General features: G+C 37.3%; 109 protein-coding genes and 3 pseudogenes (2 of these 112 running past the window's edge). 38 read left to right on the top strand and 74 right to left on the bottom strand.

Features of this window, described 5'->3' with window-relative positions:
- Together KIP84_RS07120 and KIP84_RS07115 are read left to right on the top strand one after the other, a co-directional pair.
- A protein-coding gene (locus KIP84_RS07120) for an iron-containing alcohol dehydrogenase (RefSeq protein WP_161282331.1) crosses the window boundary here: on the top strand, positions 1–171 show its 3' portion. 987 nt of this gene lie to the left of the window's left edge; the window shows 171 of its 1,158 coding nt (coding positions 988–1,158); its start codon lies beyond the left edge, outside the window; it ends in the stop codon at positions 169–171.
- Positions 171–605: a thioesterase family protein gene (locus KIP84_RS07115; protein ID WP_017387342.1), complete on the top strand. Its 435-nt coding sequence runs from the start codon at positions 171–173 to the stop codon at positions 603–605. The genes KIP84_RS07120 and KIP84_RS07115 overlap by 1 nt, the downstream gene beginning before the upstream one ends.
- A 48-nt stretch (positions 606–653) precedes the next feature.
- Here the strand turns inward: KIP84_RS07115 and KIP84_RS07110 are convergent, their stop codons facing one another.
- From KIP84_RS07110 to amvA, 5 genes are all read right to left on the bottom strand, one after another.
- A complete protein-coding gene (locus KIP84_RS07110) occupies positions 654–2,882 on the bottom strand; it encodes a phospholipase C, phosphocholine-specific (RefSeq protein WP_213689600.1) in 2,229 nt (742 codons plus the stop codon).
- 323 nt (positions 2,883–3,205) lie between these two features.
- Positions 3,206–5,293, bottom strand: a complete 2,088-nt coding sequence (locus tag KIP84_RS07105; RefSeq protein WP_213689599.1) for a DNA polymerase III subunit gamma/tau — start codon at positions 5,291–5,293, stop codon at positions 3,206–3,208.
- A 123-nt stretch (positions 5,294–5,416) separates the two neighbouring features.
- Positions 5,417–6,049: a metalloprotease secretion chaperone CpaB gene (gene cpaB, locus KIP84_RS07100; protein ID WP_213689598.1), complete on the bottom strand. Its 633-nt coding sequence runs from the start codon at positions 6,047–6,049 to the stop codon at positions 5,417–5,419.
- 22 nt (positions 6,050–6,071) lie between these two features.
- A complete protein-coding gene (cpaA, locus tag KIP84_RS07095; protein WP_213689597.1) occupies positions 6,072–7,853 on the bottom strand; it encodes a metalloendopeptidase CpaA in 1,782 nt (593 codons plus the stop codon).
- 258 nt (positions 7,854–8,111) lie between these two features.
- Positions 8,112–9,590 (bottom strand): multidrug efflux MFS transporter AmvA, encoded by a 1,479-nt coding sequence (gene amvA / locus KIP84_RS07090; RefSeq protein WP_213689596.1) that lies wholly within the window; start codon positions 9,588–9,590, stop codon positions 8,112–8,114.
- A gap of 124 nt (positions 9,591–9,714) precedes the next feature.
- On the opposite strand from amvA, the gene KIP84_RS07085 reads away from it, so the two are divergent.
- Positions 9,715–10,293 (top strand): TetR family transcriptional regulator, encoded by a 579-nt coding sequence (locus KIP84_RS07085; RefSeq protein WP_068528313.1) that lies wholly within the window; start codon positions 9,715–9,717, stop codon positions 10,291–10,293.
- 47 nt (positions 10,294–10,340) lie between these two features.
- On the opposite strand, the gene KIP84_RS07080 is transcribed toward KIP84_RS07085, so the two are convergent.
- From KIP84_RS07080 to KIP84_RS07070, 3 genes are all read right to left on the bottom strand, one after another.
- Positions 10,341–11,600, bottom strand: a complete 1,260-nt coding sequence (locus KIP84_RS07080) for a serine hydrolase domain-containing protein (protein ID WP_199985258.1) — start codon at positions 11,598–11,600, stop codon at positions 10,341–10,343.
- A gap of 71 nt (positions 11,601–11,671) precedes the next feature.
- Positions 11,672–12,526, bottom strand: coding sequence for a MaoC/PaaZ C-terminal domain-containing protein (locus tag KIP84_RS07075; RefSeq protein ID WP_213689595.1), 855 nt, complete (start codon positions 12,524–12,526; stop codon positions 11,672–11,674).
- A gap of 74 nt (positions 12,527–12,600) precedes the next feature.
- Positions 12,601–13,992 carry a 3-oxoacyl-ACP reductase gene (locus KIP84_RS07070; RefSeq protein WP_126645918.1) on the bottom strand — a complete coding sequence of 464 codons (1,392 nt, stop codon included), beginning with the start codon at positions 13,990–13,992 and terminating at the stop codon, positions 12,601–12,603.
- 235 nt (positions 13,993–14,227) lie between these two features.
- Here KIP84_RS07070 and KIP84_RS07065 point away from each other — a divergent pair, with 235 nt between their 5' ends.
- On the top strand, positions 14,228–15,796 hold the full coding sequence (locus KIP84_RS07065) for an acetyl-CoA C-acetyltransferase (RefSeq protein WP_075384138.1): 1,569 nt from the start codon (positions 14,228–14,230) through the stop codon (positions 15,794–15,796).
- 64 nt (positions 15,797–15,860) lie between these two features.
- On the opposite strand, the gene aceI is transcribed toward KIP84_RS07065, so the two are convergent.
- Entirely contained in the window at positions 15,861–16,295 is a 435-nt protein-coding gene (gene aceI / locus KIP84_RS07060; RefSeq protein WP_130625944.1) for a chlorhexidine efflux PACE transporter AceI, read from the bottom strand.
- A gap of 90 nt (positions 16,296–16,385) precedes the next feature.
- Between aceI and KIP84_RS07055 the strand changes: the two genes are divergently transcribed.
- The 3 genes from KIP84_RS07055 (at position 16,386) to leuE (ending at position 19,123) form a co-directional block, all read left to right on the top strand.
- Positions 16,386–17,279: a LysR family transcriptional regulator gene (locus KIP84_RS07055; protein WP_213689594.1), complete on the top strand. Its 894-nt coding sequence runs from the start codon at positions 16,386–16,388 to the stop codon at positions 17,277–17,279.
- A 130-nt stretch (positions 17,280–17,409) separates the two neighbouring features.
- On the top strand, positions 17,410–18,399 hold the full coding sequence (gene tal / locus KIP84_RS07050) for a transaldolase (protein WP_213689593.1): 990 nt from the start codon (positions 17,410–17,412) through the stop codon (positions 18,397–18,399).
- A gap of 73 nt (positions 18,400–18,472) precedes the next feature.
- Positions 18,473–19,123, top strand: a complete 651-nt coding sequence (gene leuE / locus KIP84_RS07045; RefSeq protein ID WP_016803130.1) for a leucine efflux protein LeuE — start codon at positions 18,473–18,475, stop codon at positions 19,121–19,123.
- 51 nt (positions 19,124–19,174) lie between these two features.
- On the opposite strand, the gene KIP84_RS07040 is transcribed toward leuE, so the two are convergent.
- Complete coding sequence (locus KIP84_RS07040) at positions 19,175–19,648, bottom strand: Lrp/AsnC family transcriptional regulator (protein ID WP_002115169.1); 474 nt, start codon at positions 19,646–19,648, stop codon at positions 19,175–19,177.
- 186 nt (positions 19,649–19,834) lie between these two features.
- Between KIP84_RS07040 and KIP84_RS07035 the strand changes: the two genes are divergently transcribed.
- Positions 19,835–21,010, top strand: coding sequence for a benzoate/H(+) symporter BenE family transporter (locus tag KIP84_RS07035; protein WP_213689592.1), 1,176 nt, complete (start codon positions 19,835–19,837; stop codon positions 21,008–21,010).
- Between the two features lie 60 nt (positions 21,011–21,070).
- Here the strand turns inward: KIP84_RS07035 and KIP84_RS07030 are convergent, their stop codons facing one another.
- The 3 genes from KIP84_RS07030 to KIP84_RS07020 form a co-directional block, all read right to left on the bottom strand.
- Positions 21,071–21,514 carry an RDD family protein gene (locus KIP84_RS07030; RefSeq protein ID WP_005073782.1) on the bottom strand — a complete coding sequence of 148 codons (444 nt, stop codon included), beginning with the start codon at positions 21,512–21,514 and terminating at the stop codon, positions 21,071–21,073.
- Positions 21,515–21,781: 267 nt separating this feature from the next.
- Entirely contained in the window at positions 21,782–21,955 is a 174-nt protein-coding gene (locus KIP84_RS07025) for a hypothetical protein (RefSeq protein WP_005068723.1), read from the bottom strand.
- 175 nt (positions 21,956–22,130) lie between these two features.
- A complete protein-coding gene (locus KIP84_RS07020; RefSeq protein WP_002115208.1) occupies positions 22,131–22,358 on the bottom strand; it encodes a hypothetical protein in 228 nt (75 codons plus the stop codon).
- Positions 22,359–22,649: 291 nt separating this feature from the next.
- On the opposite strand from KIP84_RS07020, the gene KIP84_RS07015 reads away from it, so the two are divergent.
- Both KIP84_RS07015 and KIP84_RS07010 read left to right on the top strand, forming a co-directional pair.
- Positions 22,650–23,093 carry a universal stress protein gene (locus KIP84_RS07015; protein WP_002115225.1) on the top strand — a complete coding sequence of 148 codons (444 nt, stop codon included), beginning with the start codon at positions 22,650–22,652 and terminating at the stop codon, positions 23,091–23,093.
- 260 nt (positions 23,094–23,353) lie between these two features.
- On the top strand, positions 23,354–24,940 hold the full coding sequence (locus KIP84_RS07010; RefSeq protein WP_213689591.1) for an ATP-binding cassette domain-containing protein: 1,587 nt from the start codon (positions 23,354–23,356) through the stop codon (positions 24,938–24,940).
- Between the two features lie 59 nt (positions 24,941–24,999).
- Here the strand turns inward: KIP84_RS07010 and KIP84_RS07005 are convergent, their stop codons facing one another.
- Both KIP84_RS07005 and KIP84_RS07000 read right to left on the bottom strand, forming a co-directional pair.
- Positions 25,000–25,434 carry a DNA breaking-rejoining protein gene (locus KIP84_RS07005; RefSeq protein WP_213689590.1) on the bottom strand — a complete coding sequence of 145 codons (435 nt, stop codon included), beginning with the start codon at positions 25,432–25,434 and terminating at the stop codon, positions 25,000–25,002.
- Positions 25,435–25,471: 37 nt separating this feature from the next.
- Positions 25,472–25,588, bottom strand: a pseudogene (locus tag KIP84_RS07000) (hypothetical protein).
- A 54-nt stretch (positions 25,589–25,642) separates the two neighbouring features.
- On the opposite strand from KIP84_RS07000, the gene KIP84_RS06995 reads away from it, so the two are divergent.
- Positions 25,643–26,149, top strand: coding sequence for an N-acetyltransferase (locus KIP84_RS06995; RefSeq protein ID WP_213689589.1), 507 nt, complete (start codon positions 25,643–25,645; stop codon positions 26,147–26,149).
- A 91-nt stretch (positions 26,150–26,240) separates the two neighbouring features.
- Here the strand turns inward: KIP84_RS06995 and KIP84_RS06990 are convergent, their stop codons facing one another.
- The 4 genes from KIP84_RS06990 to KIP84_RS06975 all read right to left on the bottom strand — a co-directional run bounded on the left by KIP84_RS06990 (position 26,241) and on the right by KIP84_RS06975 (position 28,601).
- Positions 26,241–26,603 carry a NirD/YgiW/YdeI family stress tolerance protein gene (locus KIP84_RS06990; RefSeq protein WP_213689588.1) on the bottom strand — a complete coding sequence of 121 codons (363 nt, stop codon included), beginning with the start codon at positions 26,601–26,603 and terminating at the stop codon, positions 26,241–26,243.
- A gap of 247 nt (positions 26,604–26,850) precedes the next feature.
- Complete coding sequence (locus KIP84_RS06985; RefSeq protein WP_206222557.1) at positions 26,851–27,138, bottom strand: hypothetical protein; 288 nt, start codon at positions 27,136–27,138, stop codon at positions 26,851–26,853.
- 273 nt (positions 27,139–27,411) lie between these two features.
- Positions 27,412–27,543: a hypothetical protein gene (locus tag KIP84_RS06980; protein WP_002114618.1), complete on the bottom strand. Its 132-nt coding sequence runs from the start codon at positions 27,541–27,543 to the stop codon at positions 27,412–27,414.
- Positions 27,544–27,743: 200 nt separating this feature from the next.
- On the bottom strand, positions 27,744–28,601 hold the full coding sequence (locus tag KIP84_RS06975) for a LysR family transcriptional regulator (protein WP_213689587.1): 858 nt from the start codon (positions 28,599–28,601) through the stop codon (positions 27,744–27,746).
- A 223-nt stretch (positions 28,602–28,824) separates the two neighbouring features.
- On the opposite strand from KIP84_RS06975, the gene KIP84_RS06970 reads away from it, so the two are divergent.
- A complete protein-coding gene (locus KIP84_RS06970; protein ID WP_033847399.1) occupies positions 28,825–29,679 on the top strand; it encodes a DMT family transporter in 855 nt (284 codons plus the stop codon).
- A 55-nt stretch (positions 29,680–29,734) separates the two neighbouring features.
- Here KIP84_RS06970 and KIP84_RS06965 read toward each other — a convergent pair whose 3' ends face one another.
- The 4 genes and pseudogenes from KIP84_RS06965 to KIP84_RS06955 form a co-directional block, all read right to left on the bottom strand.
- Positions 29,735–29,998 carry a hypothetical protein gene (locus tag KIP84_RS06965; protein WP_017386735.1) on the bottom strand — a complete coding sequence of 88 codons (264 nt, stop codon included), beginning with the start codon at positions 29,996–29,998 and terminating at the stop codon, positions 29,735–29,737.
- Between the two features lie 144 nt (positions 29,999–30,142).
- Positions 30,143–31,249 carry a minor capsid protein gene (locus tag KIP84_RS06960; RefSeq protein WP_068611968.1) on the bottom strand — a complete coding sequence of 369 codons (1,107 nt, stop codon included), beginning with the start codon at positions 31,247–31,249 and terminating at the stop codon, positions 30,143–30,145.
- Between the two features lie 183 nt (positions 31,250–31,432).
- Positions 31,433–31,675 (bottom strand): annotated as a pseudogene (locus KIP84_RS18780) (hypothetical protein).
- A 577-nt stretch (positions 31,676–32,252) separates the two neighbouring features.
- The gene (locus KIP84_RS06955) at positions 32,253–32,567 is read right to left on the bottom strand and encodes a helix-turn-helix domain-containing protein (protein WP_206222562.1); all 315 of its coding nucleotides are present in this window, start codon (positions 32,565–32,567) and stop codon (positions 32,253–32,255) included.
- A 110-nt stretch (positions 32,568–32,677) separates the two neighbouring features.
- On the opposite strand from KIP84_RS06955, the gene KIP84_RS06950 reads away from it, so the two are divergent.
- Positions 32,678–33,094: a carboxymuconolactone decarboxylase family protein gene (locus tag KIP84_RS06950; protein WP_002114624.1), complete on the top strand. Its 417-nt coding sequence runs from the start codon at positions 32,678–32,680 to the stop codon at positions 33,092–33,094.
- 85 nt (positions 33,095–33,179) lie between these two features.
- Here KIP84_RS06950 and KIP84_RS06945 read toward each other — a convergent pair whose 3' ends face one another.
- The 7 genes from KIP84_RS06945 to KIP84_RS06915 all read right to left on the bottom strand — a co-directional run bounded on the left by KIP84_RS06945 (position 33,180) and on the right by KIP84_RS06915 (position 36,910).
- Positions 33,180–33,752, bottom strand: coding sequence for a lysozyme (locus KIP84_RS06945; protein WP_213689586.1), 573 nt, complete (start codon positions 33,750–33,752; stop codon positions 33,180–33,182).
- Positions 33,753–33,768: 16 nt separating this feature from the next.
- Positions 33,769–34,278 (bottom strand): hotdog fold domain-containing protein, encoded by a 510-nt coding sequence (locus KIP84_RS06940; RefSeq protein ID WP_213689585.1) that lies wholly within the window; start codon positions 34,276–34,278, stop codon positions 33,769–33,771.
- A 183-nt stretch (positions 34,279–34,461) separates the two neighbouring features.
- Complete coding sequence (locus KIP84_RS06935) at positions 34,462–34,662, bottom strand: hypothetical protein (RefSeq protein ID WP_004791647.1); 201 nt, start codon at positions 34,660–34,662, stop codon at positions 34,462–34,464.
- 186 nt (positions 34,663–34,848) lie between these two features.
- Positions 34,849–35,307, bottom strand: coding sequence for a hypothetical protein (locus KIP84_RS06930; RefSeq protein WP_005803530.1), 459 nt, complete (start codon positions 35,305–35,307; stop codon positions 34,849–34,851).
- A 307-nt stretch (positions 35,308–35,614) separates the two neighbouring features.
- Positions 35,615–35,884 carry a hypothetical protein gene (locus KIP84_RS06925; protein WP_005803531.1) on the bottom strand — a complete coding sequence of 90 codons (270 nt, stop codon included), beginning with the start codon at positions 35,882–35,884 and terminating at the stop codon, positions 35,615–35,617.
- A gap of 269 nt (positions 35,885–36,153) precedes the next feature.
- Positions 36,154–36,528 carry a TonB C-terminal domain-containing protein gene (locus tag KIP84_RS06920; protein WP_213689584.1) on the bottom strand — a complete coding sequence of 125 codons (375 nt, stop codon included), beginning with the start codon at positions 36,526–36,528 and terminating at the stop codon, positions 36,154–36,156.
- Positions 36,529–36,679: 151 nt separating this feature from the next.
- Complete coding sequence (locus KIP84_RS06915) at positions 36,680–36,910, bottom strand: hypothetical protein (RefSeq protein WP_005068685.1); 231 nt, start codon at positions 36,908–36,910, stop codon at positions 36,680–36,682.
- 266 nt (positions 36,911–37,176) lie between these two features.
- Between KIP84_RS06915 and KIP84_RS06910 the strand changes: the two genes are divergently transcribed.
- Together KIP84_RS06910 and KIP84_RS06905 are read left to right on the top strand one after the other, a co-directional pair.
- The gene (locus KIP84_RS06910) at positions 37,177–37,899 is read left to right on the top strand and encodes a type 1 glutamine amidotransferase (protein WP_213689583.1); all 723 of its coding nucleotides are present in this window, start codon (positions 37,177–37,179) and stop codon (positions 37,897–37,899) included.
- Positions 37,900–38,012: 113 nt separating this feature from the next.
- Positions 38,013–38,528: a hypothetical protein gene (locus KIP84_RS06905; RefSeq protein ID WP_060466596.1), complete on the top strand. Its 516-nt coding sequence runs from the start codon at positions 38,013–38,015 to the stop codon at positions 38,526–38,528.
- 60 nt (positions 38,529–38,588) lie between these two features.
- On the opposite strand, the pseudogene KIP84_RS18775 reads toward KIP84_RS06905, so the two are convergent.
- The 10 genes and pseudogenes from KIP84_RS18775 to pepN form a co-directional block, all read right to left on the bottom strand.
- Positions 38,589–38,738, bottom strand: a pseudogene (locus KIP84_RS18775) (TetR family transcriptional regulator); the annotation flags it as partial.
- Positions 38,739–38,743: 5 nt separating this feature from the next.
- Positions 38,744–39,301: a chorismate mutase gene (locus KIP84_RS06900; protein ID WP_069124240.1), complete on the bottom strand. Its 558-nt coding sequence runs from the start codon at positions 39,299–39,301 to the stop codon at positions 38,744–38,746.
- A 77-nt stretch (positions 39,302–39,378) separates the two neighbouring features.
- Positions 39,379–40,062 carry an SDR family NAD(P)-dependent oxidoreductase gene (locus tag KIP84_RS06895; protein ID WP_213689582.1) on the bottom strand — a complete coding sequence of 228 codons (684 nt, stop codon included), beginning with the start codon at positions 40,060–40,062 and terminating at the stop codon, positions 39,379–39,381.
- A gap of 9 nt (positions 40,063–40,071) precedes the next feature.
- Entirely contained in the window at positions 40,072–40,833 is a 762-nt protein-coding gene (locus KIP84_RS06890; RefSeq protein WP_017398416.1) for an SDR family NAD(P)-dependent oxidoreductase, read from the bottom strand.
- 7 nt (positions 40,834–40,840) lie between these two features.
- Positions 40,841–41,527 (bottom strand): glutathione S-transferase family protein, encoded by a 687-nt coding sequence (locus KIP84_RS06885; protein ID WP_213689581.1) that lies wholly within the window; start codon positions 41,525–41,527, stop codon positions 40,841–40,843.
- A gap of 228 nt (positions 41,528–41,755) precedes the next feature.
- Positions 41,756–42,775, bottom strand: coding sequence for a spore coat U domain-containing protein (locus KIP84_RS06880; protein WP_213689580.1), 1,020 nt, complete (start codon positions 42,773–42,775; stop codon positions 41,756–41,758).
- Complete coding sequence (locus KIP84_RS06875) at positions 42,766–45,225, bottom strand: fimbria/pilus outer membrane usher protein (RefSeq protein WP_213689579.1); 2,460 nt, start codon at positions 45,223–45,225, stop codon at positions 42,766–42,768. Before KIP84_RS06875 ends, KIP84_RS06880 begins: the two co-directional genes overlap by 10 nt.
- Before the next feature lie 9 nt (positions 45,226–45,234).
- The gene (locus KIP84_RS06870; RefSeq protein WP_032035442.1) at positions 45,235–45,939 is read right to left on the bottom strand and encodes a fimbria/pilus periplasmic chaperone; all 705 of its coding nucleotides are present in this window, start codon (positions 45,937–45,939) and stop codon (positions 45,235–45,237) included.
- Between the two features lie 73 nt (positions 45,940–46,012).
- Complete coding sequence (locus KIP84_RS06865) at positions 46,013–46,549, bottom strand: spore coat U domain-containing protein (RefSeq protein ID WP_199977870.1); 537 nt, start codon at positions 46,547–46,549, stop codon at positions 46,013–46,015.
- A gap of 577 nt (positions 46,550–47,126) precedes the next feature.
- Complete coding sequence (gene pepN, locus KIP84_RS06860) at positions 47,127–49,733, bottom strand: aminopeptidase N (protein ID WP_213689578.1); 2,607 nt, start codon at positions 49,731–49,733, stop codon at positions 47,127–47,129.
- A gap of 318 nt (positions 49,734–50,051) precedes the next feature.
- On the opposite strand from pepN, the gene KIP84_RS06855 reads away from it, so the two are divergent.
- The 3 genes from KIP84_RS06855 to thiM all read left to right on the top strand — a co-directional run bounded on the left by KIP84_RS06855 (position 50,052) and on the right by thiM (position 52,481).
- Positions 50,052–50,309, top strand: coding sequence for a hypothetical protein (locus KIP84_RS06855; RefSeq protein ID WP_213689577.1), 258 nt, complete (start codon positions 50,052–50,054; stop codon positions 50,307–50,309).
- 151 nt (positions 50,310–50,460) lie between these two features.
- Positions 50,461–51,618 (top strand): hypothetical protein, encoded by a 1,158-nt coding sequence (locus tag KIP84_RS06850; RefSeq protein ID WP_213689576.1) that lies wholly within the window; start codon positions 50,461–50,463, stop codon positions 51,616–51,618.
- Positions 51,619–51,653: 35 nt separating this feature from the next.
- The gene (gene thiM, locus KIP84_RS06845; RefSeq protein ID WP_213689575.1) at positions 51,654–52,481 is read left to right on the top strand and encodes a hydroxyethylthiazole kinase; all 828 of its coding nucleotides are present in this window, start codon (positions 51,654–51,656) and stop codon (positions 52,479–52,481) included.
- A gap of 120 nt (positions 52,482–52,601) precedes the next feature.
- On the opposite strand, the gene KIP84_RS06840 is transcribed toward thiM, so the two are convergent.
- Both KIP84_RS06840 and KIP84_RS06835 read right to left on the bottom strand, forming a co-directional pair.
- A complete protein-coding gene (locus KIP84_RS06840; protein WP_202732251.1) occupies positions 52,602–52,961 on the bottom strand; it encodes a 5-carboxymethyl-2-hydroxymuconate Delta-isomerase in 360 nt (119 codons plus the stop codon).
- 43 nt (positions 52,962–53,004) lie between these two features.
- Positions 53,005–54,717, bottom strand: coding sequence for an AAA family ATPase (locus KIP84_RS06835; RefSeq protein ID WP_213689574.1), 1,713 nt, complete (start codon positions 54,715–54,717; stop codon positions 53,005–53,007).
- Between the two features lie 230 nt (positions 54,718–54,947).
- On the opposite strand from KIP84_RS06835, the gene KIP84_RS06830 reads away from it, so the two are divergent.
- Both KIP84_RS06830 and KIP84_RS06825 read left to right on the top strand, forming a co-directional pair.
- Positions 54,948–56,120, top strand: a complete 1,173-nt coding sequence (locus tag KIP84_RS06830) for an iron-containing alcohol dehydrogenase (protein WP_069037203.1) — start codon at positions 54,948–54,950, stop codon at positions 56,118–56,120.
- Positions 56,121–56,315: 195 nt separating this feature from the next.
- Entirely contained in the window at positions 56,316–57,287 is a 972-nt protein-coding gene (locus KIP84_RS06825) for an alpha/beta hydrolase (RefSeq protein WP_069037204.1), read from the top strand.
- On the opposite strand, the gene KIP84_RS06820 is transcribed toward KIP84_RS06825, so the two are convergent.
- Positions 57,280–58,470 (bottom strand): helix-turn-helix domain-containing protein, encoded by a 1,191-nt coding sequence (locus tag KIP84_RS06820; RefSeq protein WP_075384017.1) that lies wholly within the window; start codon positions 58,468–58,470, stop codon positions 57,280–57,282. The two genes, KIP84_RS06825 and KIP84_RS06820, sit on opposite strands and share 8 nt — an antisense overlap.
- A gap of 142 nt (positions 58,471–58,612) precedes the next feature.
- Between KIP84_RS06820 and KIP84_RS06815 the strand changes: the two genes are divergently transcribed.
- The 6 genes from KIP84_RS06815 to KIP84_RS18770 all read left to right on the top strand — a co-directional run bounded on the left by KIP84_RS06815 (position 58,613) and on the right by KIP84_RS18770 (position 65,181).
- A complete protein-coding gene (locus tag KIP84_RS06815) occupies positions 58,613–60,124 on the top strand; it encodes an aldehyde dehydrogenase family protein (protein WP_002119354.1) in 1,512 nt (503 codons plus the stop codon).
- Between the two features lie 220 nt (positions 60,125–60,344).
- Positions 60,345–61,781 carry an ethanolamine permease gene (gene eat / locus KIP84_RS06810; protein ID WP_213689573.1) on the top strand — a complete coding sequence of 479 codons (1,437 nt, stop codon included), beginning with the start codon at positions 60,345–60,347 and terminating at the stop codon, positions 61,779–61,781.
- Positions 61,782–61,795: 14 nt separating this feature from the next.
- Complete coding sequence (locus KIP84_RS06805) at positions 61,796–63,181, top strand: ethanolamine ammonia-lyase subunit EutB (protein WP_005046422.1); 1,386 nt, start codon at positions 61,796–61,798, stop codon at positions 63,179–63,181.
- 10 nt (positions 63,182–63,191) lie between these two features.
- Positions 63,192–64,007 (top strand): ethanolamine ammonia-lyase subunit EutC, encoded by an 816-nt coding sequence (gene eutC / locus KIP84_RS06800; protein ID WP_213689572.1) that lies wholly within the window; start codon positions 63,192–63,194, stop codon positions 64,005–64,007.
- A 166-nt stretch (positions 64,008–64,173) separates the two neighbouring features.
- Complete coding sequence (locus KIP84_RS06795) at positions 64,174–64,896, top strand: glutamine amidotransferase (protein ID WP_213689571.1); 723 nt, start codon at positions 64,174–64,176, stop codon at positions 64,894–64,896.
- Between the two features lie 171 nt (positions 64,897–65,067).
- On the top strand, positions 65,068–65,181 hold the full coding sequence (locus tag KIP84_RS18770; RefSeq protein WP_081325758.1) for a hypothetical protein: 114 nt from the start codon (positions 65,068–65,070) through the stop codon (positions 65,179–65,181).
- Positions 65,182–65,295: 114 nt separating this feature from the next.
- On the opposite strand, the gene KIP84_RS06790 is transcribed toward KIP84_RS18770, so the two are convergent.
- Complete coding sequence (locus tag KIP84_RS06790) at positions 65,296–67,023, bottom strand: glutamine--tRNA ligase/YqeY domain fusion protein (protein WP_213689570.1); 1,728 nt, start codon at positions 67,021–67,023, stop codon at positions 65,296–65,298.
- 167 nt (positions 67,024–67,190) lie between these two features.
- Here KIP84_RS06790 and KIP84_RS06785 point away from each other — a divergent pair, with 167 nt between their 5' ends.
- Complete coding sequence (locus tag KIP84_RS06785) at positions 67,191–67,700, top strand: peptidylprolyl isomerase (RefSeq protein WP_213689569.1); 510 nt, start codon at positions 67,191–67,193, stop codon at positions 67,698–67,700.
- A 15-nt stretch (positions 67,701–67,715) separates the two neighbouring features.
- Positions 67,716–68,435: a UDP-2,3-diacylglucosamine diphosphatase gene (locus KIP84_RS06780; protein WP_213689568.1), complete on the top strand. Its 720-nt coding sequence runs from the start codon at positions 67,716–67,718 to the stop codon at positions 68,433–68,435.
- Between the two features lie 7 nt (positions 68,436–68,442).
- Here the strand turns inward: KIP84_RS06780 and KIP84_RS18765 are convergent, their stop codons facing one another.
- Complete coding sequence (locus KIP84_RS18765; RefSeq protein ID WP_060464640.1) at positions 68,443–68,673, bottom strand: hypothetical protein; 231 nt, start codon at positions 68,671–68,673, stop codon at positions 68,443–68,445.
- Between the two features lie 139 nt (positions 68,674–68,812).
- On the opposite strand from KIP84_RS18765, the gene nfsB reads away from it, so the two are divergent.
- Positions 68,813–69,466: an oxygen-insensitive NAD(P)H nitroreductase gene (gene nfsB, locus KIP84_RS06775; RefSeq protein ID WP_213689567.1), complete on the top strand. Its 654-nt coding sequence runs from the start codon at positions 68,813–68,815 to the stop codon at positions 69,464–69,466.
- A 39-nt stretch (positions 69,467–69,505) separates the two neighbouring features.
- Here nfsB and KIP84_RS06770 read toward each other — a convergent pair whose 3' ends face one another.
- The 5 genes from KIP84_RS06770 to tsaE all read right to left on the bottom strand — a co-directional run bounded on the left by KIP84_RS06770 (position 69,506) and on the right by tsaE (position 74,476).
- The gene (locus tag KIP84_RS06770) at positions 69,506–70,363 is read right to left on the bottom strand and encodes a DMT family transporter (protein WP_032004751.1); all 858 of its coding nucleotides are present in this window, start codon (positions 70,361–70,363) and stop codon (positions 69,506–69,508) included.
- Between the two features lie 140 nt (positions 70,364–70,503).
- Positions 70,504–71,016 carry an RNA chaperone Hfq gene (gene hfq / locus KIP84_RS06765; protein WP_002122267.1) on the bottom strand — a complete coding sequence of 171 codons (513 nt, stop codon included), beginning with the start codon at positions 71,014–71,016 and terminating at the stop codon, positions 70,504–70,506.
- Positions 71,017–71,109: 93 nt separating this feature from the next.
- Positions 71,110–72,054, bottom strand: coding sequence for a tRNA (adenosine(37)-N6)-dimethylallyltransferase MiaA (gene miaA, locus KIP84_RS06760; protein ID WP_213689566.1), 945 nt, complete (start codon positions 72,052–72,054; stop codon positions 71,110–71,112).
- A gap of 6 nt (positions 72,055–72,060) precedes the next feature.
- Positions 72,061–74,010: a DNA mismatch repair endonuclease MutL gene (mutL, locus tag KIP84_RS06755; RefSeq protein WP_213689565.1), complete on the bottom strand. Its 1,950-nt coding sequence runs from the start codon at positions 74,008–74,010 to the stop codon at positions 72,061–72,063.
- Positions 74,003–74,476: a tRNA (adenosine(37)-N6)-threonylcarbamoyltransferase complex ATPase subunit type 1 TsaE gene (gene tsaE, locus KIP84_RS06750; protein WP_005068599.1), complete on the bottom strand. Its 474-nt coding sequence runs from the start codon at positions 74,474–74,476 to the stop codon at positions 74,003–74,005. Before tsaE ends, mutL begins: the two co-directional genes overlap by 8 nt.
- A 120-nt stretch (positions 74,477–74,596) precedes the next feature.
- Between tsaE and KIP84_RS06745 the strand changes: the two genes are divergently transcribed.
- The 3 genes from KIP84_RS06745 (at position 74,597) to KIP84_RS06735 (ending at position 76,466) form a co-directional block, all read left to right on the top strand.
- Positions 74,597–75,505, top strand: coding sequence for a pseudouridine synthase (locus tag KIP84_RS06745; protein ID WP_213689564.1), 909 nt, complete (start codon positions 74,597–74,599; stop codon positions 75,503–75,505).
- 110 nt (positions 75,506–75,615) lie between these two features.
- The gene (locus KIP84_RS06740) at positions 75,616–75,924 is read left to right on the top strand and encodes a type II toxin-antitoxin system RelB/DinJ family antitoxin (protein ID WP_005068595.1); all 309 of its coding nucleotides are present in this window, start codon (positions 75,616–75,618) and stop codon (positions 75,922–75,924) included.
- A 98-nt stretch (positions 75,925–76,022) separates the two neighbouring features.
- Positions 76,023–76,466, top strand: coding sequence for a GNAT family N-acetyltransferase (locus tag KIP84_RS06735; protein ID WP_213689563.1), 444 nt, complete (start codon positions 76,023–76,025; stop codon positions 76,464–76,466).
- On the opposite strand, the gene KIP84_RS06730 is transcribed toward KIP84_RS06735, so the two are convergent.
- Together KIP84_RS06730 and KIP84_RS06725 are read right to left on the bottom strand one after the other, a co-directional pair.
- Positions 76,459–77,163, bottom strand: coding sequence for a 16S rRNA pseudouridine(516) synthase (locus KIP84_RS06730; protein ID WP_032035478.1), 705 nt, complete (start codon positions 77,161–77,163; stop codon positions 76,459–76,461). The two genes, KIP84_RS06735 and KIP84_RS06730, sit on opposite strands and share 8 nt — an antisense overlap.
- Positions 77,164–77,265: 102 nt before the next feature.
- The gene (locus KIP84_RS06725; RefSeq protein WP_213689562.1) at positions 77,266–77,484 is read right to left on the bottom strand and encodes a hypothetical protein; all 219 of its coding nucleotides are present in this window, start codon (positions 77,482–77,484) and stop codon (positions 77,266–77,268) included.
- Positions 77,485–77,734: 250 nt separating this feature from the next.
- Here KIP84_RS06725 and KIP84_RS06720 point away from each other — a divergent pair, with 250 nt between their 5' ends.
- Positions 77,735–78,187 carry a DUF441 domain-containing protein gene (locus KIP84_RS06720; RefSeq protein ID WP_002122149.1) on the top strand — a complete coding sequence of 151 codons (453 nt, stop codon included), beginning with the start codon at positions 77,735–77,737 and terminating at the stop codon, positions 78,185–78,187.
- Between the two features lie 59 nt (positions 78,188–78,246).
- Here KIP84_RS06720 and KIP84_RS06715 read toward each other — a convergent pair whose 3' ends face one another.
- The 3 genes from KIP84_RS06715 to KIP84_RS06705 all read right to left on the bottom strand — a co-directional run bounded on the left by KIP84_RS06715 (position 78,247) and on the right by KIP84_RS06705 (position 80,834).
- Positions 78,247–79,167, bottom strand: a complete 921-nt coding sequence (locus tag KIP84_RS06715; RefSeq protein WP_002122195.1) for a LysR family transcriptional regulator — start codon at positions 79,165–79,167, stop codon at positions 78,247–78,249.
- 287 nt (positions 79,168–79,454) lie between these two features.
- Positions 79,455–80,252, bottom strand: coding sequence for a DUF4198 domain-containing protein (locus KIP84_RS06710; RefSeq protein WP_213689561.1), 798 nt, complete (start codon positions 80,250–80,252; stop codon positions 79,455–79,457).
- A 153-nt stretch (positions 80,253–80,405) separates the two neighbouring features.
- Complete coding sequence (locus KIP84_RS06705) at positions 80,406–80,834, bottom strand: hypothetical protein (RefSeq protein ID WP_017398490.1); 429 nt, start codon at positions 80,832–80,834, stop codon at positions 80,406–80,408.
- Positions 80,835–81,058: 224 nt separating this feature from the next.
- Here KIP84_RS06705 and KIP84_RS06700 point away from each other — a divergent pair, with 224 nt between their 5' ends.
- Complete coding sequence (locus KIP84_RS06700) at positions 81,059–82,258, top strand: MFS transporter (protein WP_213689560.1); 1,200 nt, start codon at positions 81,059–81,061, stop codon at positions 82,256–82,258.
- A gap of 26 nt (positions 82,259–82,284) precedes the next feature.
- Here the strand turns inward: KIP84_RS06700 and KIP84_RS06695 are convergent, their stop codons facing one another.
- Positions 82,285–83,268, bottom strand: a complete 984-nt coding sequence (locus tag KIP84_RS06695) for an ion transporter (RefSeq protein ID WP_068562727.1) — start codon at positions 83,266–83,268, stop codon at positions 82,285–82,287.
- A 119-nt stretch (positions 83,269–83,387) separates the two neighbouring features.
- Entirely contained in the window at positions 83,388–83,822 is a 435-nt protein-coding gene (locus KIP84_RS06690) for a hypothetical protein (RefSeq protein WP_068562726.1), read from the bottom strand.
- Positions 83,823–84,483: 661 nt separating this feature from the next.
- Here KIP84_RS06690 and KIP84_RS06685 point away from each other — a divergent pair.
- Positions 84,484–85,941, top strand: a complete 1,458-nt coding sequence (locus KIP84_RS06685) for a DASS family sodium-coupled anion symporter (protein ID WP_174725819.1) — start codon at positions 84,484–84,486, stop codon at positions 85,939–85,941.
- An 83-nt stretch (positions 85,942–86,024) separates the two neighbouring features.
- Here KIP84_RS06685 and KIP84_RS06680 read toward each other — a convergent pair whose 3' ends face one another.
- From KIP84_RS06680 to KIP84_RS06650, 7 genes are all read right to left on the bottom strand, one after another.
- Complete coding sequence (locus KIP84_RS06680; RefSeq protein WP_151282965.1) at positions 86,025–86,246, bottom strand: hypothetical protein; 222 nt, start codon at positions 86,244–86,246, stop codon at positions 86,025–86,027.
- A gap of 36 nt (positions 86,247–86,282) precedes the next feature.
- Positions 86,283–87,689, bottom strand: a complete 1,407-nt coding sequence (locus KIP84_RS06675; RefSeq protein WP_213689559.1) for a hypothetical protein — start codon at positions 87,687–87,689, stop codon at positions 86,283–86,285.
- Between the two features lie 122 nt (positions 87,690–87,811).
- Positions 87,812–90,451, bottom strand: coding sequence for a bifunctional aconitate hydratase 2/2-methylisocitrate dehydratase (locus KIP84_RS06670; protein ID WP_005068571.1), 2,640 nt, complete (start codon positions 90,449–90,451; stop codon positions 87,812–87,814).
- Between the two features lie 253 nt (positions 90,452–90,704).
- Positions 90,705–91,067 carry a hypothetical protein gene (locus KIP84_RS06665; RefSeq protein WP_081410476.1) on the bottom strand — a complete coding sequence of 121 codons (363 nt, stop codon included), beginning with the start codon at positions 91,065–91,067 and terminating at the stop codon, positions 90,705–90,707.
- Positions 91,068–91,202: 135 nt separating this feature from the next.
- Positions 91,203–92,438 carry a lactonase family protein gene (locus KIP84_RS06660; RefSeq protein ID WP_213689558.1) on the bottom strand — a complete coding sequence of 412 codons (1,236 nt, stop codon included), beginning with the start codon at positions 92,436–92,438 and terminating at the stop codon, positions 91,203–91,205.
- Between the two features lie 271 nt (positions 92,439–92,709).
- Positions 92,710–97,218 (bottom strand): translocation/assembly module TamB domain-containing protein, encoded by a 4,509-nt coding sequence (locus tag KIP84_RS06655; RefSeq protein WP_213689557.1) that lies wholly within the window; start codon positions 97,216–97,218, stop codon positions 92,710–92,712.
- Positions 97,219–97,244: 26 nt separating this feature from the next.
- On the bottom strand, positions 97,245–99,980 hold the full coding sequence (locus tag KIP84_RS06650; RefSeq protein WP_213689556.1) for an autotransporter assembly complex family protein: 2,736 nt from the start codon (positions 99,978–99,980) through the stop codon (positions 97,245–97,247).
- Positions 99,981–100,146: 166 nt separating this feature from the next.
- Here KIP84_RS06650 and KIP84_RS06645 point away from each other — a divergent pair, with 166 nt between their 5' ends.
- Both KIP84_RS06645 and coq7 read left to right on the top strand, forming a co-directional pair.
- The gene (locus tag KIP84_RS06645; protein ID WP_014207111.1) at positions 100,147–101,469 is read left to right on the top strand and encodes an MFS transporter; all 1,323 of its coding nucleotides are present in this window, start codon (positions 100,147–100,149) and stop codon (positions 101,467–101,469) included.
- A gap of 3 nt (positions 101,470–101,472) precedes the next feature.
- Positions 101,473–102,108: a 2-polyprenyl-3-methyl-6-methoxy-1,4-benzoquinone monooxygenase gene (gene coq7, locus KIP84_RS06640; protein ID WP_002119684.1), complete on the top strand. Its 636-nt coding sequence runs from the start codon at positions 101,473–101,475 to the stop codon at positions 102,106–102,108.
- A 47-nt stretch (positions 102,109–102,155) separates the two neighbouring features.
- Here coq7 and KIP84_RS06635 read toward each other — a convergent pair whose 3' ends face one another.
- Entirely contained in the window at positions 102,156–102,704 is a 549-nt protein-coding gene (locus tag KIP84_RS06635; RefSeq protein ID WP_017398502.1) for a DUF2799 domain-containing protein, read from the bottom strand.
- Between the two features lie 405 nt (positions 102,705–103,109).
- Here KIP84_RS06635 and KIP84_RS06630 point away from each other — a divergent pair, with 405 nt between their 5' ends.
- Positions 103,110–104,534 (top strand): glutamine synthetase family protein, encoded by a 1,425-nt coding sequence (locus tag KIP84_RS06630; protein ID WP_213689555.1) that lies wholly within the window; start codon positions 103,110–103,112, stop codon positions 104,532–104,534.
- A gap of 77 nt (positions 104,535–104,611) precedes the next feature.
- On the opposite strand, the gene KIP84_RS06625 is transcribed toward KIP84_RS06630, so the two are convergent.
- The 9 genes from KIP84_RS06625 to KIP84_RS06585 all read right to left on the bottom strand — a co-directional run.
- On the bottom strand, positions 104,612–105,328 hold the full coding sequence (locus KIP84_RS06625; protein ID WP_000625746.1) for a response regulator transcription factor: 717 nt from the start codon (positions 105,326–105,328) through the stop codon (positions 104,612–104,614).
- A gap of 11 nt (positions 105,329–105,339) precedes the next feature.
- Positions 105,340–107,994 (bottom strand): sensor histidine kinase KdpD, encoded by a 2,655-nt coding sequence (locus tag KIP84_RS06620; RefSeq protein ID WP_213689554.1) that lies wholly within the window; start codon positions 107,992–107,994, stop codon positions 105,340–105,342.
- Between the two features lie 39 nt (positions 107,995–108,033).
- On the bottom strand, positions 108,034–108,639 hold the full coding sequence (kdpC, locus tag KIP84_RS06615; protein ID WP_151282955.1) for a potassium-transporting ATPase subunit KdpC: 606 nt from the start codon (positions 108,637–108,639) through the stop codon (positions 108,034–108,036).
- 13 nt (positions 108,640–108,652) lie between these two features.
- Positions 108,653–110,692, bottom strand: coding sequence for a potassium-transporting ATPase subunit KdpB (kdpB, locus tag KIP84_RS06610; protein WP_213689553.1), 2,040 nt, complete (start codon positions 110,690–110,692; stop codon positions 108,653–108,655).
- An 8-nt stretch (positions 110,693–110,700) separates the two neighbouring features.
- Entirely contained in the window at positions 110,701–112,410 is a 1,710-nt protein-coding gene (kdpA, locus tag KIP84_RS06605; protein WP_213689552.1) for a potassium-transporting ATPase subunit KdpA, read from the bottom strand.
- Positions 112,411–112,668: 258 nt separating this feature from the next.
- A complete protein-coding gene (locus KIP84_RS06600) occupies positions 112,669–113,106 on the bottom strand; it encodes a 2-amino-4-hydroxy-6-hydroxymethyldihydropteridine diphosphokinase (protein ID WP_151282953.1) in 438 nt (145 codons plus the stop codon).
- Complete coding sequence (gene folB / locus KIP84_RS06595; protein ID WP_000338783.1) at positions 113,063–113,443, bottom strand: dihydroneopterin aldolase; 381 nt, start codon at positions 113,441–113,443, stop codon at positions 113,063–113,065. The genes KIP84_RS06600 and folB overlap by 44 nt, the downstream gene beginning before the upstream one ends.
- Before the next feature lie 15 nt (positions 113,444–113,458).
- On the bottom strand, positions 113,459–114,757 hold the full coding sequence (locus KIP84_RS06590; protein ID WP_002119658.1) for an AarF/UbiB family protein: 1,299 nt from the start codon (positions 114,755–114,757) through the stop codon (positions 113,459–113,461).
- Positions 114,758–114,815: 58 nt separating this feature from the next.
- A protein-coding gene (locus KIP84_RS06585) for a HesA/MoeB/ThiF family protein (protein ID WP_213689551.1) crosses the window boundary here: on the bottom strand, positions 114,816–115,343 show its 3' portion. 249 nt of this gene lie beyond the right edge of the window; only the last 528 of its 777 coding nucleotides appear in the window; its start codon lies beyond the right edge, outside the window; the stop codon is at positions 114,816–114,818.

The raw sequence follows: 115,343 nt of genomic DNA, 5'->3' as shown, positions 1-115,343 counted from the left end.
AACCACTTAGACCGTAGTGGCTTGACTTTAAGACTTAGTGATTTGGGTATTGACGAGTCCAGCTTACCTCGACTTGCTCAAGATGCCATGTTGCAAACCCGTTTACTACAAAATAACCCACGTGACATGACAGAAGCCGCTGCTTTGGCAATTTATCAGGCGATTCATTAATGACTAAACCAGTTTTAAAAACCCGTGATCAATTTAAATTCTTTTTAGACATTCAAACGCGTTGGGCAGATAACGATATTTATGGTCATGTGAATAATGTGACTTACTATAGCTACTTTGATACAGCGGCCAATGCTTTGCTCATCCAAAAAACAGGGTTTGATATTCATGAAGCAAAAGCAATTGGGTTAGTGGTCGATTCAGCTTGTAGTTTTCTTCAGGAATTGTCATTTCCAGAAATTATTCAAGTAGGTGTTGCGATTGGTAAAATCGGTACGACTTCATTGCGTTATGAATTAGCAATCTTTAAACAAGGTCAGAACCAAGCCTCAGCTCAAGGACATTTTGTGCATGTGTTTGTTGATCGCGAAACGCGTAAGACTGTGCCAATTTCCGAGACAGTTCGTGAGGTTTTAGAGAATTTCTTATTATAAAAAATGAGGCAAAAAGAAAATACGTAGCTCTTTTTGCCTCGTCTTGACTTACATCATTGCAGGATCACTAAAGGAATCTTCACCCGTTTCGACTCGACCAGCAAAACGTCGGTAATAATATGGATCACTCTGACTGGTGATTTCAAAATCATACCAATGCCCTACATCGGCCAAAGCCCAATGCTGCTTAACAACCTGTCCCGCTTTTACGGTAAGTTGTAACAGCGCATCTTGTCGATATGCACACGGTTTTACCGTCAATATCGCATCCTTAGTACCATCGTTCATAAGTTCGACATAAACATCACCATTGGCAATGTCATAGCACACTCGAATTTCAGATTTAACGCCACTATCAACAATACGTTGAGTATCCCCTTTGAAATGACGATGGTAGCCATTTGGGCCAAGTACCCATAGGTCATAACGGCCCAAGTTATCTTTTAAAGCGTCCCATTCATCATCTAAAGTTTTATTCGGCTCGACAATATAACGCTTAGGAATTCGGTCTAAGTTGAGCTTGTCATATACATGGAAAACCGCTGCTTGCGTACCCGTATTAGAGAAAATCAATTGCACTTTGCCATCAGTATTACAGCGTGCACTGGTATGTAGCTCGTAAGGTAACGCACGCGACAGACGTATGCCACTTTGCTGAATCGGTAACTTAGTATCCGTGGGTACAGGTACAGCTGGCAAAGCTTCTTGATTTTCTCTTAACTCATCTGCTTGCACACGTGTTTGTTTACCATTCAGCTGCGGTAAAACATCTGCATTTGGTGTTTTAAAGTTAAATGCACTAGTTAAATCACCACACACTGCACGGCGATATGGACTGATATTCGGCTCTTTAACCCCAAAACGTTTTTCTAAAAACATGAGCACAGAAGTATGATCAAACACTTGTGAGTTCACCCAACCACCACGGCTCCATGGGGAAATCACATATAACGGAACACGAGGACCCGGACCATAAACGCGTCCATCAGGTGTAGGCTGTGAATGACTTCCCTCAGGTGCAGCATGATCGAAATATTCGTCCTGCATATCGGCACTGCTTAATGTCGATTTGCCAGCATACTGACCATTTTTAAGTCGAGATGGCGCTGATGGCGATGGCATATGGTCAAAGTAACCATCATTTTCATCGAAATTGATAATAAGTGCTGTTTTACTCCAAACCTCTGGCACGGCAGTTAAAGCATCAATAATTTCTTGAATAAACCATGCCCCTTGAACGGGGCTTGAAGGGTCTGGATGTTCGCAATAAATCGATGGAGCGTTAATCCAAGAGACTTGAGGTAACTTCCCTTCACGAATGTCGCGTTTAAAAGCGTCAAGATACTCTTCTGGTTTATTGCCCGGCAGCGTATTTGCAATGCCCTTATATAATGGATTTTTGGCATTATCCATTTCAGCATCATAGGCTTTATACGGTAGTTTTTGACCCGTATCCGCATACGGTTTATTCGGTTCGCCGCCACTTGCAACCGGATAACCAGATGCAATGTTGGCCTTTCTAAATGAACGAAATGCCCCAAGCATGTTATCGCCCCATTCATCTGGCATATTTTGATAACAAATCCAGTTTACACCTGCTTCTTCTAAACGCTCCGCATAAGTCTTCCATGTATAACCGCGATCTGCTGTCGCTGGGTTACCATCAATCCAGTCCCACTCATTGTTTACAAATGAACGCTTGGTCGGTGTTGCACCATTGGTACCCGTTAAATGATAGGACCGGTTTGCATCTGTTCCAGTGTGCATAGAGCAATGGTAGGCATCACAAATCGTAAAAGCATTCGCAAGTGCAAACTGATATGGAATTTCTTTTTCTTTAAAATAACCCATAGATATATCAGTTTTGTGGGTTGGCCAGTTCGCCATACGCCCATTGTCCCAAGCCAGCTGACTGTCATCCCATGTGTGAGGCGTACCATCTGCACGCTGTGCATTATTGGCTGTACCATCTAAGTGAAAAGGCGTTAAGACTTGCCCATTACTTCTAAGCTGCTCCCAAACACGGCGGCCACTTGGCAAAGGAATCGTAAAACGATCAGCAAACCCTCGAACACCTTTTAATGTTCCGAAGTAATGGTCAAAAGATCGGTTTTCCTGCATTAAAATAATAACGTGTTCAACATCCTGAATGGTCCCAGTTTTATTATTTGCAGGAATTGCTAAAGCTTTTTGAATACTAGATGGGAACGCTGCCAATGCCGCAGCACCAAAACCCATATTTAAAGAGTAATTTAAAAATTTACGACGTGTAATCATGATTAGGTTCTTTTTATTATTTAAGTTTATGGAGCACAGCGCATTACAGGTTTTTTCCCTGTATCTGGTGTATTTGAATTATCATTTGCCGATTCGTTACAACCACTCAGCAGAATCGCGCCGATTAATAAAAAATATGAATATTTAAAGGAAGTTACTCCTGAGCATTGCCTTTTCATTGCTATGTACAATCCATTTAAAATCTAAAATGGCTAACATAGAAAAGTACAATGACAGTGACATGACCTCAATATTTCAATCCAGTGAAAAATATGAAAAGTCTATTATTTTCATATTCTGCACCAGATCAAAATCAGATGAATTTAAGGCTTTAATTGAATATTTTGTAGCTCGCCATCAAAAGTCTCTATAAGACTCTTAATAACTGGCTGTTGATGCAATAGCTCAGCTGCTCGGTGAAAGGCTTTTTCTTTACGCGCACTTTGAATGGTATAGGGTGTAGATGTATTTAAAGCACCATATTCAACTGTAAATTGAGTATTCGGCCATTGCTCATTTAATGCATCAATAAGGCCTTGTTGTAATTGGGTCAGCATATTTTCATATTCTTGAGGAATATGGAAAATAGTATTGCCACCAATTTCACCAGTCATCACACCATGTTGAGCAAGTTCTTGAACAGCTGGAGAAAGCTGACTATTTCTAAACCAATATTCCCACTTTTCGAGTGTCCATTCACCTTCTAAAACTTGAGGAGAAAGCTTCAAGATATCTTGAGGCATCAACTGACCGTGATCAGTTGCACTAGACTCTTTTACAACGGGAACTGTTTCAACAACAACTTCAGCCTGCACCAATGACTGCTGCTCAATAACAGGTTCAGAAGACAAATCAGGAGTTATAGGCGCATCTTGATCAAGAGAAAATTCAGCGCTAGATGTCTCAAACAAACCTTGAGGCTCAGTAGCAAAAGCTGGTTCTGGTTCAATTTGTTTTGCTTGGGTTTCTGCCTGAGCTTGTACTAAATTTTGTTCGGGTACCGGAATGAAATCTTCTTCCAGAACACTAACAGTCTTTTGAACAACTGCTGACTCAAGCCCAATCAACTCATGATGATTTGGGTCAAATACCATTAAATCCTGATTAGACTGAGGTTCAGGTTCAGGTTCAGGTTCAGGTTCAGGTTCAGGTTCAGGTTCAGGTTCAGGTTCAGGTTCAACCATAGCGGGCTGGTTAATAACTTCAACAGGCTGAACCGTATTTACCGGAGTAATCTCCTGAGCTGTTTGCTGAACTTGTTGATTTAGCCCTACCATTGCTTGCTCATTTTGTTGAACAGGCTCTGATACTAAAATTTCATTAGGCGCTAAAGGACGGAATGCCAACAAGCGTAAAACACACATTTCAAAACCTTGCTCTTGCGTCACGGCAAGTTGCAAATCTGAACGTCCTTTACATGCGATTTGGTAATAAAGCTGTAAATCTTGAGCAGAAATCAACTTAGACAATTGCATGATTTTGCGATTGATTTCATCGCTATATTTCAAACTCAAATCAGGTAGATATTGTAAAATTGCCAATTCATGCAATGTCGAAATGAGCTGATCAAGCACAAGTGAAACATCTAGCGCTTGATGTCTAAATTGTAATAAAAGCTGACTAACTTTTTCACGTTGGTTTTGATGGATCGCCAAAATCAAATCATAAATGATCGTACGATCAATCAAACCAAGCATTTCTTTAACATCTTGGTGATGTACTGAACCTTGACCATAAGCAATGGCTTGGTCAGTTAAAGATAATGCATCACGTAATGAACCTTGAGCAGATTCAGCAATTTGCCAAATTGCATCTTGATCAGCGGTAATCTGTTCTTTTTCGAGAATAGCGCCAAGATGCTTAGTAATTTCATCGACAGCTAAAGGTCGTAGAGTAAATTGCAAACAACGTGAAATGACTGTAATCGGTAGCTTTTGTGGGTCAGTCGTAGCAAACAGAAACTTAACGTGTTCTGGTGGTTCTTCTAGTGTTTTTAATAACGCATTAAAAGAATGCATCGATAGCATATGTACTTCGTCAATCAGGTAAACTTTAAAACGTCCTTGCGTTGGCGCATAAGGAACGTTGTCTAAAAGTTCACGCGTATCTTCTACTTTGGTTCTTGAAGCAGCATCGATTTCAATTAGGTCAATAAAACGCCCTTCGTTTACTGCTTTACAGGTTGCACAGACTTCACATGGCGTAGAAGTCACACCCGTTTCACAGTTCAAACACTTGGCTAAAATACGTGCGATTGTAGTTTTACCTACACCACGCGTTCCTGTAAATAAATAAGCATGGTGAAGACGACCGCGTTCCAATGCACTGCTTAATGCACGAGAAACGTGGTTTTGCCCCACTAACTCATTGAAATTACGTGGACGGTATTTTCTAGCAAGTACTTGATACATGTATGCTCCTTGTTACAGGCATAAGCATACTTTGTTTTTAAAAGAGTGTGAACGCATAAAGCTCATATCCGTACAGATAAACTGCGAACTGGCTTCTTTTCTCTACCAGAACCGTTTATTTGTCTAAGGATGATCATGGTGTAACTCCTGATCTGTAACACCCTCATCCATCGTTTGCACGAGTCCCACACCATCCTTAATTTCAGCCGAATAATTTCCCTTCTCGGTAAAAATTTGCATGATCGTATAGTGGTCTTTTTGACTTTGAGTAATGGTAAAGAAATTTTGATTCGGATCGCCCTGATCAAATTTACCAGTCCACCGAACAATATCTTGGTCAACAGGTTCGATCTCTACAATTTTGCCAGTGCGATTAATGCCATATTCCAACATTTGAAACTTAACAGTGTCACCCACTTTTTTAAGCTCAATCACATTTGGATCATATTTAATGACCATACCTTTTGCATTTTTAATTAGTGGAAAATTAAGATTAGAAGGCAGTTGATCCTTTTCTATTTCATTAAAAACAATCTGTTGCTGAGACAACTTTTCCTTTTCTGATGAACTCAAATTCAGCATATTTTGACGAGCAAATTCATTCTGATTATCTGCCACTTTTTGCCCAGTCCCTTGCCCCTTTTCTAAAGAAGACGTTAAAGCAGAAGAGCTTTGCTGTGAAAAGGTAAACCAGATTAAAACTGCTAACGCCACACAAGCGATAGCAGTTCCTATTAACAATTTATTTTTCTTCATTATTTACAGCTAGAAATAGAGATTAGTTATATAGAGAAATTTTCTGTGCATTCAGATTAATGACACTGACCGCATCAATTTTTCCTTCTACACCTAAACGTACACCATATTTAGGGTTATATAGATAGGGACTCGAATAAAAATTAATATTATTACCACCCATTGCAGTACTTCCTAAAGGATGAGCAAAGCCTGAACCAATATTGGTTGAGCCATTATGGTATAGGCCAAGATTGTGCCCAACTTCATGACGCATAGCAGCGAAAGAACAACCGGCAATATCATTTGCGCCAATCATGTTATATGCAGAAGCATTAATCCAAGCCCAACCACAACCGCCATCACCCGGTTCATTACCTTGATAATAGACACCGTCTGCCAATACACGTTTTCGCTCATTTTGTACCGTGGTGTCATCTCGTCCAGTAGAGATTGCTTCTTTTAACGTGGCAGCAGGAATTTTATAAGTTAGATAACCTACATCTCTTAAATAAAAACGTGCATTCGAATTTTCAGCAGTTAAATTCGTTAAATTTACGCCTTCAATCATTCTAAGTTTTGCAGCGCTTTCTCCTAAAATTGAGTTTACCTCTGGGCTAGAAACCAACAACATATCAATTGTATAACTATCTACTGTCCAGCCTTGAGCAGTGTATATAAAACGGCGATTTTCACCATTTTTAATTGCGGTAGACAAGCCATTAGCAGCATTAATATAGGTGTCTGCCGATGCATTTGACACAATAACAACTTTATCGCCGACTTGAGCTTTAGCAGGTAGTTGTAAGGTTGGCTGCCAATTTGAGGTAGAAAGTTTTACCTTTAAAGTAGGCTGAGTCATATTCGGTAAAGTTGCAGGGATTGTTGCGGCTGAATCAATCACCTTTGTAGGTGAAGAGATCAACTGCCAATAGCCTTTGTCGCTTACATACATAAACTCATATTGATCGCCTGTTTTAAGCGTTAGTGTCGCTTGGCTATTAATATTGGTATTATTAATTTTTGCAGACCAAGTTGCAGTAGACTTAATAATAATTCTATCTCGATCACTTGCAGTGGTCGGCAAAGTGAAATTGGAAACCCAGTTTCCATCTCCAAATGAAATTTCTGTAAGTGGACTATTAACTGTCGCTAATGACGTTCCAATTTGCTGAACATTTAACTTCTGAGGTTTTATATACTCTGGAACCCATTTTCCTAAAGCAGAATAATATTTAAACCAATATTCAGATCCATTTTTTAATGAGAAACTGCTCGGGAATAGTAAATTTGTTTTATCAATGTCCGAACTTGCACTTGCTGTAGAAGCAACTTGTACGGTTGTTCCATCACGGACATCACTCGGTAATGCTATGGTTTGTGCCCATTTGTCATTTTGAATAAGTACTTTTTGCATTGATGCAGTTGTTAATGGAACGACTTCATAGGTCGCACCATTAGTAGGACTCACTGTCGCTAACTGAGCGATCCACTTATTTTGACTACTATTAAAGATGAATTGGTAAACATCACCACTATTTATCTTTAATACTTCTAACGGAATATTCGTATTAGAAGTATCTAAATAGCTACTATAGGCAGCACTAGAACGAATTGTAATTTTGTCCAAATTATTAGCGCTTGAGGGTAAAGTGAGGTTTTTGACCCAATTCCCATTTGCTAGATTAAATTCTAAATCTGAATAACCGGATGGAATTGATCCACTATTATTATTCTGATTTGGTGAAAGTACAGTTGCGGCATATACAAGTGAAGACGCAACAATTGCTCCAATTATGAGTGATGTTTTTAATTTAAAATTCACAGCAGCCTCTTTTATTTGTTTTTAGATTTTTCGAATAGCAGGTTAGCAAACCATTTTTAAGCAGTCAATTTCACAATAATTAATTTTTCATTAAATTTCAAATACATGAATAATGAATCATTTTGAAATAAAAATATGAACCCTTTTAAAGAATAGTTTATTTATGAGAATTAAATAACCAATTTTTAATATGTAGAAAATATTAAAAAGAAATTTAAGGATAAGAAGAAAGGTAGTCTCTCTTTTTATCCTTTAGTTTTAATTTACTTTCTTTGGAAAGCTAAACCAGACAAATGCAGTTAAAAGGAAGAAACAAATAGCTGAGATGGTAAGCACCCAACTATGGGCATAGCTAAAAGCTTGTTGCGCAACTGTAATTAATTGTCCTCCCAAAGGATTTTCAAGATTAGACGCTAATTGCATGGTTTCTCCAATCGAGATACTCGCTTTTTCAATTAAGTCCGTTGGGACCTGTTCTGGCAAAATAATTGAACGACTATAAAACCAAGATAACATTAACCCAAATATAGCAACGCCCAAACCAGCCCCAAGCTCGTAAGCCATCCCTTCTATGGCACCTGCTGCACTCGCCTTTTGCGGAGGTACAGATGACATAATCGCAGCAGTTGAGGCCAGCAACGCAATCTCAATGCTAAAGCCTAAAAAGACCATACATGTCCATGCTAAAAAGTGGTCGGTCGAGAAGTTAAGCTGAGCAAGTCCCCATAGACTAAATCCACTTATTAAAATACCAACAGTAGATACAAGCCTAAGTCCCCATTTATTTAAACAGATTCCTGCTAGTGGACCACCTAAACTAATTGCAATCATGAATGGAATAATAAACATGGCTGCCTGTAATGGAGAAAAACCATGTACAAACTGCAATTCTTGAGACAAGAGCAATTCGAACCCAACCAAAGCAATCATAGAAACTACCGCCATGACAATGCTGGTAGAAATCACTGGATGTTTAAATAATTCCAGATCAATCATTGGCGTCGTACTTCTTTTTTGGCTTTGAATAAAGTGAATTAAAGTACTTATACCAATCACAAACATTACAACCGTAAGCACTGAAAAGTTATACATCGCCGATTTGATTGAATAGATGAGGCTTAAAATTGCCACGACTAAAATTAAAGCTTGCCCTAAATTAATTGGCTGATCAGTCTTCTCTTGTTGTTTAGGGATGATGATCGCAATCATAACTAGAACCACCAAAATAATCGGGATATTGATAAGGAATACAGCTCCCCAATGGAAGTGTTCTAGTACAAAACCACCGACTAATGGACCAAAAGCTGCTCCACCACCACCCACTGTAGACCAAAGACCAAGTGCAAAATTTCTCTGCTTTTCTTCGGTAAAAGCATTACGGATGCCTGATAAAGTGGCAGGAATAAGCATAGCTGCCCCTAGCCCTAAGACAGCACGAGAAGCAATTAAGGCATAGGCAGTTGGAGAAAAAGCCGCAGCTAACGAACCCACACCAAAAACTGCAGTTCCAATAAATAATAATTTTTTAAAGCCAATACGATCGCCAAGTGCACCCATCGGCAAAATCAAACCCGCCATAATCAGTGAATAAATATCAATGACCCATAAAAGCTGATTGGCAGTTAAATTCAATGCTGCACTTAAAGATGGTGTTGCAACATGCATCACCGTTGCATCAATCGTAACTGGTAAATATATAAGGACGATAATTGTCAGGATTAACCATTTTTTTTGCATAACGCTCTTCAATATCCAAAACTTGGACATGTGTTCAAATCATGGTTATTATATACACAATTGGACACTTGTCCAACTTTTAGTTTTAATGTAATTTGTGTCGAATTCAGTCAGGTGAAAAAACATGGCCTATCTTAATCGCGATCAACGCAGAGAAATGATTCTGCAAGCTGCCATGCAAGTTGCTTTGGCTGAAGGTTTTGCTGCCATGACGGTACGTAGAATCGCAACAGAAGCACAAACCTCTACCGGACAAGTTCATCATCATTTTTCTTCGGCATCTCATTTAAAAGCTGAAGCTTTTTTAAAACTGATGGAACAGCTTGATGAAATTGAACAAACTCTCCAAACAACCAGCCAATTTCAAAGACTCTTCATCCTATTGGGTGCAGAAAATATTGACAGGCTTCAGCCCTACTTACGTTTATGGAATGAAGCTGAACTCTTGATTGAGCAAGATGCAGAAATACAAAAAGCGTATAACCTTGCCATGCAAAGTTGGCATGAAACAATTGTGCAAGCGATTGAGTGTGGCCAAAAAGAAGGTGAATTTAAAAACAGATCAAATTCCACAGACATTGCATGGCGACTCATTGCCTTTGTATGCGGATTAGAAGGGATTTATAAACTTGGTTTACATGGTTTAGCTGAAGAAGACTTCAAGCGCCATACCGAAGCGATTATTCGCCTAGAATTATTATAAATATAGAAGCTGGCATTGATTAGAATGCCAGCTTTAAAATACTAAAATTAGAACCAGCCTTTACGACCTTTTAAAATTTGGTCGGTGCAACGTAAGGCTTCTTGAGTCAGTCCCCACAAACGATAATCACCTGTGATTGAACCAATCTGGAAGTTATGGGTATAAGCAAAGCTGAGGTCACGCTCAGGATCACACCACGCTCCTGAACCATTGTAACCAATATGCCCAAACCCATTTTTAGCTCGTTTACCCATGGTAATAATACGGTGATAGCCTAAACGCCAATTCATCGGAATTGGCATAACACGATCACGTGCATAACTTTGGATGGTGCTGAGCTCTTTAAATACTTCTGGGCGAATAATTTGATGTCCATCCCATTCACCTTGATTTGCTAGCATCGCATAAATTTTAGCAAGACTATTTGCAGTAAATGTGCCGTTTGCTGCTGGAATGACTGCTTGCAACCCCTCGTCACTAAAGAAACTAAGATGTTTCATTCCTTTTGGAATCATGGCATCTTGAAAGTCTTGAGGGTCTTGTCCAGTCCAAGTAATCATTTTTTCAGAGAGTGAACTCTTGCGCGTCTGTGGCTTTTTAGGTTTTTCAACTTGAGTAGATGCTGGTTTTTCTGGTTTTGGTTGAATAATTAAACGTGCTACACGATCCAACTCATTTGCAGGCGTCCCAAAATAAGCGCCGTCTAACTGCAACGGTTCAACCAGATATTTTTGCATGAGCTGATCTAAAGATTGACCAGTTGCTTTTTCAAGTACACCACCGACAAGCCAACCAAATGTTAAAGCTTGATAAGCATTACCCTCTCCTGCAAGGAATCTTGGCTTAGTCGCCGCGACCACATCTAACATGTGTGACCAGTCGAGCATTTCTCGCGCACTTTCGATGATATTTCGCACATCAAACATGCCACTTTGATGGCTTAGCACATGACGCAATGTCATTTGCTCTTTTCCATTTTGAGCAAACTCAGGCCAATAAGTCGCAATCGGTTTGTCGTATTCTAAAAAACCTTCACTTACTAAAATATGCGCTAAAGTTGCAAGTATGCCCTTACCTGTAGAATAACAAACTGCCAATGTGTCAGGTTGCCAAGCTTCGGTTTGTGATTTTAGACCCGTGTAGATATCTACAACTTTCTGACCTCTAAAATAAACCGCTAAAGCAGCTCCACCTTGTCCTGTTCTAGCATCTTGAAGACGGCTAAACTGGTGAGCTAAATCAATAAAACGTTCATCTAAAATACCGTGATAGTTATGGGTATCGGCCAGTAAAATCTCTTTAATCACATGAAGTTCCTTGCATTTTTTGTTATTTTGCTCAAAAGCAGCCCAAACCTCTGTTCAGGCTGCTGATATTTTTATAATGCTTTTACAGTTCCTGCAACATGTGGTTTTTGTGATTTGGCATTACGAATCAAGAAATCAGTCTTTTTATCTGCATTTGCAGTTAAAAAATCAACTTTTGACGGTAAGAACATTGGTAGCTTAAACCAGACATCTGCTTCATAAGCATTTGGTAATTCAAGATTTGCTAATGCTTTAGCTTTGCTCCACATACCATGCGCAATGGCTTGCTTAAAGCCAAATGCTTTTGCAGTAATGGCATGAATATGAATTAAGTTAAAATCTCCAGACACTTTCGCATAACGGCGACCTGTGTTTTCTAAAATATTCCACTCTGCCTTTGGAACATAATCTGGTGCTTGTTCTTCTTTGGCTTTCTCACCCGCTCTTTTCTCGACTTTTTGACGAGATAAATAAGTCGTTAAGCCTTCCATCACCACTTCATTGCCAACTTTAGCCGTGGTAATAAAGTCAAACTGAACACCTTTATCATGCGGTTTTAGTTCCCCAAATTTACATGACAAAGTTAGTTTTTCAGTCACAGCAATTGGTCTGGTCTGTTTAATCTGGTTACGAATATGGACTAAACCTAAAATCGGAAATGGAAAGGCTTCTGCCGTCATCATGTGCATTTGCAAACTTTGAGAAAGCACAGCCAAATAAATTGCGGGTACAAAGCCATTATTTTGAAAGCCACATACTTCGTTATAAGCTTTGAGGTGGTTCTGATCAATTTCTAAAGTATCTACCACATATTCAACTTGCGGTAATATTTTTGGACCTTTCGGCTTTTTAAAAATTAAACCTTGCACTACTTTTGGATAAGCCAATGCCGCTTTTGGTAGCTGGCTAAAATGACGAGTATTCATACCTAACCTTTTATAATTTATAGATTCTTGAATAAAAAAGGGATGCACAAGCACCCCTATTTAGCTAAAAGTGCTTAAGCGCCCAACAAGCTTTGACCACACACTCGTACAACGTTGCCATTTACCCCTGTAGAAGCAGTTGATGCAAACCATGCAATTGTTTCTGCTACATCAACAGGTAAACCACCTTGTTGCATTGAGTTCATACGGCGACCAGCTTCACGAATTGCAAATGGAATTGCCGCAGTCATTTGAGTTTCGATAAAGCCGGGTGCTACTGCGTTAATGGTAATACCATTTTTTAAGATAGGCGCAGTAAATTTCACTAGACCAATCACACCTGCTTTCGACGCAGCATAGTTTGTTTGACCAAGGTTACCCGCAATACCACTAATTGATGATACACAAACAATACGGCCATTTGCATTTAGACCATCGTTTTCTAACAAGTAGTCATTTACGCGTTCAGCAGCAGACAAGTTAATATTAATTACCAAATCCCAAAGCTCTGGCTTCATGTTTGCCAAAGTTTTGTCACGTGTAATACCTGCGTTATGAACGATAATATCTAAACCGCCTTGTTTTGCAGCAGCAGTTTTAATTTTTTCGCCCGCATCAGCAGCCGTAATGTCAATTGCCAATGTAGAACCGCCAATGTCAGCAGCTACACGGTCAAGGTCAGCCTGTTGTTGCGGTACATCTAAACAAATAACATGCGCACCGTCACGCGCCAATACATGTGCAATTGCCTCACCAATACCACGGCTTGCACCAGTTACTAATGCAGTTTTTCCAGCAAGTGGTTTTGCCCAATCAACATCAACCACATCTGCTTTAGATACACGAATCACTTGACCAGATACATAAGCCGAACGCGGAGAAAGCAAGAAACGTAATGTTGATTCAAGATTTGCAGCAGCACCTTCATCAACATAAACAACTTGAGCAGTAATACCCTTTTTAAATTCTTTACCTACAGATTTGATAAAGCCTTCAAGTGCACGCTGAGCGATTGCTTGTTTTACAGTTTTCGTAGTTTCAGGAGTTGTACCAATCACAATCACTCGACCAGAAGTCGCAACTTGACGTGCAATCGGGTTAAAGAATTTATAAAGTTCATTTAACTGTTCTGAGTTTTGAATACCAGATGCATCAAATACAACGGCTTTGAATTTTGATTCTTTATCGCCTGCATTGAATGGACGTAAATTTAAACCAACTTTTGCAGCTTCTTGTTGTAAAGCAACGTTATTGCCTACATAGCTATCTGCATGAACATTGCTAAGTACTTGTGCAATTTCACCAGACAAAATACTTGACGGCGCTGCGCCAACCAATACTGCACCATTCACTACTGGCTGAGCACTTTCAAAACGCTCTAATACAACTGGCGATGGTAAACCCAGATTTTTAACAACGAATTTACCAATAGGAGATTGTGTAAATGCTTGGTATTGATCAGTCATGATTATTATCTCTCAAAGAAATGAATTTTCTACGACAGGCTTCATTATGTTATGAGATGAATAGAAACAATATGAAAGCAGTCGTTCATTAGAGTTACTCCAAATCATACTTGACTTCATCTTTGGATGTCTTGACCTGAATGCTATCTACAATGTCATTCTAGTCAATACAGGTCTATTTGAATTGTGTTAAGGTAGCTTACAAGAATATCGTTATTATGCTTGGAAAAGCCTTATGAGCAAAACAACTCAAGAAAATCCAGCAGTCGAGAATTCTGCTCAGGAAAAAGTGTCAAATACATCAAAGTCGGCTTCTAACACGGCTAAGCGTAACAGCACTACTCCTAAAGCAGCAACTAATACATCAAAAACGACACGTACTCGTTCAACGACTGCACCTGCACGTAGCCCTCGCACCAAGAGCGCGGCTACAGCAACTACTTCTACATCTTCAAATGTAGCTGCAGCACCAAAAGCAACAAAAACCAAAACTTCTGTTCAACAGGATAAAACCATGAGCCAAAACACTGTTCGCCGCGTTGCAATTATTGGTGGCAACCGTATTCCATTTGCACGTTCAAATACTGCTTATTTCAAAGCGTCAAATTCTGACATGCTGACAGCAGCATTAAACGGTTTGGTTGAACGCTTTAACTTACAAGGTAAGCGTATTGGTGAAGTCGTTGCTGGTGCTGTTTTAAAACACAGCCGTGACTTTAATATGACTCGTGAAGTTGTATTAAGCACAGATCTTGCTCCTGAAACCCCTGCTTATGACATTCAAATTGCTTGTGGTACAGGTTTACAAGCAGCTTTTGTTGTTGCAAACAAAATTGCACTTGGTCAAATCGATGTAGGTATTGCTGGTGGCGTAGACACCACTTCTGACGCGCCGATTGCTGTAGGTGATGGCTTACGTAAAGTTTTACTTGAACTCAATGTAGCTAAAACGGGTAAAGACCGTCTTAAAGCTTTAACAAAAATTGATTTTAAAAAGCTTCTTGATGCACCAAGCAATGGTGAACCACGTACTGGCCTTTCAATGGGTGAGCACCAAGCCATCACTGCTTTAGAATGGGGTATCACTCGCGAAGCACAAGATGAGTTAGCTGCTAGCAGCCATCAAAAACTTGCTGCTGCTTATGAGCGTGGTTTCTTTGATGACTTAATGACTCCATTCTTAGGTCTTAACCGTGACAACAACTTACGCGCAGACAGCACAGTTGAAAAACTTGCTAAATTGAAGCCAGTTTTCGGTAAAGGCGAAACTGCGACAATGACAGCTGGTAACTCAACTCCGTTAACTGACGGTGCTTCTGTTGTCTTGCTTGCTTCTGAAGAGTGGGCAAAAGAAAACGGTCATGAAGTTTTAGCTTACCTTTCTTTCTCTGAAACAGCAGCTGTTGACTTCATTGGTAAGAGCGGTCCTAAAGAAGGTTTGTTAATGGCTCCTGCTTATGCAGTACCTCGTATGCTTAAGCGTGCAAACCTTAAACTCCAAGACTTCGATTTCTACGAAATTCATGAAGCATTCGCATCTCAAGTGTTATCTACTTTGAAAGCTTGGGAAGATGAAAAATTCTGTAAAGAACGTCTTGGTTTAGATGCACCTTTGGGTTCAATTGACCGCTCTAAACTGAACGTAAATGGTTCATCTTTAGGTGCAGGCCATCCATTTGCTGCAACTGGTGGCCGTATCTTAGCAACTGCTGCTAAATTGATTAATCAAAAAGGTTCTGGCCGTGCATTAATCTCGATCTGTACAGCAGGTGGTGAAGGTGTGGTTGCGATTGTAGAAAAATAATTTCTATAACGACCTAACAAAATAAGCACCCATTTGGGTGCTTATTTCATTTCAATATATTAGCTTAATGAAGTGATGCAGCTTTAGCATCTGGGAAAAACTTATCTTCAATATGGTCATAGCACCACTGAAAAATAAAGGTATAGACCAAAATACATAAGGTTAAACCAATATCTAAAATAAGTGCATCAATGACACTCATCTGCATCATATAGGCAATCATCGGTACAGTTGCAATCAGCAAACCACCTTCAAAACCAATCGCATGTAAAATCCGCACAGGGATCGTTCTTTCCCAATTATATTTATGCTCTACTTTTTCAAAATAGTGGTTAAAAATCATGTTCCAAAAAACTGAAACCACTGCCATAAACACACCGAGTGTACCGGTTACATCCATTGGCATATCAAAAATAAAACTTAATGCAATCGCAATGATGACCAATAAAATTCCTTCATAACTGATTGCATGAATGAGTCTTCTCTTGGAAATCAACATTTTTAAATACTCAATAATAACTTGGATAATGTGCATTTTATTTTTATAATATTGATTAATCCAATCAGGTTCTTTCAGTTTTTTTGACAGATGAATATTAATCAAGAACAACTACTCATGTTTCAAGCCGTGATTGAAACCGGCTCTTTTTCTGCAGCAGCCCGTAAACTTGGCAAAGTTCCTTCGGCTGTAAGCATGTCTATTGCCAACTTAGAGATTGATCTGGACTTAACTTTATTTGACCGTAAAGGCCGCGAACCCGCCCCTACTGACGAAGCACGGGTTTTATATGAAAAGACCTCTCAGCTTTTGATTGAGATGAATCAATGGAAACAGCATGCTCACGCGTTAAGTACAGGTTTGGAAGCTAATTTAACTATTGTGATTGTGTCTGAACTTTTACACACCAATTGGACCGACTATATTTGTCTTTTAGAGAGTCGTTTCCCTGACCTACAAATCAATATCGTGTCTGCTCCCCAAGAAGATGCTCTGCAAATGTTATTAGATGGCTCTGCTCAACTTGCACTGATGTTTGAACGCGAGCACCTAGATAACAGAGAACAATTTGTAGAGCTCAAACGCGAGGCTCTAATTCCGGTTATTTCAAATAACCATCCTCTAGCAAGCCAAAATCAGGTTACTTATGAACAAATCCTTACTACACGACAAATAGTAGTTGCAAGCCGAGATGAGACTTTAAAACCCGAATTATTATTTTCAAAACATTACTGGCGCACTGATAACCACCACTCTGCTTGTTTAATGATCTTGCGCAATTTGGGTTGGGGTGTACTTCCTCAAGAAATGTTTAAAGAAAATCCTGAATTAAAAAATAAACTTAAAGTATTGGATTTATTAGATTTCACTCCCCGATTTGAATATTATGTTGATTTGGTATGGAGTCGAGAAAGTGAGCTTGGTGCCGCTGCTAGATTTTTGATTGAACATATCCGTAAGCAACGAATGCAACCACTGCCTTAAAAATATTTCAAATTAGATGCAGAACCTAAACGTTTTTCTTTGAAATATAACAATTGATATATCGACAGCATGAATAGACTTTGTGCTATAAAGAAAAGATAAGATTTATTACCGAAGATGTTGAATATCAATGACTCATACAGCACTTGACCAATTAAAAACATTAACGACCGTTGTTGCCGACAGTAGTGACCTTGATGCAATTCGTAAATTCCGTCCATTAGACGCAACGACTAATCCTTCATTGATTACGGCAGCAGCAGAACAACCAGAAAGCAAAGAGCTCATTGAAGATGCTTATTATCAAGCCAAAGAAGAAGGCTATAGCAACGATGAGTTAATCGAAAGAACCATTGATATTTTAACCGTAAAATTTGGTGTAGAAATTTTAAAACTGATTGAAGGCCGTGTTTCAACGGAAGTTGATGCTGCTCTTTCATATGACACCGAAGCAACCATTAAAAAAGCGCATGAATTATGTGAACTTTACAAAGGTTATGGTATTGATCAGTCACGTATTCTTATTAAAATTGCATCGACTTGGGAAGGTATTCAAGCTGCCAAAGTGCTCGAAGCTGAAGGAATTGCTTGTAACCTCACTCTCCTTTTCGGTTTACATCAAGCCCAAGCGTGTGCAGATGCAAAAGTGACTTTAATCTCACCATTTGTAGGTCGTATCTTAGACTGGTACAAAAAAGCTGAAGGTGTAGAGGCTTACCCAATCGAAAAAGATCCAGGCGTAGTTTCAGTTAAGAAAATCTACACTTACTACAAGCAGCAAAATATTCCAACTCAAGTGATGGGTGCGAGCTTCCGTAGTATAGATCAAGTGCTTGGTCTAGCTGGATGTGATTTACTGACGATCTCGCCAAGCTTACTTAACCAGCTTGAGCAAGATACCCGTACAGTTGATGCGGCCCTTGATGCATCTCAAGCAAAACAAGCAGAAGCGATTGTTAGACCAGCTCAAGATGAGCAAAGTTTTAAAGATGAACTTAACCATGACTTAATGGCATTCCAGCTTTTACAAGGTGGTGTCGATGGCTTTATTAAAGCACGTGACCAATTAAGCCTTTTGTTACGTCAGTCTTTTGGAATTGATGCGGAAATAAAATCTTAAAAAACTGCACTTTTCATACAAAATTGCCGATTTTTGTTATCATGACAAAAATCGGTTTTTTATTGGGTTTCTCGTGTTCGGCATAACAGATTTAACAACATATATTATTGGTACATTCCTAATTGTGTTATTGCCAGGACCCAATTCTCTTTATGTGATGTCAATCGCTTCGCGCTACGGGATTAAAACCGGATATATGGGTGCATTCGGTATTTTCACCGGTGACCTTATTTTAATGCTATGTACAGTACTCGGAGCTGCTTCTCTACTTAAGGCATTCCCATGGGTATTTGTCATTCTTAAATTAACAGGTGCACTTTATTTATCTTATTTAGGCTTTAAACTGTTACAAGGCAGTATTCAACGCTGGAAACAACGTAATCAAACTCAACCAGAAATGGCTGATTTACCAGCTTTAGATAAAGTTCATCCTTATAAAACGGCACTCAGTATTAGTTTACTCAACCCTAAAGCGATTTTATTTTTCCTCTCTTTCTTTGTTCAGTTTGTTGAACCAGATTATGCTTATCCTGCTCTGAGCTTTTTAATTTTAGCAATTATTTTACAGATCATTAGCTTTAGTTATTTAACTGCATTAATCTTCTCTGGAATTAAGCTCTCGGCATTTTTTAAAGAGAACCATAAAATTGCAGCAAGCGGAATCTTTTTAGTAGGAATTCTATTTTTCGGATTTGGTTTAAAACTAGCAACCTCAACGATTTAATTATTTTAAACTAATAACTTTTGCATTAGAAAGTTAAAACATTATGAACTGCTAAAAGTCCAGCATGCCATCTGTTTTAACTTCATTAAGTACAAAAAAAGTTCTGACTTGTCTTACTCCGGGTAAGGCAATAATCTTTTCACTATGAAATCGGTTAAACGCTGCTAAATCTTTAACACGAATTTTTAGAAAATAATCGACTTCTCCCGCCACCAGATAACACTCTAAAACATTTTCCAAATCACCCGACGCTTGTTCAAATGCTTGAAAGCTGTCAGGAGTTGAACGATCCAAAACCACACCAACTAACACCACAGTACCACGTTGAACCGTATTGGGATTGATCCGAGCCCGGACATCTAAGATTGCTCCAATCTTAAAAAGACGCTGAGTATGATTCCAACAAGATGATGTACTAATACCTACAAGTTTTGCCAATTCAGCATTACTTAAACGCCCATTTTCCTGTAAGGCACGCATAATTTTCAGCTCTAGTGGAGTTAAATTTTCAGCTTTCTCGTCCATAAAATAATATTCTTGATTCATTGTTATTTATGGAACGAATAATAGCATTATTTAAGAATTTAAAAATATTATTTATTTTTTAACCTAAAAATAGAAAGCACCTTCTTAAAAAAAATTGTTAAATTCACCCCAACTGGAAGCAATGGCAGAAGCCTATTAATTTTTCTTGGATTTAGAATACGTATCATGCAAAAAATTCTTCAAGATTTTTCAATTCCAGCAGTATTTGCTGGTTTTATTACCTTTCTCATTGGTATTAGTGTTTCAGCTGTTTTAGTGATTCAGGCGGCTCAAGCTTTAGGTGCTTCACCTGAACAAATCACTTCATGGTTTTGGGCTTTGGGTTTGGGTATTGGCTTATCAGGACTCATTCTTTCTTGGAAATTTAAATATCCTGTAGCGACGGCATGGTCAACCGCTGGTCTTGCTTTAATTATGGCAACAGGTAGTGGATATAGTATAAATGAAGCGATTGGTGCTTTTTTAGTTGGTGGTTTACTAACAGCTATTTTAGGCTTTTCAGGTATTTTTCAAAAAGCGCTGTCATACATTCCTCAAAGTTTAACAAGTGCCATGCTGGCAGGCGTCCTACTCAAATTTGGTATTTCACTTTTCGCAAGTTTACAAAATGATTGGGCATTTGTTTTATCCTTACTTAGCATTTATGTCATTACAAAAAGATTATGGCCGCGTTATAGCATTGTATTTACCGTAATTTCAGGTATAGCCCTGTGCCCTGTCTTTTTAGAATTTCATATGCCTACAATTCAGTGGTCTTTAGCAAAACCTGTTTGGATTAGTCCTGACTTTAGCTGGTCAGCACTTTTGGGCTTAGCACTGCCACTGTTTGTGATTAGTATGGCTTCTCAATATTTACCGGGCATTGCCATGATCAAAAGTTATGGCTACAAACCACACGTGAATCAACTCATTGGCTGGACAGGTTTAACCCAAGTTGTGCTTGCACCGTTTGGCTGTTATAGCGTCAATATTGCTGCGATTAGTGCCGCTGTAAGCTTAGACGACCAAGTTCATCCTGACCCAAGCAAACGCTATATTGCAGGTATAAGCTGCGGTTTTTTCTACATTTTAATGGGTATGTTTGCTGCAACACTCACAAGTTTATTGATGTCTTTCCCCCATATTTTTATTGTAGCTTTGGCTGGTATTGCATTACTTGGTACGATCAGCCACAACATTGCGATTGCTTTTACTCAAATTGAAGAACGTGAAGCTGCATTATTTACCTTTTTATGTAGCGCTTCGGGTATTCAATTCTTCGGGATCGGCTCAGCATTTTGGGGATTGGTGGTCGGAATTATTGTATTTGTTGTTCTCAAATTTAAAGCCAAAAAAAGCTAATAAAAAAAGCGTTCATAGCTCCCTATTTTCAATGCTATGAACGCTTTTTAGTATGGTTTCTTATAACTCTCTTACTACGACTGTTTTTGCCATTTTGTCGTGCCAGCCTTGTTTTTTAGCGTCAAATGCCACCCAAAAAAGACCAATACCAAATACTAAAATTGATGGAATATAGCCAATATATCGAATAATACTTTGCATGACTGTGAGCTTATTACCTGTTTTTTCATCTAAAACTTTTAAGCGCATCAAACGTTTGCCAGGTGTACCTGCAAAATACAACCAACATAAAACTGAATATAAAAAAGGAAATGCGTAGTTCACAATCAGGTCAAACCAATAGTTTTGTGGCTGACTACTTAAGCCTGTAGCAAATACTAAGTCGTAATCTCCCCGATAAAAAATCCATGCGGCTGGAATAATTGCTAAACAAAGAATAAGACTATCAATAATCATTGCGCCAAATCTTAACCAGAACCCTGCATACTCATACTTATAAGTCATGCCTACCTCACTTTGTTATTGTTTAATAGCTAAAATGGTCTTACTACTTTACTTTTATCCTAATTGAAACTTTTTTATTTTTAAATACTTAAATAAATTTTAAATTTCTTACTTTTATATTTTATTGTAATTATTTTGATCAAAAAATATCATTAACCACATATCTCTACAAAAACTTAATTTAATCTTTTAAAAACTGACATTTTTTTATGTCAGTTATATCGAAATACGTTTATATATAAATTAAATTACAAATAAATATTATATTTATTGCCAAAATAAAATATCTATTTTAAATTCTTTTTTTAATAAAAGTGCTGCAAATAATAGAGCCAATCCGATTGTAATTAAAAAAACACTTAAACTGATTAATCCATAAACAATTGTTATACCGCCTAATATAGCTAAAATATAAAAAATAATTACACTGATTGTTGGCATTTCAATTTATTCCACTACTTAAAATAAAAGCAATTTATTCTATCGAGTTTATAAACGATTGCTGTTTTCAAATGTTGATTACACTATTAATTTGTATCATCATACATTAATAATGTTATTAAACTTATTTAATGTTAATTTAGTTTAATAGACAGTGATGAAGTTCACATAAGTTTTATTTAATTTCAAAATAATGTTTTTCAGTCACAAGTTTAATTTTTAAGTTTTTATATAAGCGTTCTTTTGAGTCTTCTAGTGAAGGAACAACTTTTTCTGCAAATTTATCTTCAGTCATCAGTCTTGCATAAGTTTTGTAGCCAATGATTAACTTTTGAGGTTCTTTACCTGTTTGACTAAACTCTTCAATGAGTTTATTGACTTTCTTTGCTGTTAAATCTGCCATCTTTCTTAGCCCCCCCTTTAATTTACTATTTTGTTATACGGCTTCTTTATGACAGAAATATGAACCGTAATTTTTTGTAATTTTCATATAAATATTAACAATTATTGGTCTACAGCATACTTATCAGTTCAAAATCAGCAAAGCAATCAATTCAAATATTTGATTTATATATAATTTGTTTAATTTCAATTACTTTTAATTGAATAGATGTCTCCACAGAATGAAATATGTTAATCTTTAATTAATAAAAGCTTCATACATATAACAACTGTAAATAAGAGGAATAACATCATGAATTACCAACATATTATTGTACCAGTAGATGGTTCTGAGATTTCTTTAGCAGCAGCTCGACAAGCAGCTCACATTGCAAAAGCATTTGGTAGTAAATTGACCGCCATTAGTTTGGTTGCGGTAGATCCTTTTAGTGGCGTAGATTTTTATTACATCTCACCTGTTGTAAAAGATTATTTTGTTGAAGCACGTGCTAATGCAGAAAAAACTCTCGCAAAAGTTAAAGCTTTATGTGCTGAAGAAGGCATTGATGCAGAAACTCAAATCATTCAAGGTGAAATTTCTTCAGATGGTATTTTGAAAGCCGTAGAAGACTTAGGTTCTGATTTGATTGTGATTGGTTCGCATGGTCGTAAAGGTTTCCAAAAACTAATTTTGGGTAGCTTTGCTCAAGATGTTTTAAATAGCACCAAGATTCAAGTTTTAGTCGTAAAAGAGTAAAATACTTGAAAGATAAAAGCCCAATCCTATGATTGGGTTTTTTAATAAAATAACTTATAGAAATTTTACACCCACTAAAAAACCCTATAGAATAGTTCACTATTCCATCAATTTCGTGAGTCACGCCAATGAAGTAAGTCTTTTTTCTCATCAATTTTTTCTTTTTTTGATGTGCAAAATAGACTATTTTTGTGATTTACCGTCTCTATTAAAAATTATCATTCTCCTATTTTGTACATCCTGTATTTATGAGGTTTTTTATGACTCAGCAGGCATGTGTAATATCGCAACTTACCTTAGAGTTCCCTTCAAAGGTAATGTTTAAGCATTTAAATTTTAGTCTTGAATCGAATCAGATCTCTGCCCTAATTGGTCGTAACGGTCAAGGCAAATCTTTGCTTATGCAATTGTTAAATGTGACGCTTGCATTAGATTCAGTTGTTACATCAGGGCAAATATCTTGGCATGTAAAACATGCGTATTTACCTCAATTGCATCGTTTGACAGCACTCACGATTGCTGAAGCTTTAGATATCTTAGATATTTACGGAGCTTTTAAAAGAGTTGAACAAGGTAGTGCCGACTTCAATGATTATGATTTATTAGAAGGTAAATGGGACCTGCCCACTTTATGGAACAACCTCTTAGAATCTGCTGGTCTACCAATAGATTTAGATTTCCCAGTTAAAAATTTAAGTGAAGGTCAAAAAACCAAATTGGCTCTAAGCTGTTTATTTTTAAAATCAGACCACTATCTATTACTTGATGAGCCTAGTAATCATCTAGATCAGGAATCTAGACAATGGTTAATCGATCATTTAAAAAAACACCCAGCAGGTAGTCTTATCATTAGCCATGATCGGACTTTATTAAATGAAGTCGACCATATTTATCATTTAAATGAACATGGTCTACATCACACCACCGGAAATTATGAAAAATTTTATGGGCAGTATCAAACCAATATTGCAGCTCTAGAGCAATCTATTCAACAGAGCCAACGTGAAGTTAAGCACATGAAGCAAAAGCAACATGATGTATTAATGAAAGCTCAAAAACGTGAGCGTGCTGGAAATAAATTAAGAGAATCAAATTCTCAAGCCAAAATTTTGCTCGACTTTAAAAAGGAACAAGCAGGCCAAAGCATTGCTGCTATACAGTCTCAACACCAACGTCAGATTTCGAACAGTCAAAATGATTTAAAAGATAAGAAATTGCTTCTCGAAACGGTTAAACCTCAACAGTTTTTCTTCCCGTCTTTTCATAAGAAATCTGGTGAAATTCTGCGGATTAAAAAATTGAAACTGAAACATGGTACTCAAAAACCCATCGATCTAGCTGTACAAGCAGCTCAAAAAATTCATATAACAGGACAAAATGGTATTGGAAAATCAACTTTACTTAAGGCAATTCATGCACACAACAATCGACCCTGTGACAGCATTCACTTATCTGTAGAGTGTTTCTATCTCGACCAGAACTTTAGCTTTTTGTGTGATGAAATGACTGTTATTGAAAATTTATCTCACATAAATAATGAACTTTCAGAACTCGAATGGAGAAATTTGCTAGGTCAACTTCGAATTCGTGGGGATAAAGGTACCCAACTATTGTCTCAGCTTAGTGGTGGCGAAAAATTAAAAGTAGCTTTATTGGCGCTTAGCCGAATAAGCCCTACTCCTGAACTTCTATTACTAGATGAACCGGAAAACCATTTAGATATTGAATCTAGAGAATTACTTGCTTATGCCATTCAAAGCTATGAAGGCGCTGTATTACTCGTCTCACACGACCCATTGTTTGTAGAAAATTGCGGTATAAGCGAGTCATTTTCATTAGCCGAATAATCTGATTCAAACTATTTCTTCAAATTTACTAGTTCTCATTTTAGAGCTAGTAAATTTTATCAACTCTTATTTTTCACTTTGTTTAATAATTCGAGGTCTAAATTATATTTCACAGTTTTATTTTTACGAGCACTATTACGCATTTGATAAACTTGAATAATATAATCACCGTCAACGGGTAAAGTAAGCTCTCCTTTAAAACCTATAGTTGAGCCAATCAATAATGCGTTATCTTTACCTGGTTTTTTACCAGGTGCAAAAATATTAATATAGGCTAAATTCCCCAGACTATTGATATCAAATTTTAATATTTGGCCTTTTTTCGCATAAACTCTATACCTTACATCATCATAGCCCTGAAATTTTCCAGTTAAAATGGTATGTGGTGAACTTTGTAAAAAATTAACTTTTTGCTCAGTATTTTTGGCATAGACAGTGAACGAAGTAGCTGAAATAAGCGTAGATAGTAATAATGTTTTAATGATTTTTCTCAACTTATTGACCCTCAAAATTATTTTTAAAGTGATTATATTAAAAATGATTTTTATAAAATTTTACTTTATGTATGAGTTTGATGAGTAGTAGTTGCTTTTTATAACCAGTAACAAATAAAGTATCTTAGAAATCTAAATTATCTTTCTTTTCAATAATTATTTACAAGTTAAAGTATATGGATAATCTATAAGTCTGGAAGATTTTTTAATGAATATTATTATTCGTGATGAGCAAGCCGAAGATATTGAAGCCATTGAAGAATTGACAAAAGCAGCTTTTCAAAATGCTGAGCACACAAGTCATACCGAGCATTTTATTGTTAATAGTCTAAGAGATCACGGACAACTTACTATTTCTCTAGTTGCAATTGAAGATGAGTCTATTATTGGGCATATTGCTATTTCTCCGGTTGAGATTAGCTCAAGCGAAATAGGTTGGTATGGTTTAGGTCCTATCTCAGTTCATCCAAATAAACAAGGATGCGGTGTTGGCTCTCTTCTCATCAATAAATCACTAGAAAAATTAAAACAACTTGGCGCTCAAGGATGTGTTTTATTAGGTGATCCAAATTATTACAGCCGCTTTGGTTTTAAAAATTATCCTGAGCTAATTTTGCCTGATGTACCGAGTGAATATTTTCAGGCTCTAACTTTCTCGGGCAATATTCCAAAAGCTAATGTCAAATACCATGAGGCTTTTAATGCGACGCAATAATAAAAACTTACTATCTTCAAAAGAAAACTCCTAAAAATAGGAGTTTTCTTTTTCATTGGTTTTGAACAATATTTACTTAAAACATTAGCTTTTATTTAACACGCTCAATTTGGAAAACTTCAATATCGGTAGGCTTAACTCTATGCTTATCTACCTCACCAACGACACGTACTTTATCCCCTGCTTTTAGTTCAAGAGGTTTCCATAAATCATCATCAATATCAATTATGATTGAACCAGTTGCGTCTTTTAACTCAAAATGATCCCCAGCAATATGCTTTACGATCGTACCAGTTAAAGTTACTCCAGATTCATCAGCCGAAGTTTTTACTTTGGATACTGTGACTACATTTTTTGTTGCTTCTTTTAATAAAGCAGCATCTGGTTTAGCCATCACAGCACTACTTTCTAATAAAGCAAATCCAGCCAATGCTGTTAAAAGTATTTTTTTCATGACGATTACCTACTTTTTAATATTCTTAGTTATATAAACAAATTCTTTTAAAGTTATAGATTTAGCTTTTGTGGCTTTTTGTATCTTATTAAGTTCTTTATTTAATGAGAATAAATAGTAACATTAAAAAATTTCTTTAAGTTCTCTTTTCCAACAACTATTTTATGGCCTTTATTTTTTCGTGAATTTACTTAAGAAAGCTTTTTCTTAAGTAAATTAAACTCAGCATTAAAATATCATTTCATTGTTAAGCAACAAGTTGTCCTAAATTCAATAAAATATTTATGGCTTCTGTCTCATCCTCTGTTTGCATAACAATCATTCTGTCATAAGAAATTCCACCAACCTCAATATAAATTTTTGGATGTGGAAGCTGAGGAATATAGACTTTTAGTGGTTGATAAAGAGCAAGAAGATAACCAAATGAATCATAAGGATAATGATCATCTTTTAATGTCTTCTTTATAACAACATAGTTGTTCAATATACTTAAAATAAAACCATATTCATTTTCAGAATGAAATTTAGCGTCCATACCTACCTCCTTGATTAGTTAATATTTTTATAATCAAACTTAAAGGTTAAATTTCTGATCTGAGGATATTTGAACCAATTTACTTTAAATATAGAGTTCTATTTAAAATAATGAGTTTCGAATTTAAATATATTTAAAACCAAGTGTATTAGTCAACATATTTTGAACGGCGCCATTAAAAATAAATATTTTGAGTTACAAATCACACTTTTAGACAAAAATAAAAAGATATAAAAAACCCATCTTACGATGGGCTTTGAGCATTTATCTAGATTATGAATCTTTATCCATTGAATGAGGAGTTGTGGTTTTATCTTGCTGTTTTGTGTCGTTTTCACCTTGGCAAGCACTCACACTCAAAGAAATAAAGGCGGCTAAACCCAAGGTCGCTATAATTTTTGTCATGTTTCACCTCATGAATTGTTTAGATTGATGAGTTAATAAATACTTTTTATTAGTTTTACGATCAGCATAGGTTTCTAGGCTTTTTTGTAGATTTAGCGCAAAAATGTAAAGCTATTTAGTTTTAACTTTAAGTGCCCATTTAAAATTTAACTCACCACGTTCAGAGCCCAGTACCTAAAATTAAATTAAATTAAATTAAATTAAATATTAACTGAATGCCTGAGCGTTTTGAGGAGTAAGTCATATAAGTGATCTACAGCTTTAGACTCCAAAGATGCCCGGCTTCGGTACACAGCGACCTCCATAGGTTCTAAAGGTCCTAAGCCATGATCAGCACTTAAAATAGTTAAATGCTCAGGTGCACTACACTGTGTGAACACGGCAATTGCTAAACCACTTTCCACTGCTGCAATTTGACCAGCTAAACTTGAACTGTTGTATACCACCCGATAACGGCGTCCCTGTAAGGCCAAAGAATTAATCGCACTCTTTTTGGCTTGACTAGTACTTTCATAAACTGCAATTGGGAGTGGATCTTCTCGCCAGAGTTCAAACTGTGGAGAGCCTACCCACAGAAATAAAAGTGTTCCTTGACGAGCGTTATCTCTCGAAATTAATGCTAAGTCTATATCCCCAGTTTCTACCCGTGGTATTAACGAAGTAGACTGCTCACAAATTAATTCAATTTCAACACCTCCATAACGTGGAGCAAAACGCTTAAGTACAGGCGTTAAATATTTTGCAGCATAATCATCGGGCACCCCAAGGCGTATACGCCCCTTCAGCTCATCTCCGTGAAATGCCATTTGGGCTTCTGCATGTAAGTCGAGAATACGGCGCGCATAACCTAAAAGCAGCTGTCCTTGAGACGTTAATTCAATTTGTCGGTGCGTTCGTATTAAAAGTTGGCAATGTAGAGCTTCTTCAAGTTTTTTTATTTGCATGCTAACAGCGGACTGTGACCGATATAACTCAGGTGCTGCGTTTGATAAAGAGCCTGTATCTACTACGGTGACAAAACACTTTAGCCAATCAATCTGTAAATTTTTTAAAGTCATTAGAATTTATCTATTCGATTTTCAAATAGTATATAAAAGAATTATGCGCTTTTCTTTATTTATTGCCTCTCTCATACTGAACTTATAAGAAGTTAAAACAATTCATTTTTTAACGTCGCTAACGGTGAATTGATTAACAACTGAATAACTCGTTAATCACTGTCCTTACTAACAATTTTATCACTTCGTATTTCTTAGGTATTACGCACTAGGAGGAGGTTTTATGCGCCTAAATAAACAGATGCTTGCGTCACAAAGTGCGACATCCACTTTCGTTTTACTTTGGGGTAGTGCTGCGATTTTTACTCGATGGGGACTCGACAATGCCTCACCTATAGCATTATTAATTCTGCGCTTTGCCACAGCTTTGTTTGTTCTGTTGTTAATTGCTATTTTTAGAAAAAGACTTTTACCTAAGCATGGAACTCGAAAGCAAGTTTTATTAACTGGACTCCTCATTATTGCAGGTTATTCAATTTGTTATTTTAAAGCCATGGCTCACGGAGTCACCCCTGGTTTAATGGCCACAATCATGGGAATACAGCCAATCTTGACGCTTTGTCTTTTAGAAAAGAATTTACAAAAAGAGAGATTATTAGGTCTATTGATTGCTTTAGCCGGACTCATACTTTTAGTGTGGAAAAGCTTAACTATGTCTTTTATCGCTCCAATCGGAATATTCTTTGCCTTAGCAGCACTGATCTGTATAACTTTTGGGGCCATCATGCAAAAAAACATTCAACAAGCCCCAACAGATGTCTTACCGCTCCAATATATAGTTAGCCTTCTAGTTTGTTTATTTATAGTTCCATTTGAACATTTTGAAATAACGTGGAATTCACAACTCATTATTTCGGTTTTATTCCTTGGAATTTTAATTTCTGTAGTTGCTCAACTTTTACTTTATCGACTTCTAAATCAGGGCAATCTTGTAAATGTGACAAGCCTATTCTATTTAGTCCCTGTTGTTACTGCACTTTTAGATTTTTTAATATTAAAAAATAAGTTGCCGCTTGCAGGCTTAATAGGAATGATTGCGATTTTAATAGGCTTAACACTTGTATTTAAAAAGAAATAACTCATTTAAAGTACATTAAAAACCCTCGACTGAGGGCTTTATGCTGAGTTAAAGACTAGTCTAAATTTTTCCAGTCTTTACCAATTTGAGCTAATGCTGGCAGTTCATCGCTATTAAAAACATTAGAATTACGATCAATAGCAAATCGATAGATGGGCACAGAATCAGCTTCAGTTTTTTTATAGAAGCTGAAATTTTCAGTAATGTGGTAATTGCCAGCTTCTGTAGATTTTACAGCTGCTCCTGATGGAATATGAATATAACTTTCACATTCCACTTCAATATTATTTCCAGCAAGATCTTGGTAGGAAAATTTCATGTTTTGATCCTTTCTAAATTTTTATGATTGAGAAAAACTTAACATGCTATCTGGCTAGATTATTGAAACTTTTTTCAACTAATTGTTTAAGTATGTGTATTTAGTTAAAACTAAAAATATTATCTCTAATATTTCTACTCTATCTCACAATCCCAATACTTTAAAAGCTCGCTCATCAAGTTCTTTAAGTTCCTCAAGTGTATATAACCGTCCTTCTGGATCAAAAAACTTATCAAAATCAAATTCCCCTTCTTTATACAATTGATATCTTTTAGGCCCTAACCACTCTTTTTGAAAGAAATCATCTGTTAGTTTAAAAAACTCTTTAAATGACATATTTGCATCTAATTGGCCAATTAATTGTTCACGTTCATTTTTAGGAATATCCCTAAATTTTCTCTCATCCATAATGAAGGCTCGGCTGCCGACTAGCTGACCATCTTCATGAGTTGGAACTAGAATACTGCGGCAATGAGGATGCAAAGGCGGAACTTTTTTTGTAGGATCATTGATATCCCACACACGACTATCAAGGGCTGCACATACTTTTGAGGTTCTACCATCAAGCACACTTACAAATCTGACATATTCAAACTTTAACTGTTTATAGCTGTTTAAATAGGCCTGATTGGATATATGACTTCGAATCGTACGCACAGTTCGTTCAATATCAATCTTAGAGCTATTTAGTAGTCCATCTTCATATTTAAGGCGTTTAGTCCCTAGAATCCTTTGAATAATTTGTTGATTCGTCTCTCCAGTATTGAGGCCATTCCGAATTGCATACTCCACTCTTTGACGGGCAACCTCTGCAATTGTAGAAAGTAACTCATCCACCAATGCTCCACCTGCTAAAGGAACACGTTTAGCAGCTTTATAGAGCTGTTCACCTTTTAATTCTTTATGTTTGCCACCAAAAACTTTTGACATATATTTGGCTTCATAGACAGCCAATGCCACAGCAGAGATGGTAAAAGTTTCAATGAGCATATTGTTAGTAGTATTAAACCACTGAGAAATCAGTGCACGTATCCCTTTTAATGTAGCTGTTGAGTAAAGCCCACCCGCCAATGCGGTTTTTTCCTTTTCATTTAGCTCATCTAACAGGTTACTTAGTTTAGTAAGCATGTTAACTGTTTCGGAATTAAACAAATTAAGAAGTTCATTGACCGATCTTGAAGATGCTCGATATAGATAAGCTTGATGTTGAGTCAGAACATCAAAAAGTGATTTCTGATGAAGATTAACCATAAAAATTACCTCTACAGAATTGCCCTTTTTATTATTTTCTATTTGTTTGTCTTACCTTATGTAATTTGCTTATTATTAATATCTCTAGAATAAGTTATGACTAACAAGTGTACCTACGTAAAGTTATTTAGCTAATAGCTTATCCTTGTAATTTATATCTTTATAAACTTGTTTCGTGTCTAACTACACCATCTCTTTAATGCTGAGTAAAACAGCATTACTCGGAATACTTTTAAGTATTTTCTTTTATGCTTTACGCCATTCTTTATAAAATTTTTTATCAGATTGTTCAGAAAAACTGTTTGTATTGTTATTAACGTATGTAGTACCCGTATTTGATGATTGTATACATGGCCAATTGTTCAATTGGGGTGTTAGAACAGCATTACTCATCAATGAAAGTTCTTCTAATCTAATTAAGTTCATATTTACTTCCTTGCTTATATCTAGCTCCTGATGTCTTCAATATGTTCAAAACTTCATATTGAACCATTAAAAGATAGCTATTGTTTCATTCCCTAAACCAATCAGAGCCTACACAAATAGCACATCCATAAAAATGCAAAGTGCAAGTTTTGTGTATTGATTTACCAATGATGTAACTTGCTATACGCCCAAATAAATTAAGTTTAAATAGAATGAAAAAGCTATTTATAAGGTTTTCTTCTCAGTTGCTCGAATTTCAGATATACTGACCTTAGTATGAGATGAGCCTTATATAGTTCATTGGTAGATCAATGAATGACTAAGCCCTTCGCTTTCGAGCAAGGGCTTTTTTAATGTGTGTAATTTGGAAAAATTACTTTGATCTGACTCAGCAATTCAAGCCTCTGTTTGCCTTTACTGAACAGGTCTGTTAGATTGGTCTTGTTCATCAACTCCTATTGTCGATGAATACTGAAGCCTGATTCGTAGCATCAGGCTTTTTTTATGCCTAGATTTTATAAAGATAGACCGTTAAATTCATCTAATACTATTGAAACGTTATCTAAAAATAATTTTACTATCTTGTTTTTAACCAAGTGCCCACTTCTTTTAACATCTCAACTAAACCGTTTAATTTCTTACCATCTTCAGTTAAAGAGTACTCAACTTTAACAGGAACTTCCGCAAAGACGTCTCTATTAATGAACCCTTCTTCTTCGAGAAAACGTAGCTCCAAAGTCAACATTCTTTGAGAAATATTAGGGATTGCGCGTCTTAACTCATTAAAACGCATAGGTCGTTCAATAAGAAATGAAATAATTAACATTCTCCAGCGCCCACCCAATACTGTCATTGCTTCTTCTACAGAACAGCCAGAAATATTATCTTTCATTGATTAGTTAGGTATAAAAAATATACCTATATAACAAAATAGTGCCTAATTTACAATCTATACCTTGTAGTAAATAATAAGTTTTTAATACGAAAATGCTGGTCTATTTTATGGAATATAAAGAAGTTGCCAAAAAGACGATTAATCATTTGTACTCAGCACATGCCTCAATTCGAAGCTCTGGAATTGATCCACAATTAATTGCTTTAGCTGAATTGTATGTGTCACAAATTAACGGCTGTGCTTACTGTTGTGCTTTTCATGCACAGGAATTAAGAGATATGGGTATAAGCCAGGAAGTCATTGATAAAATCCCAGGCTATAAACATTCAAACGTTTTTTCAAAAAAACAATTTCTCGCTCTTGAACTTGCAGAAGCAGTCACTTTTCTATCTGAAAAAATTGAACCCGTAAAAACTCACTTGGCCGAGTATTTTAGTGAAAGAGAGATTGTAGAGTTAACAACTAGCATTTCACTCATGGGAGCATTAAACAGGCTCAGAATTACCTTAGGGGATAAAAGTTAATTCATTTAATTTCCATATGAAAAGCCCAAACTATTTGAGGCTTTTCATAGCTTCTGACTAAACGAAATAAAAAATTAAAAAGACTCTACGATCCTAAAAACAATTTCTTTTCAATAGCGCGGCGTCTAACCAATCCAGCCAAACGCTTACCGCCTGCGTTTACCCATACATCGAATTGGTTTGCGGCCCCTTTGTAATTACCTGAATTTAATTTTTTTAATAAGGTCGATTTTTTAAAGTCTCCTGTCCCGATGTTATAACTTAGTGAGACTAATGCGTCGAATTGATTTTGCTTTAAAGGAACTTTTACAGCGCCATTGACTACACGCTCAAATATTTTCAAATCATGCTGCATATATGCTTTGGCCTGCTCAAGAGTACATGTGTCACCTTTTTGAACGCTCAAACCGTTTGGGTATCTGGTTGTGCCATAACCAATGCTCCAGACACCTACGCCATCATCATAAGCACTGAGTCTTAATCCTTCAAAATTACAAATATGGTTTACCCCTTCCTGACTCAGAGACATCTCATCTACCGCAAAACCAATTTCCTCATCGCCATTGTCTGTTGCGGTAGCAATCGGACTATTTGTAGCGGCACGTGACCGAGACTTGGTAGTAAAAAGCTTGCAAAGATAATCCAATATTTTTTGCATCTAATCCTCTTTCATCTTACTTTTTCTCTGTAACCCAAAGTGTAATATACCCTTGAACTACAGGCTGTCCATCTGCTCTATAGGCATTTACTTTTATTTGCATATCGCCAACTTTCCATTCTTCATCAATTGTTGCGACGACTTTAATATCAGAATCGGCTTTGGCGACATAATTTACATTCATGCCTTTAGGTAACCATCTTAAATGTTGAGGAATAGATGCTTCGGTTAGTACACCCATAACAAATTCTAATCCATTACATATGGCAATAACGTGAACTGTTCCTATGTGATTTTCGACTGATTTATTCTTTTTGATGAAAGCTTCACACACGTCAGCATCTAGTTTTTGAATAATTGGATTTACTGTTTGAAAATATGGAGCAACACGGCTAACAACTTTTGACAACAACGTTAATCCACCTGGTATTGCTTTCAATGTTCTAAAAGCGAGCAAAACGTCATTAATTGGTGGTACAGCGTTATATTTGATTTGGTTGGCAAATTTATAAATATAATTACTCATAGTTTTACTTCTGGCTGAGAATAAGAATTTAATAAATATATAGCCTCATATCTCTAGACTCATTGCTTAACTTTCATGTTTTTTAAGTCATTAATGATAATTTTTGAATAACATCTAGGGTTTGTTGTTGTTCAACCAAATACGCTAGAAATTAAAATGCCCAATATAAAATTGGGCTATAGATTATTCTTCGATTTCTATGGGATCGCCATCTTCAGGTCGAATATGTCGCTCACCATCATCTGCCGGATCGACACTAGAGCCATCTTTGGTAATACTGTTATACAACTCATCCTCTTTTTTATCATCGATAAATTCTTCATCTGCAAAATCAAGAGGCTCTTCATCATCATCAAAATTTAAGGGTTTTTCTTCATCTATCATGAGATTTATCCTTTACTTCACTTGTCTCATACCATGCTCAAATAATTAACAGATACATTCAACATGAAACAATCATCATTTATGTAACAGACACTTTAAGATACATATAACAAAGAAAACCGCCCTCGAAGGCGGTTACTAAGCTCTAAATTGTTAGAGATAATTGGCTTATTACTTTTATATATTTTAAGAAGGTAGTTTATTATTTTTAATATAATCATCTGATTTAAAATAATTAACAATCATTTCTGCATTTTCTTCTTTTACAGGTAAAGTAGTTACTGGAATATTTTCATTTCCCATACTAAAGCCTTGAGGGACCAATTGAGAAATAGGAGGAAATTTGGCTTTACCTCCTTCAGTGATTCTTTCAATGAATCCTGCAAGCCATAAAATAAACTCACCTTCATTATCAAACTTAGGCATAAGACTAAAATCAATTTTTACCGAGCATTGCTCGATGGGCTTGGTTAAGCAGTCTTCAAAATTAATAAAATTATACTTTAATTTGAATTCAGTACCTTTTATCGCATTACGAATAAGCCCAACCAAACAATTTAAATTTTCTATTACATCATCAGAAAACAAGTTGTCATTTTTAATTTTTTTATAAACCTTATCTGCTATAGCTAGATATTTTGGCATCTTAACCTCCTATCTTCTCATGCGTATATTTATATACTTCTTTAAACTATTATTTTTTTATGTAAGATAGGGTAAAACTCATCAACTAAATGTAAGAAATACAAGGTTTTTGAAAGTTAATAGTAAATTACTTATCAAAAACATTTAAAAATGCGAAACATGCAACATAAAATACCAAAATAAAAGAAGATTTTGAAAAATTTTCTTTCAATTTATTTTTATAGATGAGCAATACTTTCAATACTAACTTACCATCCATTTAAGATGAAATATGCTTATATAAGATATTAATTTACTAAGATATTTTTTAATTTTTATTGTTTTCAAGGTGATTCAAAATACTACTAATTTTTAAAAACAAATAACCGAAAAGTAGTCCATTAAATATAATAAAAAGACCAACAGTGACCATTTCTTTAGACCACACTTGAATAATGTCTAAATTATCATTTCGAGTTTCAACTTGCCCATATGACAAAATAAAAGCCAAGCCTAAGACAATTCCAAACAAAATCACAACCCATGCTACAACTGATGTTGTCTTACTTTCTTTAAGAGATTTTTTCACTTCACTCATAATTTTTCTTGATAAACTTCTCGATTTACATATTCTTTTATATTAATTCGCTATGTACTTAAAGTTTTATTTCTTTAACTTTTCAATAAAAATGTTATTAATTTTTATATTTTGTTTATCAAAAAATATTAATTAGTATATTTAATATTTCTGTAACATCAAAATTTTAAAGTAAATAGTATTAAAGATATTTATAACAAAGGGGCGAATTTAATATAAATAAACGAAAATCCTTTAAATCCGCTCCTTATGTTTAGTAAGATCTTCTTTTATTTTACCTGAAATTTAATATTGAATTTTCTTGCTTGTTTTCTTACTTCCGGATTAGATGGTAAAACAAATGGACTTGAACGCCAGATAGCTTTTTCAATACTTGTTTTAAATTTTTGCTCTTCTTTATCTAAAAAGATAATTTGCTCAATTTCGCCAGTCTCCGTTAAAAAGACTTTAACACTTGCACTCATACCTGTAGAAGACTTGGGAATATCCCATGTTTTATAAATTTTCTTTTGATATTGTTTTTTATATTTTTCAGCCTCTGAAATAATTTTATTATCTGCCACTGGCGTAGGAGTGACTTGTTTGTGACCTGTAGCACACCCAACTAACAAAAATAAAGAAGCAACAATAGTGAAGTTTTTCATTTAAAATACCTTATTTTCAATAACTAAAATTTAACAGTTTAGAGTTTAAAAAACCACCCAAAAGGTTGTATTAATCATTAATTATTATGAGTTAGCAAAGGTGTGAGGCCACCTTTGCTCTTCCCTTTTTTTAGTTAATATTTTATTTTCATTAAAAAGGAACTTCATAACGAAAATTTAGATTTGAATTTTCTGATATATTTATATTATAGACATCTCGATCAGTAAAAATCCCGTGTTCAGGTGTTTTAAAACTATTAAAAGCTTTATTCTCTGGAACTATTGGAGGTTTATTCAAATAATTTTCTTGAGAATTATATGGAGATGAAGCACAACCAATCAGCCCAAAACCCAATAAAGATATAACTAAAAATGTCTTCATAAATTTTGTCCACTTTGATAAAAGCTACACAATTTAACAAATTGAACTGCTATTGTCACACCAGAATAATTTAGTTTAACTTAACAATAAATATATCGAATGTATTTTAAAAAGAAATAACTAATTTCAACTTCTATAAAAACAAATAAAGCTGGCCCATATAAGTTTTCAAAACTGGATGTATTAAAGACTCTATTCTACTTTTAAGATTTCCTTGATTTTTAACCAATGATCTACCTATTAACGTTTAGATTTTAAGGATTGTTATGCGGCTACATTTTATTGTTCATGAAGATTTTGAAGCGCCTGGCGTATATGAAATTTGGGGCAAAATGAATAACTTCAAAATTACCTATTCAAGAGTGTATTTAAATGAAGTTTTGCCAACTTCTGTTGAAGATATTGACTTTCTTATTGTAATGCGTGGTCCACAAAGTCCTGATACTACATTAGATATGTGCCCTCACTTTAATTCAATAGCAGAACAAGCAATCATTAAAAAAGCGATTGAAGCAAATAAAGTGGTTATTGGGGTATGCCTAGGATCTCAATTGATCGGTGAAGCTTTAGGTGCCAAGTTTGAACACAGCCCTGAGCGAGAAATTGGTAAGTTTCCAATTATGCTTACAGAATATGGAATAACACATTCTAAGTTTTCTCACTTAGGAAAAATGACCGAAGTTGGCCATTGGCATAACGATATGCCAGGCTTAACTCCTAACGCAAAAATTATTGCTTTTAGTGCAGGGTGCCCAAGACAGATTATTGAATATTCCAAATTAGTTTATGGCCTACAATGTCATATGGAATTAACTTCAGAAGTAGTTGAGTTGCTGATTCAACATTCAGAAATCGAGTTAAATGATGCTCATAATTATAAATTTGTGAATACTCGTGAAGAATTACGGAAGCATGACTATCAAAAAATGAATCAAAACCTCTTTATTTTTCTGGATAAATTGAAAGAAGAATATTCAAAACGATCTTAAAAAAATGAGTGTAAAGAGCCTTTTTAAATTGCCTTTTACGCTCCGCTACAGATCTTATTATTTACCAGTTGATCAAGCATACTTGAAGTCAAACCTTCAAAAATCAAATTTTAATGTTACAATACAGTGATTTACTCAATTTCAATTGGACTCCCAAAGAAATGAATAGATTTTTATTAACTTTTTTATCTTTAAATATTGGGCTTTTTTCTTCTTCCACTTTTGCTGAAACAAACACATTTCAAACCAAACAAGAATATAACCGCCCTAGATTTAATCAGCATAAAAGTATGCTTGAAGTAAATGCTAACACTCAGAACCATCAGCTGACTGAACAACAAAATTCATTTAATTCTCCTCATTCTCAAAACGTAGATTTTTTTGAAATTGCAAAACAATATCAAGAAAATGAAACAAAGCCTTCTTCGTTTACTGATGAAACAGTGAATATGAGCGATCATGAGCGTAGTCTTTACTACATTAGACATCATGATAATGTGGGTATTCAAAGAGAAATTCGTGGCCAACAGTTTAAATCGCTAAAACAACAGCGAGATAAAGGTGTAATTTCTAATGATGTATATAAAGAAAAGGTCTACAAAATCTTAAATCAACCTAACTTTAAATAAATTTGAAGCCCTCCTCGGAGGGCTTTTTTATAAGAATTAAACCTTAGAGTACTAACCAATCTAAGCGAGCGTCGACATAAAATATTCTAATAATTTATCTCTTTCATCGATCTTATTTGCACTTAAAAGCTGAATCATTGCCCCATCAATCACAAACAAAAACATGTAGGCATCTTCAACTGTAGCGGTAACTTTTACGGTTATAATTATTGTTTTCAGTCTTTTAACTTAATTTTATTTAGTGCCACACATAAAGCTTTTTTGTCAGTGTCTTTAAGTTGAGGATGCTGAACAGGCCACATATAGCTACAGCCATGAGGTGCTTTGTTATGATTTTTCTTAAGTTCATAAGCGATATTTTTTAGAAGCTCAGTGTTCAAAGAACTAATTTTTAAACGTACTTCTGCTAAATCTTGTGGCTTCCAATTGCTTTCTGGACTCGACAACCAATCTGCGCGATAGCGATATTGAATGGCCTTGGCAACATTCATTTGCGTCACAATAAATGGCTTTACCGTTTCGCTATTTAAACCAAAAGATTCGGCTTCAGAAAGCGATTGATCCAGAACTTTCTTTTCTTGAGTTAAATCTTCAATAGGTAAATGCTGCTCTGCTTTATAACCTGCGACATCCTTCATATAAGATAAGCGTTCGTTAACTAAACGAGCAGTTTGAGTGTATTGTGAAGCTTGCGCGATTGGAGGAAAACACATAAAAGCTGCCAAGGTCGACACTACTTGAACCGTTCGCTGAAAACTCTTTATATTCACCATTTAAAACCTACCGAAGTTATTGTTCTGTCGTCATTTCAGATCAGTAATGTATTTTAACAACATGTAAAAGTAAAACTTCAAGATAGGCTTAGTTCTTGGCTCCATGCAGAATCAGGTTGTTGATAGATGTGTTGGCATACTTGCTTGAGAGATGAGGTAAAGTGCTGGTTTTGCCCCTCCCATTTTTCAACCATGCAATAACTAACATGAATACCTTTGGGTTGAAACTCTCTGGCTAATGACTGTGCTAAAGCACGAATGCTTGCAAACATGCTTTGACTTAACACATCGTAATGGGGTGAGTTATTAAATGGAGCTCCAAGAAAAATAACTGTGCCTCGCTGTTGTTTAAGCATAGGCTTAATCACAGCTTGAGCGACACTCACGGCACTTAAACCTGTGGTCTGCCAACTGTGTTCAATCTCTTCTAAAGATAAAGCTTCGATATTTGATGAAGATGAAAAGCTCGGCTGAAATACACAAAGCTCAATGATATGTCCATGACTTGAAATATAACGCAACAAGCATTTTAAATGATCTACATTCACTAAATTTAAGTGAACTACTGTCACACCATCATTTAAAGAATGAACTTGCATTTTTTTTACAGCTGAATCATGTACAACTTGATAAAGATGTAAAGGGAAATGCCCGTTTTTATCTAAAATTACAAAATCACGCTCAATCAGTTGAAGGTCATGACCAGCAACGACAACACAGCCCTGCTTTTTTTGAAATCTTTGAAATATTTTTTTTAGCATTTTAGTCTCTCAAAATTTTTCTTGATAAGGGCGTAAATCCAGCTCATGTGTCCAGAGTTGTGGAGTTTGTTGGTAAAGCATCCAATAGTTTTCTGCTATTGCATCAATATTGAGTCCACCAGTTCCACGGGTAAGACGGGCTAACCGCCCTAAACCGAATAATGCTTTATTCACTCTATCGCCATTGACCATTCCATCAATAATCACATGAGCAATATGTATGCCTTGCGTCTTATAGATTTGAGCTAGATTTAATGCATAGGTTCTTAAAGCAGATTTCCCCATCGTAAAAGCAGCGAAAAAAGGTTTACCACGTAGAGATGCACTTGCTCCAGTAAAAATAAGCGTACCGTGATTTTGATCTTTAAAGATTTTTAGACAGCTTTGAGAAACTAAATAGGCCGATAAAAAAGTGGATTGCCACATTTGAGTAAAAAACGACAGTGGACTGCGTAAAAATATCGAGGGAATATTTCCTCCCACGTTATGAATAACAACACTAATACGCTCATTTTGACTCGTGATTGTGTCAAATAAGGCCTGTACTTGATGTATATCTTCTGCATCTAAACGGAACGCGACAGCTTCCCCTGCATTTGCATGTATTTCGGCAGCGACTGCTTCAATTTTCTGGAATGTACGTCCAGCGACATAGACTTTTAAGCCTTCTTTTGCAAAAAGACGGCTCACGGCTGCACCAATACCTTGTGATGCCCCGACGCCAATAACAACTGCACAATCTCGTTTTTTATCTAATATTGCTGATGTCATAGACGTTTCATCCTGTTTGTTTTTTATACCATACTGCAATAAAGGGGCGATCCAAAATTTCTTTACCAAATTTTTTACTTGTGCGAATCACTTCACCGAGTTGAGCAACTACGGCAATATCTGCAATAGTTTGACTGTCTCCAATTAACCATTCACTTTGTGATAAAACTTGCTCAATACGGTCGAGGTGTCTTATAAACTCTTCTTCAACATTTTCAGCTTTAATTCGTCCTAAGCCTTGAAAGAAAAGCTGCGTTTTTAATTCAGCCAAAATAAAACCTTTTACCAATGGTTTTTCATAAGCTGGGCGACCAATACTACTAATGCGAATCGCTTCTTTTAAAGCTTCTGAGTCATTTACACGTAAATAGATTTCGTAAAAGTAAAGAGATTCATCCGCCCAGTCTTCCCACAGCTCTGCAAGTGCTTTTTGATTTGGATCTTCAGGGTAAAGCCGAGGTGTGTCTGGAAAAGCTTCATCTAGATAGCGTGCAATCCGAGTGCTGTCTTGAATTCGCTGACCATTATGGTCAATGACAGGTACTTTACCCACCTTACTTAGCAGAGGAACTTTCGCTCCAAGAATGCCGTTGTAGTTAATTGTTTCGTATGGAATTCCCTTAAATCTCAAAGCCCTTGAAATTTTTTGACAAAATGGAGAAATTTCCCATTGATGCAAAATAATATTCGACATTTATTCACCTTTATTTTTAATTGCCTTTTATCTAGTTCTCTTTTAGAACTAATCAATAAATATACAGAATGTTTTTTTAAGTCAAACTATTTTTGATGACGAATAAGTTCCGAAAGCTAAGAATTATTTGATTTTTACTACTTATTTCAGAACATTTTTCAAGCGATATAATTTGAATTATAGGAAGCTCTGCCTTAAAAAGAACTTCCTATATAATAGATTAGAAAATTAATAAGTCACTGTAACAACAACACTATCAGAATAGACGCCAGGTCTACTTGCGATGGCGGTACCTTGCGGAATCTTTCCATAAACTGTAGTCGTTTGAGCGCTTCCTGTACCTGTTTTTGAGACTCCCCCTGTTCCCCCAACATTGGTTACGCCTCCCGTGGCATCCCATACCGTACTATAGTTAGAATCTTTATATAGCTGATAGGGAATAAATTCATTATTACTATTGATCATACGCCTAAAGCCCCCAGCTATACGGTTGTTTCCATCCCCTAAATAAATACTATATGGCGTTCCAAAATTACAGGTCGTATTCACTGCTCCTTGCGCTGTGTAATCACGACTCGTTGTACTAATATCATTGATATTTCCAAAATCAACAGTTGAGGTTGAGTTTAATTGGCAAAGACTTGGGACCACAAAGTTTGCTGTTAGCAATGTATCGCCTGAATCCCAGCCACCAAGTAAATCACCACATGACAAACCCAAAAGATCCATATCCCAATACAACCGAACCGAAGCCGTATATGTTCCTTGAGGGTATGCAATGAGAGACCCCGTTCGAGCTGGTACTTTTATATTTACCGAGTAACTCACAATATTATTTGATGCGACTGTTGGTACTGGGCCATACCACACATTGGAGGTTTGATTTGTGGTAGAAGACCCAGCTCCACCTACAGTTGCAGTAACCGTATACGGTAATGAAACACTGTTAATTGCATTTGTGGTTCCCGTAAATACGGTTTTCATACACATGAAATTAGAAATCTGTGGAAGTCCTAAATTCGTACAAGTAATTGTTCCTGAAAGGTTTACGGTTGCATCACTATTAATATTTGCTGCTGTGTAGGTAAAAGTGTTATTTGTGGTCCCACTTACCGTACAAGCTGCATGTGCCGGACTAAAAAATGCATAAACGAGATAAAATAAGCAAATGCCTACAAAATATTTTAAAAACAATGGAAAAAACTTATAGCTCTCTATTTGAGCCTTATTCATAATATTTAATGACATACATAAGGTCCCAATTTTTTAGTTGAGTACTGATTACTGTTATATGTGAAGTCAACTTGGCAGGAGCCATGATCAAGAAGATCGACTTCAAGTTTGTTTTGCTTTAAAAGATTTGGAATAAATACTTCACCATCGTAGCCAACCATCCCATCTTGCTGACCATTAATTCGAACGGCATAACCTGGCATTAACGGTGAATTGTTTTGATCAACAAGTTTCACTAATCCAGAAATGACCTGATGAGCACCAAAATCAACCAAAGTTCCTTGACGGTAACCCACGACTGTTTTTTGATCTGTAGATTTAACATTCCAATTCAGAGGAAGATACGATGGATCTAAATAAATATGGTTCACTTGATATGGCATGAGACTAGGAATCAGAAATCTTCCAGACTTGTCAGTTTCTCCCAAATTGACTCCACCATTTATAATTTGACTTTGCGGCCCTGCATTGGTTATGACCGCATAGCCGTCTCCAATTTCATTGGCCGTAAAGATACGTCCCGCCGCCGCAACCAATGATCCCGTCGCCGAAAGTGCAACCTGATCGTTGTCTCCAAATCGGTTATAACGTCCCGTCAGGTAAGCTGCCCGTGCTCGGTAAGATGCATAGATCGACGCATTGTTTTCATTCGCATCCTCATCTCGCTCAACATAACCACCCCAGCCAAATGAACCAATTTGGGGTTCTGACAAACCGAATATTTCTTGGCGATACCGTAGGCTACCGCTGTCACTAGATACACTTGTAATCGCATTCACTTTACTAGATGGGGTATATCGCAGTGCAAAGTAAATTCCATAGTCCTTATGGTTTTCATAATCTTTATACGCTGATGCATAAAAACCCCAGTTCTTGTCCAGACTTCCACTTAAATTGGTAGACACTAATTTATAAGAGTTATCGCTATATTTGATCTGGTTATAGCCCAGATAAACCCCATAGCCTGTATAAAAGTTATAGTTAATCCCTGCCCTAAAAATCTCATCTGCCAGTGCGCTGTAGTTCAGATAGTTCTGTGACTCGGCATTGATCTGGTTATCTTTTAAATATCTCACTTGAGACACACGGGCTAGGTCAAAATAGTTATCAAATACTTTACGGTAACTGGTGTTAAATGAAATGTTCTTACTGATGCGCCCTTCTAAACCCAGCAAGGTAGAGTAACCGTTTTCATCTTTATACTGGCTCGCTGCAATGTCAGCATTGATCACCCCAATACCAAAAATATTCTTGGCAAATCCTGTGCCGAGATTCGACAGGCCATCTGTTGAAGCTTCTGCACCACCACTTAAAGTCAGTGAGTTACTGTAGCCGTATCTGATCGCACCTGAGGCAAAAGTGGCATCGTCATAATCGTTTGAATAGAGTCCATAGTTGTAGCGTGGAACCCCCACATCTACTGAAAACTCATTTATACCTTTTGCCAGAATCTTGGATGAAAAATAGTACGGCTTTTTGGTAATGCTCTGCTTTCCGGTTGCATCGGTAGTCACAAGGGTGACTTCATTTCCTGAAATAAATGGGAGCTGTTTAATATCAAATGGGCCTGATGGCACTAGTCCTGAATAAATCTTTTGCTGGTTGACGTATAAATCCAGTGTTGAAGGCAATGCTGCCGAGCCAGAAAATTGCGGAAGTGCTGAGGTGACAATATCACCGCGTTGGCTATAAGCACTCGACCACTGGAAACCAGCCAGACGGACACTACTGCCCCAGTCAGGACTATTGGAAATAAAGTCCCCTAGGGTATATATCCTGATCTTTTCAGGGTCGACATATTGCCACTTACTTTCCAGTCGTACCCATTTTTCATGGCTATAACTACTTTCATTACTACCGTTATATAAAACCCCTGATGAAAAGTTACCAATTGCACTGTTAAAGATCCCCTCAGCCGTACCTGAGAAAACGTTCTCGTCATTGGTTATGGTGTTATACAGACTGTAGTTCAAAATAGCTGCATTTAAGGGTTTCATCTTTAGCAAATTGGGGCTAGTAATCTGCTGACCACTTAAGTCAACTGAGTAACCCGTTAACATGTTCGATGGGACTTTTAAGTTTAAAGACTGCTCATTCTCGAGATATTTAAACTGGATTCCGTTTAGATCATTGATACATACCCACTGGTTATCTGGGATATGTTCATCTATTTTTAGTCTTAAAGTTCTTAAGGCACTAGAACGAATATATAGTTTTCCATCCTTAGATTGCTTTACAGCAACCAAATCTTCAGAAGCATTTGAGTTAATCGAAATATTTAAAAATAGATGAATGAAATTAAGATCTTGCTCATGCTCATTCGTTCCTACTTGTGTATATTCACTATTGCTACCTACAGATTTAGGAACACTTGGAACTGCAGTATTGGTATGATCTAGTAACTGTTCGGCAAAAGAATATGTAGGAAAATACGCAACACATAAGACACCTATAATGTATTTCATATAAGCCTCTTAAAGTGTGGTTTTCTTACCATTAACTGTTAGAGATACGCTGTATTTATGATTTGGTTGGTAGGTAAAGTTACTAATCGAGTAACTTTTCGACTTCTCCGCAAGAATATAACCATTCACAGTATTTACTTTAATCGGATAACTTTTATTCGCCGTTGTATCAACAAGCGTTAGACTATTTAACAGCGCATGTCGGTTACCTATATTGCTAATATTTAAAGAAGGATTGTTCTGGTTAACATCAATTTTCCAACTCAGTTTGGTAATTGCATCTTTATTCACTACAAATACAGGTAATGACGAGCGAAGTAATACATTTACTCCCTGAGCTGCTTTACGGCTATCAATTGGTTTTGGTAACTCATCAATAATAATACGATAAGTTTTTTCACCAGAAATAGGTTCTGGATTAATCCTAACTACACGCAAGTTATAAGAATCATTAGGTTGTAGTTTTAAAAATGGTGGACTAATGACAATCTCATCCGTAGGGACTAATTGATCTTGCCCAGCATTTTGTCTCCACTCAAATACACGCACCTGCAAATCAGCACTTTCATTTGACTGGTTATATAAACTAATTGAAGCAGCATTTTGATTACTTAATATTTCTACATTTACAGGTGAAAGACGGATTGTTGCGGCGTTAATAGAGCTAGATAAAGATAAGAATAATCCCGTAATAATAAAAATATTTTTTTTCATGATTTGCTCAAATATAACTTTTTTAATGTATTAGCCCTTTCAAAAGGGCTAACGTAATTCTAATTTATGCAAATTAATAAGTTACTGTGACAGTCACACTGTCAACATAGCTACCAGCACTTGGTAAAGTTGTTCCTGCAGGAATACGACCATACACATTTACAGTTTGAACATTACCCGTTCCAGTTCCACTGTAGGCAGTCGTTGCAATACCAATTGCTGTGGCACGCCCTGTGTCAGAAAAAAGGTTGTAAGGAATATATTCGTTGCTAGTCGCCCCACCGATCATACGACGTTGGGTTGATAAAACATTCTGACCACCATCAAATGACAAAGTCCATGGCACAGTATTATTACAAAGGACTTTAATTGAGGTACCACCTGTTGTTGTAGTATCTGCATCGACATTGCTAGCCAGCGAACTTAAAGTACCAAAGTCTAAAACGGCATTTGTTGTCGTACCGGTTGCAGAGGTATTCAATACACAACTATTGGTTACTGTTGCTCGAACAGTTAATGTACCTGTAGCTGTAGCTGCATTTGCTGCATTGAGAGAAAATACTCCTGCAACAACTGCTGATAAATAAATAAAAGTCTTTTTCATGGCCAAAACCTTTTAAACTAAATTATCGAATTAATAGATATAAAAAATTTAACCCTTATTCTTACAATCATTTTTATTTGACTGCTCTTTTAAAGCTTATTTTTTTATCCTACTTTCCAACATAATACATAAAAATAAATAAAATGCATGTTCACGTTATTATTTTAATTTCTAATCAATAAAACAAATTTACCTAAACCTATCTTACGGATACAAAAAAACAATAATTACAAAATTTAAGTTTTTGATTTAAATAACTTTAATAAAATTTAAAAAAAATTTATTTATTTAAATTTAAATAAATATGTCAAAAAATTATCAAACTTTATGAAATTAAATTCTATTTACATAAGTACTTAGTTATTTCCTGACTATACTTTTAATAGTAATTTTATATTATTACTTAAAAGTTTATCTCCAATAAAGTATTCAAGATTATAATTTATATAAAAATAAAATGATAAAACTTGATCTACAGATGAACTATAACAAGGATAGTTTTATTTATTTTAAATCTTGAAGAGCTATGAGATATAAAAAATAAAGGCCTCTTTAGAGACCTTTATTTAGTAAGTTTAAATAATTAAACGCTCAGCATGCTATTTAAAGTTTCAGAAACATTTTTCGATTTCACTTTAGGCTGCAATGCTTGTAAAGCTTGTTGTACTTGAGTGCGCTGAGGTTCTGCAAGCGTATACCAGCGAGATAACACCTGTAACAGACGTGAACCTAAAATCGGGTTTTTCTCGTCAAGATATTCTGCAAGGTTAATAAAGTGAGCGACACCAAAGCCCCAAGTATTTTCAGGATTATTTGACAAGCCACCACTTACCGCACGAATACGGTTTGGAGTTGTTAAATCATAGTCGGGATGTTGAGTTAAGTACTCGATTGTTTCTGTTGTGGCATTTGGGTTTGCAGCCTGAATCATAAACCACTGGTCTAAAGATAAAGCTTCATCTTTAAAGCGGTCATAGAAATCAGCAAGTGCCTCTTGAGCTTGAGGTGCGTTTTGCCAAACCAATACACGTAGCGCACCTAAACGCTCAGACATATTGCCTGTGTTTTGGTATTGAACATGTGCTAATTCAAATGCACTTTGATCGCCTTGACGAGCCATCATCAGCAGCATGATATTTTTTAATGCGCGTACACCCATGGCTAAAGAGAATTCTTTTTGCAAGTCTGGGTCAAGTGTAAGGTAGGTATCTTTCCAAAACGCACCCAACTCTTGTGCCAAACGATTCAGTAAAGCTTCACGTTTTACATGAATATCGGCTGGTGCATAGTTCTGATCAATACGACTACCCAAATAACCCTCACTTGGAACATCAAACAAACGTGATGCTAAAAGCGGGTCGCGGCCAACCAACTCAGGCAAAGTGCTTTGAATAGCTTGAATGTAAGCATCTGCAGAATGGTCTTCTAGCAAAATACGTTCAAGTAAGGTTTGTGTTGCTTGCCACTGGTTGAAACCGTTTGTTTCATGTTGAATTAAGAATGCTAATTCTTCATCACTGTAATCAAATACAAGATTTACAGGTGCAGAGAAATTACGTAGTAGTGAAACAACAGGTTGCTCAGTTACCCCTGTAAACTCAAAAGTTGCCTCATCTTGATCAAACAAGTACACGCCATCTTTAACATCATTTACGAATAGACTGTTACTGTGCAATGTATATTGTTCCCCTGTTTGAGCGTTAAAAAGCGCTAAAGCAACAGGAATTGGAACAGCTTTTAAGTTTGGATATTTCGGATGAGCTTTTAGGCTTTGTTTAAAGCTTAAACGGTAAGTTTGTGCTGTTGCATCGTACTCACCTTTTGCTTCAAGCTTTGGCGTACCTGGTTGGTTGTACCAAGTTAAGAATGCAGATAAATCGACACCTGAACCTGCAGATAATGCAGCAACCCAGTCTTCTACTGTTACGGCTTGTCCATCATGACGGCGGAAATATTCATCGGTTCCTTGACGGTATTTTTCTTTACCGAGTAAGGTCGACATCATGCGGTTAATTTCCGCACCTTTTTCATAGACTGTCGCTGTATAGAAGTTATTAATTTCTACAAAGTGATCTGGGCGTGGTGGATGCGATAATGGACCAGCATCTTCCGGGAATTGATGCGATTTAAGTACAGCGACATCATCAATACGTTGAACTGCAGCAGATTGTAAATCTTCAGAGAAAGACTGGTCACGGAAAACCGTTAAACCTTCTTTTAAGCACAGCTGGAACCAGTCACGGCAAGTAATACGGTTACCTGTCCAGTTATGGAAATATTCATGCGCAATCACAGACTGTACTCGCATAATCGCTGCATCAGTTGTATATTCTTCATCGGCAAGCACACATGAAGTATTAAAGATATTTAAACCTTTATTTTCCATGGCACCCATGTTGAACTGGCTCACCGCAACAATCATATAGTTGTCGAGGTCATAAGCACGGCCATAGTGTTCTTCATCCCAACGCATTGAATGCTTTAATGCTTCCATCGCGATATGGCATTTTGGAATGTCTTTCTCGATTGCATAGATTTCTAAAGCAACATCGCGCCCTTCAGACGTCGTATAGCGGTCTTTAAGAACAGCTAAATCACCAATAACACAAGCAAACAAGTAGCTTGGTTTTTTAGTCGGGTCTTGCCAGATCGCAAAGTGGCGGTTTTCACCTACCTCACCTGTTTCAAGCAAATTACCATTGGCAAGTAACACTGGATATTTTTTGTCGGCTTCTACACGTGTCGTAAAGACTGAAAGTACATCTGGACGGTCTGGATAGAACGTGATTTTGCGGAAGCCTTCAGGTTCATTCTGGGTTACAAACAACTCATCTGCTTTATATAAACCTTCAAGCTGAGTGTTGGTTTCAGGATGAATAATCACTTGAGTTTGTAAAATGACTTCATCTGGTGCATCAGTGATCACCAGTTGTTCACTATCGAGTGAATATTGTGCAGGAGTAAGATCTTGACCATTGAGCTGAATAGATTGCAACTCAAGATCACGACCTAATAATACCAAGTCTCCAGCAGTTTGACGCTTCATGACTAATGTTGAATCAACAATTGTTTTATCGTCATATACTTGAATATCAAGATTAATGGATTCAACCAAGAATGAAGGTTTTTGATAATCTTTTAAATAAACTGTTTGATCTGCCTGAACTGGAGGCTGCGCCGCAATATTCATCTTTATTCCTTATATACTTTTCGGAAACCGTAGTACGAATTTTATGAACTTGATCATATACATTCATACATACCGTGTTTGTTTACCTTTATAAAATTAATGGGACTTCATTTATACATTTCAAATTAGAATCGTCTTTTATTAGCACAGATTAGACCAAATTTACGATAATCGTTGCTTATATAATCAATCTATACAATAAAAATAAAACAACTTCAGCTTTTAACATTTTTTAGAGTCAGCTTACATTTTGGGCATGGTTCTTGCCTTCATTAATACACCAATATAAATATTTCAATCAGAACAAGAGGTGTCAGTATGGAATTAAAAGCACATTTTCATCGTTTAGAAAATATTAAAGCGATTCATGATCTAAACGCAGCAGGTCTCGATCACCATGTGATTGCGGTGTTTTTATCTGCAGAAGGTATTTCAATGACTGCTCAGGAGGTGACCTCTATCGTTAATACTTATGATGCTTTAGGTAAAGTAAAATTACCAAGTAAAAAAGTGCAGGCACTTATCAGTGCCAAAAAGCTTGGACAGAATGATGAGAGCTTGCCGTGCCCTGTTTAATTTTAAATTTTAATCCCTTATGAAAACCTAAAATCATAATAAAGATTTTAGGTTTTCTATTTTTGCATCAAACAAAAAGACAATCTCAGCTATCGGCAATGCGGCTGTGTATAATAAGTCAATCATGATAGTTTTAAACGTTCGGAGCAAAATGGTCTTACAAATTCTACAGAAACAGCTAGATGAAAGTAGCCATTGTCCTCTCTGCCAAGCTTCAATGTACTGGGTAGATGCCGAGCAATTTGAACAAGACATTCAGTTTCATGAATGCAGTCATTGTCAGCACCGTGTATTTAAAGATACGAAAATGACTTGTCATTGTGAAACATGCACAAAACAACGAAAAAAGCTTTTACAGCAAACACGCCTACAAGAACAACGCCAGTTTAAGTCAAAAGAGCAACCTCAACGTAGTCTGGAACAGCTCAGTTTTTTGCATAAACTTTTTTTACTTAGCCTGCTCGACGACTATGCACGAGACGATATTGCTCATGACGAATACATTCACTGGGACAAAATTAAATATCAGTCCATTACACCAAACTGGATTTTTCAAAACTATCTGATTAAGCAACTCCATAAAGATGGAATTTTAAACGCCCAAGATCAAGCTGATGAACCTCAGTGCTTTTATTTAAACATTCGCTTGGACGGTTATAGTGACCCAAGTTTATTTAGTGTTGCCCAGCAATTACGCTACTGGTTTTATGAAAATTTAAGTCTTGGTATTCCGTTTCGTAGTGCTGATGAAGTAAAAGACGTACTTTTTCAGGTGCTCTATCAAGAGATTATTCAGTTTATGCAGTTCTATTGCCGAACTTGGGGCATTCAAATTGCAGGAAGCTCTAATTTTCAAACTTTTTGCTATCGCTTAATGGATTCATTAGCAATTGGTCAAATCTATTATCTGATTCAGACGGCACTCGAATATCTTTATAAACAGAAAGCCCTACAGCCGCGTAATGAAAAATTTATTAACACCAATTTGTTAAAGAAAACCTTAGAGCAATATCGTGAGAGAGCCTTAGCTGAAAAGTGGGAAACCTCAATGTTGCCTCGTCCTCACAATATTCCCTACAGTAAAATGAGTTATATTTTACTTAACCGCTTCTTAGGTTACGACGAACAGATCTTTGTACAACCTGTCTGGAAAGCATGGCGGAAAATTGAACCTCGATTAAACTTTTATTCAGTTAAACGCTGTATGCATTGTGGTTCAAATGATTTAAGTGTTGATTATGATACGGCAGATTATGTTTCTTTGATTTGTCAAAAATGTAAGCATCAAGATCATTATTTTACTCACTAAATCTACAATCACTTTGGCTTAATAAGGATAATAACATGACATCAGCATCGACTTTGATTGAGCAGGTAATTGACGCTTGGCAAAACATGCAGGCAAAAACGCCTCTTGTGCAATGCATTACTAATAGCGTTGCAGCCAACTATACAGCCAATGTCTTACTTGCTTCTGGTGCTTCACCTGCCATGATTGATAATCCTTATGAAGCAGAAAGTTTTACCAAAATTTCATCGGCTTTGAGCATTAACTTGGGTACGCCAACCTCAGAGCAAATGCAAGCTATGCAAATCTCTGCCAAGACTGCACAGCTCAATGGCATTCCATGGGTGCTTGATCCAGTCGGCTATGGACCAATTTTAGCTTGGCGTAGTCAAATGACAGACGAGCTTTTACAGTTCAAGCCAAGCGTTATTCGTGGTAATGCCTCAGAAATTAGTACGCTTGCTGGCAACCAAGTTCAATCTAAAGGTGTGGATAGTACTTTAAGCAGTGATCAGGCCTATCAACAAGCCTATGCACTATTAGCACATGCGGACTGTATCGCTATTTCAGGTGAGTCAGATTATATTTTATCTAAAGAATTAGACACCGTTATTCAAGTAAACGGCGGAAGCCCTTTACAGCCCAAAATCACAGCAACAGGCTGCGCTTTAGGTGCGTTAATCGCAGCATATAGCGCGGTGACGACGCCAACGATTGCTGCTCTTTCAGCTCATGTTCATTTTGCAATTGCGGGTAAACTTGCTGCAAATCAAGCGCAAACTATGGGAAGTTTTAGCACTATCTTTATGGATTATATCCATATGCTAGATGACAACTTGATTGAGCAATATGCAGATATTAAGCTTTTAGAGATACAGGCATAATCTACTATGCCTGTAGCACGCTAGACTCACTTTAAAAGTAAGTAGATGTCTGTTCATTCGATAGCACTACTTTTACATAGTGCTGATCTCTATTCTTGATCGAAATTGCGCTTTTTAGTGTTATACAACTTGCTTGAAATAATCTTCTCTTGGCATATCGACAAGCTCAACGCACAATTGAATTTCTTTATTAAACTCTTGTTGTAGATATTTTTTATTACTAAGCGCCGCTAATAACTGCTCACCCATAAGCTGTTTTTGTTCAGCTGTTCTTCCTGACAAAATGTAGGCTTTTACATGAATATAGGCTTGATCAGCCCCTAAGCCAATGAGAAAAACCTCGTCTTTACGCGCACGGCTTTTAATGTCTTCTGGACTAAATAGCTCTGTCTCAATCAATGTGGTATTAATTTCTTCAAGTAATTGTTTTGCGTTTAATCCAGTTAAATTTTCTGAATAATCAACTACAACGTGCGGCATAGCCACCTCAATTTATATAATAAGTCATTAAGCGAATTAAACTTTATTCAATAAATAATAAAGCTAATCGAACTTGATCATATCCCATTCGAGGACTGGTTGCTTCAACAATTGGTCTGAGTTTGATCGAACCATCATCAGAAAAATGATCTGGATTTTGGCGCTTTTTCAGCTTCTTATAAATTTTACGAATTTCTTCGACCACTTCTTCACCCGGATGAGCAACCGAAATATCTAGCTTTTGCTCTTTATGAAGTCGAGCCAAGTGGTTAATAATTGTCGCTGGGGTTAAACCACGTTCATGCGCGATGTCTTCAATCTCATAGCCTTCTTCAAACAGCACACGTGTCTCATCTAAAGTTGCCGTAGCATAATTTTGCTTTCCACCTTTTGCGAGTTTCTTCTCATTACGAGAAATCTCAGTTTCATTCAAGGTGCCACCACAGTGACGAATAAACGCTTTATGCTGAGCCGTTAAATCTACATCTGCAAAGTTGTCTTCGGCCTCTTTTGAAAGTTCTTGGAAACGACGATCCGCTTTTACAGCTAAACTGTCTAGCTCTAAAGCTTGCTCGTTAATACCTAATAATTTTAGACCAGTTAAAGATTTTAAGCGTGACAATGCAACATAACCCTGACCTTTTTCAAAGGTGTTCATGAGGTTAATTTCAGCCGCTTCTAAAGTCATCCCTTGGCTTTTATGAATAGTAATCGCCCACGCTAAACGAAGCGGAATTTGCTGAAAACTTGCAATCACTTTACCTGCTTCGTTTTCGACTGACCACGTTTCAGGAGCAACCAGCAAAGTCGTGCCATCAGTCAGTTTTACTTTCGGCAGTAAGCCATTTTCGTCATCTTCCTCAAAGCCGATGACTTCACCCAAACTTCCGTTGATATAGCCCATATCAAAGTTATTTTTTACAAACATGACTTTGGCATGCTTTTTAAGTGTGAGTTCTTCTGGCGCACGCACTGAAGATTTTAAAGTTTCTAATAACTTTTCATTCCCATCTAAAACGGCATTGAATTGATACCCTTCATTATCAATTTCATTTAAGTGCTGATAATTGATATTGTCGACATCCATATTATGCGTATAAAGACGAGTAAAGGTCTCACCAATATCATGCGAGCGTGATTGACGTAATGCGTGTAAATGATCGGGTTGAATATTCTGCGCACGAATGGCATTTAAAATCTGATTAAGAATTTCATCATCTTGACGGTGTTGTTCTGTTAAATAACATACGCGAAATTTGGCTTCGACCCATGCATCTGACATAAAGCAGAACTTATCACGGTTGGCTTCACCATTACGGCCTACAGGCGGCAACTGGAAGAAATCTCCAGCCACAATGACTTGAATACCACCGAATGCTTCGTCGCTTTCTTTAAAATATTTTAGGACTTGATTGACCAGATTGAGCTGCTTCGCATGTAGCATCGAGATTTCATCAATTACAAGAACTTGCGCATTTTCAAGGTGTTCCTTGAGATATTTACGCTCTTTCATACGTTTTAGATCGTCGTCAGTTAACAGATCTTTAATGCCAATGCCAGCCCATGTATGAATGGTCATACCGTTCATATGTGTTGCTGCAATACCTGTAGATGCCGTAATTGCCACAGGCACTTTACGTGCTTTTAAGTATTGGATGTACTGATTAAGTGTATAGGTTTTCCCTGCACCAGCCGAACCGGTTAAAAAGACATTTTCACCTGCTTTAAGCAGTTTAAGCGCAGTTTCCTGTTTCATAATCTCATATGTACATCTTCAACAGCCCATAGCTTAACGATTTTCCCGAAAAAATTAAATGAATGTGCCAAACTTTCTAAAAAGCACATATAAATCAATAATTAAAAACAAAATAATATTTGGTAGGTTTTTGGTAGGTAGGAAAATAAACTTCACATCACAATACTAAGGCCATGGTGAGGCTCACCTGTAATAACAAACAATGGATTTATGGAAGAAGGAATCACTCCATGGCTTTTAAAAATATTGCAGATCAAACAAACGGTTTTTATATTCCATGCGTATCACTCTTTGGACCAGGATGTGCTAAAGAAATTGGTACAAAGGCACAAAACCTCGGCGCAAAAAAAGCATTAATTGTGACAGATGAAGGCTTATTTAAATTTGGTGTTGCAGATCTTATCGCAAACTATTTAACTGAAGCAGGCGTTGCAAGCCATATATTCCCAGGCGCAGAACCTAACCCAACCGATATTAATGTTCATAATGGCGTAAATGCCTATAACGACAATGGCTGTGACTTTATTGTATCTTTAGGTGGCGGTTCATCTCACGACTGTGCAAAAGGGATTGGTTTAGTCACTGCGGGTGGTGGTCATATTCGTGACTACGAAGGCATCGATAAAAGTAAAGTCCCAATGACGCCATTAATTGCAGTGAATACAACGGCTGGTACGGCATCTGAAATGACTCGTTTCTGTATTATTACCAATACCGATACTCACGTAAAAATGGCGATTGTCGACTGGCGTTGTACCCCACTAATTGCCATTGATGACCCGAAACTCATGATTGCAAAACCGGCAGGTTTAACGGCTGCAACAGGTATGGATGCGCTAACACATGCGGTTGAAGCATATGTTTCTACGGCGGCAAACCCAATTACTGATGCCTGTGCAGAAAAAGCCATCACCATGATTAGCCAGTGGCTCCAACCTGCTGTTGCAAATGGCGAAAATATCGAAGCACGTGATGCGATGAGCTATGCACAATACTTGGCTGGCATGGCGTTTAACAACGCATCTTTAGGTTATGTTCACGCAATGGCGCACCAGTTAGGCGGTTTCTACAACCTACCTCACGGCGTATGTAATGCAATCTTGTTGCCACACGTATGTGAATTTAACTTAATTGCTTGCCCAGATCGCTACGCAAAAATCGCAGAGTTAATGGGTGTAAAAACTCACGGACTCACCGTAACAGAAGCTGCGTATGCTGCAATTGAGGCCATTCGTAAACTGTCTTCATCAATTGGTATTCCATCTGGCTTAACCGAGCTTGGTGTAAAAACTGAAGACCTTGCAGTGATGGCAGATAATGCTCAAAAAGATGCATGTATGCTCACCAACCCTCGTAAAGCAAATCATGCACAAGTTGTGGAGATTTTCAAAGCAGCACTTTAATACCGATGTAATGGCATATCCCTCTAGTAAGTCAAATCCCTCCGACCGTTGACTTACTTTTTTGGGGAATACTTAGCTCCAGCGGTATTCCCTTTTTTTAGAACCTATACTCCAACCTTTTCCAAACCTGATTGACAATTCGCCCATTTCATTGAAGGATACTCTGCATGTCTTAATTACAATAGCTCGATAAAAATGAATACATCTTTAGCTAATCAAACTTATGTTCCAGATATTTTAGGCACAGGTTACGAACAGCTCACACTTAGTTTTCCTGATGATTATGAAGGGAAAGTTGTAGCCACCTTAGTGCGTAAAAAAACCGCTCAATCTACTCAAAAAGCCGTACTATATATTCATGGTTTTTTAGATTATTTCTTTCAAACCGAAATGGCTGAGCAATTCAATGCTCATGGTTACGACTTCTATGCACTTGATTTAAGAAAATATGGCCGCTCAAAACTGCCTCATCAAATTTTCTATAATGTGCTCGATTTAAATGAATATGATGCCGAAATTACTCAAGCATTAGAGATTATTGGTGAAGAGCAACACACTCAGGTTTTACTCGCAGGCCATTCAACTGGTGGTTTGACAGCAACGCTTTATGCTGCTCATCATCCAGATCATCCTCTTATTAAAGCGCTATGGGCAAATAGTCCGTTTTACGACTTTAATTTAAGTCTAGTCGAAAAGAAGTTTGGTATTCCTATGCTCAGTCGAGTAGGACAATATCTACCAAAAGTTAAATTTCCAAGCCAATTAAACAAATGGTACACCACCAGTCTTCACAAGCAGCTCAAAGGCGAATGGGAGTTCAACCTTGACTGGAAACCAACCTCTGCCCCTACAGTTCAGCTCAGCTTTGTACATGCGATTCATACGGCGCAAAAAGAGATTCACCGCGGAGTTAAACTGAACGTTCCCGTACTAATTATGCATTCCCATCAAACTAAAAATCCAAAAAAATGGGGAATAGATGCGACTCAAAGTGACGTAATTTTAGATGTTAAAGATATTGAGAAACATGGTAAAAAAATTAAAGGTGATGTCTCTGTAGTCTCTATTCACAATGGATTGCATGACTTAGTCCTTTCAGCCCAGCCAGTACGAGAACAAGTCTATCAACAATTGTTCCAGTGGCTGGATCAAAAATTACTTAACTAAGCTTAGGTGAGTCAAGGTATTTTACCAGCAGTTGATGCGCAGGATGTTCACTTGGTAAGAGCTCCATAAGGCGTTCTACCGCATCAATTGCTTCAGGGAAATGAGCTAGATGCTTTAACAGTAAATCTGTTTCTTGGGTTTTAAAAATTGCATCGCTCAAGCGTGACTCAAGGCAGTCGCGCCATGCACATAAAAACGGACTTTCAGTTTTTGCCAGAAATACACCAGTGTAAAGCTGCAAAGCCGAGGCTGCATATCCCGCATCGAGCGCTTGTTCAGCTTGTAAAAAATCGGCTTCAACATGCACCAGCAAACGATATGGACGTGAACCAAGTAAACCACCCAAAATATCTCGCAGTTGAGACATTTCAGCTTTAAGCGTACCCATACTGACTTTACGTTCGCCATACAGCGCCTGATAAAGATGCTCTAAAGTTAAACCATGCGGACATAGTGCCAATATGGTTAAAATTTCAATTTGACGCGGCGTTAATAATAAACTTTTGCCGTTAAATTTAACTTGCGGCGTCGAAAATGCACGGATATGTAATTGCTGGCGCTGCTGCTCTAGCAAAGCAGATTGAATAATGGATGCACAACGTTCAGCAGCCAGAATTCCTAAACTATTATGGTTCTTCCATGTGGTTGATAAATCAACAACACCTAGCGTTTGTTTTGAGTATGGATCGATAATCGGTGCGGCATAACACACCCAATCATGAATCGACTCCATGTAATGTTCGTTTGAAAAAACACAGCTTGATTGTTGAGTTTTTAAAGATAAAGCCAAGGCATTGGTGCCCACAAATTCTTCACGCCACTGACCACCTTGTACAAAATGTACACGCTCAGCAGCACTTTGCATTTGAGCACTTGGTGCCGTCCAGATAATCGTACTGCCGATATCACCGACAGCAATTACCATTGAAGATTGCTCTGCAATATGACGTAAGTCGTCGGCACATTGGGTTAAAGCCATATCTAAAGCATTCTGTGAAGCAGTTTTTTTCTCGACTAATGGAGCCGCAAAACGCTCTTTAGGAATCGCAGCAGAGGCTGATCGTTCCCATGAGCTTGCAATACTTTGGCCGAGTTTGGCAGCGTTCTGAGGAGAGAGACTATTTTGCGTGCGCAGTTGATCAATCAACGTCCGTTGCTGCAATAAATCCTTTTTTGTGAACATTTGTAAATTCCTTATATATCCACATTTCTATTCCAACCTTTCTCCAACCTTCTTCTTTATATCCTAATTATACAAAGTACGAAAGTACCTACTGACAGGGTTCTTGTTAGTCTTTAGTCCTAAAAAGCAAAGGAATATTTATATGCGCTATATCGATCCAAATCAACCAGGCTCAAAAGTTCAATTTAAATCACAATATGAAAATTTTATTGGCGGTGAATGGGTGGCACCTATAAAGGGTGCATATTTTGATAATGTATCTCCTGTTGATGGAAAAGCTTTCACACGTATTCCACGCTCTAGTGCCGAAGATATTGAACTCGCTCTAGATGCAGCACATAAAGCGAAAGCAACATGGAATAAAGCATCACCAACGGTACGCTCAAATATACTTTTAAAAATTGCCGATCGTTTAGAAGCAAATCTTGAAATGCTTGCTGTTGCCGAAACTTGGGATAATGGTAAAGCGGTACGTGAAACTTTAGCAGCTGACCTTCCGCTCGCGATCGACCATTTCCGTTATTTCGCTGGATGTATTCGTGCTCAAGAAGGTGGCATCTCTGAAATTGATGAAGATACCATTGCTTATCATTTCCATGAACCACTCGGTGTAGTTGGTCAAATTATTCCATGGAACTTCCCGATTTTGATGGCAGCATGGAAACTTGCACCTGCTTTAGCAGCAGGTAACTGTGTTGTGATTAAGCCAGCTGAACAAACTCCAGTGGGTATTTTGTTGGTGGCTGAACTCATCCAAGACATTTTACCGCCGGGTGTACTTAATATTGTTAATGGTTTCGGTTCAGAAGTCGGCCGCCCGTTAGCTACCAACCCACGTATTGCAAAAATCGCATTCACAGGTTCAACTCAAACTGGACAAATGGTGATGCAATATGCGACTGAAAATATTATTCCAGTTACCTTAGAACTTGGCGGTAAGTCACCAAACCTTTTCTTTGAAGATATCATGGATAAAGAAGATGACTTCTTAGAAAAAACGCTTGAAGGTTTTGCCATGTTTGCCTTAAACCAAGGTGAAGTATGTACTTGCCCTTCTCGTGCTTTAGTACAAGAAAGCATTGCTGATCAGTTCTTAGAGATGGCTGTCGAACGAGTAAAACGTATTAAGACTGGTCATCCACTTGATACTGAAACGATGATTGGCGCACAAGCATCTCTACAACAACAAGAGAAAATCTTACGTTGTATTAACACTGGTCGTGAAGAAGGTGCAGAGCTCTTACTTGGCGGTAGCGGCCGTAAAGAAGTAGGCGATGGTTACTATGTCGATCCGACTATTTTTAAAGGTCACAATGGCATGCAAGTTTTCCAAGAAGAAATTTTTGGACCTGTACTTGCTGTGACAACATTCAAAGACTTTGACGATGCAATTAAAATCGCCAATGACACCATGTATGGTTTAGGTGCAGGTGTATGGTCACGTTCAGCTCACATTTCTTATCGTGCTGGTCGTGCTATTGAAGCTGGCCGTGTTTGGACAAACTGCTATAACATCTACCCTGCACATGCTGCATTTGGTGGTTACAAGAAGTCTGGTATTGGTCGTGAAAACCACAAGATGATGCTAGATCACTATCAACAAACTAAAAACTTGTTGGTAAGTTACTCAACTAAACCAATGGGCTTCTTCTAAGTTTCGCACCAAGTTGATACCAAACTATCAACACTAGAAAGAAGTAAGATGACTAATTATATAAGAAGCCAGTAATTTAGATTGCTGGCTTCTTTATTTACGATTGTTAAGCTTGAATTTTTATCATTTAGAATAAAAAATCTCCATCTACTCTCTAAAGTGCTTCATTTAGGCATTGCTTTTGCATTGATTCATACAAACCCACTCGCAGGAGTATTGTATGAATCAACCAGAAACAGCTTCCGTTATTTCCTCAAAGACAGAAGTCTCGTCAGCAGAATATTTTGCTCAGCGTCAACTCAAACAAGGTACGGTTGGTTGGTTACTCCTGATTGGTTTAGGCGTAGCTTATGTGATATCGGGTGATTTTGCTGGCTGGAACTTCGGCATAGCCCAAGGTGGTTGGGGTGGGATGTTTATTGCAACTGCACTCGCTGCAATCATGTACCTATGTCTATGTCTTTCTATGTCAGAAATGTCCACCATGATGCCGACAGCAGGCGGCGGTTATAGTTTTGCGCGTGCTGCTTTTGGTCCTTTTGGAGGCTATTTAACAGGAACAGCTATTTTAATTGAATACGCAATTGCTCCTGCGGCGATTGCCGTATTTATTGGCGGTTATTGCGAATCTCTATTTGGCATTAATGGCTGGATGATTTACCTCGCCTGCTACGCCATTTTTATGGGTATACACCTCAAAGGTGCCGGCGAAGCTTTAAAAATCATGTTCGCAATTACCCTTGTCGCTGCTGTTGCCCTTGTTGTGTTTATTGTGGCAATGATTCCACACTTTAATGCACAAAATTTATTTGATATTCCAGTTGGTACAGATGTTGGCGCAAGTCTTTTTTTACCTCATGGCTATTTAGGCATCTGGGCCACAGTTCCCTTTGCAATCTGGTTTTTCCTTGCAGTTGAAGGTGTGCCATTAGCAGCCGAAGAAGCAAAAGATCCAGCCAAATCTCTGCCACGCGGTTTAATCGGAGCAATGCTCATCTTAACAGCCTTTGCCATGCTCATTTTATTCTTAGGTGCAGGTGCAGCGGGTGCAAGTACTTTACAAAACTCTGGCGCTCCCCTCGTCGATGCTCTGGTTAAAGTGTATGGCACCAATACTTGGCTTGCGACTTTTGTTAACTTTGTTGGTTTAGCAGGTTTAATCGCGAGTTTCTTTTCAATTATCTATGCCTATTCGCGTCAAATTTTTGCACTCTCTCGTGCTGGTTACTTACCTACTTCACTCTCTTTAACCAATAAAAATAAAGCCCCTTATCTCGCAATTATTATTCCGGGCATTATTGGGTTCTTGCTTTCACTCACCAAAGAAGGTGATTCACTCATTTTAATCGCTGTTTTTGGTGCCACCATTTCTTATGTGTTGATTCTTTTATCCCACATCAAACTACGCCTATCTAAACCCGACATGCCTCGTCCTTATAAAACTCCTGGAGGAATCGTTACTTCAAGTATTGCCTTAGTTCTAGCAGTCGCTGCTGTAGTTGCGGGCTTTGTTGTTAACCCAAAAGTTTGGTTTATTGCTGCCGCTATTTATGTCGTATTTATTGCTTACTTTTTATTCTATAGCCGTTATCATTTAGTGAAAGGCACACCAGAAGAAGAGTTTGCAAATATTAAAGCCGCAGAACAAGAACTATAAAAAAGGATTCAACTATGAGTTATCGCAATATTGTCGCCAATCAACAGTATCACTTTGCTGACTTGAAGACCTTGATGGCAAAAGCAACGCCGTTACGTTCAGGTGATGAATTAGCAGGTGTAGCGGCCAGAGATGCAACCGAACATGTTGCGGCACAAATGACTTTGGCCGATGTACCACTTAAAACTTTTTTGAATGAGGTTGTGGTCGATTACGAAACTGATGAAATTACAAGACTAATTATTGATGAACATGATCTGGCAGCCTTTGCCCCTATTTCACACTTTACAGTAGGTGATTTTCGAAATTGGTTACTTGGTGAAGAAGCCACTGCACAAAGCCTAAAAGCCTTAGCGTCAGGTTTAACTCCAGAAATGGTAGCTGCTGTCAGCAAAATTATGCGCAATCAAGATTTGATTTATGTTGCCAGTAAATGTGAGGTAGTCACTCAATTTCGTAACACGATTGGTTTAAAAGGCCATCTTTCTACCCGTTTACAACCGAACCACCCTACCGATGATGTGCTTGGTATTTCTGCAAGTATTTTAGATGGTTTGATGTATGGCAATGGTGATGCCGTGATTGGTATCAATCCAGCGACGGATAACCTACATAATTTGTCAGAGCTACTGAAACTGCTTGATCATGTCATTCAGGAATATCAGATTCCAACACAATCTTGTGTTCTCACACATATCAGCTCAGGCATTCAACTTGCTGAAAAAAATGTGCCAATTGATTTAATGTTCCAATCAATCGCTGGTACACAACTGGCTAACGAAGGCTTTGGAATATCGCTCGATTTACTACAAGAAGGATATGAAGCCACACTTGCACTCAAGCGCGGAACCATTGGACAAAACGTCATGTACTTTGAAACGGGTCAAGGCAGTGCGTTATCCAGCAATGCACATCACGGCGTTGACCAGCAAACATTAGAAACGCGTGCTTATGCAGTAGCTCGTAAATACAATCCGCTTTTAGTGAATACAGTCGTTGGCTTTATTGGTCCTGAATACCTTTTTAACGGTAAACAAATTATACGTGCGGGACTAGAAGATCACTTCTGCGGTAAGTTGCTTGGCGTGCCAATGGGCTGCGACATTTGTTATACCAACCATGCCGATGCCGACCAAAATGATATGGATGTTCTTCTTACTCTGTTTGGTGCTGCGGGCATTAACTTTATAATGGGGATTCCGGGTTCAGACGATGTCATGCTCAACTATCAAACCACTTCATTCCATGATGCCCTCTATTTAAGACAACTCCTCGGTTTAAAACCCGCTCCTGAGTTTTCAGCATGGCTTGAACAGCAAGGTATTTTTAAACAACAAAACTCCCAAATATGTTGGGCAGACCACATGCCCGACCAATTCTCTCGCCTGCTCATGAACTAGGGAGAACACCATGAAACTGAACCATGATATTCAATATCCATCTTCTACCCATCAAGATCAGTGGGAAAAACTTAAACAATTTACTGATGCCCGTATTGCTCTGGGCCGTGCGGGTTGTAGCATCCCGACACGTGCCTTACTTGAGTTCCAGTTGTCGCATGCGCAAGCAAAAGATGCAGTTTATCAAGAGATGGATGTTTCTTATTTGTCTGAGCAATTAGCACAACGGCAACTGCAAAGTCTTCATGTCCAAAGTAATGCTCCTAATAAGGAAATTTATCTTAAACGTCCAGATTTAGGTCGTCAGCTTTCAAACCCATCAAAAGAAGCCTTAATTAAGAAGTATGCAGAAAACACGCAACAGTATGATGTTTGTATTGTGGTCGGTGACGGTCTCTCCGCAAGAGCGATTGAAGCGAATGCTATCTCATTCATTACAGCGCTAAGTGAACAAATTCAGCAAGAAAAATGGAGCCTTGCACCGATTACACTAGCAACAGGCAGTCGGGTTGCTTTAGGTGATGAAGTTGCTGAGATCTTTAAGGCACCCATGCTAGTGATGCTAATCGGTGAGCGCCCTGGTTTAAGCTCTCCTGATAGTATGGGAATTTACTACACATGGAATGCATATTCAGGCTGCCTCGATGCCAAACGTAATTGTATTTCTAATGTTCGCTCAGCAGGTTTAAGTATTCCAGTTGCAGTACAACGTTTAATGGCATTAATGAAAAAATCAAAACAGCTTGGCTTTTCAGGAGTTAATTTGAAAGATGAACATCAACTTTCAGATATAGGTCTTGAGGGAACTCAAAAGCTATTATTTTAAACAGTAGAATATGTTTAGGGATTTATTCATAAATAGATAATCCTTTGCATAACAACCTCATTTTAACGAAAAATATCAATTTTCAGGTATTGACGATTTATACAGATATTTTCTTCTTTATATTTATCGCTATACTCCACCTATTGATCTTCTATGAATCATTTGTATGAACACAACAAACGCCTTCCCTAAAACTATTTATGCCATTCAGCATCTTGCTTTCGAAGACTTAGGTTCATTAGAAGATGTCTTTTATCAACTCGGATTTCGCGTTCGTTATTTTGAAGCAGGTGTTGATGATTTAACCCCTGCTTTTTCACATGAAGGTTTAACTATTATTTTAGGCGGTCCAATCGGAGTTTATGAAACTGACGATTATCCATTCTTAAAAGATGAAATCGCTTTACTCAAACAACGTTTAGCAGCTGACAAGCCTACACTTGGTATTTGCCTAGGCGCACAGCTTATTGCTCATGCACTTGGCGCAAAAGTATATGCAGGACATCAAAAAGAAATTGGCTGGGCTCCACTCAGCTTAAGTTTACGTCCTAATCAGGTATTATCTGCTTTGCTTAATAATGTCCATGTTCTACATTGGCATGGTGACACTTTCGACCTCCCTGAAAACGCGGTGTTATTAGCTAGTTCAGAGATTTATACCAATCAAGCATTTGAAGTTGGAAATAATATTCTCGCGTTGCAGTTTCATATTGAAACAACAGAAGAAAATTTTGAGAAATGGTTAATTGGCCATACATGTGAACTTCGAAATGCCAATATTTCTATTCCAAAACTTCGCGAAGAAAACTTACAATATGCTCAAGCACTTGAACATGCTGCTTTTGATGTTATTCAAAAATTTCTTAAACGAATTGGATATAGCGGTTAATAAATAAAATTATCTTCAATCTAATAATTAATCTATATATCTCAATAGAGCCAACTGCTTTTTTATTAACCAAAAGATAGGGTAAAAACCTATTTTTTGGCACATTTTATATTCAACAAAGTCTACTGTTTTACTATACTTTTATTCACAAATATAAATAGTTAAATCATTATGGAAATCCTGAAATTTATTAAAAGCTTTAATACAGTGAACACTTATTTATTGCTAGCATCTATTCTTCTTATAATCATTGTTCTTTATTTCTACGTGGTTAATCCGGCTTAGCTTATTTGCCAAAGCACCATAAAACATAATATATGTAAGAAAATAGATATAAAAAAGCCCAACTCAGTTGGGCTTTTTTATATCTGCTATTTGCTCAAAAACATTTTACGCGTCTTACTTTTTCTCAGGCTTGAAACTATCTTTCAAATCAAGAATACGGTTGAAAACCGGTTTCTCTGGTGAATGATCATATTGATCAGCGACAAAATAGCCTTCACGCTCAAATTGGAAACGATCTTCAGGATTCGCTTGTGCCAAAGCTGGCTCAATGACAGCTTGTACCACTTTCAATGATTCAGGATTAAGATTTGCCAAGAAGTCATCGTCTGCATCAGGTGCGGCTTCAGTAAATAAACGATCGTAAATACGCACTTCAGCAGGAATCCCTTTAGTTGCAGATACCCAGTGAATCACGCCTTTAACTTTACGGCCTTCCGGATTCTTTCCTAGAGTTTCAGGGTCAATTGAACATTTTAGTTCAATCACTTCACCATTTGCATCTTTAATGACTTCATCACATTTAATCACGTAAGCATGGCGTAAACGCACTTCACCGTCAGGAATTAAACGTTTAAAGCCTTTTGGCGGTACTTCTTCAAAATCTTTACGATCAATATAGATTTCCTTGGTTAAAGGAATCACACGATCACCCATATCAACATTAGGATGGCGAGCATGTGTAAGCTCCATATCTTCAGGTAAATTAGTTAAAGTCACTTTAAGTGGACTTAAAACAGCCATACCACGGGCAGCAGTATTTTCTAAAGATTGACGAATACAGAACTCAAGCATTGCAACATCAACAATACCGTCAGTTTTTGACACGCCTACACGTTTACAGAAATCACGTAAGCCTTCAGGAGTAAAGCCACGACGGCGCATACCGACTACGGTTGGCATACGTGGGTCATCCCAACCATTTACATACGCACCTTCCACCAATTTACGTAATTTACGTTTTGACGTGATGGTGTAGTCCACGTTTAAACGTGAAGATTCGTACTGATGTGGAACAGCTTTAGATTTTACTTTTTCAACAATCCAGTCATAAAACGGACGGTGATCTTGGAACTCTAATGTACAAAGCGAATGGGTAATTCCTTCAATCGCATCAGACAATGGATGAGCATAGTCATACATTGGATAGATTTTCCATTTATCGCCAGTTTGGTGATGCTCTGAATGCAATACGCGATATAAAATCGGATCACGCATATGTACATTTGTACTTGCCATATCAATCTTGGCACGTAAAACCGCTTCACCCTCTTTAAACTCACCGCTACGCATTTTTTCGAAGCGAGCAAGATTCTCTTCAATAGATGCATCACGGTATGGAGAGTTTTTACCTGGCTCAACAAAGCTACCGCGGTTTAACTTAATTTCTTCTGGAGATTGTAAATCTACATATGCATCGCCTTGTTCAATAAGTTGAACTGCCCATGCATATAATTGATCAAAATAACCCGATGCATAGCGTGGTTCACCATTCCAGTTAAAACCAAGCCATTTCACATCGTTAGCAATACCATCAACATACTCTTGTTCTTCAGCATCAGGGTTTGTATCGTCAAAACGCAAATTACACAAACCATCAAACTCTTCAGCCACACCAAAGTTCAAGCAAATCGCTTTTACATGGCCAATATGTAAATAACCATTTGGTTCTGGTGGAAAACGCGTTACGATCTGCTTTGCACGTCCCGTAGCCAAATCATCAGTAATGACTTGGCGAACAAAATCTAAGCCAGCCTGTTGTTCTTGCTGCGCAGAATCGACAGAGGCATGAGTATTCGGTGTCGGGTTATTAGGCAGGCTCGAGACAACATCATTAGGCTTCATAGTGTATCAATCACTTCTTTGTAGATAAATTTCGAAAAATTTAAACGCTATCTTCATTTTTCACAAAGATTTTAACGTTTTTTACTTGCCTTGTAGTTTACAGTTTGCTTATGCTTCTCTCAACCAAAAACCCATGGTCATAAGCCCATGTTTAGGAGATTAATGTAATGAGTTTTCCTCAAGTCGAATTAAACACCAATAAAGGTCGTATTGTTCTTGAACTAAATACTGAAAAAGCACCAAAAACAGTAAAAAACTTTTTAGAATATGTACGTGACGGTTTTTATGACGGCGTTATTTTCCACCGTGTCATTGATGGTTTCATGATCCAAGGTGGCGGGATGGATGAAAACTTCAAAGAAAAAGCAACTCGTGATTCTATCGAAAACGAAGCTGACAACGGTTTAAGCAATGATGTTGGTACGATTGCTATGGCACGTACTCAAGCACCTCACTCTGCTTCTGCACAGTTCTTCATTAACGTAAAAAACAACTCTTTCTTAAATCATACCTCTAAAACTGCTCAAGGTTGGGGTTATGCTGTATTTGGTAAAGTTGTTGAAGGTATGGATGTTGTTGAAGCGATCAAAGGCGTTCGCACTGGCAACCGTGGTTACCACGCTGACGTTCCTTTAGAAAACGTTGTAATCGAATCTGCTAAAATTATTTCTGAATAATTTTAGGAATAAGCTGTGACCTATTTGTTTATCTCTGATTTACACTTGTCACCTGAACACCCTCGACTTGTTCGAGGGTTTTTAGATTTATTGGTGCATTATCAAAATAAACAAACACAGCTTTATATTTTAGGTGACTGGTTTAACGCTTGGATTGGCGATGATTACTCAGCACCATGGCTCGATGAAATTGTTGAGGCATTAAAAGACTTTAACAAAAAAGGAAATCGGGTTTACTTCCAAGTAGGTAATCGTGATTTTGCCTTAAATCAAGTTTTCCTTAATAAATTTAACGGTGTATTACTACCCGACATTTATTATCTTAATATTGCTGGACATCAGTACCGTCTAGAACACGGTGATGCCCTATGTACAGATGACGTTTCCTATCAAAGATTTAGAAAAATTATTCGAAATCCGCTCTTAGTTGCTCTTTTACGCCGTACACCACTGAGTTTTCGTACCAAACTGGTTAATGGCTTTCGTAAAAAAAGCTCCGCTGATAAACAGCAAAAAAGCTATGAAATTATGGATGTGAATGAACAAGCTGTTATTTCTGCTTTAAAAGATGCAGATATACTGATTCATGGGCATACCCATCGCCCTTCACTTCATAAGGTAGAAGCTAAACAACGAATTGTTCTTGGCGATTGGCGTGAAGATCAAGCTTATATTTTGGAAATTGATCCATCTTCAAATACGCAACAGCTTGAATTGATTATCTGGAATTATTAACTAAAAATTAGTTACTTTTTATTTGAACTTTCAATTCTTTAATTTTGTTATTTAAATCAAAATTGTAAATCGCACACATACTGGCAATAAATACAAATTTCCAGCTTATATGTGCATGATTGTGATACTCAATGTATAAAATCAAAAGACTCAAAATAAATGCAAAAATGATAAAGGCTTTCACGATTCTAAATTCTCGCAGCTTACTCTTTGCATCTGTTGGCATTAAATCAATCATTTTCAATAGATTATTAAAACTTTATATAAACATTATATTTCTTTATCAAACTACATACGAAATGTTTTTGAATAAAATAGCGTATGATGGCAAAGATTAAATTCTCTCAATTGCCATAAGATTGATATGGAGCACACCTATGGACTTATTGAATTCTGTTAAAAGCCGCTATACAACAAAAGCATATGATTCTGAAAAGAAAATTCCTCAAGAAAAAATTAATAAATTATTAGAAATTTTACGTTTTACCCCTTCTTCAGTAAATATTCAGCCTTGGCACTTTGTAGTTGCAGACAATCTTGCAGCTAAAGAACGAATCGCAAAAGCATTAACAGGAAAGTATGCTTACAATGCTCCTAAAGTGCTTGAGTCATCACATACACTTGTATTCTGTACAAAAACGGATATTACATCTGAGTACTTAAATCAACTACTTGAGCAAGATGATTTAAGTGGCCGTTTTAAAGATGAAAAAGCAAAATTAGGCCAAAAAGATACTCGCCATGGCTACGTCGAGTTCTACCGAAATGAACAGAAAAATTTATTCGGGTGGATGGAAAATCAAACATTCATTGCTTTAGGACAGTTACTGTTTGCTGCGGGCTTAGAAGGCATTGATGCAACTCCAATGGGTGGCTTTGATGAAGAAATTTTAAATACTGAGCTCGGGTTAACTGAAAAAGGCTTACGAAGCTCTGTGATTGTTTCTCTAGGCTATCGCAGTGAAAATGACTTTAATGCTAAGCTTCCTAAATCACGTCTGCCAGATGAAGTGATTTTCACATATTTATAAAAATATCTATAGTTCAAGAGATTCTATTCTCTTGAACTATCAAGCCATTGCGCTAGCTAAACAAACTACCCCACTTATTCCTAAAAGAATCCCCAAAATAGTAGGCCATTTTAATTTTTCTTTATATAAAATCACTCCGCTTAAAATTCCCAATAACACAACAAGAATATTCATGCTCGCAAAAACAATAGCAGGAGAATCTTTTAAAAGAATATGAGCTTTTACATATAAAGCAATATTTGAAAAATTGAGTATTCCCAATATTAATCCAGCTATCGTACTTTTAAACTGCCACTTTTGAGTCCTCTGTAGCAATAAATAAGAAATCGACAATATAAAAGCAGTAATAAAAATAAGATTTAAAGTGAGTGCAAACTGCAGACCTAAACTACTTGTATATTTCAAGAGAATATCTACTGCTGCATAACCACACCATACACTTAAAAGAGCAAAAATCGCTTTTCGAGATTGGTGATTTGCTGAAGAATTGATTTGCCCAAATAATACGAGTAAGACCGCAGAAATCCCTAGGCCTACACCCCACAGTTTTAAGGTATTAAATTGTTCATGAAAAAAGAAATATGCCGCAAGTAAGGAAAGAACAACTGAAAGACGCTGTGCAAGTTCGGTTCTCACAATTCCTGCATACTCTAATGATTTAGCAAGACATAAAAAAATACTAGGTAAAATTATTCCTAAAGCAAAGATTAACCACCAAGGCGTATGTTGTATTGAAACATGTTGAATATCAGGCTGAAACCACCAAAAACAAAGAAGACTTGCGCTTGCATAGTTCCATGCAATCATTTGTAGTGGTTGATAACCTTTTCTCTTTAAATTTTTTAATAGGATAGATACCAAGACGCTGCTAAAAGCAGCAGCTAATATTAATAGCATTCATTAAAGCCCTATTTATTTAAATAAAATTAGTCATCATGGCAAATTATTCTCCATGACCAGTTAAATATTCTGAATCAACTTTTAAATACACATAAAAAAACCAGTCATTGTCTGACTGGTTTTTTTTAAGATTTCAATTAACGATTATTTTCGTCGTCTTGACCATCTTCAAATTTAGAATCGTTGTCAAAACCACCTTGATGACCACCGAAACCACCTTGACCACCGAAGCCGCCTTGACCACCGAAGCCACCTTGACCACCGAAGCCACCTTGACCACCGAAGCCACCTTGACCACCGAAGCCACCTTGAGCGCCACCGAAGCCGCCTTGAGCGCCACCGAAGCCACCGCCTTGACCGCCGCCAAAGCCGCTACCTTGACCACCAAAACCGCCTTGAGTGCCGCCTTGTGCTGGGAAGCCTGTACCTTGAGCGCCTGCTGGACGTGGATTACGTGCTGGAACAACAGTTGAAATTGCGTGTTTGTAAACCATTTGACTTACAGTATTTTTTAATAAAACAACATATTGGTCAAAAGATTCAATATGACCCTGTAATTTAATACCGTTCACAAGGAAAATAGAAACAGGGATACGTTCTTTACGGAGAGAATTTAAGAACGGATCTTGTAAAGTTTGACCTTTAGACATTTTTAACTCCAAAAAAAATTTTTAAATCAGCGCAAAAAAACTATCTTTATTTTTCAACTAAAAATTATAAAAAGACAGTGTGCAAATTTTGCTTTATCCATAAGAGTTTCGCAAGTCTTCTTTCGCCTGCTTTATCGTCAAGTAAGTTTTAAAATCGTGTATTTCTTGCAAAGAACGTAACCACGTATATTGACGTTTGGCAAGTTGTCGTGTTGCAAATAAAGCTTTATCCTCCATTTCACGTTTACTTTTGAGACTTAGATCACTTTTTAATAGAAATTCTAGTGCTTGTCGATAACCCACCGAACGCATTGAGGGTAAATTTTCATCTAAATCGTATTTTTCAATTAGAGCTTCAACTTCACTCAAAAAACCGATATCCCACATTTTGCTTAATCTTTGCTCAATGCGTTGATGTAATTCTACCCGATCTGGAAGTAAAGCGTAGTTATGAAATATGTATCGATATGGTACGTTTTTTGGTTGTTCTGCCTGCAATTTAGTAATTGGTTCACCCGTAATTTTATAAACTTCCAGTGCCCGAATAATTCTTTGCTTATCAGTTACATTAAACTTTATAGCGGCAGCAGGGTCTACAGAAACCAACTCATCATAAACTGCCTGCCATCCTTCGTTTAGAGCTTTTTCTTCAATTGCAGCTCGAACTTCAGCATTAGCACTTGGTAAATTACCAGATAACCCTTCTAACAATGCCTTGAAATATAACATTGTCCCTCCTACTAAAATAGGAGTTTTGCCACGTGAATGCATTTCATCAATCAATTTACATGCATCTTCAACAAACTGAGCAGCTGAATAGACTTCCAGAGGAGTAATAATATCAATCAAATAATGAGGATAGAGTTCTTGCTCTTCACGAGTTGGTTTAGCCGTGCCAATATCCATATCTTTATATACGAGTGCAGAATCAACAGAAATTAGCTCAAAATTTCCACGCTCGTATAATTCACATGCCAAAGCGGTTTTCCCGCTCGCAGTTGGTCCCATTAAATTGATGACGGGCAATTGATGTGACATGTAAAACTACTCTCCTCGAGCAAATAATTTATCTAATTGAGATAATGGGAATGCACGCCAAGTTGGCCGCCCATGGTTACATTGGCTCGCAAATTCGGTTTGTTCCATTTGACGAAGTAAAGCATTCATTTCTGAAAGACTAAGTTGTCGATGTGCACGTACGGCTCCATGACATGCCATTCCAGCGAGTAACTCATCTCTTTTTTGAAGTAATCCTTGTGCTTCATCATTTGGATCTAAATCATTCAAAAGCTCTGGAATAAGATTTTCAAAATCAGCTTTTTGTAATATGGCAGGCACACCCCGAACGATAACTTGCTCATCACCATATAAATCAATTTCCAGACCTAAGCGCTCGAGCTGAGGTTTTAACTCCTCTACCCTAACGGCTTGCATACGGCTAATGGAAATCACCTTAGGTATAAGCAATTGCTGAGATGTCCAAAATTCAGGTTTATCCCAAGCATTTTTCATTTGCTGTAATAAAATACGTTCATGTGCCGCATGCATATCAACAATAATAAGCCCTTCGGTATTCTGCGCTAAAATATAAATTCCATGCAGTTGAGCAATTGCGATACCTAATGGAAATTCATCTACTTTAGCAACTGGCTCAACATCCTCATTTACCGAAAAATTAGTAGGTTGGTCACGAAGTGGGGCTAAATAAGTTTTTAAAGCATTATTTAATTGAGCAGAACCACTATATTTTGGTGTTTGATCTGCATAGTAAACAGCTTGCGGACGACTAGCGTTAAAATCGGTTAATAATTCTGTCGGTGCAGGCTGAGTTCGTGCTTCACTGTCTGAATTTAAAGTTTCATTTGCACGGTGCAATGAAAATTGTTCTTGATATTTGGGCTGAGATTGTACTGAATAATCTGAGCTTTCATCCGCTTTCATCGCTTGAGCTAGATCAGCACTCGCTGTCTGAAATTGTGCGAGAGTTTCTTTTGCATAATGTCTTACAAACTCATGCACTTCTCTTTGATTTAAAAATCGAATCTCATGTTTAGTCGGATGAACATTGACATCAATATTTTCAGGATCGACTTCTAAAAAAAGTAAATAAGATGAATGTTGATGACCATGTAAAATACCGTCATAGGCCATGCGTAGCGCATGCGAAATCGTTTTATCTTTTACAATACGACCATTTACATAGACATATTGCATATCAGCCTGTGCACGTGCATCTGAAGGATGACCAAGCCAACCTGATAAACGCATGCTAATACTTTCAGCATCGATCCAATATGCATTTTGAACAAATTGTGAGCCTAATAATTGCTGAACTCGTTGAAAACGTAGCTCTCCGCTATCCGCTATAGGTAAATTAATTCTTATATTATCATTATGTTCAAGCACAAAACGTATATCGAAATGCGTTAGGGCCAGACGGCGAACAATCTCTTCAATATGACCAAATTCTGTAGTTGGTTTTTTTAAGAATTTACGGCGTGCAGGAACATTAAAAAATAAATCCTGAACACGTATATGGGTGCCCTTTTGAGCAGCAACTGCTTGTACTTCTTGATGATCAAATGCTGTTCCATTTACTTCAACTTGATGACCAATACCACTTTCATCTTGGCTACTGGTCAAAGTCAATCTTGAAACCGCAGCAATCGAAGCTAAGGCTTCTCCACGGAACCCCAAACTCACAATCGCATGTAAATCTTCAGCAGTTTTAATCTTACTTGTGGCATGACGCATGACAGCAAGCGCTAAATCATCTGGATGAATACCATGCCCATTATCAATGATTTCGATTAAAGTCGAACCACCTTGAGCAATCCGTACAATCAGCTCAGTTGCACCCGCATCAATTGAGTTTTCTAATAATTCTTTGACCACAGAAGAAGGTCGCTCAATCACCTCACCTGCTGCAATCTGGTTCGCTAACGCTGCGTCTAATGTATGAATACGACGTTGTGTTAGCTTTTCATCAGTCATGAAGCTGTTCCTGCAAAGTCTGGTACAAATTTTCTGTTGGTAAAGTTAAGGTTACTAAACGAGTCAACTCATCATCTGACTTTTGAATGTCAATGATGATATCGGCTTGTGGAATTTCATCACCACCTTTAGAGGGCCATTCAAATAAAAATAACGCATCTGTGATATCTAAATAATCACGGATTCCCATTAATTCAAGTTCATACGGGTCATTTAAACGATATAAGTCAAAATGAAAAATTTCCTTATCATTAATTTTATATGGTTCAACGAGCGTATAAGTTGGGCTTTTAACAGAACCTTTATGGCCCAAAGCTTGCAAGAAATAACGCGTAAGTGTGGTTTTACCCGCACCTAAGTCCCCAATTAAATAAATTACACCCGACTGAACATGCTGCGCCAAAGCTCGAGCTAGACGCTCAGTATCTTCTTCATGATTTAAGACCAATTTCAATGAATACGACATAGCACACATAACATGATTCAAAATAATCGATATGATAACATTGCCCTGCCTTAAAAGCCTACTTAAGCCCTAGAAGTTGGCTTTTTTTATATCAATTTTCTTAAATATTCACACTTTCTTATGTCTAGTCCAAACGAATTCCTGCCACCCATGATTGATGGAGTAAGTGCGAGTCAAGTCTATCTTCCTGTACAAACAGATGCTCAAACGATTTATGAGTATCTCTGTGGTCACTTTCCACATATTAAAACTGAAGAATGGGAACAAAGATTTCAGGACGGCCTTATATATGCAGCAAATGGGGATAAATTAACTTTAACCAGTCCGTATGTCGGCAACACCCATATTTTTTATTATCGCTTTCTTGCATATGAACCACATGTACCTTTTGAGCATCACATTTTATTTGAAAATGATGATTTACTGGTGGTCGATAAACCACATTTTTTAACAATTAGCCCGACAGGACAATATGTTCAAGAAACTCTTTTAGTACGGCTAAAAAAACAAACAGGCAATGAATTTTTAACCCCCATTCATCGCTTAGACCGCGAAACCGCGGGTATTGTTCTATTTTGCAAGCGGGTTGAGTCGCGTGGTATTTATCAACAATTATTTGCAGAGCGCCGAGTCAATAAAATTTATCACGCTATTGCAGCTTATAGAAAAGATTTAAATTTTCCTCAAACCTTATATTTGCATTTAGATAAAGGTCTTCCTTTTTACACGATGCAGGTTATAGAAAATGCGAAAGCCAATACCCAGACTGATATTGAGCTTATCGAGCACAACCAGATTTGGGCAAAATATCGCTTAACTCCTACAACGGGGAAACAGCACCAACTTCGAGTGCATCTTAATTACTTAGAAATTCCGATTAAAAATGATCCATTTTATCCAGTAGTTCAGCACAAAGCTGAAGATGACTTCTCGGAACCATTACAGCTTCTGGCTAAGCATATTTCATTTATAGACCCCCTCACAAAAGAGGGAATGTCTTTTAATTCCGAGTTTGAATTGACATTGTAATGTAACCGTAATGACAAAAAGATTATTTTTTATGCCGAAAAGCATTGAAATTACATTGCGATGGTTTAAAATAAATTCCTAAAAATTAAAATCATTTGGTTTTGTTATTCATGCGAAAAACAGAAGTTTATCAGGTTCGACTTGATTCCCAAGAAAAAAAGCAGGCTTTTGCTGTTTTTAAACAACTGGGAATTACCCCTGCCCAAGCGGTACGACTTTTTTTTAAACAGGTCGTATTAACTAAATCTATTCCTTTTGCGATTGAAAATCAGAATATTAATATGGAACAATTATTAAAACTGAGAAAAGCAAAAGCATCTTCATTAAACCAAAACTCATCAACTATAGCTGAAGATGATGACCATGAAGATCTATTTGAAGAACTTAATGCACTTCTTGGTGAAAGCGACAAAACTTAACACTGTTGCATTTATAAACAAGTTTTAACGTCAAAAAGCTCTTTTTTTCGTTATGCTCTCTTTGTAAAAACATAATGATAAGTTACAAGGAGTGCCAAATGATCGTTAGACGAGCGACTTTTGAAGACTTAGAGCAACTCGCCGTTTTATTTGATGAATATCGCCAATTTTATGGGGCCTCTTCTAATTTTAATGAATCCCTTCACTTCCTAAAACAACGTTTTGAGAATAGAGAAAGTGTGTTCTTCATTCATATTAAAGACGATAAAATTACGGGTTTTATTTTACTCTATTTAGGTTTTTCTTCAGTTGCTTGTTCCACTTACTATATTTTAGATGATGTCTATGTTACGCCCGTTTTTCGTCGTCAAGGTTCTGCTAAACAGCTAATCGATACAGCAATCTTATTTGCAAAGCAAGAGAATGCTTTGCGGATTAGTTTGGAAACTCAAAGTAACAATCATGAATCTCATCGTTTATATAAACAAATGGGATTTATTCGAGATAGTGAGTTCCAAACCTTCCATTGTTTTCTCAAATGATATTTTGAGCGAGCTGTTTTTGTTGTTCAGATAAATAAACCCATTCTCCATCTTCAAGTTCAGGTAAAACCAATTGTCCTACTTGATGGCGATGCAATGCTTCTACTTTATTTCCTACAGCTGCAATCATTCTTTTGACTTGATGATAAACACCTTGATGAATCGTCATGGTTAATTGATGCGTTTCTAATATCGCTACATCCGTTGCAGCGAAAACACCTTTTTCCTGATGTAGGCTTACACCTTGGCTCAGCATTTCAATTTGCTCTGGTGTAACCGGATCTATAGTCGTAACATGATAAACCTTTGGAACATGCTTACGGGGATGAGTTAAAGCTTGAAGATATTTACCGTCATCAGTAAGTAGAAGTAAGCCTGTTGTATCTTGATCTAGACGGCCAATGGCTTGCACACCACGTTGAATCATAATTTCGGGTAAAAGGCTAAATACGCTTTGATGATGGTGAGGTTGGTGTGAACATTCAAAACCTTTCGGTTTCTTTAACGCAAGGTAAACTTTTTCTCGATATTGATAAGTTTCCCCAAAAAGAGAAAATTCTAAATTTTCTGGAGAGAATTGCTTTTTAAGGTCACTTACAACCTCTCCATCAATACTTACAGATCCGTTTTTTATTAACTGCTGACAATATTTACGAGAACCAAACCCTTGTGATTGTAAAATTTTTTCCAGCAGCATGAAGTTTTCTCATTAGAACTAAGCTGTTATTTTAACGTAGTTTCCATTTTTTACTAAACACTACTCGCTACTGTTTTCATCTACTTGAACTAGTTCGCACCCTTACTCTTCAACGACTCGATAAATATTTTCGTTCTGTTCGCTTTCAAATAATAATTCTGTAGTAGGCAAAATAATTTCATTATCAACAATAATATGCTCAATTCGTTGGCTTAGTTTTAAAGATTCATTTTCATGTTTCACTAAATTTTTCTTTAGTTGTGCTTTTGCATCATGAATCTTATCAAACTGATCTTTGATCTTGATATCTATAATGTCCATAAAAATATCCCGTACTCATGAGTAATGACTATTTTTATATCATAATTTTTAAACGCTATAATTTTTAACTTGTTAATTTATATAACATTGTGTCCAAGCGTAACTAAAAATTAAAACTCCTTATCATTGAGAGATATACACTCAATTTTTAATTAAGAAGAGCCGAAATCAGCTGTATCTTTTAAAGCTTTCACATTCCAACTCTTAAATATTATACAATTCCATTTATTTATAATGCCCTCCGCTCACCATGCTTGCCCAATTTGATGTTAATTTAGTTGTTCTACTCGTTCTGCTTGTCTGCGGCTTATTAAGTCAAAATGCAGCTGTAACTATTGCAGCAGGTGTGTTGATTGTCGTTAAAATCACACCATTAAATGAGTTTTTCCCTTATATTCAAGCTCATGGTCTTAATTTAGGAATTCTTATTTTAACCATTGGCGTACTCACTCCAATTGCCAGTGGGAAACTCAGTGGTGAGAGTATTTTAAAATCCTTTATTAGCGTTAAGTCGCTTATGGCTATCGCAATTGGCCTATTAGTCGCCTGGCTAGGTGGTCGCGGCGTAAAACTAATGTCGAGCCAACCTGACGTAGTTGCAGGTTTACTGATTGGTACAGTTGCTGGTGTCGCTTTACTCCGTGGTGTACCAGTCGGTCCTCTAATTGCGGCAGGATTACTCTCTTTATTCATTGGCAAATAAAAATCAACATGAAAAAGGTGCAATAAAGCACCTTTTTAACACTTAGGCTAAATGATTTTTTAGCCAGAATAATAAGCGTTTCGCTTTAAAGAGAACTTTTCTAACTGCTTTAAAAAGCCTTCAAAATAACTTTTCTCTTTTTCTTCAGTTCGATAGCCCGCATATAAAGTTCGTCTTAAACCTGTAGGAGAAACACAATCTAAACGACGACTAGTAACCCATCCCTTTTGTTCATACTCATTCACTACCCAATCAGGTAAAGCAGCAATACCTCGTCCACTTGCAACGAGTTGAATAAGCATTTGGGTTAAATCAGTTGTCCGTATTTGTTTAGGCTGAATATTCGCGGGGATGAAAAGTTTAGACATAATATCTAAACGATGCTTATCAACTGGATAAGTAATTAAAACTTCTTCGGCCAATTCTTGAACTGTAATATTTTCAGCCCGCACCAAAGGATGAGTATTTGATAAGACTAACCGTGACTCATATTCAAAAATCGGAAAATACTCAATTCCTTTTAACGCGATTGGGTCAGCTGTAATCAATAAATCAAATTCCGCATTTTGTAAGAGTTCATGTGGATTAGCTTCAAATCCCGAAGCAAAGTCTAAATCGACGTCAGGATATTGCTGGCGATACTGATTTAATAAAGGCATTAACCAGTCAAAACAACTATGACATTCCGATGAAAAAATAATTCTACCTGTCTGCCCATGCACAATACGTGTGATATCACTATGTGTAATCTGGATTTGTGGCAAAACATCATCAGCCAATTTTAATAAGCGCTGTCCGACATTAGAAAAACTAACAGGTCTACTTCGACGATTAACAACTTCTACCCCATACCAATGATCTAATTCTTTTAATTGATGGGAAATAGCAGATGGCGTTAAACAAAGGTCATTAGCTGCTGAAACTAATGAACCATGCTCGCGTAAAGCAACTAGAGTTTTAAGGTGGCGTATTTCTAACATGGGCCCAAGCCTAAAAAACAGATTTATCTATAAATGGATAAAGCTCATCTTTGCTTTTCCATAAAACTTTCGACAAATCTTTATTAATGAATTTTATTCAGTTTAACATAAAATTACTTAGTTTGTCTCAACATGAATTTTATTTCATTATCTTTTACTTGCGATGAATTTTTGTTTCCTCTGAAACTAAAGTGAAATTAAACGTTTTAATGAAGTTTTTTTAATGAGTAAGAATATGAAAACTAAAAATAGGCCTAATAAAGACCTATTTTTTAAAACACTAAAAACTATTGCGCTAAAACATTTAAGCTAATAATCGTATAGCTCTGATCTTTAGGTTTTAATTTCAAATTTAGAGGAGCTGTTACTTCTACTAGGTACTCTCCAACTTTTGGAAACGTAAGTTCGACTTGACCGTTGCCTCCCGCCTTAAACTGCTGCGCTTGCTTGTTAGTTGCACCCTTTTCTCTTAAATTCACTTCAGCATAAGCTAAAGGTTGTCCTTTTTCAGTTATGGTTAATTTAACAGGTTGAGCAGTTTTAATCTGGTTTGGATGTACAGAGAAACTAACTTTAATCGGTATATTCGGAAGCTGAATATCTGAAACTTTTCCTTTAGAAAGATAACTCTGCAATATCCACTCACGTGTTACTTGTTCTGTTTTAATTGTTTTTGTTTTAAGGTCAGTCGGAATCAAATATTCACGTTCTGCTTTCGGCGGAGCTTTATCAGCTGGCATATCAAAAAATAAATGCCATGCTTTTTGGTCATATACATATTTCAAAGGATAATTTGCCTGAGTTTGAACAATGTATGTGCCTTCTTCAGGTAGATCTACATCAAAAACAGTAGCAGACTTATTCAGGGCTTCTGAATTGACGGTTTTAAGCTCATTTTTAGGTGTAATTACAGTAAGCTTAGCATCCTTTAAAGCATATTCACTATTTAATGCTTCTTCCGCATAACCAGCAATTACGGGTACTTGAGTCTGTTCAGTTTTATAAGCTACAGGAGCTACATAAGGTTCGTGAGCAAAGCCTGTTGTAGATATCAATGCAAGTGACATCATTAGAAATCTATTCATTATTACAAAATCCTACTATACGCAAAGTTAAAAATTTCAGACAAAATATAAGCGGATACAGTATACACAAATAAAAATAATTCTTATTATCATTAATAAATTTAATTTTATACAAAAAAAAGACCCGAAGGTCTTTCCTTATTTAATTTGATTTTATTGCTGCTTCATCTTTGGAAATGTTTGCTCGAAATCAATTAGCTTATAGCTTTTTACTAAATCATCTGGTCCGTAAGATACTTCGTATGAAGTTTCTTTACCATTAAAATATGCTTCTGTCGGAGTCCCAAATACTTCCCAAAGGCCGATTGAAGCCACATCTGCTACACCATGACCAAAAGCTCTGCCGACTTTCACCCACTTTGAATAACCTTGTTGAAAAGTATAGATCTCAACGCGTGTTCCATCCCGGTATTCTGAAAGTACAGGCGCACCAAACTCGGCAATCACATAATTACGAGAACTGCCTGGATTTAGAACATTTAAATTTTTTTTACTTGGTTGATTACCCGCCATAAATACTGCGCAACCAGACATAGATAACATGGCCATACCCATAAGGCAGGTAATAAATAATTTTCTCACGTTTTAGCATCTCTATTTTTAGATATTTATACAAATTGTTGTAATGCTTAAAGTATTACGCGGTAATCATATATAATTTTTAAAAGTTTTTCGATGAATTAATCTATATAAAATTTAAATTTACTTCATTTGAATATGTAATCATTCCCTCAATATTTTAGTTTTTTATTATTCTGTTCTCTTTTCCCTTATACTTCTCTTTTTGTGTCTTCCTTTAACTTATTATGGCGTCCCCGCAATCTCCTCTTTCCACACCTCAACATTACTCTCTCTTTTTAGCAATTTTCTCACTCGCTGTAGGTGGTTTTTGTATTGGAACCACTGAATTCGTCGCAATGGGACTGATTCAGGAAATTGCAAATAATTTAAATATTACAGTACCTGAAGCTGGCCACTTTATTAGTGCCTACGCATTGGGTGTAGTTATTGGTGCTCCTATCATCGCTATTCTTGGAGCAAAGATACCTAGAAAAACTTTATTGCTCGGCTTAATGCTGTTTTATGGTGTTGCGAATGCCTGTACTGCTTTAGCTCATACACCTGAAACTGTTTTAGTCTCACGTTTCATTGCAGGTCTACCACACGGGGCATATTTTGGAGTCGGCGCATTAGTTGCAGCTGAACTAGCGGGTCCATCAAGAAGAGCTTCTGCGGTTGCCCAAATGATGATGGGCCTTACAGTAGCAACTGTAATTGGTGTTCCTCTAGCAACTTGGTTAGGCCAAAACTTTGGTTGGAGAGCAGGTTTTGAGTTTTCAGCAACTATTGCATTCGTCACTTTAATTGCTGTTGGCTTCTTTGTACCCAATATCCCAGTTCAAGCTACTGCCAGTATAAAAACTGAATTAGCTGGCCTTAAAAATATCAACATGTGGTTAACACTAGCAGTGGGTGCAATCGGTTTTGGAGGCATGTTTTCAGTTTATAGCTATGTCTCACCAATTTTGACTGAATACACACAAGTTAATATCCAAATCGTCCCTATCGCTTTAGCTATCTGGGGTATAGGTATGGTTATTGGTGGTTTAGCAGCAGGATGGCTTGCAGATAAGAATCTCAACAAAACTATAGTGGGTGTATTAATTAGCTCAGCTATCGCTTTTGTTGTCGCTAGTTTTTTAATGAGTAGTATCTATACTGCCATCGCATCTTTATTTTTAATTGGTCTCACGGTAATGGGGTTAGGCGGAGCATTACAGACTCGTCTAATGGATGTCGCAGGTGATGCCCAAACTTTAGCTGCCTCACTCAACCACTCTGCATTTAATATGGCCAATGCATTAGGTGCATTTTTAGGGGGCTGGGTACTCAGTCACCAAATGGGTTGGATCGCTCCAATCTGGGTAGGTTTTGTTTTAAGCCTTGGCGGTCTGGTTATTTTACTTATCGCATTTGCAGTAGAAAAAGCCAGCAAAAAAGCTTAATTAAAGAAAAGGCTAACTTATTACTTCTAATCAGTTAGCTTTCCACCACAGTGTGGGCAATAACATTTTTTCTCTCGGACGGACTCTTCTTCCTCTAATACTTTTTCACGCATAATTTGAATAATCAGGTTATGCGCTTGCTCTTTTGGCAATCCTACTTTTTGACGGACCCGCTCAATTTCAACTTCATCATGTAAAATATCAATACCTCGTGCTTGAAGTAGCTCACGAAACTCTTGCTCTAGTCTCTGATTCCGTTGATTAAGCTCATTTGCAAGTCCAGACGCCAAAATACCAGCAGGCAATGCTGCAATACCCACACCTAAAATAGTAATAAGCGCCCCTAATAACTTTCCTAGGCTAGTTACAGGAGTGACATCGCCATACCCCACTGTAGTTAAGGTAACCACAGCCCACCACATAGATTGAGGTATTGAACTAAAAGCTTCTGGCTGAGCCTTGTTTTCAACCACATAAATTCCAGAAGCAGTCATAATAATCATGATAATTAAAATAAAGATAACTGCTTGAAAAGATCCCTTCTCACGTTTAATCACACATAACAATATTTGTAGTGAGACGAAATAGCGCGTTAATTTTAATAAACGAAGTAAACGTAAAATCCGAAGCATACGAAGATCGATTCGTACAAAGAAATTCAGGTAAGCTGGCAAAATTGCCATCAAATCAATAATTGCTTCTCCACTTTTCATCCAATTCAAGCGAGTTTTCCATGCGGATTGCGTCGTATCTCGATCTGCAACACTCCACAACCTTAATAAATACTCAATACTAAAAATTACGATTGAAACATTCTCAAAGTAATCAAACCAAATACGATAATTTGAGTACAAATCATTTACTGTTTCCAATAAAACAGCAGCGACGTTACCAATAATTAAAATAACTAAAAAATAATTAATACATCTACTTACGGTAGTTTCATAGTCATGATTATGAAGATTATTATAGAAAAACTTACGCAATCCCTTCAACGCTGAATTTTGCATATTGATCTGACCACTTGATATTGAAGATATAGTAAGCTCTCGCTGCCTATTCACCAATACGGTCTTTAATAAGTTTTCCTTAACACGCTTCGGTAATTAAAATTTTATATTTTTCTACTTCAGCTCGCCGCTACACATCGGAATTCATTTTCTTTCCACCACATCACATCATAGATTCCCGGATGTGATTTTAAGATAATATTTATATAATTTTGAAGCACCATAATATGATGGGTAATATCAATTTTTCGAAATAAAAACTTTCTTAAAATAGGTGTATTCGGTGAAATAAAAATTGCGTATCCATTTCTATATTCTTCATAGACACTTATTCCAAGATACATCGTTATTTCAGGCAATGGAATTTCAATTTGCCATCCCCAATTTTCACTATATAGTTCAACATTTAAATGATATCTATTTTTCAATATACTAAAAATATATTGCGCGATGTCTTCAGTTTTTTGAACTAAAATTCCTCCTTCGTTGGAGTGTATTTTTTGTTCATATAGTTGATAATCATCAAATTTAAATTCAACTATTGTCTTTAGCATTCTCAAATTCCCTATATAAAATACCCATATTTTTTTTAATTATTTTTAAGTTCGTTTAATTATTTTAAAACAAAAAACCTGTTAATTACTACTACTATATTCAATTTTATATATATCAAATTTTAAAATGATATATTTAACGTTTTTTAAATAAACTCATGACTCATTTCACGCTTTCAATAAAATCAACAACTCAGAAAGACCAATTTTTATCCAAAATTACATCTAAGTTATTTTATTTAATAATTTTTTACACCTGTTACACCTTAATCTAGATATATAATTTATTTTTTGATCTTTAATATTTTCTAAAAATTAGTATTAGAATATATTAATTTATTTAGATATCTTTATAGCTTTTTTTAAAATTAACCATACTAAGTACTATTTATTAGACTGATATCTATACAGAAAATTTATCATTCTGACATCCATTTCAGAGTTAAAAGTTCAGCAAAACTTAATAATTTAGGTTTAAATTAAGAAATATTTAACTTAAAAGAATGACGTTTTCATAGAAATGAAAGCTAGTACTTATTGCTTGTGATTTTTTGAATTCTTGAATCATTTAATCGATAATAGAACTTTAATACTTATGTCTTTAGCGATTTACTCATAAAGAACTTTAATTTTTAATCATACGAAAACAAGGGGAAATTACATGGGATTTAAAGCCCTCCCTACACTTATTTCTTTATTTATTACATTGTTAATCTGGTTCGTGATTCCTGTACCAAGTGGTGTTGATCCTGATGCTTGGCATTTGTTAGCGATGTTTGTTGGTGTAATTGCCGCAATCATCGGTAAAGCGATGCCAATTGGTGCCATTGCCATTATTGCAATAACTTTAGTCGCTATTACTGGCGTGACTAACACGAGCCCAAGCGGCGCAATTCAAGATGCCCTTAGTAGCTTTGCTAACCCACTCATCTGGTTGATTGGTATTTCAATCATGATCTCTAAAGGTTTGCAAAAAACTGGATTGGGTGCAAGGTTAGGCTATTTATTTATAGCAGTTTGGGGCAAGAAAACCATTGGGATTGGCTATAGCATGGTACTTTCAGAACTCATTCTCGCCCCTGTAACTCCAAGTAATACGGCTCGTGGTGGCGGAATAATTCATCCGATTGTACTGGCAATTTCTACTAGTTATGATTCTGATCCTGCTAAAGGTACCGAAGGTCGGATGGGAAAATATCTGTCATTGGTTAACTACCAAGCCAACCCGATTACCTCTGCGATGTTTATTACGGCAACTGCCCCTAACCCATTAGTCGTTGATTTAGTGGCAAAGGCGACCAATAGTGAAATTTCATTAAGTTGGAGTACTTGGGCATTGGCCATGTTATTGCCTGGTTTGATTGCCCTAATCATTATGCCTTTGATTATGTATTTGATGTATCCACCCGAAGTCAAAGAAACGCCTAATGCAGCTCAGTTTGCTAAAACTAAATTAAAAGAAATGGGCCCAGTCAGTAAAAATGAAATCATCATGCTTGGTGTATTCGGTATTTTATTGATGCTATGGGCAGGGATTCCCGCCATGATTTTTGGCTCTGCTTGGGCTGTTGACCCAACGACGACTGCCTTTATTGGTCTAGGATTATTGCTACTTACAGGTGTACTCACTTGGGATGATATTCTTACGCAAAAAAATGCGTGGGATACGATTACTTGGTTCGCTGCATTAGTCATGATGGCGACTTATTTAAATAAGCTCGGTTTAATCACGTGGTTCTCGAGTGTTTTAGAAACCAGTATTGGTCATTTAGGGCTAAGCTGGATGCCTGCCTGTTTATTGTTAATGCTTGCCTATTTGTATGCACATTATATGTTTGCTAGTACCACGGCACATATTACCGCCATGTTTGCAGCCTTTTATACGGCAGGACTTGCTCTTGGTGCGCCGCCCATGCTCTTTGCTTTAATGATGGCAGCAGCTTCAAGCATTATGATGACCTTAACCCATTATGCGACTGGCACTTCCCCTGTTGTGTTTGGCTCAGGCTACACCACACTTGGTGAATGGTGGAAAGCTGGCTTTGTCATGAGCGTGGTTAATATCATCATCTTTGTGGTGATTGGCGGACTTTGGTGGAAAGTGTTAGGTTATTGGTAGTATTGTTTTAGTTTTAAAAAGCCCCTTATGATGGGGCTTTTTTATATATTTACTTTAAAAAGTACTAAATTACATCTGCTTAATTAATCGGGCTTGATATCATAAACCCAATTTCGTGCTTGTTGGTCTGTTGTCGTTTCGCAGACGTAGTAATCTTGATCCCATGAGTCTGGATGGAAAATTTCCTTTTTGTAATAGGTTACGTGTTTGTTATTTTCAACACAAACAAAGCTGTCCCCTTGGTCTTTAACCGCTGAACCATTAAGAAATCCACCAATACATAAGAAACGCGATTGTTTAGACATTATTTTTTGATAATATAGTTACTTTAGTAGCAACTATCATATATCAAGTAAATTCCTTTCGATCCAATTAACTAAACACATTCTGAGCTGTTGCTGAAATAAAATAAATTCCTTGAGCATTTCAACAAAAACAGTATCCGTATGCATTTCTAGATTTACCTCATATTCATTATATATATACTCACCAGCATGAAAATGCTTAGATCTTACAGAATAATAATAATCGCATAGTTTCTTATTATAATTATCAGCTAAATATCTCTTCATAAAGTCAGAGTATGATATTTTCTCAATATTCGCCAAACATTCAATAGAACACACTAAATAAGAAACAAATAAAGTAGGTGACCTTCCCCCCAAAGACAATGCTGTATTATACAACTTACAACTTTTTAAAAAACCTTCATATTTCCCACAGTTTAAAAAGTAATTTTCAAATTTATTAGGAATCTTGTTTCCATTTTCATTAAATGGTGCTTCCAAACTTATATTTTCTTCTAATAAATATTTTCTAGGATTAATCTTCGGTTTATCTCGATTAATAAATACTTCTTCTAACCTGTCATTATTCTGATTCTCTAAATTTGAAAAAAATAAATTTTCATTAGTAGATATTCTTTTATCATTGAGTACAAAAATCCCTTCATTACCAAAATCATTTAAATCATAATCCTCTTTTCTAAACATATCGTTCATATTATTACAAACCACTAAATTTAATTCAGGATCAAGCCACTCCCTTCCCATAAATAGGACTTCTATCTCTTTACCAAGATCTAATTCGCTTTTTATTTTTAATGTACTTATAAGACGCTCTGTACACCACTCCCTAAACCCATAATTTAACAACATTGATAAATATGACACCACCTCTCTACTATGTCGTAATGCTACTGATCTAGCCCTTTTTATATTAATTTCTTTTACAACCACATCAACATATAGCATTTTTTCAGATTGACCAAACCTATACTTATTTGACATATCAAAAAAATGTAGATAAGTTTTATACTTACAATTTAAAGAATATGTTCCCTTAAAACCCTCTCTATTCTGTGCTGAACACATATATGTAAAATATGTTCTTACTATATAATTTTTTTGTTTTTTAGATTCCTCACAATCTTCTGTATAAATTTTTGAAATCAATTCTAATAAGAACATTTTCAGATGTATTTCATTAATTGACTTATCTATTCTTTCATCAAATTCAACTCTCCATTTCAGCGTAAATTTTTCTTTATCAACCAAAATAGTCAATAAAATATCAACTCTTTTTTCATTTAAAACATCTGATAATGTATATATATATTCTTTCGTTGAGCCATTCAATTTATTTGAATTAACGAAAGCAGTCTTATATTTACTCTTTAACACTCCATCCAAGATAGAAGAAATATCGGTATTAAATATTCGCTTTTTAGTATCTTCATAAACCAACATATAATTACTCAAAAGAATAAGGGCTGATTAATCAGCCCTTATTCTAGCTTTTTGCTCAAGCAAATCATAGATTTGCTCTTGCGCTAGGGAAAAGCCTTTCGGCTTTTCTTGATCCTAGCTCATTAAGTCAATTGAGCAGCTTGGATTTTCTTAGTATCAACTTGATCAGCTTCTTTAGTATATTCGCTCATCTTGTCGAAGTTTAAGTATTTGTAGATGTCAGCAGAAGCGCTGTCGATTTGCGACGCGTACTGTTGATATTCTTCTGGGCTTGGTAATTTACCAAGAACCGCAGCTACAGATGCAAGCTCAGCAGACGCTAAGTAAACGTTTGCACCTTGACCTAAACGGTTCGGGAAGTTACGAGTAGAAGTCGATACACAAGTTGTGTTCGGCGCTACACGTGCTTGGTTACCCATACATAATGAACAGCCCGGCATCTCTGTACGTGCACCAGCACGGCCATAGATGTTATACAAGCCTTCTTCCATTAATTGGTGCTCGTCCATACGAGTTGGTGGAGCCAACCATAAACGAGTAGACAATGAACCACCAGGTACTTTGTCAAGTAACTGACCAGCTGCACGGAAGTGACCGATGTTAGTCATACAAGAACCGATGAATACTTCATCAATCTTGTCGCCTTGAACGTCAGAAAGAAGTTTCGCGTCATCTGGATCGTTCGGGCAGCAAAGAATTGGTTCTTTGATGTCAGCTAGATCGATTTCGTAAACTTTTAAGTATTCAGCATCAGCATCAGCTTTTAACAAGCTTGGGTTATCTAACCACTTCTGCATGTTTTCAGCACGACGAGCAAGTGTGCGTGCATCGCCATAACCTTCTGCGATCATCCACTTCAACATAGTGATGTTAGAACGTAGGTATTCAGCAACTTTCTCTTCAGAAAGTGTGATTGAACAGCCTGCAGCTGAACGTTCAGCAGAAGCATCAGAAAGTTCGAATGCTTGCTCAACAGTCAAGTCATTTTCCATTTCTGATAAATCGATCTCGAGGATACGACCAGAGAAGATGTTTTTCTTACCTTTCTTCTCTACAGTTAAATCACCCGCTTGAATTGCGTAGTAAGGAATTGCATGTACAAGGTCACGTAAAGTGATACCAGGTTGCATTTTACCTTTGAACTTAACAAGTACAGATTCAGGCATATCAAGTGGCATAACACCAGTTGCTGCTGCGAATGCAACAAGACCAGAACCCGCTGGGAATGAAATACCGATTGGGAAACGAGTATGTGAGTCACCACCAGTACCTACTGTATCTGGAAGTAACATACGGTTTAACCAAGAGTGGATAATACCGTCACCTGGACGTAAAGATACACCACCACGGTTCATGATGAAGTCAGGTAATGTATGGTGAGTTGTTACATCAACTGGTTTTGGATACGCAGCAGTGTGACAGAAAGACTGCATCACTAAGTCAGATGAGAAGCCCAAGCACGCTAAGTCTTTTAACTCGTCACGAGTCATTGGACCTGTCGTATCTTGAGAACCAACTGTAGTCATTTTAGGTTCACAGTAAGTTCCTGGACGGATACCTTGGCCTTCTGGTAAACCACATGCGCGGCCAACCATTTTTTGAGCTTGAGTGAAACCTTTGCCAGTGTCAGCAGGTTGTACTGGAGTACGGAATAATGTAGAAGGTGCAAGACCTAATTCTTCACGTGCTTTAGCAGTTAAACCACGGCCAATGATCAAGTTAATACGACCACCAGCACGTACTTCGTCTAAAAGTACTGGAGTTTTAAGATCTGCTTCAGAGATTTGTACACCATCTTTAAAAGCAGTTACTTTTGCAGCAGCATGGTCAATTTTCAATACTACTTCGTCGCCCATGTTCATGTTAGCAACGTCGATTTCTACAGGTAATGCACCTGCATCTTCCATAGTATTGAAGAAAATTGGAGCAATCTTAGAACCTAAGCACACACCACCGTCTTTTTTGTTTGGAATGTGTGGAAGTTCATCACCAAAGAACCAAAGAACAGAGTTAGTTGCAGATTTACGGCTTGAACCTGTACCAACAACGTCACCTACGTAAGCAACTTGATTGCCTTTCGCGATAAGTTCTTTAATTTGGCTTAATGGACCAACTTCACCTGGTTTTTCAGGGTTGATACCATCACGCTCGTTTTTCAACATTGCATTTGCGTGTAATGGAATGTCTGGACGGCTCCAAGCATCTTGAGCTGGAGACAAGTCATCAGTGTTTGTTTCACCAGTTACTTTGAACACAGTGATTTTGATTTCTTCTGGAACGTCAGGACGGCTAGTGAACCATTCTGCTTCAGCCCAAGATTGTAAAACAGCTTTAGCAGCTTCATTACCAGCTTTTGCTTTATCTGCTACATCATGGAATGCATCAAATACAAGAAGAGTTTTCTTTAATGCTTCAGCAGCTAAACCTGCAAGTTCAGCATTGTCAAGAAGTTCAACAAGTGGTGCTACGTTATAACCACCTAGCATAGTACCAAGTAAGTAAACTGCACGTTCTTTAGAAACGAGTGGTGAAGTTGCTTCGCCTTTTGCAATCGCTGCCAAGAATGCTGCCTTTACGTAAGCTGCTTGGTCAACACCTGCAGGAACACGGTTTTCAAGCAAATCTACCAAGAACGCTTCTTCGCCTGCTGGTGGATTTTTTAATAGTTCAACAAGCTGAGCTGTTTGAGCGTCATCAAGTGGCTTCGGTGGGACTCCGAGTGCGGCACGTTCTTCAACGTGTTGGCGGTAAGCTTCTAGCACGGTGTTCATTCCTCTTTTTTTGAAAAATTACTTGCAAATTCCAGCTTTCTTAAAAGCTTCACAAGTAATATGGACTACAAAAGTTTACTAGAGTTCAAGGTAAAAGTTAATGAGCGCGGGGTGTTTCTCCGTGATGCCCATTATTTTGTATCTAAATACCTGTGTTTAAATAATGAGCATATTAGGCGAAATTGAGCTATTTTTAAGCAAAAAGAGCTTCAGCCAGATGAAAATTCAATAACCTCAACCACAATTAGAATGATTTATATTTTGGCATTTTGTCATGAGGGGTTACCAAACATTCATCCATCATTTGCTTTCTAACTTTTTCTTGAATTGCTTGAGGATCTTTTGTCAGTTCTTCTTTTGGAATTACATAAACTTTTTCAATAACATTAAGAATGAATTTTTTAGTTATCTCATCTTCAATTTTATTTGCATGCTCAACTGCCTGCGTTTTTTCGATTGCTTGCTGACGATCAAAAACAATACTTCTTGCAGCATTTCCTACGCTAGTACAAAAGCCATGCCACTGCTCTTCTGGTGTTAATGGTTTCTTTTCCGAACAACCAACAAAGAGCAAACTCATTGCAATCAATAAAATCTTTTTCATCATTTCACTACACTAATTATTGCTGTCCATATCATACGGAAAATCATCGTTTTTGCCAAAACTGCTATAAAAAAACCGAGATAACAAAATCTCGGTCTTTTGTATTAAGCATTAGAAATGCCTGTTTCATGATTTGAATTAATTAAAGAATTTGATATCCGTAGGTGTTGATATTTTTGCTGCATCGCCAGCTGGTTTTAAGGTGCCATTTTTTGCATCAAAACGGAATAAACTAATATTATTAGTATAAACATTGGTTACATATAGGTATTTACCAGTTGCATCGAATGAGAAAGCACGTGGTTCGATACCATTCGCTTTATAAACAACTGGCTTAGCTAGCAATCCATTCTGTTGGATTTTAAATACTAAAAGTTTGTTGTCTGCACCTCGATTGGCAGCAATCACATATTTACCATTTGGGCTAAGGATAATTCCACTCGCACTCTTAAATTCAGGTGTTTTATCCTCGTGGATTAGTTTTAGCTCAGCCACTTTTTTCAAATGACCATCTTGCACGTTAAATGTCACAATTTCACTTCGCATTTCTGCGGTAACATACGCATGTTTGCCATTTGGTGAAAAGACCATATGACGCGGGCCAGAACCATGTGTAAAAGTTACATCGCGGTTGGTATCCGCTTCAAGTGGCTGAGCCTTGTTCGGGTTATAACGAAACGCATAGACTTTGTCATTTCCAAGATCACTAGCATATAAATACTTACCATCCGGACTAAAAGTTGTGGAATGAGCATGTCCACTTTCTTGGCGGCCTTTGACGTGGCCAGAACCTTCCTCAAAAACAATATTTTGTACTTTTTCACCCAAATGGCCATTTGATAAAATTGGCAAAACAGCTACACCACCACGGCCTTTATCGAACGCTGAATAGTTCGACACAAACAGGAACTTACCATCTAAACTGATTGTTGCATGTGTTGGATGTCCACCATGACTATCCACAGTGTTCAACACTTCCACCTTTCCGTTTTGAATAGATAATGCGGTCACCGCACCTTCGTTTTCTTCATTTGTGGTATATGCAAAACGGCCATCTTTCGATTTCACAATCCAAGAAGGACTTTTCATTTTCAACACTTTAACAGGAGTTAAAGTTCCATCCTTATTCACTTGAAGCTGGTACAAACCTTCACTAGCTTGTTTTGGTTTTTGCGCAAGCGGTGCATTAGGAATTGATGTCCATGTTCCTACTAAAGCAATTTGTTGTTGTGCAGCATTTACGGTGGAGCACCATCCAAATGACAAAAGCGTCAATGACAATGTTGCTGTTAATTTTTGAATTAGGCCACGATATTTAACGTTGATATCGTTTTCCTTGCCATTTTTAATTTCAACATAAGTATTTATATTCACTACTATATCCTTGAAAAAACCCACCTTATTTGCATTTATCAACAAGGTATATCAATCTAATTTCATTTAATGTTTCTGAAAACTAATTTATAAAACAGCAATTTTCAAGTGAATTTTCTTTAATCAATACCTATCCAAAGCTTCTTTACTCTTAAGAGAAGCGATACTTTAGATGATAAATACTCAAGTTTTTTAAATCTTACGAAGGTGTTATTAAATTAAAAGCCCACGATAGTGAGCTCTTAATTCATTCATTATTGGTTTCAACCAACTAAAAGCGCCAGTTGTAGAATAAGTCGATCGCTCTTTCTAAAGACTGACTTGCTTCTAAATATAAACGTCGATTCATTTGATAACGTAAAGTGAGTTTGTTTACAGGAGTAAACACCCCAACACCATAGCGAATAAACAGATCTGGTGTGATATAACCCGTTAAACTCACTTGCGTATCATCACCTGTACCTTGTGCATCTAAAGCTAAACCGCTCAAACCAAACGTACGTCCAATCTGGTTAGTTAAAGCACGTGTACCACCCAAGCCCATACTAATACCCGCAGCAGCAATGGTGTTGTTTACATCAGATTTAAACCCTTCTGCATTACTCAAGCCACTCGAACCTTCATTAATACGACCAGTCACAAGCGCATTCAATGCTTCTTGCTCAGATAAACCTGCATCGTTATAGACCTGAATGTTTGGCGATGTTGCAGTACCTGTAACACGTACCCCAACCATACTACCCTGAACATTTTTATTCGCATCGATATCTAAAGTCGGGTTAGCCAATGGTCCATTAAAACGGGCAATTGCTCGGTTCAAGTCTAGACTTTGTCCATAGGCTTCGATTTTCACTTTTTGGCTGACACCAATCGCCCCGTTAGCTCTCATTGCAGTCTCATAGCCACGTTGGCTTAAGTTGAGACGACCAACTAACGGAATATTACTGTTAAAGCCTTGGAAGATAACTTGTTTTCCAATATTAACAGAAATGTCAGCTCGAATATCCCAAGGTTTAGCGGCCCGTAAAATTGCAAGTGGGTCTTGACCTTGGCGCACGATGCGAACATCTGATGAAGTATTAATAATTGGAGCAGTCGTTTCTGGCATTGAAATACGTGCACGAGGAACATCTACAGATCCTTTTAAACTTAACCGCTTATCAAAAGGATACATATCAAGTGTCAGATTCGGGTTGGCAATTGCGGTAATTAATGGCGCTTGACGGACCAGTAAATTATCACCTTTCAGATTTAATTGAAGGCGTGGCGCATCTTTCCACTCAAAACTACCTTTAAGCAAGCCTACACCTTGCCCACTATTAAATGCTCCATCAATTGTTGCCATATCCTGACGAATTGATGAATATACCTGCACATTGGTTAGATTTACTGGCAAAGAAATCATGCTAATCGCACCATTTTTCAGACGCATTTCACCAGTAAACTGAGGTTGAGTTAATGTACCGTTGACTTTACCAGCCAAGGCTAACGTTCCACTCATTGAGCGAACATCTTGAATAAATGGTTTCAAGACTTTTAATTGAACATCATTAAAGGCCACTTCACCATGCATTGGCATTGAAGACTGGAATGGGTTGATAATAACGTTCGCGTAGCCCGTACCAATATCTGGTGTTTTCACATCAACACGGAATAACAGACCCTCTGATACACTTTTTGCAATTACCCCTAACTCATCATAAGCCAAAGTCGTTGCAGGATCTTGTGGATCTTCAGCAGCTAAACCGATTTCACCTTTACGCGTAATTAAACGCGCATCAAGTTTTGGATTACCGCCATTTATCCACGATGCCTTAGCGTAACCATTTAATTGTCCAGTCATCGCTAAGCCTTCTGGCATAAATGCCGCGAAGTCGCTTAAATCCATGTTCTGAGTTACAAAAGAAATATTACCTCGTGCTTTACTCACTCGGACAGGCTGATCAAAACAGAGCTGACTATTGGTACTTTGCCAGCAATGTTGGCCCACATATAGCTCAGATTTCGCCGAAGAAAAAATTACTGGAGCATTTTGATTTTGTGCCAGACGAATTCGTCGTGAATCAAAACTTCCTTTCTGGATTTGACCTAACCAATCATTCTTTTGATTAAATCCACCTGCCAACTGAACATAGAACTTGGAAACACTATTATTGCCAAGTACTTTCAATAAATGTGCTTTTCTTGTTCCTGTCAAATTCACTTCAGCAGACTGGATTTCTCTATTTCCGCTACGTAGATTATTTAATTTTGCGGTTAATTGAGTCGGTGTTGTTTCCGATGTTGGAAGCTCACCCTGAATACTCAATCTCTTCACACTTACAAGTGTATTAAAAGCAAAATTATCTACGGCAATATTCGCTGTTGCTTTTAAACGTGGTTGTGATTGAACATTCAAATCACCATAAGCTCGTCCGCGCAGTCCTGGATATAACTCGTAGAGTGCTGGCGCATTCAGCTTAATTTTTAGATTTTGTGCATTGCCAGTAGCTTGTAGCTGGTTCTGTCCATACACTAAAAATAAGTTATTCGCTTCAAATTGCTGAGGTAAAAAGCCATTTTGATTGGAATCCATCAATAGAGATAGATTACCCTTACCCCGAACAGGTTTATTATTTAAAAAGCCTGCAAGATTCAATTGCTGAATATTAATTCGCTTCAAGTGATCAGACCAAACCCCTTGAGTTTTCAGGTTTCCTGAAATTTCACCTTTAACAGTTGAGGCAAAATATTGAGGCTTAAAGCGTACTAATGAACTATTAATATCCCATGCAATGCGGTCTTTTAAATTGACAGAACCAGTAGCATAGATTTTTCCAGCCACCCCATCATGTTGTAACTGGCTAATTCGAATAAAATCTGGCGTGCCCGCTATAGAAAACTTCAACAAACCATTTGCTTGTTTTAAGGCTTTTAAAGACCCGTCATAATTAACCGCAAAGCCTTTAAAGCCGCCACCAGCTTTAACATCATGAAATAATAATGCTGCTGTACTTTTTCCACCTAAACTTACAGTTTCTTGACCTGCTTGAGCCAATCGACCAGTTAAATCAATTTTCTCAAACTGAATAATTTGCTGGTTTGGTTTAGCGAAACCATTTGCCTTAATCGAACCGTTTAATAGATTGACCGGCGCTGCTGCATGAATACTTTGCGGATTAAAATCTTTTGCATTTAATAAAGCATTCCAAGCCAGCTGACGTTTTTCAGTAGGTAATAAAACTTTAGCCTGACCTGTTAAGCTACCTTTTTCAGCAGCAAAACTAAAATTAGGAACATTTAAGATATTATCTTTAACATTCAGGTTGGCTAGATATTGTCCTGCTGGCAATAGAGTTTTTTCATGCTGATATACTTTTGTAGCAACCTTAATATCTTGTTGACCGTCACGTAATGTTAAATCGACTTGACCATTATCACTACTTAACCATCCAATATAAGGCATTGCACGGTCTATATTCGCCCACGCCACATTCATGAGCATTGGTTGAGGTTTATTATTTTTTTCAGGCGCCTGATTAAGCTTGAGTTTCCAAGACTCATAACGGTCAAAATCAACGTTAGCAAATACTTCTGTGCCTTTTTCCAAAGAACCAGTTGAAGCAATAGCAGCATCTAAACTTGGCGGTAAGAAGTCTTGAACCACCTGAGGAATCGCTTTGTCTTTAGGATTAATGCGATCTAAACGACCTTTGATGTCCCAAGTCACATGATCTTTCCAATTCACCAGACCTTTAAGATTAACGGCACCTTTCATAACTTGGCCATTAAAATCGGTAATATTAAGCTGATGAACTAAATCAGTATTCATTAAAGCGTTGTACTGACCTTCAGGTAAATTCTCACCCTTTAAATCTGTATCAAGTGCCAAATTAAGCTGTTTAATATCACCTTGAAACTTGATCACACCATTTTTTGCAAATAGTTTTTGTTCTTGTAGCAAAGGTAAATGATAGTTTTTTAATAATAGTTCACCTTGCATTGGAACTTCATCGCGAACAGGATGCAATATTACCCAACCTGTTAATAGATCGGGAGTGGTTGTTGCAACCCCAGCTTTTATAGTATCTAAACTTCCCCGAGCAGCAACTTTAATATTTTGAATATTTAAACTTTTTAAAGATGGGATTCTTAAATCTGCTGTGGCATCTAATGGATATTTACCACTGAAATCCATTTTACCTGTTGCGTTGTGGACCGAAAGATAGCCCATATCCATACTAGATTTTTCAAATTCCAGTTTGGTCTCTGACCAAAGTGCATCCTGCAAATGAACGTCATGAAAACTTACATCCGAGGTTGCTAACTTAATTTCTAAATGGTCAACATCACCTTCATCTATACGTAAAACGAATGGCAATTTGATTGGTTTAAATTCAAACGGTTTACCAGAAGGCGGAGTTTTATTAATAATACGTAAGTTGCGTACATCTGCATGGCTTAAATGCACTTCTTTTTCTAATAATAAAGAACGCCATCCTAAGCCTACATCAGCTCGATCTAATGAAACATCAACGTCTTTTAATTGCACCAACACATTTTTGAGAATAATGCCTCGCAATAAGTTGCCGCCTTCATATTCATATTTAATTATTTTCTGAGCTTCTAAAACCCGATCTAATAAAAAACGGCTTCCGCGATCCGTTGACATCATGATGACTAACGAAGAAGCCAATAATAACAATATGATCAATATCGTTAGCAAGAAGCTACGCAAAATGCGACGCTTCTTCTTAGGAGAGCTTGGTGCCGAAGTGGGCTGCTGTTCTACTTCCGCCATAAAATAAACCTAATAAAATTTTATTTTTAAAGTTGTGGGCCTATAAAGAAATGTAAACGAATCGGATGGTTCTCATCTGAAATACCCGAAGCGACATCTAAACGGATTGGGCCGATTGGAGACTTCCAGCGAATTCCGACACCAACGCTATAAGCTGCTGGATTACTGAAATCTTTATCGTAAGCATTACCAAAGTCAGAGAAAATAGCTGCTCGCCATCCGTCTTTGAACTGATAGTTATATTCTAAAGAACCTACAGCTAAAGCTTGGCCCCCAATTTTATATCCATCTACTTCTGGTGAAAGACTTTTATAGTCAAATCCACGAATTGTTTGGTCACCACCCGTAAAGAATCTAAGATTGTATGGAACTTTGTCAAAGTCATCTGTAAAAATATAACTAAGGTCAGATCTTCCAACAAATTGGTGATCATCATTTTTACCTAGAGAATAAATAAATCTCCAGCCTGCACTCGCAATTGCCATATTGGCATCAGACAGTAAACTCTCGCTGCCTAATTCTAATTTATAAGTTTGTTTAAAAGCTTTTGTTGGGTTTAAACGCGTATTACTTGAAGTTTTAGATGTTTCATAACTAAACAATAATGCTTCTTGCTCAGATGCAGCTGTTTTAAAAGCATCTGGTAATTCAGAAATATCAACATTACCTTTTTGGGTCAAACGGTCTAAACGATAACGAACACCAATAGTATGCTGCCAATTACCTAATGGACGTTTGATTACGCGCTCCCCGCCCACAACAGCAGATTCGGTTAACAGGCTTACATCCGGACCGATATCATCCCGTGTTTCACGCTCATAACCGCCAACGATATTAAAATAGTCATTTAACGGATGTTTATAAGGAATACTATATCGACCATCAATCGATTGACGAATTTCAGAAACTTCTAAGTTGGCATCAAAAGAATGACCATATTTATTTACGATAGAACGGCGATATTGACTACGTAAACGCGCCCCCGTATCGGTTCCATAACCAATACCAGTTTCCAAACTATTTAGCTTGTCAGCATTTAAAGTCACAATAACTGGAATTCTTTTTGTTTCACGTGCTTGAGCTTGTAAACGATCCTGTTCAGTTTCCTGTTCATCATGCTGAGCTGCGGCACTTTGCAACATCGCAGTTTGAGGCTCTGCCTGTTTTGCATTTTGTGTTCCAGCAAACTGTTTTTCATCGACTACGTTTTGCGTAACTTCTTTATTGGATGTCGCTAATTGACGAGCTTTTGCAAGTTGTCGTTGTTCTGGTGAAAGTAAATTAGACTCATCAACATCAATATTTTGCTCATCGACCAAAGCTTGTAAATCTGGTGGTAGCTCAAGTGGCTTTTCAATTGGGTCTGGTTTAATGCTATCAACCAAGGTGTAATTAAAATAACGCGAGTTGGTTAAGTTATTCGCGAGCACGTTTACACGCCAGAAAGCATAGTCATCACCTTCTTTCCAAGGCGCCATACTTTCTAAGATATTTTGATTTAATGGCAAAGGTTTCGAAGGATCGCTCATACGAAACTCGACCTTATCTAATTTATAACGCTCACCTGTCTCGTAGCGTAAATTAATATCGGCCTTATTTTCTGGCTGACTTACTTTTACATCATGCAATCGCCAATAAGCATCAAAATAACCGTTATCAGATGCTGCATCGACAATACGGGTTTTAGTGGTTTCATATAAACCGTGATTAAAGATATCACCAACATCTTGATCAGGAACTAAGCGAATAACCTGAAATTGCGGCTGCTTTTCGCCTGGACCTGTAAACTCAATATTTTGCTCATTAATTCGTACTGGTTCATTTGGTGTCACCCTGACACGCACACGACTCGGACTTAATTTTTCAAATCGGAACTCAGCATTATAGTAACCAACAGCTTGAGCAGCCTGATTACTTAATGTTCTAAGCTGAGGTAAAGCAGCATTAAAGTCTTCAAAAGATTCTTGAGTAAAAGTTGAAAGCTTACCTTTAATATTTTTAGCTAACACATCTGAAGCGCCTTCTACCTCTGCGCTAATACGCGGTACTTGTTCCATCGGAATTGCACGCGGCGGACGTACTTTATTTAAAATACGTTTAAAGAAACCAGCTTGCTCAGGTGGTTCTTCGGCCTCTGGTGTCAATTCAGGTAGTGTTTTTCCAGTCTCATTGGCTTCCACTACAATCTTACTATCAGACTTAATCTCTTGCATAAGCTGATCAATATTTACTGGCGCCTGATTAATTTGATTTAATTCAGATTGAGTTGCATCGCTTACAGTAACTTCAGGGAGTTTCTGAGTCCCATTTTGAAAGTTCTGTGCTTCATTCTTTGCTTCTTCCGCTACCCTATAAATTTCATTTGCCATGTTTTGATCAACAGGCATATCGGGTAAATCTTCAAGATTATCAAGAGTAATTGGCTTAAATTCATCAATTTGATTTGGAAATTGTTCTTGTTGTTGCAATATAGCCAAGCTATCTTGTTGCTGCTGAGTTTGGGTTACAAGTGTAGCGATATCTGTAACTGGAGCAGTATATTGCTCGTTAACCTGAGCTGACTGTTCAGTTGACTCCTCAGATACTGTCTGGTTTAAAGTTGTTGATGAACTATTCTCAACAGAAGTTTGAGCAAAACTTGGCGTTACGCAAACGCTTAACAACAAGCTGCTACAAATAAGTTTAGGAATGCCCTGCATTTTTAAAATTAAATGCATAGAATGTGAGAGAGTTGACTGTTTAAACTTAATTTTAGAAGGCATAGAAAACTCTAGACTTATTTTTTAATAAAACGCACCAATGTGAGTGTAAAACTCACTCAAAACCATTGATTTTTCATTTAATCAAGCGTTAAAAATATCATACATGGTTTTCGATGCAAATTAACACTCGGTCACATTTTTTTATAAAACACAATGAAGTTTGCACATGATGAAACAAGATGAGCACCTGATGACCTCACGTCGGTTTGTACCGATGTTTTTTACCCAGTTTTTTGGCGCATTAAATGATAACGTTTTTAAGCAAGCTTTATTATTGGTGATTACTTATGGATGGATTCAGCAACAATCTGCTCCTGTAAGTACTCTTAATAATTTGGCAGCCCTCTTGTTTATTCTGCCATATTTCTTTTTTTCAGCCACAGCTGGACAAATCGCCGACAAATACGAACGATCTCAACTCGTCCGTGGTATTAAAATTTTAGAAATCATCATTATGCTCATCGGTACTGCAGGTTTCCTGTTAGGAAACTTATGGCTACTTCTTTTTGCTTTATTTTTGATGGGCACACATTCGACGTTCTTCGGCCCGATTAAATACGCAATTTTGCCTGAAATCTTAAAACCGAACGAGTTAATGTCTGGTAATGCGCTATTTCAATCCGGCACATCCATGGCGATCTTGTTCGGGATGATCTTAGGTGGCGCCGTAATTGCCTCATCAGATGGTAATTTATTGTGGATTAGTATCACCGTAGTGGCTATTGCTTGCATAGGCTATTTATTTAGTCGCTTCATTTTGCCGCAAAAAGTTGCTGCACCTGACTTAAAGATTGACTGGAATTTCATCCGTACCAGCTTTCAAACCATTAAATATGCCAAAAGCTTACCGTTAGTATTCACAATTTTGCTAGGCAACTCATGGTACTGGTTTTATGGCGCGACTTATTTAACTCAAATTCCGCAGCTTACCCAGCAAAACCTTCATGCATCAGAAAATGTCGTTAGCCTGTTACTGACTTTCTTTTCAGTCGGTATTGGTGTGGGTTCTCTTCTTTGCCGTAAAATTGGTGGTTCAGAAATTAATATTAAAATGGTGCCGATTGGTGCAATTGGCCTTACTGTTTTTGCGCTCTACCTTGCTGCCAGTTTAGCTTTTGTACCAGAAAGAACCGGAGCATTGCTTACCTTAAAAGACGTTTTTACCCAAGGCTGGGTTTACTACCATGTCATGATTGCTGTGACTTTATTGGGTATTAGTGGCGGTTTTTATATTGTTCCCCTATATGCCATGATGCAGGCTTATTCACCACGTTCACATCGTGCACGTGTTGTTGCAGCGAATAACATCCTAAATGCCGTTTTTATGGTTTCTTCTGCAATTTTTTCAATCTTAATCTTAAGTGTTTTAAAAATTGATATTAAAATACTATTTATTATTACAGCTGTACTTAGTGCAATCTTTAGTATCTGGCTTCTCGCTAGACTAAAACCAATGCTTGCCACAGCCCACCTTTCTTTAGAGGACTAATTTATGCGCCACTATACTGGAATTGATCAACTTATTAACTCATTTGATCAGGCATTGCGTAGTCTTGTTCCGGGTGCAACAGCAGCACAGCGTCAAAATCCAGCTGAAACAGTAGAAACAAAACTTGGTGTAGAAGATGCTCGCCATGTCGCAGGTTTAATGCGTGTTAACCACAGTGGTGAAGTATGTGCTCAAGCACTGTACCATGGGCAAGCCTTAACGGCGAAATTGCCAAATGTACGCCAAGAAATGCAACAAGCAGCGATTGAAGAACAAGATCATTTAGCTTGGTGTGAAGATCGTTTAAAAGAATTAAACAGTCATACAAGTTTGTTAAACCCAATCTGGTACGGGTTGTCATATGGCATGGGTGCCCTTGCTGGTATTGCAGGTGATAAATATAGCTTAGGTTTTGTTGCTGAAACTGAGCGTCAGGTTAGTCTGCATTTACAAGATCATTTAAACCAGTTACCCGCTCAAGATGAACGCTCTCGTAAAATTTTAGAGCAAATGAATGAAGATGAATTGCATCACCGTCATACTGCACTTGAAGCAGGCGGTGTTGAATTACCATATGCAGTAAAAATTACGATGACGGCTATCTCAAAGTTAATGACAAAAACCAGTTATTATCTTTAAAAAAAACAAAGGATTGATCTCATTTAGATCAATCCTTTTTTAAAATATTATTTTAAGCCGTGATCATATTTGAAACGTTCGATATCTCGAATTGAGTTCCAATAGTTTCTGTTAATACGGTCACGATCAATTTGTAATTCTCTTAAAAGTTTACGATAGCGTTCGCGCTCTTCTGGCTTTAATTTTTCGTTGTAAGCATTATCAGAATATTGCTTAAACTTTTCATCATAACGGTCATATTCATTTTTTGCATTGTAGTAATCGGAAGCTGCTCGATAATAAGGTCTTAAACGATTACGCTGCTCGATTGGGCATACATTAATATTGCCGTTACCCTCTAAAGCGTTATAAAAAATATTTGATGGCTGGCAATAATACCCTAAGCCCTCTTTATACCCACGTTCATATGACTTTTGATCTGGAACAATATTGGCTTTTCCACACGCTTTGTAATATTGATCTAAACGTGGCGAAGACCCCTTTGAACCATCTTTCTCACCCACTAATGACCAATTCGCAGTCTTACATTCTTCTACGCTCATTGCAGCACAACCTGAAAGGCTGATTGCTAAAATGGCTAAACCGATATTTTTCATATTAAGAAAACTCAAAAATAAAATTAAAAAACGCAAAAAATAAAATTCCAGTACATGTGCTATTTAAGCCTTGCTCAATTCAAGATTTATAAATAAATGTTTAACTGGATAAGCATTTAAGTTTAAAGTAGTTTGACCATCTCACCAAATGAGAAGCTTAAATTTTTAGCTTTGTTTAATTTTAAAAAGAGAAATCCGTAGAATTTTATAATGCGCTGACTGCTCTTATACGCTAATTTTACTTTAAAAATTGATTGCAAAAATTAGATTCAAGACATTGATTATTAATAAATAAAAACGATAAACCCCATAAAAAAACCTTTCATCATTTTACTCTTTTTTTACGAGATTAACTTCAAAGGCTACGTTAGGATTTTAGCTAAATAACCACCAAGGTTTTTTATAATGAGTACACTTATTTACCCAAATTTAAACTTAAAAGATCCTCAATTTAAGGCATTTAAAATATCAGATAATTTTATTCCTCCGACACAATCTGGTACTTTCCAATCAGATCTTTTTTTAAAAGAAGTTGATGAATATTTAAGTTTATATCCTCACACTCAGCACATTGATATTTGTCTACATGACTTAAACGGGCATATTCGTGGCAAACGTATTGATGTTAAGAGTCTGAAAAATCTATCTAATGGATGTTATTTTCCTCTTTCTGTTTATGCCATGAGCCTTGATGGAAAAGTGATTGAAGAAACAGGCTTGGGAAAATATATTGGTGAACCAGATAGACTTTGCCTGCCCATTTTAGGCAGCTTGCAACCAAGTGCCTTATCCCCAGAATTAAATGCTCAGCTTTACCTATCAATGCAAGAAGAAGATGGTTCAGACTGTCGCTATGAACCACGTAATATATTAAAAAAATTATTAAATCAGTTACATGCTAATAATTATTTTCCTGTCATGGCTGCCGAGCTAGAGTTTTACCTTTTCTCACCTCAGCATCAATTCGAGACATGTTCAGAAAACCAATGTTTTGATATAGATGCGCCAAATAACTATCAACAAGTCCTAGATGAAGTTGAAAAAGCAGCCTTACTACAATCAATTGAAATTACCGCAATTGTTGCGGAATCATCCCCTGGACAATACGAATTAAATCTTCAACACAGCCATGACATTTTAAAACTCTGCGATCAAATTAATGCTTTAAAAAGAATTGTAAAGCAAGTCGCAAGAAAACATGACTTAACTGCTTGTTTCATGGCGAAACCGAACTTGGCAAAGGCTGGTAGTGGCATGCATTTTCATATGAGCCTACTTAATCAATACCATAAAAATATATTTAGTTCAGAAATAGAAAAAGATGAGCTTTCAGCCAAATTATTGAGCGCGATTAGCGGACTCATTGAGTTAATGCCTGCATCTATGGCGATTTTAGCGCCTAATATTAATTCTTATAGACGTTTTAAAATTGGCCATCACGTGCCATTAGAAGCCAATTGGGATACCAACAATCGTAATGTCGCAATACGAATTCCATGCTCAGATATACAAAATCAACGCTTAGAATATCGGGTTGCTGGAGCTGACTGTAACCCCTATCTCGTTACAGCGACTATTTTAGCTGGCGTATCTTACGGCTTATCTCATAAGTTACCGCTGCCAAAACCTGCACATCTTTTAAAATTTCAAGATGAGCACATTTTATTAGCCAACAATCAGCCGGAAGCCTTAAAAATATTTAAAGGAAGTCTTATTTTAAAAGGGTATTTAGGGGCAGACTTTGTAGAACATTGGTACACGGTTAAACAGGCTGAATATCAAAATATTTACAGTCAAATGACTGAAGCAGAACAACATTGGGATATATAAATAAAAAGAGCAAAAAAACTATAAACCACTTTGCAAACCCTTAGGGAGAAATACCCTAAGGTTTTTTTTATATCTAATTAATGATTTTTCTGTTTAGCTAAAAAACGTAACCCAACACCTGGTTCAGTAGCAATATAACGTGGCTGAATCGCGTTATCCCCCAGTTTACTGCGTAACTTGCCCACTAAAATACGTAAATAGTGCGTATCTTCCTGATGGGTGGGTCCCCATAGCTCTTTTAAGAGCTGAGGCTGTGTTAAAAGCTGCCCTTGATAGCGCATTAAGAGCGTCAAAAGCTGAAACTCTTTTCGAGTTAAAGTAATTGGTTGTTGCTCGATCCAAACTAAACGTTGCATGACATCAACCTTGAGATAGCCATCGTCATACACATGAGCTTCTTGTTGAATCGGTTGATTTCTTAAAATGACACGTATGCGCGCTAAAAGCTCTTGCACACTAAAAGGCTTGGTCATGTAGTCATTTGCCCCTGCGTCTAGCAAGGCAACTTTTTCATATTCATCAGCACGTACAGATAACACAATAACGGGAACGTTCGACCAGCTACGTAATTCTTGAAGCACTTCTTTTCCATCTAAATCGGGTAAGCCTAAGTCTAAAATAACCAAATCAGCCCCTTGGGTTGCCAAAGCCTCTAGGCCTTTGTAACCCGTTTCGCAGAGCGTGGTTTTGTATTTTTGAGTTCTTAAAGCAATGTCTAAAAATTTACGGATTTGAGGCTCATCATCAATAATCACAATACGTGTTTCTACAGGTGATGTTTCTGAACTTATCATGAATTTACAACTTATTCTTTTACTGGATGAATGGGTAATTTGATTTGAATTAAAGTACCTTTATTTTGGCGCCCTGAAAATGCTTCTATTGTACCCATATGAGCACCAATAATCGCTTTTACAATTGTTAGCCCTAAACCTGTACCGAATTTTCCACGGTCTCCACGCTCCATAGTATAAAACATATCGAAAATGCGGTGTCTTTCGTCTTCAGGAATTCCTGCACCTTTATCTTCAATTTCTATTTTCACCTCATCTTCTGACACAAGATGAGTACGAATCATAACTGGCTCATCTGGAGGTGAAAAGTTTGCAGCATTTTCTAAAACATTAAAAATAGCTTGCTCTACCAGTGCTGGGTGAACATACAAACTAATTGGCTGCTCAGGTAACTGGACTAATACTTGCGTATCTGGTTTATAACGCTTTAAACGGCGGGTTGCCGAACCAATTAACTCATCTACCCCAATCCAGTCTCTTTTTAAAGTTAGACCTTCGTGACCTAAGCGTGTCATATCAAGTAAGTTTTGAATATAACGGTCTAAACGCTCACCTTCTAAATGAATTGTTTCAAGCAGATCTTGTTGGTCTTGTTCTGACATATCAGCTTTAAAATTAGCAAGCGTGTCTGCTGCGCCAATGATAGAAGCAAGTGGCGAACGTAAATCATGCGATACCGAAGATAATAAAGCAGAACGTAAGCGCTCTGTTTCACTGGTGACTTTTGCTTGTTCAAGCTCATTCACCAATTGGGTTCGAAGTACTGCCTGTGCAATGTACTCAATTACACTTTCAGTCAATTTTTTTTGCTCAAAATTTAAGGAAACCACTTCATCCTTAAAGTAAATTCCCACAATACCTAGGCTATTTTTTTGTTCTAAAAGAGGTAAAAACCACCAGTTTGACTGACTCAGAGTATCGGTAAAACGCCCACACGGCTGCTTGTGTTTCAAACACCATTCTGCGGCTACTTTTTCTTTATCATTTAGCTCAATATCAGATGAAATTACCTTATCTCGAATAGAAATCCACACTTTAGTTTGAAGTTGTGTTTCTAAAGTCATACGTCCTGTTTGCATGACTTCTTCAAGGTTTACTGCACTAGAAAGCTTACGCGCCAAGTCTTGCATTACCGTAGTGTAAGCATTCGCAGCTTTTAAAGACAAAACTTGCTGGCGTAACTGAGAAGCTAAACGGCCAGCAATTAAAGCTGCTGCAAAAAAAGCAACAACGGTGACTACCCCTTGGTGTGCTGAAATCTGAAAGGTATAACGCGGGGCAATAAAGAAAAAATTATAGGCTAAGAAACATATTAAGGCTGCCACTACTGCAGCGAGCATTCGAGTTTTAGTTGCAACAATTAAAACAGAAATAATAAAAATGACAGAGAAGTCTTCAATACCAAATAGAACTTCGGCGAAGTGAGCTAGAAAAATGCTACCGCACGTCACAGCTAAAACAAAAATGCTTTCTTTTAATGATAAAAATGAAGGCTTTTCAAGCTGATTAATCTTTTTAGTGCCCTGTTCTGGGTGCAAAATGGTTAAAGCAATCGAGTTTTCTTGATTTAATAATTGCTGAGCTAAATTTTTCTTAAATAACGTTAACCACCACGGCGAAATACTTTTGCCAATGACTAGATTCGAAATTCCTCGGTCAACCGCGGCATCCATTAACACTGACGCAACTCGATGCCCATATAAGACTTCTGTTCGACCACCGAGTTGCCGAGCCAGCTCAAACGCACGGTCAATCTCAATGTATTCTTTTTTATAAGAACTCACTGAACTCTGTCCAAAGTCCAAACTTTTAGCAACATTTACTACAGTCCATGTGGCACCATTACGTTCTGCTAAACGACAGCCTGCTCGCACTAAATATTCAGAAGAGCCTTGCCCATCTATCGCAATCATCAATTCATTTTGCAACGATATAGATTTCAAACCCTTTGAGGCATAACTCTCTTTTAAGTCTGAATCGACATGCTCAGCAACGCATTGCATTGCCAGTTCACGTAATGCCGTTAAATTTGAAATGCTAAAAAAGCCTTGTAATGCCAGATTTGCTTGCTCTGGTACATAGACTTTTCCTTGATGGAGCCTTTCAATAAGCTCACTGACGGGTAAATCAATTAAGCGGATGTCTCGAATACGATCAAATACCCGATCTGGTACTGTTTCATTTACTCGAATGCCTGTAATTTGATAGACCACATCATTTAGGCTTTCTAAATGTTGAATATTTATAGTGGTAAATACATCAATACCAGCGTCTAGCAACTCATTAACATCTTGCCACCGTCGTTCATGACGACTATTTGGGACGTTGCGATGAGCCAACTCATCAACTAAAACAATTTCCGGATGCCTGAGTAAAATAGCATCCAAGTCCATTTCTTCTAAAATATGCCCCTGATATTGCATTTCTTTTCTAGCAATCTGAGGCAACCCTTCCAAAATTTTTAGAGTTTCGATTCTTCCATGGGTTTCAACAATACCAACAACGACATCTGTGCCCTGTTGAAATAATTCTTTGGCGCGGGCGAGCATGGCATAGGTTTTTCCTACACCTGGTGCCGCACCGAGAAAGACCGTTAGTCGACCGGCTTGATATCTGTTGACATGATTTAATAAGGCCTCAGCCTGATTTTCGCGATTGCTTTGCACTTGATATCATCCGGTAAACTAACAACTTTATTTTTTAAGTTAATGTGTAGATTGTAATTGATCTAAAGCAATATTGAGCTGTAATACATTAACACGCGCTTGCCCCAATACACCAAACTGCTTCGGTTCAACATACTTTTGTAAAAGCTCTTCCACAATCTTAGGGTCTAAATGACGCGCTTGAGCCACTCGAGCAACCTGTAACTGAGCAGATTCAGGACTAATATGCGGATCAATACCACTACCAGATTTAGTCACTAAATCACTTGGAATAGGTGTATTGCCCATGTGATCTTGTTTTTTCACCGCAAGAATCTGTGCATCAATTTGTTGCTGTAGTTCAGGATTAGTACGCGCTAAGTTTGTACCTACCATCGCCATCGGGTCATAAGCGACTGCTGAAGGACGTGGATGAAAATAAGTCTCTCCAACAAATGGCTGAGCAACTAATTTTGACCCTAAAACTTTATGATCTATTTTAATCAAACTACCATTCGCTTGATTGTTAAATAACACCTGTCCCGCACCTGTAGCGATCGCACTATACATAGCACCGCAACCCACAAGGGTAAAAATTAGAAGTCCGAAAGATGCTCTTAAGGTCTGACCCAAATTTGCTTCTGAATTTTGTACATAAGTTTTCATTTCAAACTCCAGATTACAAACCAAATAATTGAACAATCACCACATCAATCGCTTTAATGGCAATGAATGGCAGAACCACACCGCCTACTCCATAAATCAACACATTTCGACGTAGTAACTGAGTTGCAGTTGAAGGTTTAAATTTCACGCCTCGGAGTGCGATTGGAATTAATAACGGGATAATAATCGCGTTAAAAATTAATGCAGATAAAATCGCGCTGTTTGGACTTGCTAAGTGCATCACATTCAATACTTGCATTTGTGGAATCGCAGCAGCGAACAATGCAGGCAAAATGGCAAAGTATTTAGAGACGTCGTTTGCCAACGAAAATGTTGTTAAAGCGCCACGGGTAATCAGCTGCTGTTTCCCAATCTCGACCACAGCAAGTAGTTTGGTTGGGTCTGAGTCTAAATCGACCATATTGCCAGCTTCTTTTGCAGCTTGTGTACCTGAATTCATGGCTAAGCCAATATCGGCTTGAGCTAATGCTGGTGCATCGTTGGTTCCGTCACCGACCATTGCAACTAAACGACCTTGTTGTTGTTCGGTGCGAATACAAGCTAATTTGTCTTCTGGTTTTGCTTCGGCAATATAATCATCTACACCAGCTTCAGCAGCAATCGCGGCCGCAGTTAATGGGTTATCACCTGTAACCATGACAGTTTTAATACCCATTTCTCTTAAACGAGCAAAACGTTCTTTAATACCGTGTTTAATCACATCTGAGAGTTCAATCACACCCAACACATGATGTTGATTAGCGACGACTAAAGGTGTTGCTCCTTTTTTTGCAACTTGTTCAACACGCGCTTTTAATTCTAAATCTTGAGAATAATCCTCATCTACAAATTTCAAGATTGCATCTAATGCACCTTTACGAATTTGGTCACCATTCGGTAAATTCACACCAGAAATTCGGGTAGAAGCACTAAAAGAGATAAATTCAGCTTGCTCAGGTTCTTGCTGTTTTAGCCCTTGCTCTTTTGCTAACTTAACAATCGATTTCCCTTCTGGTGTTGGGTCGGCAAGTGAACTTACCCAAGCAGCAGCTCTCAACTCAGACTCAGTTACCGAAGTTAAAGGATAAAAAGAGGTCGCTTGACGGTCACCATAAGTAATGGTTCCTGTTTTATCGAGTAAAAGCACATCAATGTCACCCGCAACTTCGACAGCTTTCCCCGATTTCGCCAAAACATTGGCTTTAAGTGCACGGTTCATACCCGCAATCCCAATCGCAGGTAACAAGCCACCAATGGTTGTAGGAATCAAGCAGACCAATAACGCCACGAGCACGACTGGATCAAGTTCAATATGCAAATACTTGGCAATAAATGGCAAGCTAATCACGACAATTAAAAACGTGATTGTCATCACCATTAACAAGAAGCCAAGTGCAATCTCATTTGGTGTTTTTTGGCGATTTGAGCCTTCAACCAAAGCAATCATACGGTCTAAGAAACTTTGACCAGATTCAGCAGTCACTTGCACAACAATACGATCTGTCAGAACTTTGGTTCCGCCAATAACACCTGAACGGTCTGTTCCAGCTTCACGTAACACAGGTGCTGACTCACCTGTAACAGCCGATTCGTTAATAGTGGCAAAGCCTTCTACAATCTCACCGTCGGCTGGAACAAGCTCACCTGCATGTACTTCAATAAAATCATTTAAATGAAGTTGGGTAGCGGCAACTTGAGTCGCTTGACGGTCTGTCAAAGAGTTGAGTCTTCGAGCTGTTAAATTTTCTCTTGCTGCACGTAGTGAAGATGCCTGTCCACGACCTCTGGCCTCTGCAACTGCTTCAGCATAGTTAGCAAATAAAATGGTAATAAAGAGAATTGCTGTAACCACTAAACCAAATAACAGCGTGGTGTAACCCAAGACTGTACTAATGCCTGTAACCACTGTTCCAAGCCATACAATTGCCATCACAGGGTTTTTAATTGCATGCTGCGGTAGCAGTTTCACAAATGCATTTTTCCAAACTTCAAAATTTGGCACTGCCATGGTTTGTTTATGGCTATTTACATGAGTTTGTGTATTCATTTTCACTCGCCTCCTTAGCCTTTAACCAACAAAAGTTGATCGGCAATAGGCCCAAGGACAAGAACTGGCATAAATTGTAATAAGGTAAGCAACACAACAATCGTAATCAGCGTTAAAGCAAAGGTTGGAGTTTCAACTTGAAGACTACCTGCTGTTTCGGGTGCTTTTCTTTTTGCTGCTAAACGTGTTGCAATCATTAATGGCAAAATTAAGGTCGGAAAACGTCCTAACAGTAGAGCGATACTACAAGTAACATTCCACCATACAGTGTTGTCTCCAAGACCTTCAAAACCTGAACCATTGTTGGCAAATGCAGAAACATATTCGTAGAACACTTGGCTAATACCATGTGGTCCCGGATTACTAATTCCAGATATGCCTGGAACGCTGAGGCTTAATGCGGTAAATGCAAGAATAACTAAAGGTTGAATCAAGATAATAATCGCGAGCAATTTAATTTCTGCTGCTTCAATCTTGCGCCCAAACAATTCAGGGGTACGGCCTGTCATTAAACCTGCAATAAATACTGCAAGTAATAGATAAATCATAAACTGTTGCAGACCACAGCCCACACCACCCCAAATCGCATTAATCAGCATGTTAATGAGTTCGACCAAACCGGTAAGCGGTGCAGAGGAATCATGCATCATATTGACTGAGCCGTTATTCACCTGTGTAGTAAGCGCTGCCCAAACTGCTGATGCTGCTGGTCCAAATCGTTGTTCTTTACCTTCCATTACAGCAAGCTGAGATGCTGTCGATGACATACTCTCAGACCAGACAGCCGCTGCACCTGAAATAATCGACATGAAAAGCATGCTACCAAAGACAAAGTAAGCAAACTTTTTACGCTGGGTAAAATGCCCGACCATAAAAATGACTGTGATTGGAATAAGTAATATCGCAATCATTTCTAATAAATTAGAAAGCGGTGTTGGATTTTCTAAAGGCACAGAACTATTGGGACCATACCAACCGCCACCATTACTACCCAATTGCTTAATCGCTACCATTGGCGCAACTGGCCCTAAAGGAATTTTTTGAGTTTCAACGCTATTGGCTTTATCAATAAGCTGTACTTCCGGCCCACCTTGGAAAGTTGCTGGCACGCCTTGGCTGTTGAGCAATAAAGACCAGACAAAACAGAGAGGAAGCAAGAATCGGACTGTAGGGCGAATTACATCTGCCCAATAGTTCCCAATTAAAATTTGGTCTGGCTGCTCGGCAACATCGGCTGCAATATGGCTTGGACGCTGATAAAAAAAAGCTCTTAAGGTCGCAACAACCAAAGCCAACCCCATCATTGGAGTAATGACTTGCAAACCTACAATACCTGTCATTTGCGACAAATAAGATAATTGAGCTTGACCAGAATAATGCTGTTGGTTGGTGTTTGTTAAAAATGAAATAACCGTGTGTAACGCTAAATCCCAACTCATATTTGGTGCATGGTTAGGGTTTAATGGTAGCCATGCTTGCGTCATAAAAATAGCAAGAATAGCCACTGCAAGAAAAATACAGCTTACAACAAATGCTAGAGAATATTGTTTCCAGTTCATTTGTTGTTGTGGAGATACACCTAATAAGCGGTATACAGGATTTTCAATCCAACGAAATAATCCATCACCCCACATCGGCTGATTTGCCATCACTTTGGATAGATATTTACTGAGGCACCATGCTAGAAAAATAGCAATAAATAAAACAAGTATAAGTTCTAACATGGCTATTCTCCTCTATATCCCTCGGCTTGATTTGCCAAACTGGAAATAAGGAGAGATGAAGAAATATCATTTGTTTTAAGTCCGCATAAGACAATGCCAGACTGATGCAAGATGCGCATTTGAGAATTTATAAGCATCTTTATTGTCCTGAAATAACACTAATTTAGTGAATTCCAGTATCGATAAAATGCCCGTAAATTCTCTATTGAGGAAACCAAAGCCCGCGTAAAATTTGCATAAAATTTAGTTTGAAGGGTATTAAACTTTAAAATTAACGACTGGATAAATCATGTTATCAGCCTTTAAGGTTTCACAATGCCAAAGTTCATATAAGGGAATTTTTACATCGAGTGCCAAAGGTAGCTTTTTAGAATTAAATTGCATATGGTCCAGATCACTTCCCCATGCAATCAAATCTACATCTAAAGAAATATGATGCGACGGACGAACACGACCCGAATCTGACTCAAGTTTCTTTAGAAAAGATTCAATTTGGTCACACGATAAAGTGCTTCTCAATAGACATGCCGAATTCCAATAATCATCTCCAATACCATCTCGGCATGGAATTTGATAAACAGATGAAAACTGCACTTTCCCCAATGTTGCCAATTGCGTATAAGCAAAAGTAAAGTGCTGATCTGCGTCTAAATTACTCGCTAGGGCGAGCGCAAAAATTGTTTCTGGTGCGTTCAAGACGAATTCCTACAGCATTTGCTTCTGCAATGATGGCTGGCTTACGGATGGTTATGGTAATTTTTTCAATTGATGGAAAGGTTTCAAACAAACATTGTAAAACCAGATGTGCTGCATGCTCGATTAATTCAGGTTTAGCTTGTTGAATGGTTTGAGCCGATAACTCACAAATCTGCGCATAGTTGAGAGTGTCCTCAAGCTTGTCAGACTCTGCTGCTCGGCTCAAATCATTATGAATGGTTAAATCCAACATTAAAGGTTGAATGATTTGTCTTTCCCAGTTGAAACAGCCAATCACTGTCTCAACTTTCAAGCCTTCAATAATAATGGCATCCATAAATTTAAACTGACCTTAGTGCTTTAATAACGAAGCAGGTTCCATATTTTGAACCATTTTCAAACGTTGGTCTGCATAAATATCAGTATAGGGTGCGAGTACGCGCATAAAACGATCGAAATAAAGCATTTGCTTAAATAATAAGGCAAAATCACGTGGGAATTTAATCCCGTGGCGCTCACCTACACCTACCATATCCATCATAATGTCATTTAAATCGGCTGGATTTGAAGACAAGATCTGTTGCGGATCGGCCATTAATACGCCATTAAACAAACGCTCTAGATCTTGAGCCAACACCTGAACGTCAATTTTGTTATGGGTCATGCCCATTTTCAGCATATTTTCAGCCATTGCCTGATAATCAGTTTTTTGTAAGGCATCCATAAATGCAATACATGCAGTCCAAACTTCAGGTTTTAACTGTCCCACGATACCAAAATCGATAAAACCAATACGCCCATCTTCAAGCAACATTAAGTTCCCAGCATGTAAGTCAGCATGGAAACTCTTACATAGCATGAGACTACCAAACCATGTATTCATAGCAGTAATCAGTACTTGCGATGGATCTTTAGCATATTGTTTTACGACACTAAAATCTGTCAAAGACACACCGTATAAACGCTGCATAGTTAAGACACGGCGCGTAGAAAACTGATGATAAACTTTAGGCGCTGTCGCTGCTTTATTTTGTGAAATATTAAGATATTCCACAAAATCATCTAGGTTTTGTGCTTCTTCAATGAAATCGACTTCACGGACCATACGGCTTTTAATTTCATCTACAATTTCTGAAAGAGCTGCGAATTTGATCTTTGGTACTGCGCGTTCAAGGAGCTTGGCAGCCCAATGCACCACACTTAAGTCCGTATATAAAATGGTTTCAACGCCAGGCTTTTGTACTTTAATAACAACATCTTCACCTGTAGTCAGCTTAGCTGCATGAACCTGAGCAATTGAAGCAGAAGCTAATGGCTTTTCATCGATGTAGCTAAAAATCTGGCTTAAATCACGTCCTTCAAACTCAGATGCAAGCACACCTTGAATATAACTAAATGGTAGTGTTGGTGTCTGGTCTAAACAACCTTGAAATTCTTCTACATATTCACGTGGGAAAAGCGATGGCGTACTCGCAATAAACTGACCAAGCTTAATATAAGTTGAACCAAGGGACTCAAAAGTCTCTCGCATGAGTTTGGCATTACTTGGTTTTTCAGTTGCGTATTTAATTCCAGCTTTGGCGGCAACCACTGCTGTTTCACCAATGCGGGCGACTGAACGTAGCCCATCAAACAAAATATTTTTTTTCATATTTCTTCAAAACCAAATCATTCAGGTTGAGTGTAGCAAATTTTGTTTAATTTACTGATTAGCTTGCCTGACAAAGTGGGCAATTTACATCTTTATCAAAACTAACAATACGTTGTGTCATATTTAAACCATCCCACAATAATAGTTTCTGCTTTAAAGGTACACGATTTAAACCTAAATACAGCAAAGCGTGATGTGATTGTAATGACGCTATCATTACAGGGGTGGTTGCAAGTACCCCTGACTCTGCACAGCGCAGCCCTTCATTGCTATGCTGTTCTTTCGGAAAAAGGCATTCATAACAAGCTGAATCTCCTTCAACCATAAACATTTGCGCCTGAAAACCAATTGCTGAAGCGCTAATTAATGCGACCTGATGTTTCTTACAAGCTGCATTTACCAGATAACGGGTTGTAAAATTATCGCAGCCATCTAAAACCACATCTTGGTGTTCAATAAGTCTATCAATGTTATGTTCGTCTAAACGTTCGTTGTAGTATTCAACACAGATATAAGGGTTAATTTTCTGTAACCGTTTAGCCAAAATCTCTGCCTTGTAGCGACCAATATCTTCATGACCAAATGC

The organism is Acinetobacter sp. BHS4 (assembly GCF_018454425.1).
Lineage (GTDB): Bacteria > Pseudomonadota > Gammaproteobacteria > Pseudomonadales > Moraxellaceae > Acinetobacter > Acinetobacter pittii.
This window is presented reverse-complemented; position numbering and strand designations above follow the sequence as displayed.

Bases quoted from the DNA above. Each gene is read 5' to 3' on its own strand.
- KIP84_RS07115 (WP_017387342.1), top strand. From the start codon at position 171: ATGACTAAACCAGTTTTAAAAACCCGTGATCAATTTAAATTCTTTTTA.
- KIP84_RS07110 (WP_213689600.1), bottom strand. From the start codon at position 2,882: ATGATTACACGTCGTAAATTTTTAAATTACTCTTTAAATATGGGTTTT.
- KIP84_RS07105 (WP_213689599.1), bottom strand. From the start codon at position 5,293: ATGTATCAAGTACTTGCTAGAAAATACCGTCCACGTAATTTCAATGAG.
- cpaB (WP_213689598.1), bottom strand. From the start codon at position 6,049: ATGAAGAAAAATAAATTGTTAATAGGAACTGCTATCGCTTGTGTGGCG.
- amvA (WP_213689596.1), bottom strand. From the start codon at position 9,590: ATGCAAAAAAAATGGTTAATCCTGACAATTATCGTCCTTATATATTTA.
- KIP84_RS07085 (WP_068528313.1), top strand. From the start codon at position 9,715: ATGGCCTATCTTAATCGCGATCAACGCAGAGAAATGATTCTGCAAGCT.
- KIP84_RS07075 (WP_213689595.1), bottom strand. From the start codon at position 12,526: ATGAATACTCGTCATTTTAGCCAGCTACCAAAAGCGGCATTGGCTTAT.
- KIP84_RS07070 (WP_126645918.1), bottom strand. From the start codon at position 13,992: ATGACTGATCAATACCAAGCATTTACACAATCTCCTATTGGTAAATTC.
- KIP84_RS07065 (WP_075384138.1), top strand. From the start codon at position 14,228: ATGAGCAAAACAACTCAAGAAAATCCAGCAGTCGAGAATTCTGCTCAG.
- aceI (WP_130625944.1), bottom strand. From the start codon at position 16,295: ATGTTGATTTCCAAGAGAAGACTCATTCATGCAATCAGTTATGAAGGA.
- KIP84_RS07055 (WP_213689594.1), top strand. From the start codon at position 16,386: ATGAATATTAATCAAGAACAACTACTCATGTTTCAAGCCGTGATTGAA.
- tal (WP_213689593.1), top strand. From the start codon at position 17,410: ATGACTCATACAGCACTTGACCAATTAAAAACATTAACGACCGTTGTT.
- KIP84_RS07040 (WP_002115169.1), bottom strand. From the start codon at position 19,648: ATGGACGAGAAAGCTGAAAATTTAACTCCACTAGAGCTGAAAATTATG.
- KIP84_RS07035 (WP_213689592.1), top strand. From the start codon at position 19,835: ATGCAAAAAATTCTTCAAGATTTTTCAATTCCAGCAGTATTTGCTGGT.
- KIP84_RS07030 (WP_005073782.1), bottom strand. From the start codon at position 21,514: ATGACTTATAAGTATGAGTATGCAGGGTTCTGGTTAAGATTTGGCGCA.
- KIP84_RS07025 (WP_005068723.1), bottom strand. From the start codon at position 21,955: ATGCCAACAATCAGTGTAATTATTTTTTATATTTTAGCTATATTAGGC.
- KIP84_RS07020 (WP_002115208.1), bottom strand. From the start codon at position 22,358: ATGGCAGATTTAACAGCAAAGAAAGTCAATAAACTCATTGAAGAGTTT.
- KIP84_RS07015 (WP_002115225.1), top strand. From the start codon at position 22,650: ATGAATTACCAACATATTATTGTACCAGTAGATGGTTCTGAGATTTCT.
- KIP84_RS07010 (WP_213689591.1), top strand. From the start codon at position 23,354: ATGACTCAGCAGGCATGTGTAATATCGCAACTTACCTTAGAGTTCCCT.
- KIP84_RS06995 (WP_213689589.1), top strand. From the start codon at position 25,643: ATGAATATTATTATTCGTGATGAGCAAGCCGAAGATATTGAAGCCATT.
- KIP84_RS06990 (WP_213689588.1), bottom strand. From the start codon at position 26,603: ATGAAAAAAATACTTTTAACAGCATTGGCTGGATTTGCTTTATTAGAA.
- KIP84_RS06985 (WP_206222557.1), bottom strand. From the start codon at position 27,138: ATGGACGCTAAATTTCATTCTGAAAATGAATATGGTTTTATTTTAAGT.
- KIP84_RS06980 (WP_002114618.1), bottom strand. From the start codon at position 27,543: ATGACAAAAATTATAGCGACCTTGGGTTTAGCCGCCTTTATTTCTTTG.
- KIP84_RS06975 (WP_213689587.1), bottom strand. From the start codon at position 28,601: ATGACTTTAAAAAATTTACAGATTGATTGGCTAAAGTGTTTTGTCACC.
- KIP84_RS06970 (WP_033847399.1), top strand. From the start codon at position 28,825: ATGCGCCTAAATAAACAGATGCTTGCGTCACAAAGTGCGACATCCACT.
- KIP84_RS06965 (WP_017386735.1), bottom strand. From the start codon at position 29,998: ATGAAATTTTCCTACCAAGATCTTGCTGGAAATAATATTGAAGTGGAA.
- KIP84_RS06960 (WP_068611968.1), bottom strand. From the start codon at position 31,249: ATGGTTAATCTTCATCAGAAATCACTTTTTGATGTTCTGACTCAACAT.
- KIP84_RS06955 (WP_206222562.1), bottom strand. From the start codon at position 32,567: ATGAAAGATAATATTTCTGGCTGTTCTGTAGAAGAAGCAATGACAGTA.
- KIP84_RS06950 (WP_002114624.1), top strand. From the start codon at position 32,678: ATGGAATATAAAGAAGTTGCCAAAAAGACGATTAATCATTTGTACTCA.
- KIP84_RS06945 (WP_213689586.1), bottom strand. From the start codon at position 33,752: ATGCAAAAAATATTGGATTATCTTTGCAAGCTTTTTACTACCAAGTCT.
- KIP84_RS06940 (WP_213689585.1), bottom strand. From the start codon at position 34,278: ATGAGTAATTATATTTATAAATTTGCCAACCAAATCAAATATAACGCT.
- KIP84_RS06935 (WP_004791647.1), bottom strand. From the start codon at position 34,662: ATGATAGATGAAGAAAAACCCTTAAATTTTGATGATGATGAAGAGCCT.
- KIP84_RS06930 (WP_005803530.1), bottom strand. From the start codon at position 35,307: ATGCCAAAATATCTAGCTATAGCAGATAAGGTTTATAAAAAAATTAAA.
- KIP84_RS06925 (WP_005803531.1), bottom strand. From the start codon at position 35,884: ATGAGTGAAGTGAAAAAATCTCTTAAAGAAAGTAAGACAACATCAGTT.
- KIP84_RS06920 (WP_213689584.1), bottom strand. From the start codon at position 36,528: ATGAAAAACTTCACTATTGTTGCTTCTTTATTTTTGTTAGTTGGGTGT.
- KIP84_RS06915 (WP_005068685.1), bottom strand. From the start codon at position 36,910: ATGAAGACATTTTTAGTTATATCTTTATTGGGTTTTGGGCTGATTGGT.
- KIP84_RS06910 (WP_213689583.1), top strand. From the start codon at position 37,177: ATGCGGCTACATTTTATTGTTCATGAAGATTTTGAAGCGCCTGGCGTA.
- KIP84_RS06905 (WP_060466596.1), top strand. From the start codon at position 38,013: ATGTTACAATACAGTGATTTACTCAATTTCAATTGGACTCCCAAAGAA.
- KIP84_RS06900 (WP_069124240.1), bottom strand. From the start codon at position 39,301: ATGGTGAATATAAAGAGTTTTCAGCGAACGGTTCAAGTAGTGTCGACC.
- KIP84_RS06895 (WP_213689582.1), bottom strand. From the start codon at position 40,062: ATGCTAAAAAAAATATTTCAAAGATTTCAAAAAAAGCAGGGCTGTGTT.
- KIP84_RS06890 (WP_017398416.1), bottom strand. From the start codon at position 40,833: ATGACATCAGCAATATTAGATAAAAAACGAGATTGTGCAGTTGTTATT.
- KIP84_RS06885 (WP_213689581.1), bottom strand. From the start codon at position 41,527: ATGTCGAATATTATTTTGCATCAATGGGAAATTTCTCCATTTTGTCAA.
- KIP84_RS06880 (WP_213689580.1), bottom strand. From the start codon at position 42,775: ATGTCATTAAATATTATGAATAAGGCTCAAATAGAGAGCTATAAGTTT.
- KIP84_RS06875 (WP_213689579.1), bottom strand. From the start codon at position 45,225: ATGAAATACATTATAGGTGTCTTATGTGTTGCGTATTTTCCTACATAT.
- KIP84_RS06870 (WP_032035442.1), bottom strand. From the start codon at position 45,939: ATGAAAAAAAATATTTTTATTATTACGGGATTATTCTTATCTTTATCT.
- pepN (WP_213689578.1), bottom strand. From the start codon at position 49,733: ATGAATATTGCGGCGCAGCCTCCAGTTCAGGCAGATCAAACAGTTTAT.
- KIP84_RS06855 (WP_213689577.1), top strand. From the start codon at position 50,052: ATGGAATTAAAAGCACATTTTCATCGTTTAGAAAATATTAAAGCGATT.
- KIP84_RS06850 (WP_213689576.1), top strand. From the start codon at position 50,461: ATGGTCTTACAAATTCTACAGAAACAGCTAGATGAAAGTAGCCATTGT.
- thiM (WP_213689575.1), top strand. From the start codon at position 51,654: ATGACATCAGCATCGACTTTGATTGAGCAGGTAATTGACGCTTGGCAA.
- KIP84_RS06840 (WP_202732251.1), bottom strand. From the start codon at position 52,961: ATGCCGCACGTTGTAGTTGATTATTCAGAAAATTTAACTGGATTAAAC.
- KIP84_RS06835 (WP_213689574.1), bottom strand. From the start codon at position 54,717: ATGAAACAGGAAACTGCGCTTAAACTGCTTAAAGCAGGTGAAAATGTC.
- KIP84_RS06830 (WP_069037203.1), top strand. From the start codon at position 54,948: ATGGCTTTTAAAAATATTGCAGATCAAACAAACGGTTTTTATATTCCA.
- KIP84_RS06825 (WP_069037204.1), top strand. From the start codon at position 56,316: ATGAATACATCTTTAGCTAATCAAACTTATGTTCCAGATATTTTAGGC.
- KIP84_RS06820 (WP_075384017.1), bottom strand. From the start codon at position 58,470: ATGTTCACAAAAAAGGATTTATTGCAGCAACGGACGTTGATTGATCAA.
- KIP84_RS06815 (WP_002119354.1), top strand. From the start codon at position 58,613: ATGCGCTATATCGATCCAAATCAACCAGGCTCAAAAGTTCAATTTAAA.
- eat (WP_213689573.1), top strand. From the start codon at position 60,345: ATGAATCAACCAGAAACAGCTTCCGTTATTTCCTCAAAGACAGAAGTC.
- KIP84_RS06805 (WP_005046422.1), top strand. From the start codon at position 61,796: ATGAGTTATCGCAATATTGTCGCCAATCAACAGTATCACTTTGCTGAC.
- eutC (WP_213689572.1), top strand. From the start codon at position 63,192: ATGAAACTGAACCATGATATTCAATATCCATCTTCTACCCATCAAGAT.
- KIP84_RS06795 (WP_213689571.1), top strand. From the start codon at position 64,174: ATGAACACAACAAACGCCTTCCCTAAAACTATTTATGCCATTCAGCAT.
- KIP84_RS18770 (WP_081325758.1), top strand. From the start codon at position 65,068: ATGGAAATCCTGAAATTTATTAAAAGCTTTAATACAGTGAACACTTAT.
- KIP84_RS06790 (WP_213689570.1), bottom strand. From the start codon at position 67,023: ATGAAGCCTAATGATGTTGTCTCGAGCCTGCCTAATAACCCGACACCG.
- KIP84_RS06785 (WP_213689569.1), top strand. From the start codon at position 67,191: ATGAGTTTTCCTCAAGTCGAATTAAACACCAATAAAGGTCGTATTGTT.
- KIP84_RS18765 (WP_060464640.1), bottom strand. From the start codon at position 68,673: ATGATTGATTTAATGCCAACAGATGCAAAGAGTAAGCTGCGAGAATTT.
- nfsB (WP_213689567.1), top strand. From the start codon at position 68,813: ATGGACTTATTGAATTCTGTTAAAAGCCGCTATACAACAAAAGCATAT.
- KIP84_RS06770 (WP_032004751.1), bottom strand. From the start codon at position 70,363: ATGCTATTAATATTAGCTGCTGCTTTTAGCAGCGTCTTGGTATCTATC.
- hfq (WP_002122267.1), bottom strand. From the start codon at position 71,016: ATGTCTAAAGGTCAAACTTTACAAGATCCGTTCTTAAATTCTCTCCGT.
- miaA (WP_213689566.1), bottom strand. From the start codon at position 72,054: ATGTCACATCAATTGCCCGTCATCAATTTAATGGGACCAACTGCGAGC.
- mutL (WP_213689565.1), bottom strand. From the start codon at position 74,010: ATGACTGATGAAAAGCTAACACAACGTCGTATTCATACATTAGACGCA.
- tsaE (WP_005068599.1), bottom strand. From the start codon at position 74,476: ATGTCGTATTCATTGAAATTGGTCTTAAATCATGAAGAAGATACTGAG.
- KIP84_RS06745 (WP_213689564.1), top strand. From the start codon at position 74,597: ATGTCTAGTCCAAACGAATTCCTGCCACCCATGATTGATGGAGTAAGT.
- KIP84_RS06740 (WP_005068595.1), top strand. From the start codon at position 75,616: ATGCGAAAAACAGAAGTTTATCAGGTTCGACTTGATTCCCAAGAAAAA.
- KIP84_RS06735 (WP_213689563.1), top strand. From the start codon at position 76,023: ATGATCGTTAGACGAGCGACTTTTGAAGACTTAGAGCAACTCGCCGTT.
- KIP84_RS06730 (WP_032035478.1), bottom strand. From the start codon at position 77,163: ATGCTGCTGGAAAAAATTTTACAATCACAAGGGTTTGGTTCTCGTAAA.
- KIP84_RS06725 (WP_213689562.1), bottom strand. From the start codon at position 77,484: ATGGACATTATAGATATCAAGATCAAAGATCAGTTTGATAAGATTCAT.
- KIP84_RS06720 (WP_002122149.1), top strand. From the start codon at position 77,735: ATGCTTGCCCAATTTGATGTTAATTTAGTTGTTCTACTCGTTCTGCTT.
- KIP84_RS06715 (WP_002122195.1), bottom strand. From the start codon at position 79,167: ATGTTAGAAATACGCCACCTTAAAACTCTAGTTGCTTTACGCGAGCAT.
- KIP84_RS06710 (WP_213689561.1), bottom strand. From the start codon at position 80,252: ATGAATAGATTTCTAATGATGTCACTTGCATTGATATCTACAACAGGC.
- KIP84_RS06700 (WP_213689560.1), top strand. From the start codon at position 81,059: ATGGCGTCCCCGCAATCTCCTCTTTCCACACCTCAACATTACTCTCTC.
- KIP84_RS06695 (WP_068562727.1), bottom strand. From the start codon at position 83,268: ATGCAAAATTCAGCGTTGAAGGGATTGCGTAAGTTTTTCTATAATAAT.
- KIP84_RS06690 (WP_068562726.1), bottom strand. From the start codon at position 83,822: ATGCTAAAGACAATAGTTGAATTTAAATTTGATGATTATCAACTATAT.
- KIP84_RS06685 (WP_174725819.1), top strand. From the start codon at position 84,484: ATGGGATTTAAAGCCCTCCCTACACTTATTTCTTTATTTATTACATTG.
- KIP84_RS06680 (WP_151282965.1), bottom strand. From the start codon at position 86,246: ATGTCTAAACAATCGCGTTTCTTATGTATTGGTGGATTTCTTAATGGT.
- KIP84_RS06675 (WP_213689559.1), bottom strand. From the start codon at position 87,689: ATGTTGGTTTATGAAGATACTAAAAAGCGAATATTTAATACCGATATT.
- KIP84_RS06665 (WP_081410476.1), bottom strand. From the start codon at position 91,067: ATGATGAAAAAGATTTTATTGATTGCAATGAGTTTGCTCTTTGTTGGT.
- KIP84_RS06655 (WP_213689557.1), bottom strand. From the start codon at position 97,218: ATGGCGGAAGTAGAACAGCAGCCCACTTCGGCACCAAGCTCTCCTAAG.
- KIP84_RS06650 (WP_213689556.1), bottom strand. From the start codon at position 99,980: ATGCCTTCTAAAATTAAGTTTAAACAGTCAACTCTCTCACATTCTATG.
- KIP84_RS06645 (WP_014207111.1), top strand. From the start codon at position 100,147: ATGATGAAACAAGATGAGCACCTGATGACCTCACGTCGGTTTGTACCG.
- coq7 (WP_002119684.1), top strand. From the start codon at position 101,473: ATGCGCCACTATACTGGAATTGATCAACTTATTAACTCATTTGATCAG.
- KIP84_RS06635 (WP_017398502.1), bottom strand. From the start codon at position 102,704: ATGAAAAATATCGGTTTAGCCATTTTAGCAATCAGCCTTTCAGGTTGT.
- KIP84_RS06630 (WP_213689555.1), top strand. From the start codon at position 103,110: ATGAGTACACTTATTTACCCAAATTTAAACTTAAAAGATCCTCAATTT.
- KIP84_RS06625 (WP_000625746.1), bottom strand. From the start codon at position 105,328: ATGATAAGTTCAGAAACATCACCTGTAGAAACACGTATTGTGATTATT.
- kdpC (WP_151282955.1), bottom strand. From the start codon at position 108,639: ATGAAAACTTATGTACAAAATTCAGAAGCAAATTTGGGTCAGACCTTA.
- kdpA (WP_213689552.1), bottom strand. From the start codon at position 112,410: ATGTTAGAACTTATACTTGTTTTATTTATTGCTATTTTTCTAGCATGG.
- folB (WP_000338783.1), bottom strand. From the start codon at position 113,443: ATGGATGCCATTATTATTGAAGGCTTGAAAGTTGAGACAGTGATTGGC.
- KIP84_RS06590 (WP_002119658.1), bottom strand. From the start codon at position 114,757: ATGAAAAAAAATATTTTGTTTGATGGGCTACGTTCAGTCGCCCGCATT.